Source organism: Variovorax paradoxus (genome assembly GCF_009498455.1).
Classification (GTDB): domain Bacteria; phylum Pseudomonadota; class Gammaproteobacteria; order Burkholderiales; family Burkholderiaceae_C; genus Variovorax; species Variovorax paradoxus_H.
The window spans coordinates 6,293,723-6,404,147 of record NZ_CP045644.1; the positions used below are offsets into that span (position 1 = coordinate 6,293,723).

A 110,425-nucleotide genomic window follows, 5' to 3' on the forward strand; every position below is an offset into this window, starting at 1 on the left:
GCGGGTGTGCCCGCGGGCGCGAACACACCGAACAGCGAATGGATGTTGGCCGCGCTGTAGCCCAGCTCGGCCAGCGTGGGCACCTGCGGCAGGCTCTCAAGCCGCGCAGGCGCACCCGCCGCCAGCGGGCGCAGCTTGCCCGACTGGATGTGCGCCGACAGCGTCGGGCTGGCGTTGGTCGACAGAATTTCGAACTGCCCGCTCAGCGCGTCGTTGAGCTGCTGACCACCGCCCTTGTACGGCACGTGCGTGATGTCCACGCCGGCCGTCGCACGCACCTGCTCGAGCACGATGTGGCCGAGCGAGGCCGGGCCCGACGTGGCCCAGCGCACTGCGCCGGGCTGCGCTTTGGCTTCGGCTATCAGCGCGCGGAAGTCCTTCGCCTTGCTGGCGGGCGTGGCGACCAGCAGCACGGGCGAATACATCACGCTGGCCACCGGCACGATGTCCTTCAGCGGATCGAACGGCAGCTTGCCCAGGTGCGGGCTCAGCACCAGCGGGCTGATGGCCGAGAAGCCCAGCGTCGCGCCGTCGGGCGCGGCCTTGGCCACGGCGTCCATGCCGATGGCGCCGCTCGCGCCCGCGCGGTTGTCGACGATCACCGTGGTGCCCAGTTGCGTGGCGAGCCGGTCGCCGAGCGCGCGGGCGACCACGTCGCTCACGCCGCCCGCCGGGTAGGCCACGATGAGCCGCACGGTGCGCGGCACAGTCTGCGCGTGCGCGCTGCTGGCCGCGCACAGCGCCGCGGCGGCGAGCAGCCGGGTCGTGGTGCGGCGCGAGTGCTTGGAGGCGGCGAGGAAGTTCATGGTGTCAGTGAGAAACATGCGTCGATGAGAAAGAAAGTCGGTCAGTCCAGCTGCAGCTTGCGCTCGCGGATCAGCTTGGACCACTTCTCATTGTCCGCCTTGACGAACGCCGCAAACGCCGCCGGGCCGAGCGGATGCACCTCGGCGCCGGCCGTCGCAAACTTGGCCTTGATCTCCGGTGTCGCCAGCGCTTTCGCGAGTTCAGCCGACAGGCGATCGACCACGTCCTTGGGCATGTTGGCCGGGCCGACCAGGCCCTGGAAACCGACCGACTCCATGCCCGCGAGGCCCAGCTCCTTCACCGTCGGAACGTCGGGCAGTTGCGGATCGCGCACCGGGCCGGTCACGGCCAGCGCCTTGAGCTTGCCGCCCTTCACCTGCGGCAGCAGCACGCTGCCCGCGTCGATGAGGATCTGCGTCTGCCCGCCGAGCAGGTCTTGCACCGCAGGCGCGCTGCCCTTGTACGGCACGTGCGTCATGTCCAGGCCCGTCACCTGGTTCATGAGCTCGCCGTTCAGGTGCGTCGAAGTGCCGTTGCCGCCCGAGGCGAAGTTGACCTTGCCGGGCTGGCCCTTGGCCCACGCCACGAACTCCTTGAGGTTCTTCGCCGGATGGTCGGGCCGCGTCACCGCGATGTAGCTGCCCTGGCTGATCTGGCCGATGTAGGTGAACTGCTTGATGGGGTCGTACGGCGGCTTGCTCTGCAGGTACGGCGCGATGGCGAAGGGGCCGGTGTTGGCCAGCAGCAGCGTGTAGCCGTCGGCCGGCTGGCGCGTGAGCTCGGTGGCGGCGATCATGCCGCTCGCGCCCGGCTTGTAGTCGACCACCAGCTGCTGCTTGAGCGCTTCCTGCAGCGGCACCTGCACCGTGCGCGCCGCGAAGTCGATGCCGCCGCCGGGCGGGTAGCCGACGATCAGGCGGATGGGCTTGGCGGTGGGATAGCCCTGGGCCATGGCCAGCGTGGCGGTCGTGGCCAGCGCGAGGCCGGTGCAGAGTCTGCGAAGGTTCATGGATGTCTCTCGATGTCTCTTGAATAGGAGCGTCCATTCTGAAACATCGCCGGACCTCCGGCGCGCGCGTTCTCAGGCTTCCTGCGCCTCCACATCGTTGCCGATGAAGTTGCGCCCGCGCGCCCCGCCCTGGGCATGGCGCAGCATCTCGCGCGCCTCGTCCTCGCCCACGCCGTAGTCGGCGAAGCGCGTCTTCACGCCCAGCGATTCGATGAAGGCTGCAAGCTGCGCCGGCGCCTCGGCCAGCGGCATGCGCAATGCCTGCGCCAGCACCGCGTCGCGGTCGGGCCGACGTCCGATGGCCCGCGCCAGCACCATCGGCAGCGGGAACGAGCAGGCGATGCCGTGCGGCAGGCCGTAGCGCAGCGTCATCTCGTACGAGATCGAATGCGCGAGCGCGGTCTTGGTGTTGGAAAACGCCATGCCCGCCTTCAGCGCCGCGAGCGCCATGCGCCCGCGCAGCTCGACGTCGTCGAGCCGGGCCATGAGCTGCGGCAGCACCTCCAGCGTGTCCTGCACGGCCGCCACGGCGAAGGTGTCGGACATCGGATTCGCGTTGACGTTCCAGATCGCTTCGAGCGCGTGCGACAGCGCATCGAGCCCACTCTGCAGCGTGACCGCCGCAGGCAGCGACAGCATCAGCTCGGGGTCGATGATGGCGTGGCTCGGCCAGGTCTGCGGCAGATGCAGCGAGTACTTCTTCTGCCGCTCGCGGTCCCAGATGGTGGCCCAGGGCGTGACCTCGCTGCCCGTGCCGGCCGTCGTGGGCACGGCGATGAGCGTCTTGTGGCGCGTGGCGACGAAGGGCCGCTCGCCCGCGAGGCCCGCCACCAGATCGGCAAAGCGCCCGTGCTCGTCGGCCACCATCAGCGCCTTCGCCGTGTCGATGGCGCTGCCGCCGCCGACCGCGACGATCACTTCCACGTCGGCATGCGTGCGCCAGAACCATTCATAGGTCTCGGCCAGTTCCGCCACGTCGGGGTTGGGCCGCGTCTGGTCGAGCGTGCAGGCCAGCGCATCGCCGAGCACCGCCTCCAGCCGGTCGAGCAGCCCGAGCGCGCGCGCCTCGGGAAAGGTCACCAGCGCGGCGCGCCGGCCTTCGAGCAGCTTCGGCAGGGACAGCAGGGCCCCTGCCCCGTACACGCTGTGCACGGGGTTGTGGTAGTTGGCGCTCATGGAGGGGTTTCTTCAGGAAGCGGCGAACGCCGCGGGCAGGGACGCGAAGCGCGAGCGGGTCATCGGTGCGCGCCCTGCTGGATCCAGCTGCGCAGCCGCGTCGAGAGGTAGTCGGCCGTCATCACCATCACGACGATCACCAGGATGCAGGTGGCCGTGTCCTGGTACTGGAACAGCTTCATGCTGCCCACGAGTTCGAAGCCGATGCCGCCCGCGCCCACCATGCCCAGCACGGTGGCCTGACGCAGGTTGGTCTCGAAGCGGTAGACGATCACGCCGATCCACGCGGTGACCACCTGCGGAATGACGCCGAAGATGATGGTCTGGATCGGCCCGGCGCCGGTCGCGCGCAGCGCCTCGATCGGGCCCTGGTCGATCTCCTCGATCGACTCGGCGAAGAACTTGCCGAGCATGCCCGCGCCATGCAGCGCCAGTGCCAGCACGCCGGGGAACGGACCCAGGCCGACGGCCGCCACGAAGATCAGCGCCAGGATGATCTCGTTGATGCCGCGCGTGATGTTGAGCACCTGCCGCATCGCATGGAACACGGCGATGTTCGGCGAGATGTTGCGCGCCGCGAAGAAGCACAGCGGCACCGCAAGAATCACCGCAAGCAGCGTGCCCCACAGCGCGATCTGCACGGTCTCGATGGCGGGGCCGACGAGCTTCTGCATGAACTCCCAGTTGGGCGGCAGCATGCGTCCGAGGAAGTCGGCGATCCAGGGCATGCCCTTGCCGAGTTCGCTGAAGCTCACCTGGCTGCCGATGGCGGCCCACCAGAGCACGCCGATGCCGGCGAACACGGCCACGGCGTACTTCCACCAGCCGGGGTTGCCGCCGCTCTTGGCGATCAGCACATTGAAGCGTCCGATGGCGATCATGATTGCTCCATGGCGAGTTGCGGGGCGGTGCGCGCCGGCACCGCATGCAGGGCCGCGGCGGGCACGGCCGGCGTTGCAGGCTCTGCGCCTGCAACAGCGGCTTCGGCGCCCTCTTCCACGCCACCCGGATAGATGAGGTGCAGCACCTCCTCGGTCAGCTCGTCGGGCCGGCCTTCGAACACGATGCGCCCGGCCGCCACGCCGATCACGCGCTGCGCGAACTCGCGCGCGTAGTCGACCTGGTGCAGGTTGCAGATCACCGTGATGCCGTCCTGCCGGCTGGCCTGCTTCAGGTAGTTGAGCACCTTGCGCGAGGTCTTCGGGTCGAGGCTGGCCACGGGCTCGTCGGCCAGGATCACCTTGGGTTTCTGCGCCAGCGCACGGGCAATGCCCACGCGCTGCTTCTGTCCGCCCGAGAGCGTGTCGGTGCGCAGGTCGGCCTTGTGGTCGAGCTCGACGCGGCGCAGGCATTCGCGGGCGATGGCGATGTCCTTCGCGGGGAACACCTGGAACCACGACAGCAGCGCAGGCATGGAACCCAGTCGCCCCGTCAGCACATTCTTGAGCACCGACAGGCGCGGCACCACGTTGTAGTGCTGGAAGATCATCGCGACGTCGCGACGCACCTTGCGCAGCCCGGCGCGGTCGCCGCGCGAGCGCTCGCCGTCGACGTGGATCTCGCCTTCGCTCGGCTCGGCCAGGTGGTTGATGCAACGCAGCAAGGTCGACTTGCCCGCACCCGACGCACCGAGGATGACGACGAACTCACCCTTGGCGACCGTGAGGTCGACACGGTGAAGCGCAGTGAAGTCGCCGTAGCGCTTGCACAGCCCGCGGATCTCGATCATTTCATCTTCCTCAGGTCGAGGTTCAGCACCTTGGCCGTGTCACGGATGATGTTGTAGGCCGCGTCGTTGGTCGGGTGGAAACCGTTGAGCAGACCCTGGTCGGACCAGGGGATGTCTTTGACCTGCAGGAAGGCGGCCTGCACGCGCGCCTTCAGGTCGGCCGGCAGGTCCTTGCGCCACACGGTGGGCGACTCGGGGATCGGCTCCGACTTCCAGACCTCGACCAGGTCTTCGCGCTTGACCAGGCCCTTGGACACGGCAGCGTCGAGGATGCGGTCGGCGATGGCCGCGGCGTCCACCTTCTTGTTCTGCACCGCGATCGCGCTCGAGTCGTGCGAGCCCGAGAAGATCACGCGGCCGAAATCCTTGTCGGGGTTGAAGCCCACCTTGATCAGGCCGGCCTTCGGGAACAGGTGGCCCGAGGTCGAGCTGGGGTCGACGAAGGCGAAGGTCTTGCCCTTGAGGTCGGCCACCGTCTTGATGCCGGTGTCCTTGTGGGTCACGATCTGGCTGTGATAGTAGGAGCGCCCGGCCTTCTTGGTCTCGGCCACTGCAAAGGCCTCGATGTCGGCCACCGTGGTGCCCAGCACATAAGAGAACGGTCCGAGGTAAGCCACGTCGAGCCGCTTGGAACGCAGCGCTTCGATCACCCCGTTGTAGTCGGCCGCCACGAAGGGCTTGACCGCGAAGCCGAGGGCCTTGGACAGCATGTCCATCATGGCCTGGCTGTTGGCAATCATGGCGCGCGAGTCCTCGGAAGGAATCAGCCCGACAGTGAGAACCTGCTGTGCCCGTGCCATCGGCACGAAGGCGGACGCTGTCACGGCGGCAGTGCCGAGCAGCAGCTTTCTACGCTTCATCATGGTTGTCTCCAGTGGTCTGCGTTGCATGGAATCCTCAGGTCGTTTCGAAGGGCAAAAGCACCCGTTTCGAGTCTTCCAGTCGTGCGTGTCATGGTGATGACAGCGTGAGGATTCGGGACGTCCGGCGCATTTCTGTCGGGGCCTGGTCCGTCTTGAGCGCGAGTACATCACTGGTACTCATATCGATCCAATTCAATTTTTTTCGATGATCTATATACTGAACCTATAGATCAGAAAGGCTCCCGCGATGCGCCTCACCCAGCTGCGTTCCTTCTATGCCGTGGCCCGCGAAGGCAGCTTCACGCGGGCCGCCGAGCACCTGCACGTGAGCCAGCCCACCATCACCACGCAAGTGCGTTTTCTCGAAGAGGCCTACCAGGTCGAGCTCTTTCACCGGCGCGGCCGGCGCGTGCAGCTCACCGAAATCGGCGAACAGCTCATGCAGCTCGCGCAGCAGATCTTCAGCCTCGAAGGCGATGCGGTGGCGCTGCTCGGCGACGCCGGCACGCTGCGCACCGGCCACCTGCGTGTGGCAGCCGTGGGGCCGTACCACGTGACCAAGATGCTCGTCGACTTCAGTCTGCGCTACCCCGACGTGAAGGTCACGGTGAGCACCGGCAATTCACAGGACGTGCTCGACCGCCTGCTCGACTACAGCGCCGACGTCGGCGTGCTTGCGCAGCTGGTGCGCGACGACCGCTTTCTGTCGGTGCCCTTCAGCCAGCACCCGGTCGTGATGTTCGTGCCCTCCACGCACCGCTTCGCGAAGCGGCGCAACATCCGGCTCGCGGAGCTGCAGGGCGAACGGCTCATCCTGCGCGAGCAAGGATCGACCACGCGCAAGGCGCTCGAACTGGCGCTTGCGAAAGCCAAGGTCGAGGTCGATGTGGTGATGGAGATCAGCAGCCGCGAAGTGATCCGCGAAGCCGTGGCGCAAGGCCTGGGCATTGCGGCCGTGTCGGGCGTGGAGTTTGTGCCGGGGCCCAACCTGCACATGGTCGGCTTCAGCGACACCGAGATCTTTACCTACGCCCACGTGCTGTGCCTGGCCGAGCGGCGCGAGATGCGCATGGTCAGCGCCTTCTACGACACGCTGGTGCCCGCCATCGAAGCGCGCAAGCGCAAGAGCTGATCGAACGACCGCTGCGTCAGCCGCGCGGATGATGCGCTGCGTGCAGCTGCTTCAGGCGCTCGCGCGCCACGTGCGTGTAGATGGTGGTGGTCGAGATGTCGGCATGCCCCAGCAGCAGCTGCACCGCGCGCAGATCGACGCCATGGTTCAGCAGGTGCGTGGCGAACGCATGGCGCAGCGTGTGCGGCGACAGCGGCACGTGGATGCCCGCTGCAGCCGCCTGCTTCTTCACGATGACCCAGAACATCACGCGCGTCATGCCAGCGCCGCGTGCGGTCACGAACAGGTCGGGCGTCTGCTGGCCGTCGAGGATCACGGGGCGCGATTCTTCGAGGTAGCGCTCGATCCAGCGCCGCGCCTCGCCGCCGAAGGGCACGAGGCGTTCCTTGTTGCCCTTGCCGAGCACGCGCAGCACGCCGTCGTTGAGGCTCATGTCGATCACCTTCAACGCGACCAGCTCGCTCACGCGCAGGCCGCTTGCGTACATCAGCTCCAGCATGGCGCGGTCGCGCAGGCCGAGCGGGCTCTCGACATCGGGTGCGGCCAGCAGGTCGTCGACCTGCTTCTCGGACAACGTCTTGATGGCACGCGGCATCTGGCGCGCGGGCATGAGGCGGATGCTCGGGTCGGCCGTGATGCGGCGTTCGCGCAGCGCCCAGCGGTAGTAGCGCTTGAACACTGTGAGCCGGCGGTTCGCCGACGTCGCCTTGCCCTTCGTGGACAGGCGCACGCCCATGTAGGCCTGCAGGTCGGTCTCGCGTGCGGCGTCGAGCCCCATGCCGCCCCGATGTTCGCGCAGCCACTGCGCGAACAGCGCGAGGTCGCGGCGGTAGGCGGCCAGCGTGTTCTTCGACAGCCCGTCCTCGAGCCAGAGGGCGTCGATGAAGGTGTCGATGTCGGCGGTGGGGGGAGCGGCGGCGGCCTCGGTCATGCAGTGCAAGATAACAAAAGAAAAAGCCGCCCGGAACGCGGGCGGCTTTTGTGGGGAAGCGAAGCCGATCAGTCGAGCTTGAGGTTCTGCTTCTTCACGACCTGCTTGTACACGTCGAACTCGGCCTTGATCTGCGCGGCGAACTGATCGGGCGTGTTCGCCACGATCAGCGAGCCGGTGTCTTCGATGCGCTTCTTCACGGCCGGATCTTCCACCGCCTTCTTCACGCCGGCGTTGATCTTGTCGACCACTTCCTTCGGCAGGCCCTTGGGACCGAGGATGCCGTAGTAGGCCATGCGGTTGACCGGCTCCAGGCCGACTTCCTTGAAGGTCGGCACGTTCGGCAGGCCGGCCACGCGCGACGGCGCCGACACCACGATCGGCACCAGGCGGCCGCTCTGGATGAAGGGCATCGCCGAGGGCAGGTTGTCGAAGATGATCGGCACCTGGCCGGCCACCACGTCGTTCAGCGCCGGGCCCGCGCCGCGGTACGGGATGTGCGTGACGAAGGTCGTGGTCAGGCTCTTGTACAGCTCCATCAGCAGGTGGCCGATGCCGCCCGTGCCCGACGAGGCGTACGAATACTTGCCCGGGTTCTTCTTCAGCTCGGCCACGAACTCGGCGTAGTTCTTGGCCGGGAAGCTCGGGTTCACGGCGATCACGTTCGGCGTGGCCGCGATGTTGACGATCGGCGTGAAGTCGGTGATCGGGTCGTACGGCGTCTTCGGGTTGATGGCCGGGTTGGCCGCCGTGCTCGACACCGTCGCCACGCCCAGCTTGTAGCCGTCGGCCGGCGCGCGCGCGGTTTCGGCCGCGCCCACGATGCCGCCGCCACCGGCGCGGTTGATCACCACCACGGGCTGGCCCAGCACCTTGCCCAGCGGATCGGCGATCACGCGCGCCACGATGTCCGTCGTGCCGCCGGGTGCGAACGGCACGCTCAGCTCGACCGGCTTGGTGGGATAGCCCTGCGCGAAACTCTGACCTGCCGCTGCGACCAGCACGGCGGCGCCCGCAAGCGCGCTCCATTGACGACGTTGCATCGATAACTCCTTGACTAGACGGGACCGGCCGGGGCCGGAAAAAAGCGAAGCCCGGATGCTAGCGGGTCGGGGCTTTCCTTCATGCTGTGGAATACCCACAGTTGTGGCGGTTTATGCTCGAAGCGGTGAACTACGCACAGCTGCTCTTCCCCGACTTCTCCCTCATCGCCATCGGCTGGCTCCTGTGCCGCTACACCGCGCTCGACCGCCGCGTGTGGGACCAGGTCGAGAGCCTGGTGTATTACTTTCTATTTCCTGTCCTGCTGTTCCATTCGATCGTGCGCAGCCCGCTCGACTTTGGTGCCACGTCGAGCCTGCTGACCGCGGGCGTCGGCGTCGGGCTGGCCGGCATCGCGATGGCGTACGCCCTGCCCTTCGTGCCGGGCCTGCGCACGCACATCGACCGGCACGACCACGCCGCCAGCGCGCAGATCGCGTTCCGCTTCAACTCCTTCATCTGCCTGGCGCTGGCCGAGCGGCTGGCCGGGCCCGAGGGCCTGCTGCTCATCGCCGTGCTGATCGGCGTGTGCGTGCCGATGTTCAACATCGCCGCCGTGTGGCCGATGACGCGCCATGCGCAGACCGGCTTCGTGCGACAGCTGGTGCGCAACCCGCTGATCGTGGCGACGCTGGCGGGCCTGATCGCCAACGTGCTGGGCCTCACCGTGCCGACCTGGCTCACGCCGACGCTCACGCGCATCGGTGCGGCTTCGCTGGCGTTGGGGCTGCTTGCGGCGGGCGCGGGCATGCAGTTCGCGACGCTGGGGCGCGGCAAGGCGCTGGCGGTGTCGGTGCTGGCGATCCGGCATTTCTTCTTGCCGCTGGTGGCCTGGGGGTTGTCGCTCGCCTTGAAGCTGGATGCGACGCAGGCTGCGGTGTTGATGGCCTTCTCAGCCGTGCCCACCGCGTCGAGTGCCTATGTGCTGGCGGCGCGCATGGGCTACAACGGGCCGTATGTGGCGGGGCTGGTCACGCTGTCGACCATCCTGGGCGTGGCAAGCCTGCCGTTCGCGCTGGCGCTGCCGCGCTGACCGAGCCCCTCGGCGGCTACGCGTTCGGCCGCCAGTTGCCGTGGAAGCCGAACGGCACGCGGTGCGGCAGCCGGGCTGTCGCCACGGGCGCGGCGCGCAGGTCTTGGGCGTCGAGCACGATCAGGTCGCTGCGCCGCGTCTGCTCGCGCCAGACCACGGCCAGGAGCCAGCCGTCGCCTTCGTCGGCGTGCGGTGCGCGCGGCACGAACACCGGCTCCGACACGACATCGCCCGGCGGCAACGTGTGCAGGTGGCGCTCGCCCGTCTCCAGGTCGAAGCGCGCAAGGCTGTCGAAAAGCACGCTCTCGGCATCGCCCCGCGCGCGTGCGGTGGCATGGCAGGCATAGAAGCCGTACCGGGTGCGGCTGCCGGCGAAACGCTCGTCGATGCGCGGGAACTCGCCCACCAGATCGTCGAGGTACTCGCGACGGAAACCGGTGCCGGTGCCGGCCAGGTCGAAGGTCCATCGGCACAGCCGCGCGGCCATCGCGTGCGGATCGCCGGGGCGGCCCTGCGCATCGGGCAGGCCGGGCGCGGTGTCCGACTGCATCACGAGCGCGACGACGGTGTCGCCCTCGTCCCACGCGTTCATGACGTGGAACATGTGGCAGGCCTCGGTCTCGAACCAGCGCATCGTGTCGACCGCGGCGCCGCGCCGCATCACGCCGACGTGGGTGCGCTTGTCGGCCTCCCAGGCCAGCAGCGGCAGGCCGCGCATCGCGCGCTCCACGCTGGTGGTCAGCGGCATCACCGGAAAGAGCACATGCCCGCGCGTCAGCATGAAGTCGTGCGCCATGCTGGCGTACGGTGCGTCGAAGGCCTGCAGCTCGGTCACTTCGCACTGGCTGTCCATCACGCCGTAGCGCATGCCGGGCGTGCCGGGGCCGTCGGGTGAGTAGGCGAAGAAATGCAGCTCGCCGCTGTGCGGGTCGTGTTTCGGGTGCGCGGTGCAGCGCGTGGTCAGGCGGTCGCCGAAGCTCTGGTGCCCTTTCGACGCCAGCGTGAACGCGTCGAGCTCGAAGGGCTGGTGCGATTCCTCGAGCGCGAACAGCCGGCCGCCGTGCCAGAGCATGCTGGTGTTGGCCGTGCCGCTGTTGTGGCCGATCACCGCCGGGTCGCTGGTCGCGGGATTGCCGAAGGAGCCGAACAACGCGCGTCCGGCCTCGTGCTCCAGCTGCCACTTGGGCGTGCGCGCCCAGCGGTTGCGGTAGGCCACCTTCCCGCCGTCGATGTGAAACGCATGCACCATGCCGTCGCCCGAAAACCAGTGGTAGTTGTCGTCGCGCGGTGCGTGCTGCGGGCTCGGCCCCACGCGGTAGAGCGTGCCCGAGAGTTCCAGCGGGATCGCACCGTCGATGGCGAGGGCCGCGATGTCGTGCTCCTCGGTGAGCGGGGCGTAGTTGCCGGTGAAGAAGTGGGCGTTGGCCCGGGGCATGGCGGTCACTGAGGTTCCTGGTCGGTCAAAGGGAATGGGGTTCGGCGAGCTGCGCGATGGCGCGCCCGATGTAGGCCGCCAGCGGCGCGTCGATGCCCGAGCCGGCGCGCAGCGCGGGGTCGTTGCGGAAGGCCTCCTGCAGCTTCGCGTTCAGTGCCGCATCGCCCCCGGCCTTGGCCAGGGACAGCGCCTGCCAGCGCGCGGCCATCACGCGCACCGGCGCGCTGTCGGGCGCCGCGCCCTGCCGCATCTGCTGGCGCACCTCGGCGATCAGCGGAGGCCAGGCATCGGTCTGCGCAACGTAGTGCTGCGCGAGCAAGGCCATCTCCGCGGCATCGCAATGCGCGGCGTAGCGCTGCAGCCGCGCGTACGCCATCGCATGCGAGATGAACTGCATGCCGGCGCGGTCGACACCGGTCAGCGAGTGCAGCGCGGGCTCGTTCCAGTGCATGGCGTAGAGCTGCATGAGCAAGGCTTCGTCGCCGCCGACCTCTTCGAGCAGCAGCGCGATCCAGCGCTGCGCGAGGGCCTGCGCCTGCGCGCTTTCCGGCGAGGCACCTGCAGCGACCAGGGCATGGAGCGTTGCGGTCAGCTCGGCGCGCTCGGGCGCCACCGCATCAGCGAAACCGTCGCGACCGGTCTGGAGCCGCCCGAGTTCGTCGTCGCTGAAATACTTCGCGCCCGCGACCGTGCACTCGAGCGCGACGAGCCAGTCGTCGATGGCGGGTTCGGTGCGGGCCTGCAACTGGGCCTGCAACGTCAGCAGGTGCGCGCGCAGCGCCGTGGCCTGCGCGATCTCGCGTTCGAGCTGCGACAGCTGCTGCGCAACGACCTCCGACAGCCCGTCGGCCGCGCGGTCGAGCAGGCCCTGGATCTCGGCCAGCGACAGGTCGAGCCGCCGCAGCGCCTGGATGCGGTACAGCCGCGCGACGTCGTTGCGGTCGTAGAGACGGTAGCCGCCGTCCGAGCGCTGCGACGGCACCAGCAGGCCGATGTCGTCGTAGTGCCGCAGCGCGCGCACGGTCAGCCCAGTGCGTCGGGCCAGTTCACCAATCCTCAGGTACATGCCTTCCCTCTCAAGTTGAAGGCATCGTAGAGCGTGCCGTTACGAGAGGGTCAAGCGAATTTCGTGGAAAAGATGTGCGCCGTTTTCCGCGGGCGCCGGGGTCAACTGCGTTGCAGCAACGCGGGTACCGCCGACGCCAGCATCGCGATACCCGACAAGGTCAGGAGGCTCAGCACGATCTTGCGAAACGCCACTTCGCTGATGCCGATATACAGCCGCGCGCCCAGCAACACCGGCACCGCAACAGCCGCTGCGACCAGCACCAGCAACGGCACCACCGAACGCCCAATGCTCCCGCTCGCCACATGCACAGCAAATGCCACAGCCAGCATCGAGAGGTTGAAGTTCTGGATCACGGCGCGCTGCGTGTCGCGCTGGAAACCGCGCAGCGTGCACCACAACGTAGGCACGACACCCGAGAAGCCGCCGATGCCCGCCATCACACCGCCGATGGCGCCTGCGACGCCATCTGCCGCGCGACCGCCAAAAGTGATCTTCGGCAGGTGCTGCGACATCAGCATGGCCGGGCACCACAGCACCAGCAGCGTGCCCAGGCACACCTTGAACAACACGATGTCCAGGTGCGGCAGCAGCCACACGCCAAACGGCACGCCGACGAGGCCACCGAGCACGAAGGGCCAGAGGATGCGCTTGTCGAAAGAGCGTCGCACCGTGAGCGCCGCGATCACCTGCCCCGTGAGCGCCCCGAACAGCGCGAGCACCGCCGCCAGTTGTGGCTCCAGCGTCCAGGCCCACACAGACATCGCGACCATGCCAAAGGCAAAGCCCGACAGGCCCTGCACGAACCCCGCCAGCACAGCGCCGACGATCACAGAGACATACAAGGCTTGCATGCGGCCGATGATAGGGGCCGCCGCCTCGCCCTCCGGGGGCTCAGGCCGACGCCGGCACCAACGCCGTGCGACGCACGCGCCGCACATTGAAGGCACTGGCGATCAGCACGCCCTGCACCAGCGCCAGACCGACGATCACGCTCGTGTACTGGCCGGCGTCCATCAGGCGGCCGAACACCAGCGGCGCCACGGCCTGGCCGATGTCCAGGCCCGCGTACACCACGCCGTAGACGCGCCCGGTCGCATTGGGCGGCGTCGACTTCTTCACCAGCAGGTCGCGCGACGGCCCGGCGATGCCCGAGACGAAACCCATCGCGCCGAACAGCACCGGCACCATCACGGGCGGAAACTGCGCGAAAGCCAGCACCAGCGCCAGCGCCGCCGCCACGCCGAAGCCCGCGCCCACGATGCGCTCGCAGCGCGAGGGGTCGGAGGCGAGGAAGCCGCCCACCACCATGCCGGCCGCGCTCGCGACCATGTAGACCGTGAGGCACACCGCCACCAGCGCCACGGGCACCGCATGCAGGTGGCCGGCCGCCACGGGCGCGAAGGTCTGCACCACGCTGATCACGGCGGCGTAGAAAAAGAAGAAGCCGAAGCACATCCACACGGCCGGGATGCGCAGGAAGTCGAACTCGCCGCCGACCGGCGTGGGCTCGCCGTGCCCCGTCGCCTTGTGCACGGCCGCCGCGTCGAGCGACAGCACGCTGCGGTAGATCCACAGGATCAGCAGCACGACGATCGCCACCACGCCGGCCGAGGCCAGCGCCACGCGCCACGAGAAGGCAATGGCGATCGGCACCACGAAAGCCGGTGCCAGCGCCCAGCCCAGGCTGCCGGTGATGCCGTGCACGCTGTAGGCATGGCCCAGCCGCGTCGGTGCGACCTTGCGGTTGAACAGCGTGTAGTCGACAGGGTGGAACACGCCGTTGCCGATGCCGCCGACCACGGCGCACGCCAGCAGCATCCAGTAGCTCTGCGCCATCGCGTAGCCGAAGGCCGCGAGCCCCAGCGCGCCCAGCCCGACGAACAGCACCGGGCGCGGACCGAGCTTGTCGACGATGAAGCCCGAGGCTGCCTGCACGATGCACGAGACCACGAAGAACACGGTGAGCACCGCGCCCAGTTCGGTGTAGCTCACGTTGAACGCATCCTTCAGCCACGGGAACAGCGGTGCCAGGATCAGCTGGCTGAAATGGCTCACCGCATGCGCCAAGCCGACCAGCCCGATCAGTTGGGCGTCGCTGCGCAAAGAGGGGCCTGAAGCCGCGGTGGGCGTGGAAGTGGATGACATGGATTGCTACAAAAAACCCGGGGGACCTGCGATGCTATGCGGCGCCGACGCGGCAGAATGGCGATACAGCGACAACATTTGTCGAAACCATGCCAAGCGCCGCTCCTCCGACCGCTCCACCCGCTCCCGAGCCCGCCACGCCCGCCAAGGCGCGCGGAACGCCCACCGCGCCGACCACCAGCGTGGGCCCGCTCACGCCGCACCTGTACGCCCCCGACGCCGTGCGCCCGCTGCGCGCCAAGGAACACTTTTTAAGCGCCGACACGCTGGTCGAACTGCACGAGCACCCGTGGCCGCAACTCACGTTCTCGACCCGCGGCGTGATCCGCCTGAGCACGCAGGACGGCAGCTACATCGTGCCGCCGTCGCGCGCGCTCTGGGTGCCGGCCAACATGCAGCACAGCATCACGCTGATCGAAGACGCCGAGTTGCGCACCGTCTACCTGCACGCCTGGATCGCGCCCACCTGGGAGAAGTGCGAGGTGCTCGAAATCAGCCCGCTGCTGCGCGCGCTGATGCTCGCGCTCGACACCACGCCCGACGGCCTGCCGCCGGCCGACCCGCATGCGCCGCAGCGCGAACGCATGATCGCGCCGCTGCTGGTCGACGAGGTCGAACGCGCCACGCAGATCCGCATCGACGTGCCGTTGCCTTCCGACAAGCGCCTGCGGCAACTGTGCGAGACGCTGCTGCGCAACCCGGCCGACCGCGCCACGCTGGCCGAGCGCGCGGCCGCCATCGGTGCCAGCGAGCGCACGGTGGCGCGCCTATTTCGCGACCAGCTCGGCATGAGCTGGCAGCAATGGCGCCAGCAGGCCGTGATGGCGCATGCGCTGCCGCTGCTGGCACGCGGCATGGCGGTGAGCCAGGTGGCGTCGGCCAGCGGCTACGCCACCGACAGCGCCTTCTGCGCCATGTTCAAGGCAGCCACCGGGCGCTCGCCCACCTCGTTCCAGCACAAGAAACGAACGGCCACCCTTTGATGCCGCAGGGCATGGACGGGGCACGTCATGGGGCTCTGGCAAGATCGGCGACCGACACCATGCACTCACCGATCCCCCTGCACATCGCGGCCGAGACCCGGCCTGCAACGTGGACCGCCGACATCTGGCTGCGCATTCGCCGCCATTTCCTGCTGAAGGCGGTCGGCACCACGGCCTTCACGTGGCTGTTCTTCATCGGCTACTTCCACCTGCTGCGCAACCCGGCCTTTCCGGTCACGGTGATGCCGCTGACGCCGCTGGACCACCTGATTCCGTTCCAGCCCTACACGCTCGGCGCCTACCTGTCGCTGTGGGTGTACGTGGGCTTTGCGCCGGGCCTGCAGCTCACCTTTCGCGAGCTGGTGGTGTACGGGCTGTGGATCGGCGCGCTGTGCCTGAGCGGCCTGGGCCTCTTCTATGTCTGGCCGACGCAGATTCCGCCGCTGAGCATCGACGTCTCGGGCTACCCCGGCTTCGCGATGCTGCAGGGCGTGGACGCGGCGGGCAACGCCTGCCCGTCGATGCACGTGGCGGTCGCCATCTTCACCGCGGTGCGGCTGGCCGACGTGCTGCGCGCGGCGCGCACGCCGTGGCTGTTGCAGGCGATCAACTGGGCCTGGTTTGCCGCCATTGCCTACTCCACGCTGGCGGTCAAGCAGCACGTGGTGCTCGACGCCGTGGCCGGCGCGCTGCTCGGGCTGGCCTTCGCGCTGCCCTCGCTGCGCTGGCGTCCCGGGAATCGCTGACCCGAGGATTTCCCTAGGATCGAAGCGGATATCATCAATCACCATTGATCACATTCACCACAGGCCGAGCGAGGAAGGGATCGACCCCGTGGCCCGCCACCCGCAAGGGACAGGCAGCCCATCGATCAACGGCGGCACAAGACGACAGGCATCGCAGATGAGTTCGCTGAAGGAATTGCAGGACCTGATCCACGAGAAGTACGGCATCGAACCGTCCAAGCTCGACCCCCACGCCTCGATGCGTGAAACCGGCGGACTCGATTCGCTGGCACTGGCCGAATTCCTGTTCGCCATCGAAGACCATTTCGGCATCACCATGCCCGACGAAGACGCGACCATCGACACCCTGGCCGAGCTCGCGCAGCTGGTCGACAAGGTCCGGGCCGCCAAGCCAGCGTGAGCACGCACGAAGTCGCCGTCACCGGACTGGGCGTCATGGCGCCCCACGGCGACGCGCCCGGCGCGCTGTTCGATGCGCTGTTGCAGGGCCGCTCGGCTCTTGCGCCGGTTTTTCCTGAACTCCCCAAACCCGCCGCCGCCGCCACGGTCGCTTTCGACGAAACGCGCTGGTTCACCAAGCTGCAGCTCGCGGGCGTCGACCGCGTGAGCCAGCTCGCCGTGGCCGCCGCCGACCTCGCACTTCGCGACGCCGGCCTGGCCCTGAACGATGCCGGCGTCGATGCCGAGCGTGTCGGCGTCTACGCCGGTTGCGGCATGGGCGGCGCCGCCGCGCTCGAAGCCGCCTACCGCGGCAACGGGCGCGTCTCGCCGCTCACCATTCCCGCCTTCATGCCCAACGCGCCCGCGGCCCACGTGGCGATGCGCAACGGCGTGCTGGGCCCGGTGCTCACGTATTCGGTCGCCTGCGCGTCGTCGTCGGTGGCCATCGCCGAGGCCGCCAAGGCGGTGCAGCGCGGCGAGGTCGACATCGCCATCGCAGGCGGCAGCGAAGCGCTGATCGTTCCGGGCGTGGTGCTGGCCTGGCAGGCCATGCAGACGCTGGCCGGCTTCCAGCCCGGCGAAGCGGCGGGCGCGGTACGGCCCTTTGCCACCGACCGCAGCGGCTTTGCGCTCGGCGAAGGTTCGGCCTTCCTCATTCTTGAATCGGCCGAGCGCGCCCGCGCACGCGGCGCCCGCCGCTACGCCACGCTGGCCGGCTGGGGCCTGAGCAGCGACGCCACCCACCTCACCAAGCCCGATGCGCCCGGCCAGGCCCGCGCACTGCGCGCGGCGCTGCGCCAGGCCGGCCTGCAGCCGCGCGACGTGGGCTACTGCAACGCGCACGGCACGGCCACGCGCATCGGCGACGTGGTCGAGCGCAACGCGCTGGCCGAGGTCTGGGGCAGCGACTTCGACGCCCTGCGCGTCAGCTCGACCAAGGCGCTGCACGGCCACATGCTGGGCGCGGCCGGCGCCATCGAGGCGCTCATCACCGTGCTGGCGCTGCACCGGCGCGAGCTGCCGCCCAACGCCAACTGCCGCGAGATCGACCCCGACTGCCAGATGAACCTCGTCGCCCTCGGCGACAGCGCCGCGCCCACGCTCGACGCCGCCATCAGCAACTCCTTCGCCTTCGGCGGCACGAACTCGGTGCTGCTGTTCCGCCGGGGCTGAGCCGCGTGCTCTTGCGGGCCGTGCGCACCCGTGCCGCTGTGCCCCGCGCGATAGAGACATTCCGGGCGCTCCGGTATGCTGGTGGGCGCTTCTCCCCCCATGTCCGTCCCAGGAGGCCACCATGCACGCTCGCTCCACCTTCGTCGCCCTCGCCCTGCTGGCCGCAGTCGCCTCGGCGCAGGCCAACAACCTGCTCGACCAGCTGAAAGAACAGGCCGGAGCGGCAGTCAACTCGCAAGGCAGCAGCACCGGCAACAGCAGCGCAGGCGGTTCGGCGCTCAGCGGCCTCAGCCTCGGCGGCTTCAAGATGCCTGCCGTCGGCTCCAGCACCATCGGCAGCGCCGCCGGCGTGCTCGAGTACTGCGTCAAGAACAACTACCTCGGCGGCGATGCAGCGTCCGTCAAGGACAAGCTGCTGGCCAAGATCACCGGCCAGAAGAAACAGGAAAACGACTTCGCGAGCGGCGCCAAGGGCCTGCTCAAGGGCGGCGACGGCAAGTCGCTCAACCTCAAGGGGCTGTCGTCGAAGGTCAAGGAAAAGGCCTGCGACTACGTCCTGAAAAACGCGACCTCCCTGATCTAGGCTCTTTCTCTCTCTCCCGCTCTCCGCGCGCGGCGTGCCCGCCGTGCGCGCGCCCCGCTTCATGAATCCGGCTTCCCCTTCCTCCTCCCCCGCACCCTCTGTTCGCCAGCGCCTTGCGCGCTGGGTTCCCTGCCTCGCCTGGCCCCAGCCGTCCGCCGCGCTGCTGCGCAACGAGGCCATGGCCGGCATCACCGTCGCGCTGATGGTGCTGCCGCAGGGCGTTGCGTATGCGGCGCTGGCGGGCATGCCGCTGGTCACGGGCGTGTATGCGGCGCTGTTCCCGGCGCTCATCGCCGTGATGTTCAGTTCGTCGCAGCGGCTGTCGGTCGGCCCGACCGCGCTCACCAGCCTGCTGGTCGGCGCGTCGCTCGCGCCGCTGGCGGTGGCGGGCAGCGACGAGTGGGTGGCGATGGCGGTGTGGCTCACGCTGATGTCGGGCGCGATCCAGATCGTGCTCGGCGCGGGGCGCTTCGGCTGGCTGCTGCGGCTGGTCAATTCGCCGGTGCTGATCGGGTTCACGCAGGGCGCGGCGGTGCTGATTGCGATCTCGCAGCTGCCCGCGCTCCTGGGCTTCACGGGCCGCACCATTCCGCAGGTGTTGCAAGGCGGGCCATTGCCCGACCTCACGGCCATCGCCTTCGGCCTGGGCAGCATCGCCGTGCTGTGGCTGGGCAAGCGCTGGGTGCCGCGCTTCCCGACCACGATGGCACTGGTGGCCGGTGCCGCCGCCATCAGCTGGACCATCAACTACGCGCTGCGCGGCGGCGCCGTGGTGGGCGCCTTGCCCTCGGGCCTGCCTTCGTTCTATTGGCCCGGCCTGCTGCCGGCGCACACCTTCAGCGCGCTGGTGCTGCCGGCGCTGATGATCACGCTGGTGAGTTTTCTCGAGACCGCATCGAGCGCCAAGGTCGACAACGGCCGCGCGGGCACGCTGTGGAACGAAAACCAGGACCTGATCGGCCAGGGCCTGGCCAAGCTGGCCTCGGGCTTCTCGGGCGCGTTCCCCACCAGCTCGTCGTTCTCGCGCTCGGCGATCACGCTCTATGCCGGCGCGCAGACCGGCTGGGCGACGCTGTTCAGCGTGGCCGTGGTGGCCGGTGCGCTGCTGTGGCTCATGCCGCTGCTGTACCACGTGCCGCAGGCGGTGCTGGCGGCGGTGGTGGTCACGGCCATCCTCGGGCTGGTGAAGCCGTCGAGCTTCACTGCGCTGTGGCGCATCTCGAAGCTGGAGGCCGGCATCGCCTTCGGCACCTTCGTGCTCACCATCGCCACCGCGCCGAGCATCTACTGGGGCGTGCTGGGCGGCCTGCTCGCCAGCCTGGCGCACTACATGTACCGCCACCTGCACCCGCGCATCATCGAAGTGGGCCTGCACCCCGACGGCAGCCTGCGCGACCGCCACCTGTGGAAGCTGCCGCCGCTCGCGCCGCAGCTCTATGCCGTGCGCATGGACGCCGAACTCGACTTTGCGTCGGCCTCCACGCTGGAGCGCGCGCTCACGGTCGCGCTGGCCGAGCGCCCCGACCTGACCGACGTGTGCCTGTTCGCACAGCCCATCAACCGCATCGACATCACCGGCGCCGAAGTGTTCGGTTCGATCCGCCGGATGATGGAGTCGAAGGGCGTGCGCCTGCACCTGAGCGGCATGAAGCTGCCGGCCATGCAGGTGCTCGAACGCGCCGGCCTGCTCACACCGGGGCCGATGCTCTTCAGCTACCGCACCGACGCCGAGGCGCTGGCCGCGCTGATGCCGCGCATCGACGTGCCCGAAGAGGCCGAAGCCGCGGCCTGACCGCGCGCCTCTCTTCGCAGACGCGGGCGCCATGAAAACCACCATCGAAGAACTGGTCGCCTTCCGCGCCGTGGTGGACACCGGCTCGATCACCGCCGCGGCCGACCAGCTCGGCCAGACCGTGTCGGGCATCAGCCGCGCGCTGAGCCGGCTGGAACAGAAGCTCGGCACCACGCTGATGCGCCGCACCACGCGGCGGCTCGAACTCACCGAGGAAGGCGCCGCCTTTTTGCAGCGCACGCGCGCCATCCTCGACGCGATCGACGACGCCGAGGAACACATGGCCGCGCGCCGCCAACAGCCGGCCGGCCGGCTGCGCGTGAACGCGGCCTCGCCCTTCATGCTGCACGCCATCGTGCCGCTGGTGCCGGAGTTCCGCCGGCTCTATCCGCAGATCAGCCTGGAACTCGACACCGACGACCTGCCCATCGACCTGCTGGAGCGGCGCACCGACGTGGCGATCCGCATCGGCCCGCTGCGCGATTCGACGCTGCATGCGCGCCCGCTCGGCACGCACCGGCTGCGCGTGCTCGCAAGCCCCGCGTACCTCGAGGCCCACGGCAAGCCGCGCAAGGTGGACGAACTGGCCGGCCACGCGTTGCTGGGCTTTACCCAACCCGAGTCGCTCAACCGCTGGCCCCTGCGCGGCGTGCAGGGTGACGAATGGACCATCGCGCCCACCGTCGTCGCGTCGAGCGGCGAGACGCTGCGCCAGCTCGCGCTGGCCGGCGTGGGCATCGTCTGCCTGTCGGACTTCATGACCGCCACCGATCGCGCCAGCGGCGCGCTGGTGCAGGTGCTGCCGAAGGACACGGTCGATGTGCGCCAGCCCGTCAACGCCGTGTACTACCGCAACACGCAGCTGTCGGCGCGGATCACGTCGTTCCTCGATTTCCTGTCGCAACGCATGGCCTGACCGGCTGGGTTCAGCCCGGCGGCATCCGCTCGAACTTCGGCAGCGCCGGGTCGAGAAAGTCCCAGGCGTGCCCGCGCACCGCGTACGTGACCGCCTGCGGCCGATAGCGCCCCGGGTCGTCCAGGCTTGCGGCGTGCACGGTGAAGACGCCGGGCATCGCGGCGAAGGTCATGTACACAGGCGAGCCGCAGGTCGGGCAGAAGGCGCGCGTCTTGACGTTGCCGCTGTCACCCTTGAGGCGCCACAGCGTGGCCGCGCCGGTCTGTTTCACCTCGGCGCCCGCGAAGCTGAGGTACGAGCCATGACCCGTGCCGCTCTTGCGCTGGCAGTCGAGGCACTGGCAGTCGTTCTGGAACACGGGTTCCCCTGAAATCTCGTAGCGAATGGCGCCGCACGCGCAACCGCCGGTGTAGGCCGGGTTCATGGTTCTTGCCCTTTCGAAGTGATGAAGGGCAATCTATTCGAGCAAGGACGTGAGGCGGGAGTAACAAGATCGTCGCGAAACCGATGCGCGTCGTGCCGACCGCCGACGGCACTTCGGCCTTCACGGCCCCTGCGTGACCACCAGCCGCTCCACCGCCGCCGACGCAATCTCGTAGCCGCTCACGCCCATGTCCGCCGACGCGTAGCGCGCCGCCTTCAGCGTGCCGCTGACGCGCACCGTGTCCATCGCATGCAAGCCCTTCACGGGCGCAGGCGCGATCACGTGAACGATCTGGTTGGCGGGCGGCGGTGGGGTGTGGATGCAGGCGCCGAAGTACGGCACCAGCAGGAAGTCGCGGATGCCGTCGGGCGTGGCGTCGAGCGGCACGACGAAGCCCGAGAGCCTGGCGGCGGTGCCGTCGAGCGCGACGTTGACCGGCGCGTTGTCCCAGACGGCACGCATCTCGTCGAGCATCTGGATCGCGCGCGGATCGTTGTCGCGCAGCGCCTCGAGGCTGATGTTGCGGTAGCGCTGGGTCGGGTCCCAGTCCTTGGGGATCAGCGTGTCCCACGCCAACTCCTGCGCGGCGGGCGCGCTGGCGGGGCCCTGCCCCTCTGCGGCGTCCGGGCTGCAGGCGGACAGCAGGGTGCCCGCGACCGCCATCAGCAGCACCATCATTCCCACGCGACGAACAAGAACACTCATGGCCCCGATTGTGCTTGCCGAAGGCGACCCGGCGCTCGGGGCGGGCCGGAAGACCCGCTTCGGAACGAATGGCACACCCATGGCACCCATGTGGCACAAAGGCGGGCACCGCGCCAGAATGCCGCACCACGACCACGAGGAGATCCGCATGGCACCCACAGGATGGCTTGGATTGACGTCACTCGGCACGGTTCACACCGCGATCAGCCTGATCGCCGTGTTCGCGGGCCTCTGGGCCCTGCTGCGCTACAAGGAAATCACCCTGCGCACCGGCCTGGGCCAGGTCTTCGTCTGGACCACGGTGCTGACCTGCCTCACGGGCTTCGGCATCTTCCAGCACGGCGGCTTCGGAAAGCCGCATGCGCTGGGCATCATCACGCTGGTGGCGTTGGCCGTCGGCGCGCTGGCGGGGTACGGGCGGCTCGGGGCGAAGTCGCGCTACATCGAGGCCGTCGCCTATTCGGCGAGCTTTCTCTTCCACTGGATTCCGGCCTTCACCGAAACGCTGACGCGCTTTCCGCTGGGCGCGCCGCTGCTGCCGAGCGCCGAGGCGCCCGAGTTGAAGGCGATCACCGCGGTGCTCGGCGCGCTGTACGTGGTCGGCGTGACGCTGCAGATCAAGCGGCTGCGCGGCGACAAGCCGGTCAGTCCTGCACCCGCCCGCGCAGGTTCTTGATCTGCGAACGCTGGCTCTTGCCTTCGAGCCGGCGCTGCTTCGAACCGTAGGTGGGCTTGGTGGCGCGCCGCACGCGCGGCGGCGTGGCCACGCTGTCGATCACCGCCTGCAGCCGCGCGAGCGCGTCGGCGCGGTTCATCTCCTGCGTGCGGTGCTGCTGAGCCTTGAGCACGAACACGCCTTCCTGCGTGATGCGGCTGTCGCGCAGGGCGAGCAACCGTTCCTTCACGTCGGCGGGCAGCGAGCTGGCGTGGATGTCGTAGCGCAGATGGATCGCGCTCGACACCTTGTTGACGTTCTGCCCGCCCGCACCCTGCGCGCGGATGGCGCTGATCTCGACTTCGTCGGGGTCGAGCAGGAGTGGGGGGCGGAGCATGCCCGCGAGTGTGCCTTCAAACGCGTTCAAACACGGCGGCAATGCCTTGCCCGCCGCCGATGCACATCGTCACGAGCGCATAGCGGCCGCCGGTGCGGTGCAGCTCGGCGATGGCCTTCGTCGTGATGATCGCGCCGGTCGCGCCCACCGGGTGACCCAGCGAAATGCCCGAGCCGTTCGGGTTCACCTTGGCGGGGTCGAAGCCCAGTTCCTTGATGACCGCGCAAGCCTGTGCGGCGAACGCTTCGTTCGACTCGATCACGTCGAAGTCGCTGACCTTCAGGCCCGTGCGTTCCAGCACCTTGCGCGTGGCCGGCACCGGGCCGATGCCCATGTACGCGGGTTCGACGCCAGCGTGCGCGTAGCCGACCAGACGTGCCAGCGGCTTCAGGCCCAGCGCCTTCACACGGCCACCTTCGGCGAGCACGACGGCGGCGGCGCCGTCATTGATGCCCGAGGCATTGCCGGCGGTGACGAGGCCGTCCTTCTTGAATGCGGGCTTCATCTTCGCGAGCGTGTCAACGGTGGTGTCGGCGCGCACGTGCTCGTCGGTGTCGAACAGCACGACGCCCTTGCGCGTCTTCACTTCGACCGGAACGATCTGTTCCTTGAAGCGGCCCGCGGCAATCGCGGCGGCGGCGCGCTGCTGGCTGGTCACGGCCAGTTCGTCCATCTGCTCGCGCGTGATGCCGTAGCGCGCGGCCACGTTCTCGGCCGTGATGCCCATGTGGATCTTCTCCCACGGGTCGTGCAGGATGCCCAGCATGTAGTCGACCAGCACCGCGTCGCCCATGCGTGCGCCGTAACGCGCCGAGGTGTCGAAATACGGGCCGCGGCTCATCGATTCCGAACCGCCGCCGATGGCGATGTCGCAATCGCCCAGCGCAATCGCCTGCGCTGCCGACACGATGGCCTGCAGGCCCGAGCCGCACAGGCGGTTCACGTTGAAGGCCGGTGTCTCGATGGGGCAGCCCGCGTCGATGGCGGCCACGCGGCTGAGGTACGCGTCCTTCACGTCGGTGGGAATCACGTTGCCCATCACCACATGGCCGATGGCGTCGGCGGCCAGGCCACTGCGTTCGATGGCGGCCTTGACGGCGGTGGTGGCCAGTTGCGTGTTGGGCACGTCTTTCAGTGCACCGCCGAAGGTGCCGATGGCGGTGCGGGCGGTGCCGACCACGAAGATGTCGCGTTGGGTCATGGTGTGTATCTCCTGGATTAAAAAAGGGTCATCGGCCGGTGAAGGCCGCGGGCTTCTTGCCGAAAAAGGCATCGAGGCCGATGCGGAAATCGTCGGTGGCCGCGCACGACTGGAACGCGGCCGACTCGGCGTCGAGTTGGCTCGCGAGGTCGCGGTCGAGCGAGCCGCGCATCAGCCGGCGCAGGTTACCCAGCGCCACGGTCGGGCCCTTGGCCAGCCGCTGCGCGAGGGCCATGGCTTCGGATTCGAGCTCGGCCGCAGGCACCACGCGGTTGATGAGGCCCATGCGCTCGGCGGCGGCGGTGTCGTAGGTGTCACCGAGCATCGCGATCTCCAGCGCGCGGCGCATGCCGACGAGCCGCGGCAGCGCCCACGACGCACCGACATCGCAGCTGGTGCCGATGTTCACGTAGGCCAGGTTGAAGCGCGTGCCTTCGGCCGCGAGCACGAAGTCGGCCTGCAGCATCAGGCTCAGGCCCGCGCCGGCCGCCACGCCGTGTACCTGTGCGACCAGCGGCGCGTCCATGGCGTCGAGCACGGTCAGCGCCTCGTGCAGCGGGCCGATGAGGTCGGCCGCGCCCTGCTTCGGGTCAGCGCTCAGCACGCCGAGGTCGCCGCCGGCCATGAAGCCTTTGCCCGCGCCGCTCAGCAGCACGGCGCGCACGCTCTTGTCAGCGGCCAATGTGCGCGCGGCCGCGAGGAAGGCGGTGGCCATCGGCACGTCGATGGCATTGAGCGCGGCCGGCCGGTTGAAGCGCAGCGTGGCCACCGCGCCTTCGCGGCCCACCAGCAGTGGCGAAGAAGAAGTCTGTGGGGTTGTCGTCATGTCTTTGCTTTCGTCGGGGCGCGCTGCAGCACGCCGTTGAGCAGCAGCTCGATGCCCTGGTCGGCGATCTGGTCGGGCGTGAGGTCGCCGTCGGGGCGGTACCAGCGGCCGATCCAGCTCAGCGCGCCGGCCAGCATGAAGGCCGCCATCTTGGCGTCGCAGGGCGCGAGTGCGCCTTCGGCCACGCCCTCTTCGATCAGGCGGCGGAAATGCCCGTCGATGCCGGCCTTGAGGCGGCGCAGTTCCTTCTTGAGCGGATCGGGCAGCGGGTCTTCGCCGATGCGGATCACGCACATGCCGAAGTCTTGCGTGACCACGCCCGAGTAGATGCGCATGCAGGCCTTGAGCTGGTCGATGGCGCTGCCGCCCGCGGCGCGCACCTCGCCGATGCCGGTCTGCATGAGGTCGAGCGCCATCTTCACGCACTCGAGCAGGATCTGGTCCTTGTTCTCGATGTAGTAGTACAGCGTGGGCTTGCTCACGTTGAGCCGCTCGGCAATGTCGTCGAGCGAGGTCGCGTGAAAGCCGCGCTCGTTGAAGAGCTGGGCGGCCGTGCGCAACACGGCCATGCGCTTCACCTCGCGCTGCTGCGCGCGACGGTCGGCGGGTTCCCACGGAGAGGGGGGCGCTGAGGCTGGAACGGCGGAAGAACGGGGCATGGGGTTTGTGCGGGCGGGGAAAGTCCCGATGCCGCGACCTGCGGCGAACACAGACATTACCGACCAGTAGGAATTTTACGGGCCAGTAGCATTTCGCTGCTGGACACAAACCCTGACCTTGCGGCGCGCCCCTTAGCCATGCCTGACGAGACCCGACGGGAACCCTCCATGTCCGCACCTTCCGCCACGGCCCCGGTGCTGCAGGCCGAGGCGTTGACGCTGGCATTCGGCGGCGTGAAGGCGCTCACCCATGTCGGCTTCAGCGTCGCGCCCGGCTCCATCACCGCGGTGATCGGGCCCAACGGCGCGGGCAAGACCTCGCTGTTCAACACCATCTCGGGCTTCTACAAGCCCTCGCAGGGCCGCGTGCTGTTCGAGGGCGCGGACATCACCCGCCTGCCCGCCCCCAGGCGCGCCGCGCTCGGCCTGGCGCGCAGCTTCCAGAACATCGCGCTGTTCCGCGGCATGACCGTGCTCGACAACATCAAGCTCGGCCGCCACACGCACCTGAAGACCAACGTGTTCGACGCCCTCTTCTACCTGGGCCGCGCACGCCGCGAAGAGGCCGAGCTGCGCCGCGACGTCGAAGAACGCATCATCGATTTCCTCGAGATCGACCACATCCGCCACGCCTCGGTGGCCGCCCTGCCCTACGGCCTGCAGAAGCGCGTCGAGATGGCGCGCGCGCTGGCCATGCAGCCCAAGGTGCTGATGCTCGACGAGCCCGTGGCCGGAATGAACCGCGAAGAGACCGAAGACATGGCGCGCTTCATCCTCGACGTGCGGCGCGAATGGGGCATCACGGTGCTGATGGTCGAGCACGACATGGGCATGGTGATGGACCTGTCGGACCACGTGGTGGTGCTCAACTTCGGCCAGGTCATTGCGCAAGGCACGCCGGCGCAGGTGCAGGCCGACCCCGAAGTGATCCGCGCCTACCTCGGCGCGGGCGACGTGGGCGAGCTGCGCCGACGGCTGCGCGGTGAAGCTGCCGTGGGAGCCGCGTGATGGATTGGGCCTACCTCTTCGAGATCGCGCTCACCGGCATTGCCGGCGGCGGCCTGTATGCGCTCGCGGCGCTGGCCTTCGTGCTGGTCTACAAGGCGACGCGCGTGGTCAACATCGCCATCGGCGAGATGCTGATGGTCGGCGCCTACCTGTTCTTCACCTTCGCCGCGAGCTTCTCGCTGCCGATCTGGATGGCGGTGCTGGGCTCGGTGATCGGTACCGGCCTGCTGGGCGCGGTGATCGAGCGCACCATGATCCGCCCGCTGCTGGGCGAGCCGCCGATCTCGGTGTTCATGGTGACGGTGGGGCTGGCGTCGATCCTCGTCGGGCTGGTCGAGATCATCTGGACCGCCGACCAGCGCCGCCTGCCCGAGTTTTTGCCGAACACGCCCGTGATGGTCGGCGAGGCCTTCCTGGCGCCGAAGATCGCTTATGGCGCGCTGATCGCCGTGGTGCTGATCGGGCTCGTGCTGCTGCTGTTCCGCTTCTGGCGCGGCGGCGTGGCGCTGAGGGCCACGGCCTCGGACCAGGCTGCCGCGTACTCGATGGGCATCCACGTGCCGCGCGTGTTCTCGCTCGCCTGGGTGGCCTCGTCGATGATCGCGGCGGTGGCCGGCATCATCGTCGGCGCCATCGGCGGCATCTCGTCGTCGATGGGCGTGTTCGGGCTGTCGGTGCTGGTGGTGGTGATCGTCGGCGGGCTCGACAGCGTGCTGGGCGCGCTCGTCGGCGGCGTGCTCATCGGACTGATCGAAGCGCTGGCCGGCTCCTACCTCGGCGGCGAGTACAAGCTGCTCGCCACCTTCATCGTGCTGGTGTTCGTGCTGATGGTGCGGCCGTACGGCCTCTTCGGCACGCACGAGATCGAGAGACTCTAGCCATGCGCATCGGCACCCTCAAGCAAAGCTACACCGCCGACGCGGCGCTGTTCGATTCGCGCACGCAGAAGGTGTGGCTCGCGGTCGGCGTCGCGCTGCTCGTGCTGTTCCCCTTCATGGCCAGCGACTACTGGCTGTACCTCGCGTGCCTGGTCGCCATCAACGTGGCGAGCGCCACGGGCCTGAACATCCTCACGGGCTACACGGGCCTCGTGAGCCTCGGGCAGGCCGCGTTCATGGGCCTGGGTGCGTACACCGTCGCGATCATGCAGACGCGGCTGGGCACGCCCTTCCTGCTGAACATCCTCGCGGGCGGCGTGGTCGCGATGCTCGGCGGATTGATCGTCGGCATTCCCTCGCTGCGCGTGAAGGGCCTGTACCTGGCGATCGCGACCATCGCCGCATCGTTCATCACGCACTTCCTGTTCGCCAACCTCAAGCTCACGGGCCGCACCACGGGCATTTCGCTGCCGCCCGCGCAGCTCTTCGGCCTGCCGCTGGACACCTCGTTCCGCCTGTACTGGGTGATCGTGCCGGTGATGGTGCTCATGGTGCTCGGCGCGGCCAACCTGTTTCGCACGCGCGTGGGGCGCGCCTTCATCGCCATCCGCGACCGCGACATCTCGGCCGAGGTGCTGGGCATTCCATTGCTGCGCTACAAGCTGCTGTCGTTCGGACTCTCGTCGTTCTACGCGGGCGTGGCGGGCGGGCTGTGGGCCTACTTCTTCCGCGTGGTCACGCCCGAGAGCTTTCCGCTCTTGATGTCGATCTTCTTCCTGGCCGCCATCATCGTCGGCGGCATGGGCACGATCCTGGGCGGCATCTTCGGCGCGGTGTTCATGACCATGGTGCCCGAGCTGCTCAAGCTGGTGGTCGACCTGCTGCCGGGCGGCGTCGAGATGACCGTGTTCCTCTCGCCGGTGCGCACCGTCGTCTTCGGCCTGCTCATCGTCGGATTTCTGGTGTTCGAGCCGCACGGGCTCGCAGAAGTGTGGCGGCGCATACGCCGCTTCTTTCACCTATGGCCGTTCCGTAACTAGAACCAGGAGACACACATGCCCAAGACAACGAAGAAGCCTTCTCACCAGCGCCGCGCCCTGCTGCTCGCAGCCGGCCTGGCCGCCACCGTGCCCTTCGCCGCGCACGCGCAAGCCAACGAGGACATCGTCATCGGCGGCTCGATCCCCATGACCGGCGTGTTCGCCTTCGCGGGCGTGGGCATCAACGCCGGCATTGCCGACTACGTGAAGATCGTCAACGACGCAGGCGGCATCAAGGGCCGCAAGCTGCGCTACGTGCCGGAAGACACGGGCTACAAGGTCGACGTATCGGTGGCGGCCTTCAAGAAGATCACGAGCCAGAACAAGGTCAACCTCTACTACGGCGACTCGACCGGCTTCTCCAAGACCATCAACCCCGAGCTCGACCGCAGCGGCCAGATCCTGATGGCGGGCGCGTCGTTCGCCACCGAGCTCAACGACCCGGCCAAGTACCCGAACCAGTTTCTCGTGGGCCCCGACTACACCGAGCAGATCGGCATTCTTCTGCGCCACATCGCCAAGGAAAAGCCGGGCGCGAAGGTGGCCTTCGTGTACTCCGACTCCGAGTTCGGCCGCGACCCGATCGAGGCCAGCGAAGCCGCCGCGAAGAAGCTGGGCCTCAGCGTGCCCGTGAAGCTCATGACGCCCGCGGGCAGCGTCGACGTGTCGACCGAGGTCATCAAGCTGCGCCGCGCCGCGCCCGACTACACGATCTTCCACGGCTACATCCTCGCGCCCATTCCCGAGTTCGTGCAGCAGGGCAAACAGATGGGCATGACCAGCAAGTGGATGGGCACCTTCTGGACCATGGACAGCTCCACCGTCATGAAGATGGGCGAAGGCGGCGACGGCTTCATGGGCGTCATGCCCTACCGCTACTACTACGACACCACAGCCAAGGCGCCGATGCTCGACAAGATCCGCGCGCTGCGCCCCGAGTACCAGAGCACGGCCTACACGCAGGGCTTTCTCACCGCCATGCTGTTCACCGAAGCAGCCAAGCGCACGCTCGATGCAGGCAAGCCGCTCGATGGCAAGAACCTGAAGGCGGCGCTCAACACCATCAAGGACTTCGACACCGGCGGGATCATCGGCACGCCGATCACCATCAAGGGCAACTCCATCCCCGTGGGCCGCGTCTACAAGGCCGACATGAAGGCGCAGAAGATGGTGCCGGCGTCGGACTGGATCGCACTGAACTGACCGGCACGATGGACGCGCGCGCGGCACCACCCGACCTCGTCTTGGAGGTCAACAACATCGAGGTGGTCTACAACAAGGTCGTGCAGGTCTTGCGCGGCCTGTCGCTGGCCGTGCCGCGCGGGAAGATCGTGGCGCTGCTGGGCAGCAACGGCGCGGGCAAGTCGACCACGCTGAAAGCGGTGTCGGGCCTGCTCGCGCTGGAAGACGGCGAGGTCGAGGCCGGGCGCATCGTGTTCGACGGTGCACCGACCGAACGGCTCGCACCGCAGCAGCTGGTGCGGCGCGGCCTGAGCCATGTGATGGAAGGCCGGCGCGTGTTCGAAGACCTCACGGTCGAAGAGAACCTGGTGGCCGCGACCTATGCGCTGACGGGGCGAGCGGGCGCTGCGCCTGCCTCGCGCAACTTCGACGACGTCTATGCCTACTTCCCTCGCCTGCATGAGCGCCGCAAGGGTCTTGCGGGCTACCTCTCGGGCGGCGAGCAGCAGATGCTCGCCATCGGCCGCGCGCTGGTCGCGCAGCCTCAATTGATCTTGCTCGACGAGCCCTCGCTGGGCCTGTCGCCCAAGCTGGTGGAAGACATCTTCACGATCATCGCGCGCATCAACGCCGAGCGCGGCACCTCGATGCTGCTGGTGGAACAGAACGCCAGCGTGGCACTGGCCATTGCGCACACGGGCTACATCATGGAAAGCGGCAAGGTCGTGATCGACGGCAGCGCCGAACGCCTCGCAGCCGACCCCGACGTGCGCGAGTTCTACCTGGGCGTGGGCGGCAGCGGCGAATCGCGCAGCTTCCGCGAGCTGAAGCACTACAAGCGCCGCAAGCGCTGGCTGTCATGACGATGAACCCGCTTCCTTCGCTCACGCTGCCGCAGATGCTGCGCGAGCAGGCGCGCCTGCAGCCGCAGCGCATCGCGATCCGGCAGAAGGACTTCGGCATCTGGCATCCGCTGGACTGGGCCGGCTACCTGCAGCGCGCCAGCCGCTTCGGCCTGGGCCTGCACGCGATGGGCCTCGCGCCCGGCGGGCACCTGGGCGTGATTTCCGAGAACCGCGTCGAATGGCTGCTCGCGCAGATGGGCGCGGGGCTCATCGGTGCCGTGACCGTGGGCGTGTATCCCACCAGCCCGAGCAACGAGGTCGCCTACGTGGTCGGCCATGCCGACATCGAAGTGATCGTCTGCGAAGACCAGGAGCAGACCGACAAGGTGCTCGACGCGCTCGACCAGCTGCCGCGCCTGCGCAAGATCATCGTGATCGAGACCAAGGGCCTCGCGAGCTACCCGCCCGAGGTGCGCGAGCGCATCGCGACCTTTGCCGAGGTCGAGCAGGCCGGTGCCGAGGTGCTGGCACGCGACGGCAGCGCGCTCATCGACGCCGCGCTGCAGCGCCAGACGCTCGCCGACATCGGCTTGATGATCTACACCTCGGGCTCCACCGGCAAGCCCAAGGGCGCGATGATTTCGTACCGCAACATCCGCGGCGTCGTGCCCGGCATCGTCGAGCGGCTCGGGCTCGACGGCAGCACCACGCACCTGTCGTACCTGCCGCTGTGCCACGTGGCCGAGCAGATGCTCACGGCCTTCGTGCCGCTGTACCTGGGTTCGCAGGTCAACTTCGGCGAATCGATCCGCACCGTGCAAGAAGACCTGCGCGAAGTGGCGCCCACCATGTTCCTTGGCGTGCCGCGCATCTGGGAAAAGCTGCACGCGGGCATCAGCATCAAGATGCAGGAAACCGGCAGATTGCAGCGCGCGTTGTTCCGCAAGGCCATCGAGGCCTGCGCGCCGCTGGCCGAGAAGCCGCGCAGCGCCTGGACCCTGGCCGAGCGCGGCCGTTTCGCCCTCGCCTACTGGACCGTGCTGCGCGCGCTGCAGAACTTCATCGGCCTGCGCCGCGCACGCATCGCGCTCACGGGAGCGGCGCCGATTCCTGCGGACGTGGTGCGCTTCTTTCGCACGCTGGGCGTGCCGCTGGTCGAGGTGTACGGGCTCACCGAATCGACCGGCATGGTCGCGGGCCATCGCGCCGACGCGGTGACCATCGGCACCGTCGGCCCGCCCACGCAGGGCACCGAGCACCGCGTGGGCGAAGCGGGCGAGCTGCTGGTGCGCGGCAACATGGTGTTCGAGGGCTACTACAAGAACCCCGAAGCCACGGCCTCATCGATCCGCGATGGATGGCTGCACACGGGCGACGTGGTGCGCGAGGAAGCCGGTGGCCAGCTGCGCATCGTCGATCGGCTGAAGGACATCATGATCACCGCCGGCGGCAAGAACCTCACGCCCTCGGAGATCGAGAACACCATGAAGGGCAGCCCCTTCATCAAGGAATGCATCGTGGTCGCGGACGGCCGCAAGTTCGTCGGCGCGCTGCTGCAGATCGACTACGAGACGGTCGGCAAATGGGCCGAAGCCCAGCGCCTGCCGTTCACGCACTTTCGCTCACTGGTGGAAGAACCCAAGGTGCGCGCGCTGATCGAGGCCGAAGTGGCGCACGGCAATGGGAAGCTGGCGCAGGTGTCGCAGATCAGACGTTTTCATCTGCTCACCAAAGAGTTGGACCATGACGACGGTGAAGTCACCGCCACCATGAAGGTGCGGCGCTCCAGCATCTACAAGTCTTACGCCAACGAGATCGAGGCGCTGTACAGCGCCTGATCGAGAAGAAAGAGGCTCAGTCGCCGCGCACGGGCCGCGCCCGCACGTCGGTCACATCGTCGGCCGGGCCCAGCACGACCGGGCTGCGCACCGATTCGCCGCGTGCACGGGCGCTGACCACATCCGCTGCCGTGGGCTCGGCCGGCTGCTGTGCCGCATGGCGAAATCGGTCGAAGCCCGAGCGGGGGTTGAAGCGCATGACCCAAGGCGTGACGGGCTTGCCCGTGACGCGCCCCCAGGCGTAGCGCACACCCCACACCGCCGCCAGCAGCAGGGCCGCCACGGCCAGGCTGGCCGCGAAGACCAGCCCCAGGAGCAGAAGAATGACGCGAAGAATGAAGTTCATCATCCGAGGTTAGGCTGATGCAGCCGCCGTTGGTTCCCCGCCCTTGCGGAACGAGAACTGGCCCGGCGACTGGATCGGGTCGGTTTCGACCTCGATCGTGTCCTTCGGCCCGAAGCTGCCGTCGAGCAGCAGCCGCGAGAGCGGGTTCTCGATGCGCTGCTGGATGGCGCGCTTGAGCGGACGCGCACCGAACACCGGGTCGAAGCCGACCTTGGCGATTTCGGCCAGCGCCGCGGGCGACACCTCCAGGCCCAGGTCCATCTTCGCCAGACGCGCCTTGAGAACCTTGAGCTGGATCGCGGCGATCGATTCGATGTTCTTCGCGTCGAGCGCGTGGAACACGACCGTCTCGTCGATGCGGTTCAGGAACTCGGGGCGGAAGTAGTTCTTCAGCTCGTCCCACACCGCTTCCTTGATGTCCTCGCTGGGCTGGCCCACCATCGCCTGGATGATCGGCGAGCCTATGTTGCTGGTCATCACGATGACGGTGTTTTTGAAGTCCACGGTGCGGCCCTGGCCGTCCGTGAGGCGGCCGTCGTCGAGCACCTGCAGCAGCACGTTGAACACGTCGGGGTGGGCCTTCTCGACCTCGTCGAGCAGCACCACGCTGTAGGGCTTGCGGCGCACGGCTTCCGTGAGGTAGCCACCCTCTTCATAGCCCACGTAGCCCGGCGGCGCGCCGATGAGGCGGGCGACCGAGTGCTTCTCCATGAACTCGCTCATGTCGATGCGGATCAGGTGGTCTTCGCTGTCGAACAGGAAGCCCGCGAGCGCCTTGCACAGCTCGGTCTTGCCCACGCCCGTGGGGCCGAGGAACAGGAACGAACCCGTGGGACGGTTCGGGTCAGACAGGCCCGAGCGCGAACGGCGGATCGCATTCGCGACCGCGCCGATGGCCTCGTCCTGGCCGACGACGCGCTCGTGCAGCTTGTCTTCCATGACGAGCAGCTTGTCGCGCTCGCCCTGCATCAGCTTGGCGACCGGGATGCCGGTGGCGCGCGCCACGACCTCGGCGATTTCTTCCGCGCCGACTTGCGTGCGCAGCAGCGTGGGCGCGCTCGACTTGCCCTTGTTCGCCTCGCTCTCTTCGGCTTCCTTCAGGCGCTTCTCGAGCGCAGGCAGCTGCCCGTATTGCAGCTCGGCGACCTTGTTGAAGTCGCCCTTGCGCTTCCACTCTTCGATCTGGAACTTGATCTTGTCGATGTCTTCGCGCACGTGCGCGCTGCCCTGGGCCTGGGCCTTCTCGGCCTGCCAGATCTCGTCGTAGTCGGCGATTTCCTTCTGCAGTTTGTTGATCTCGTCCTCGATGAGGCCGAAGCGCTTCTGCGAGGCTTCGTCCTTTTCGCGGCGCACGGCTTCGCGCTCGATCTGCAGCTGGATGAGGCGGCGGTCGAGGCGGTCCATGACCTCGGGCTTGGAGTCCATCTCGATCTTGATCTTGGCCGCGGCCTCGTCGATCAGGTCGATGGCCTTGTCGGGCAGGAAGCGGTCGGTGATGTAGCGGTCACTCAATTCGGCCGCGGCCACGATGGCCGGGTCGGTGATCTGCACGCCGTGGTGCACTTCGTATTTTTCCTGCAGGCCGCGCAGGATGGCGATGGTGGCCTCCACGGTGGGCTCGCCCACGATGATCTTCTGGAAGCGGCGCTCCAGCGCGGCATCTTTCTCGATGTACTTGCGGTACTCGTCGAGCGTGGTGGCGCCCACGCAGTGCAGCTCGCCACGCGCAAGCGCGGGCTTGAGCATGTTGCCCGCGTCCATCGCGCCTTCAGCCTTGCCGGCACCGACCATGGTGTGCAGCTCGTCGATGAAGACGATGGTCTGGCCTTCGTCCTTCGCGAGTTCGTTGAGCACGGTCTTCAGGCGCTCTTCGAACTCGCCGCGGAACTTGGCGCCCGCGAGCAGCGCGGCCATGTCGAGCGACAGCACGCGTTTGCCCTTGAGCGACTCGGGCACTTCGCCCGCGACGATGCGCTGCGCCAGGCCTTCGACGATGGCGGTCTTGCCCACGCCGGGTTCGCCGATGAGCACGGGGTTGTTCTTGGTGCGGCGTTGCAGCACCTGGATGGCGCGGCGGATTTCTTCGTCGCGACCGATGACCGGGTCGAGCTTGCCCAGGCGGGCGCGCTCGGTGAGGTCCATGCAGTATTTCTTGAGGGCTTCGCGCTGGCCTTCGGCATCGGCGCTGTTCACGCCCTGCCCGCCGCGCACGGCCTCGATGGCCGATTCGAGCGACTTGCGGCTCAGGCCGTTGTCCTTGGCGAGCTTGCCGATGTCGGCCTTGCTGTCGGCCACGGCGAGCAGGAAGAGTTCGCCCGCAATGAACTGGTCATTGCGCTTGATGGCCTCCTTCTCGGTCGCCTGCAGCAGCTTGCCCAGCTCGGGGCCGACCTGCACGATGTCGTGGCCCTGCACCTGGGGCAGTTTCTTGATGGCGCCTTCGGCGGCCTGCAGCAGCCCGGGCACGTTGACGCCAGCACGCTCCAGCAGGGCACGTGGGCCGTCGTCCTGGCGCAGCATCGCGACCAGCAGGTGGGCCGGTTCGATGTAGGCGTTGTCGTTACCGAGCGCCAGCGTCTGGGCGTCGCTCAGTGCTTCCTGAAATTTGGTGGTGAGTTTGTCTTGTCGCATGGTGGTATTCCTGCATCCAAAATAGGGCTGTTCGGGCACGATTCAAGGTTGTGAATCGGATTTGCACCCTGGGCACGGGTATTGCACCGGGCCCCGCACCTTCCTGCCACAGGCATTTCTCTCTTTATCTCGAATGGAGTCGATCATGGTTTTTTCAATGCAGCGCGTCCAGCCGATGCGCCGCGCGTTCAGCGTGGGTCTTTTGGCGGCTGCCCTGGGCATGGCCGGTCTGGCACAGGCCCAGAGCGGCACGCCGGTGCGCATCCTGGTGGGCTTTCCCGCCGGCGCGGGCACCGACGCCATTGCGCGCACCCTGGGCGAAAAGCTCAAGGACGTGCTGGGCGTGCCCGTGGTGGTCGAGAACCGCGCGGGCGCGGGTGGGCAGATTGCGGCGCAGGCGCTGAAGGCCGCGCCGGCCGACGGCCACACGCTGTTCCTGTCGCATGACCACTCCATCTCGATCCTGCCGCAGGTGGTGAAGAACCCGGGCTTCAACCCCGCGACCGACTTCGTGCCCGTGGCCGGCTTTGCCACCTTTGCCAACGTGCTGGCGGTGTCGGGCGGCACGCCGGCCAAGAGCATCGACGAGTACGTGAAATGGATCCGCACGCAAAAGGGCGGCAAGGAAACCATAGGCGTGCCAGCGCCCGCGTCGATCCCCGAGTTCCTCGTGAAGATGATCTCGGACAAGTACAAGATCGACGTGCAGCCCGCACCGTACCGCGGCAGCGCGCCCATGACGGCCGACATGCTGGGCAACCAGATCACGGCAGGCATCGCCTCGGTGCCGGACTTCATCGAGAACCACCGCGCGGGCAAGGTGCGCATCGTGGCGTCCATCGGCGCCAAGCGCCAGGCGCTGCTGCCGAACGTGCCGACCTTCACCGAGCTGGGCTTTGCGAACCTGGAAGACCTGCCCTACTACGGCATCTTCGCGCCGGTGGGCACGCCGCAAGCGGTCATCGACAAGTACGGCGATGCACTGCAGAAGGTGCTGGCCATGCCCGACGTGAAGCAAAAGCTCACCACGATGGGCCTCACGGTCGGCTACGAGCCCCAGGGCCAATTCGCGGGCCGTGTGCGCAGCTACACGCAGACCTGGGAAAAGATCATCCAGGCGAGCGGCTTCAAGCCCTGACCCGCACGGCCTGACACGGCCGTCACCTGGGTGATCTTCCGGCCTGCTGGGGTCCCACTACGATGGGACCTCAGCTTCCAAAAACAAAGCCGGAGACACATCCCTCATGCAATTCACGACCCTCGCCGCCTCGCTGGCGGCCGCGCTGCTGCTTGGCGCCTGCGGCAGCACCGCACCCGTTTCCCCCGCCGAAGTCGGCGAATTGCGCGCCGGCTCGGGCTATCTGAAGGGCTACCTGCCCACCGCCGAGCTGCCCGACAGCCTGGCCCTGCTGCCCCCGCCCCCGGCCGAAGGCTCGGCCGCACTGGCGGCCGACGGCGCCACCTTCCGCGCGCTCACGGCCCTGCAGGGCACGCCGCGCGGCGCACTGGCGGTGCAGGACGCCAACCTCAAGTTTCCGAAGGCCACCGAGGTGTTCTCGTGCGCCCTGGGCGTGCCCATTTCCGAGCAGGCCACGCCGCACCTGAACATGCTGCTGCGCCGCACGCTGGCCGATGCCGGCTCGGCCACCTACAAGGCCAAGAACACCTACAACCGCACGCGCCCCTTCGTCGCGTTCAAGACCGGCAGCTGCACGCCCGCCGAAGAAGCTTTTCTGGCCAAGGACGGCTCCTACCCCTCGGGCCACGCGGCCCTGGGCTGGGCCTGGGCGCTGGTGCTGACGGAACTCGCGCCCGAGCGCGCCGATGCGCTGCTGCAGCGCGGCCGCGCCTTCTCGCAGAGCCGCGCGATCTGTGGCGTGCACTGGCAGAGCGACATCGAGAACGGCCGGCTGGTCGGCGCGGCGACCGTGGCGAAGCTGCACACGAACCCGGTGTTCCAGGCGCAGATGGCGGGCGCCCGGTCGGAGATTGCGAAGGCGCGCGCGGCGGGCGCGGTGCCCGCTCAGGATTGCGGTGCGGAAGCCAAGGCACTGGCGACCTCGGCGCTGATCGCGCCGTAAGTCTCGAACGCGCCGAACGCTCCGCTCAGGTGGCGCTGTTCGAGGCCGCGATGCCCCAGCGTGCCAGCGCCTCGTCGTCGGTCACGCGGGCATCGACCCAGCGCGCGCCTTCGGGCGTCTGCTCCTTCTTCCAGAACGGCGCCTGGGTCTTCAGGTAATCCATCAGGAACTCGCAGGCCTGGAAGCTCTGGCCGCGGTGGGCCGACACCACCGCCACCATCATGATCTGATCGAGCGGCTGCAGCAGCCCCACGCGGTGGATCACGCGCGCGCCGAGGATGTCGAAGCGCTGGTGGGCCTCGTCGATCATGGCCTCGATGGCCTTCTCGGTCATGCCGGGGTAGTGCTCCAGCTCCATCGACGCGATGGTGCTGCCGTCGTTGCGGTCCCTGACCGTGCCTACAAAACTGCAGACGGCGCCGATGCGTTTGTCGCCGGCGCGCAACGTGGCGACCTCTGCAGAGAGATCGAAATCGGCCGTCTGGATCGAAACACGCGCAACGTTCATGTCCGAATTGTGGCATCGCGCTAGACTGCCGCAATGCCTTGTCTCGCCACGTTCTCCCCGCTGCTGTCGCAGCCCGAGAGCCGTTGCGCGCGCCAAGGCAGCAAAGCCAAAAAACCAAAGCTCGTCTGACCGGAGCCGAGGTTCCGTCGTCGGATGAGCGACGGAACCCTGCCAAGGCTTTGGCCCCTCTTGGGTTGCGCGCGCATCGGACGGTGGTTCTTTCCATCGGTCGATTCCTGAAAGGAAGCCTGCGTGCCACATCAACCCACCACCGCCGACACCGCCACCACCCCTGATTTCTCGGGCCTGTGGGTCGCCCTCGTCACCCCGTTCCGCGATGGCGCGGTCGATCACACCGCCCTGGCCGCGCTCGTCCGGCGCCTTGCCAACGACGGCGTGACCGGCTTCGTGCCCTGCGGCTCGACCGGCGAAGCCGCCGCGCTCGACGAGGCCGAACAGCTCGCCGTGCTCGACACCGTGCTGACGGCCGCGGGCGGACTGCCGGTCGTCATGGGCATGTCGGGCTACCACCTGGGCAAGGCCACGGCGTGGGCGCGCAAGCTCTCGGAACGTCCGCTGGCGGGCCTGCTGGTGTCCGCGCCGCATTACATCCGTCCGTCGCAGGCCGGTGTCGTCGAATGGTTCCACGCCATCGCCGATGCCAGCACGGTGCCGGTGCTGGTCTACGACATTCCCTACCGCACCGGCGTGACGATCGTGCGCGAGACGATGCTGGCGCTGGCCGGACACCCGCGCATCGGCGGCATCAAGGACTGCGGCGGCGACATGGCCAAGACGCGCGCGGTGATCGCCGACGGGCGGCTGCAGGTGCTCACCGGCGAAGACCACCAGATCTTCGCGACCATGGCCGAAGGCGGCGTAGGCGCCATCGCGGCCAGCGGCCATGTGCAGACGAAGCGCCTTGTGCGGCTGGTGCGCCTGCTGGCCGAGAACCGGCTGGCCGAAGCGCGCGCCGAATGGCAGCCCTTGCAGCCGCTGCTGGAGATGCTGTTCGCCGAACCGAACCCGGGCCCGCTGAAGGCGCTGCTGGCGCATGCGGGCGAATTGCGTGACGAGCTGCGCTCGCCGATGACGCGCGCGTCGGAGGGCCTGCGCGAGCGCCTCGTGGCGCTGGACGCGCGGCTCAGCCGCCCGTGACGGGCGGGAAGAACGCGACTTCGCAGTCGTCGCTCAGCGCGGCGGCTTCGTCGCTCATGGCCTGGTCGAGCGCCATGCGCACGGCCTTGCCGCGTGCGAGCGCGCTGGCGTAGGCGCCGCCGCGGGCGATGAGTTCGTCGCGCAGGGCCGCGAGCGTGCCGGCCTGCGTGTCGACGGTTTCGCCGCTGTTGGACAGGGCCTCGCGCACGGAGGCGAAATAACGGATGCGGACCTTCATGGGGAGATTCAGCCGAGCAGCGATGCGAGAGGAATGAAGTTCACGGTGTCGCCGGTTTTGATCGTCCGGCCCGCCGGGTTGTCGACCAGACCGTCGCCCCAGACCATCGACGTGAGCACGCCCGAACTCTGGTTGGCGAACAGGTCGAGCCCGCCCGCCGCGTTGCGCCGCACGCGCAGGAACTCGCGGCGCTTGTCGGCGCGCAGCCAGTCGAAATCGGCACGCAGCGGCACGGCCTCGGGCGTCACACGCGTGGCGCCCTGCAGCGTGAGCAGGAAGGGCCGCACCAGCATCAGGAAGGTCAGGAAGCTCGACACCGGGTTGCCGGGCAGCCCCGTGACATGGCACGCGCCCTGCCCGTTGCTGCACGCAATGGAACCGTAGGCGAAGGGCTTGCCGGGCTTCATCGACAGCGACCACAGCTGCAGCTCGCCGAGCGATTGCAGCGCGGCGCGGATGTGGTCTTCTTCGCCGACCGAGACACCGCCGGTCGTGATGATCAGGTCACTGCTTTCGGCCGCGTCACGCAATGCAGCGATGGTGGCTTCGCGGTTGTCGGGCACGATGCCCAGGTCGTTCACCTCGCAGCCCAGGCGGTGCAGCAGCGCCCGCATGAAGAAGCGGTTGGAGTTGTAGATCGCACCGGGCTTCATCGCGTTTGGCGCGACCTCGCCGGGCATCACCAGTTCGTCGCCGGTGGAGAGCATGGCCACGCGCGGCTTGCGCGCGACCTGCAGCGTGTCGAAGCCGACGCTGGCGGCCAGACCGAGCGCAGCGGGCGTGAGGCGTTCACCGCGCTTGAGCACCACATCGCCCGAGGCCACGTCTTCGCCCGCGCGACGCACCCACTGGCCGGCCACGGGCGCGATGGCGATGCGCACCGAACCCAGGCCGCCCTCTTGCGGCGTGGCCGTCGTGTCTTCCTGCATGACGACTGCGTCGGCACCCTCGGGAATCTGCGCGCCCGTGAAGATGCGCGCCGCCGTGCCGGCCGCGAGCGGCGTGCCGACGGTGCCGGCGGGGATGCGCTGCGTCACGGTCAGTTCGGTGCCGGGCGTGGCGCAATCGGCCGCGCGCACGGCATAACCGTCCATCGCGCTGTTGTCGCGCGGCGGCACGGTGAGGCCCGAGACGAGGTCTTGCGCCAGCACGCGCCCGTCGGCGTCGAAGGTGCCGACGCTTTCGGCCGGCAGCACCGGCTGCGCCTTGGCAAGCAGCACCGCGATCGCTTCATCGAGCGGCATCAGCGGCGGGCGCAAGGACGAAGCGGCGAAGGGAACGGGAGAAGAGTCAGCCATGGTGTTCGGGGTTGTAGTCGAAGCGCTCGCCGCTGTCGATCAACCACGTCGCAATGGCCTCGGCGTCGTTGAGGTCGAGCACCGGACGCACCGTGGGCTCGGGCAGTCCCGCCGGCGCATCGGTGGCGATGGCGGTGACGAAGGGGTCGTCGATGTACAGCGCGGCGCGCGGCGCCTCGCCGTCGCCGCTCGGGCGCCAGACCTCGATCTTGAGCACGTCGCTGTGCCGGAAGCCTTCGACCAGCACCCAGTCGACCGCCGGATGCAGCTCGGCGAGCAGCTGGTGCACCGTGAGATCGGCGGGCACCTCGAACTCGCGCATGAGCGCGAGCCGCTGGTCGGACGCGACGACCACCTCGAAGGCCCCGGCCTGCCGGTGGCGCCAGGTGTCCTTGCCGGCATGGTCGATGTCGAAGCGATGGTGCGCGTGCTTGACCACCGACACGCGCAGGCCGCGCTGCTTGAGCACGGGAATCAGGCGCTCCACCAGCGTGGTCTTGCCCGCGCCGGAGTAACCGGCGAAGCCGACGACCTTCATGCCGTGGCCGCCCCGGTCAGTCGCAGTGCTCGGCGATGTAGGCCTTGACGGCCTCGGCATCGGCCGGCAGTTGGACCACGCGCTTGGGCAAGGCTTCGATGCCTTCGAACTTCTTCGGGCGCGCGGGCTCTTCGCCCAGCGCCTCGACCACCGTGGCCGCGAACTTGATCGGCAGTGCGGTTTCGAGCACCACCATCGGCACGCCGGGCACCAGCTGCTCGCGCGCGGCCTTGAGGCCGTCGGCCGTGTGCGGGTCGATCAGCGTGGCGAAGCGCTTCTCGGTGTCGCGGATCATCGCGAGCCGGTCGGCATGCGTGCTGCGGCCGCTGCGGAAGCCGAAGCGCTCGGCCGCCTGCTGGAACGCCGGGTCGGCGCTCAGGTCGAAGCTGCCCTTCAGGCCCAGGTCGTCCACGAACAGCTGGCGCAGGCGGGCCGGATCGCGACCGACCAGGTCGAACACGAAGCGCTCGAAGTTGCTGGCCTTGCTGATGTCCATCGACGGGCTCGAGGTTTCGTGCGTGTCGACTGCGGCGCGCACGCGGTACACGCCGGTGCGGAAAAACTCGTCGAGCACATCGTTCTCGTTGGTGGCAACCACCAGCGTCTGGATTGGCAGGCCCATCATGCGTGCCACGTGGCCCGCGCAGACGTTGCCGAAGTTGCCCGAAGGCACGGTGAAGCTCACGGGCTTGTCGTTGCTTGCCGTGGCCTGGAAGTAGCCCGCAAAGTAATAGACGACCTGCGCCAGCAGGCGCGCCCAGTTGATCGAGTTGACGGTGCCGATGCGGTACTTGCGCTTGAAGCCCAGGTCGTTCGACACCGCCTTGACGATGTCCTGGCAGTCGTCGAACACGCCGGTGATGGCGATGTTGTGGATGTTCTCGTCCTGCAGGCTGAACATCTGCGCCTGCTGGAACGGGCTCATGCGGCCGTCGGGCGAGGTCATGAAGACGCGCACGCCCTTCTTGCCGCGCATGGCGTATTCGGCCGCACTGCCGGTGTCGCCGCTGGTGGCGCCCAGGATGTTGAGCTCGGCACCGCGGCGGGCCAGTTCGTACTCGAACAGGTTGCCCAGCAGCTGCATCGCCATGTCCTTGAAGGCCAGCGTGGGGCCGTTGGACAGGGCTTCGAGGTACACGCCGTCTTCGAGCTCGCGCAGCGGCACGATCTCGTCGGAACCGAACACCTCGGCGGTGTAGGTCTTCGCGCAGATCGCCTTCAGGTCGGCCGCGGGAATGTCGTCGATGTACAGCGAGAGGATCTCGAAGGCCAGCTCGTTGTACGGCAGCGTGCGCCATTTGGCGAGCGTGTCGGTGTCGACCTGCGGGTACGTTTGCGGCAGGTACAGGCCGCCATCGGGCGCGAGGCCTTCAAGGAGGATTTCGCAGAAGCGCTTGCGGTCGGGGTGGCCGCGGGTGCTCAGGTAGTTCACTTCAACTCTTCCTTGCGGATGCGCACGATGGGTTCGAGCACGGTCGGCAGCGCTTGCAGCTCGGCCATGACGTCGTCGACGGTGCCTTCGCGCGCGTCGTGCGTGAGGATGATGAGGTCGGTCTGCGTGGAGCCTTCGCCGCCCACTTCGTCGGCTTCGCGCTGCAGCACGGCGTCGATGCTGATGCCGGCGGTGGCCAGCAGGCCCGTCACCTTGGCGAGCACGCCGGCCTGGTCGGCCACGCGCAGGCGCAGGTAGTAGCTGGTGACGACTTCCGACATCGGCAGCACCTTCAGGTCGCTCATGGCGTCGGGGTGGAAGGCCAGGTGCGGCACGCGGTGCGCGGCGTCGGCGGTGTGCAGGCGGGTGATGTCGACGAGGTCGGCAATGACGGCGCTGGCGGTCGGCTCGCTGCCGGCGCCCTTGCCGTAGTACAGCGTGGTGCCGACGGCATCGCCGTGCACGACCACGGCGTTCATCGCGCCTTCGACGTTGGCCAGCAGGCGCTTGGACGGCACGAGTGACGGATGCACGCGCAGTTCGATGCCCTGGGAAGTGCGCTTGGTGATGCCCAGCAGCTTGATGCGGTAGCCGAGTTGTTCGGCGTACTTGATGTCTTGTGCGGCGAGCTTGGTGATGCCCTCGACGTGGGCCTTGTCGAACTGCACGGGGATGCCGAAGGCGATGGCGCTCATCAGCGTGACCTTGTGCGCGGCGTCGACGCCTTCGATGTCGAAGGTGGGGTCGGCTTCGGCGTAGCCCAGACGCTGGGCTTCCTTCAACACGGTGGCGAAGTCCAGGCCCTTGTCGCGCATCTCGGACAGGATGAAGTTGGTGGTGCCGTTGATGATGCCGGCCAGCCACTGGATGCTGTTGGCGGTGAGGCCTTCGCGCAGCGCCTTGATGATCGGAATGCCGCCGGCCACCGCGGCCTCGAAGGCCACCATCACGCCCTTGGCGTGCGCGGCCGCGAAGATCTCGGTGCCGTGCACGGCGAGCAGCGCCTTGTTGGCCGTGACCACGTGCTTGCCGGCCGCGATGGCTTCGAGCACGAGCTGCTTGGCGATGCCGTAGCCACCGATGAGTTCGATGACGATGTCGATGTCGGGGTTGGCGATGACTTCGCGCGCATCGGCGACCACCGTCACGCCCTCGCCGGCCACTTCACGGGCACGGGCGGTGTCGAGGTCGGCCACCATGGTGATCTCGATGCCGCGGCCGGCGCGGCGCTTGATTTCTTCCTGGTTGCGCTGGAGCACCTTGAAGGTGCCGCTGCCGACCGTGCCTGCGCCGAGCAGGCCTACTTGGATGGATTTCATGGGAGGGGTCGCGTTCATGGTTTGGAGGGGGTGAGGGGCGGTGCGGCGGCGTCCACGAGGCGGCTGACGTAGCGCGGCAGGCTCCAGGCGCCGCCCGCGAAGCCGCGGCACATGCCGTCGCCGGACGCGCCGGTGCGCACGAAGGTCGTGCCGTTGAAGTGCCAGGTTTCGCTCGACCAGCAGTCGCCGATGCCACGGCCTTTCATGGCCGAGGTGACGCTGGCGTCCTTGTCATCGAAGTCGCCGTTCGCCTCGAGGGACACCGGCGCATGGGGCGGCTTGTCGTTGGCGATCCAGAGCAGGCTCGAATAGTTGTACGCGCCCATGCCGCAGCCCATCGACAGCAGCACCTTGCTGCCGCTCAGGCGGACAACGTCCAGCGACTTGGCGCTGAGGTCCGTGCTGTTGTTGCACTGCTCCTTCACTGCGGCGATGTCGAGCGACGGAAAGATGCGCGCGGGCAGCGCGGCGTCGCCGGGCCGCGCCTTCGGCGGCTTGACGATGTTGACGACAGGGGCTGGCAACGCAGGCAGCACGGACGATTCAGGCTTGGTGCCGCGGCGCACCAAGGCGCCTGGCGTGCCGATGCGGCCTTGGGTGTCGTCCATCTTCAGCAGCACGGCGTTGAGGCCGGCGAGCGACAGCGTCCACTTCTTGCCGCCGTTGGCGGTGACGGTCGCCTCGTCGCTCTTGAGCAATTCAGGAAGGATGGCGCGGACCTGCTGGGCGTCGAGCGTGGCCGTGTCGGGCTTGAGCCCGGCAACCGAGGCCTTGCCGACCTTGAACCGCAACGGGCCTTTCACATCGCCTTCGCCACCGACCTGGAGCTGAACTTCGACGGCTTGATCGGGCCCGGCGGCGCGCGTGAGCAGCATCGACACGGGCTCCGAGACACCGCTCTCCGCCTGGTAGCCGGCGGCGCGGCAGGTGCGCGTGTTGTCGCAGACCAGCTCCCAGTCGTTGTGCGAGAACGAGACCGGATCTTTCTTCCCGGCCGCGCCGACAGACAGTGCGCCCAGCAACAGCGCGGCAGCGACGCAGGCGGATTTCATGGTCCCGTCTTGCGACGCAACCGGTACTGCTCCAGGAACTTGGCGATGCGATTGATGGCCTCGCGCAAGTCGTCTTCGTGGGGCAGGAACACGATGCGGAAGTGGTCCGGCGTGGCCCAGTTGAAGCCGGTGCCCTGCACCAGCATCACGCGGGTTTCTTTCAGCAGCTCGAGGAAGAACTGGCGGTCGTCCGCGATCGGATAGACCTCGGGGTCGAGCTTGGGAAACATGTAGAGCGCGGCGCTGGGCTTGACGCAGCTCACGCCCGGAATGGCGGTGATCAGTTCGTAGGCCAGGTCGCGCTGGCGGCGCAGGCGGCCGCCCTCGCACACGAGGTCGTTGATGCTCTGGTAGCCGCCGAGCGCCGTCTGGATCGCCCATTGGCCCGGCACGTTGGCGCACAGGCGCATGTTCGAGAGCATGTTCAGGCCCTCGATGTAGTCCTGTGCGCTGCGCTTGTCGCCCGACACCACGAGCCAGCCGGCGCGATAGCCGCACGAACGGTAGCTCTTGGACAGCGAATTGAAGGTCAGCGTGAGCACGTCGGTCGACAAGCTGGCAATGGCCGTGTGCTTGACACCGTCGTACAGGACCTTGTCGTAGACCTCGTCGGCGAAGATCACGAGGCCGTGCTCGCGTGCGATCTCGACGAGGCTCTTGAGCAGGTCGTCGGAATAGAGCGCGCCGGTCGGGTTGTTCGGGTTGATGACCACGATGCCCTTGGTGCGCGGCGTGATCTTGGCGCGGATGTCGGCCAGGTTCGGCATCCAGCCGTTGTCCTCGTCGCACAGGTAATGCACCGGCGTGCCGCCCGACAGGCTCGTGGAGGCGGTCCACAGCGGGTAGTCGGGGGCCGGCAGCAGCAACTCGTCGCCGTCGTTGAGCAGCGCGTTGGTGGACATGGCGATCAGCTCGCTGGCGCCGTTGCCCAGGTAGATGTCGTCGAGCGTGACGCCCGCGATGCCCTGCTTCTGGGTTTCGTGCATCACGGCCTTGCGCGCCGCGAAAACACCCTTGCTGTCGGAGTAACCCGCCGAGGTCGGCAGGTTGCGGATCATGTCCTGCTGGATCTCCTCAGGCGCATCGAACCCGAACACGGCCAGGTTGCCGATGTTGAGCTTGATGATCTTCTGGCCTTCTTCCTCCATCTGCTTGGCGGCGTCCATGATGGGACCGCGGATGTCATAGAGGACGTTGGCCAGCTTGGCCGATTTCTTGAGCTGCTTCAAAGGGGCCCTCCCGGGCGGGTTTACTCGAAGGTCAAAGGCCCTTGCGGGCCTCGTGTCACTAGGGAAAACCTATAATTTGACCACAGTTCCCAGTGCCCCGATGAAGCTCCAGCCCGACAAATCCGACGCCCAGACCCTCACCGCACACGGCCCCGGCTGGGTCGCGATCAACAACGAAAAGGTGGAGGGCAGCGTCGTCGTGGGTTCGCGTGGCGAACGCTTTGCCTGGGATTGCACGCGTTTCGACCAGTTGGGCCCCGAACATTTCGCGCAATTGGCCTCTTTGGGCGCCGAATTGGTCATTTTCGGCAGCGGAACCCGCATCCGTTTTCCCCAGCCCGCTTGGCTGCAGCCCCTGATGGCGCAACGCACCGGCGTGGAGACCATGGACACCCCGGCGGCCTGCCGAACCTACAACATCCTGGCCGGCGAAGGACGGCACGTAATCGCCGCCCTGCTCGTCGAGCGCCCGACCGGTGGCTGAGAGAGGGGTTTTCGAGGTAAAATACCGGGTTGCGAACCGGCCAGCTACCCAAAGTTAGCAACGACCAATCCTCCATTCTTCGAGCAAGCCTGTAAAGGGCTGAGAGGGCTCGGAGAACGGAATCTAACGGAGAAAACAAGTTTCATGGCGATCGTTGTCAACAAACCCATTCCTGAATTCGACGCCAACGCCACGGGCGGCATCAAGGTTTCGAATACCTCGCACCTCGGCCACGTCATGGTCATGTATTTTTACCCGAAAGATAACACTCCGGGTTGCACGACCGAAGCGATGCAGTTCCGCGACCACTACAAAGACTTCGAAAAAGCAGGTGCCACCGTCTTCGGCGTGTCGCGCGACAACATGAAGTCGCACGACGAATTCAAGGCCAAGCTCGAACTCCCGTTCGAACTGATTGCCGACACCGAAGAAAAAATGTGCCACATGTTCGGCGTGGTCAAGAACAAGATCATGTACGGCAAGAAGGTCAAGGGCATCGAGCGCAGCACGTTCCTGATCGGCGCCGACGGCATCCTGAAGGCCGAATGGCGCGGGCTCAAGGTTCCGGGCCATGTCGAAGACGTCCTCAAGGCCGTCAAGGCACTCAAGAAGGCGGCCTGATCGCGCCGCAAGGCACCGGGCGTGCGCTTTTGCATCAAGTCGTGGGAATTGCCCCACGCAGTGTGCAAAGAGCCTCCGGTGCGTCTTTTGCGGTGTGCATAATGGCCTCATGCCGTTGAGCTCCACGACCGCATCCTCCGAACGAAGCCGCCTGGGTCTACAGGCGGCTTTTTCGTTTTCCGGCCCTCCTCTTTCTTCCTTGCGAGCGACCTGACCCATGCCACTGCCTCCCGCCCCCACGAAACGCGCCGCATTGCTCTCGCCGGACGCAATCGACGCACCCGCCCGTCCCTCGCACAGAAACTCCCGCCGTTCCGGCGATTCGCGCGACGACGCCCCCGCCAAGAGCGGACCGCAGCCGCTGGAGCTGTTCGACAACCTCGGCACGGACGGCGGCGGCGATGCACCGGCCGCGCGCCCGGCACGCCGCTCGAAAACCAAGGCCGCGCCCACGTCGACGCCGACGAGCACACCGCAGCAGCAACCACCCGCGATGGTGCAGGTCGAGACGCGCGTGCCCACGCCCGCCCCCGCAGCCGCCACGCCCGCCGCTGCACCCCAGCCCCAGCACGCCCCAAGCGCAAGTCCACCGGTCCGGCCAAGCTGTTCGTGCTCGACACGAACGTGCTGCTGCACGACCCGATGTGCCTGTTCCGCTTCGAAGAGCACGACATCTTCCTGCCGATGATCGTGCTGGAAGAGCTCGACGGCCACAAGAAAGGCACGACCGAAGTCGCGCGCAACGGCCGCCAGACCAGCCGCACGCTCGATGCGCTGGCCGGTGCGCAGGACGCCGACATCGACAAGGGCCTGAAGCTCGACACCACCGGCCATCGCGAGGCCGGCGGGCGGCTGTTCTTCCAGACTGCGCCGCTCGACTACTCGCTGCCGGTCAGCCTGCCCCAGGGCAAGGCCGACAACCAGATCCTGGGCGTGGTCCAGGCCTTGCGCGACGAATACACGAAAGACCGCCCGGGCAAGGCGAAGCAGGAAGTGGTGCTGGTGTCGAAAGACATCAACATGCGCGTCAAGGCGCGCGCCCTCGGCCTGGCCACCGACGACTACCAGAACGACAAGACGCTGGAAGACGGCGACCTGCTCTACGCCGGTTCGCTCGCGCTCCCGCCCGACTTCTGGACCCGCCAGAGCAAGACGGTCGAAAGCTGGCAGAGCGGCAGCAACACGTTCTACCGGATCAGCGGTCCGATCGTGCCCAACCTGTACATCAACCAATTCGTCTTCTTCGAGGCGCCCGGCGAGCCGAGCATGTACGCGCGCGTCACCGAAATCCGCGACAAGACCGCGGTGCTCAAGACGCTCAAGGACTACAGCTCGGGCAAGAACGCCGTGTGGGGCGTGAACACGCGCAACCGCGAGCAGAACTTCGCGATGAACCTGCTGATGGACCCGGAGATCGACTTCGTCACGCTGACCGGCACGGCCGGCACCGGCAAGACCCTGATGGCGCTGGCTTCGGGCCTCACGCAGGTGCTCGACGATCGCCGCTACACCGAGATCATCATGACCCGCGCCACGGTGAGCGTGGGCGAGGACATCGGCTTCCTGCCCGGTACCGAGGAAGAAAAGATGGGCCCCTGGATGGGCGCGCTCGACGACAACCTCGAGTTCCTGGCCAAGGGCGACGGCGGCGGCGCCGGCGAGTGGGGCCGCGCGGCCACCAACGAGCTGATCCGCAGCCGCATCAAGGTCAAGAGCATGAACTTCATGCGCGGGCGCACCTTCCTGAACAAGTACGTGATCATCGACGAGGCGCAGAACCTCACGCCCAAGCAGATGAAGACGCTGATCACCCGCGCCGGCCCCGGCACGAAGATCATCTGCATGGGCAACCTCGCGCAGATCGACACGCCCTACCTCACCGAAGGCTCGTCGGGCCTGACCTTCGCGGTCGACAAGTTCAAGGGCTGGCCGCACGGCGGACACATCACGCTGGCGCGCGGCGAACGCTCACGGCTGGCTGATTTCGCAAGCGACGTGCTCTAAGCGCAACGGCCCCGGCCGACCGAAGCCCGCGCATGCTCCCAGAGCATCGCGGGCTTTTTTTCGCCCGCCATGACAGGCTACTGACAAGACGTTGTCAGGAGGCGGCTCGCACCATGCAGGTTCCTTCCAACGCAACAACGAACGAAAGCGAGCACCTCATGACAACCACCGCCATCACCTGGTTCGAGATTCCCGTCACCGATCTGGACCGCGCCCAAGCCTTCTACGAAACCGTGCTCGCGCGCAAGCTGCGCCGCGAGGACTTTGGCGGCAACCCCTTGGTCGTGTTCCCCTACGACGAACCCGCCACCGGCGGCGCGCTGAAGCCCGGCGCCAACACCAGCGCGCAGGCCGGCAGCGGCATCCGCGTCTACCTCGACTGCATCGGCATCGATGCCGTGCTCTCGCGCGTCGAGGCGGCCGGTGGACAGATCGTGGCGCCCAAGTCGGCATTGCCCCCCGGCATGGGCTTCATCGCCCACCTGCGCGACACCGAAGGCAACGAAGTCGGCCTGCACGCCCCAGCCTGAAGACCATGGCACAACGCAACTGGATTGCGGTCGCCAGCGCCGAGCATGCCCGGCGCGGGCGGGACCACCGGCCGCTCGGGTTCATGCAGCTGGGCCACGGCAAGCTCGCACCGCTCAAGCGCGTGGCGGCGGGCGACCGCGTGGCCTACTATTCGCCGGCCACGGTGTTCGGCGGCACGGACAAGCTGCAGAGCTTCGTGTCGCTTGGCATCGTCCAGCCTGGCGATCCGTACGAGTTCGACATGGGCAACGGCTTCGTCCCGTGGCGTCGCGACGTGGCCTACGTCGCCGCACACGAGGCGCCCATCGCCACGCTGATCGAGCGCCTCGCCTTCATCGAAACCCCGAAGCAGTGGGGCTACAAATTCCGCTTCGGCCTGTTCGACATCACCGACATCGACATGAAACTGATCGCGCAGACGATGAAGGCCGAACCGAAGGCGCTCCTGTTTTGAGCGCCTTCGCCCTCCTCCTCCGACACTTCAGAAACAGCAATCCATGGAACCCTTCCGCCAACACCACGACGCCTTCCGGGTCTCCGGCCTCACGGCGCGCACCACCAACCGCGAAGAGAACGACCCCGCGACCGCACGCATCGGCGCACTGTGGAACCGCTTCTTCGGCGAGCAGACCTACGACTCGACACCGCACCGCACCGGCGATACGCGCATCTTCAGCGTCTACTCCGCCTACGAATCGGATGCGCACGGCGCCTTCGACGTGACAGCCGGCGTCGCCGTCTCGGAGGGCGCGGACAGCATCGCTATCGAAGCAGGCGACTACCTCGTGTTTACCGGCCGCGGCGAGATGCCGCAGATGGTGATCGCCACGTGGCAACGCATCTGGCAGTATTTCGAGGCGCATCCGGAAATCGTTCGCCGCTACCGCAGCGATTTCGAAGCCTACGAGGGGCCGGACGCAGTGGCGATCCACATCGGAGTCTCATGAGCACACGCAAGGGCTGGCGCGACAGGCTGGCCGGCTACCCGAACCTGCCGAACGTGAAGGCCATTCTCCCGGCCATGCGCGCGCAGCACGGCAAGGGCACCATCGCCACGCCCTCGCCCGCCGAAGTCGAGGAGGCCATGCGCGACGTGCCCGAGGGCCGGCTCGCGACCGTGTTCGGCATTGGCGAAGAGATGGCAGAACGCCATCACGCGACCATCCGCTGCACGGCGACCACAGCGATCTTCGCCCGCATGGTCGTCCAGCGCGGCAAGCGCTACTTTGTCGAGGACTTCGCCAGGAAGCTCGTCGGAACGCGTTGATGCGCCGCGCCGACCGCCTCTTCCAGCTCGTGCAGCTCATCCGCGGCCGCCGGCTCACCACGGCCGCCTTTCTGGCGCAGCGCCTGGAGGTGTCGGAGCGCACGGTGTACCGCGACGTGGCCGACCTGCAGCACCAGGGCGTCCCCATCGAAGGCGAAGCCGGCGTCGGCTATCGGCTGGGCGCGGGCTTCGAGCTGCCGCCGCTGATGTTCACGCAGGACGAAGCATCCGCGCTCGTGGCCACCGCGCGCATGACCCAGAGCTGGGTCGATCCGGCGATGGCGCGCAACATCGAGACCGGCCTGGGAAAGATCCTGTCGGTGCTGCCGCCGGCCGCGCGCGTCTCGGCCGAGGCGCTGGCGCTGTATGCGCCCGCGCTCGGTCTCGACGACGCCCTGCGCGCCCGGCTGCAGACGCTGCGCGAGGCCGTGCAGGCGCACCAGAAGCTGCGGCTGCACTACCGCGATGTGTCGGGCGACGCCAGCGAGCGCACGGTGCGGCCGCTGGGCTGCTTCTACTGGGGCAAGGTCTGGACGCTCTCGACGTGGTGCGAGCTGCGCAACGATTTCCGCGGCTTCCGGGTCGATCGCATGGAGGGCGTGGAAGTGCTCGCAGCCCGCTTCCAGGACGAGCCGGGCAAGACGCTGGCCGACCTGCTGCGGCAGGTGAAGGCCGAGGCGGCGCAGCACAAGGTGTGGGAACAGAAGCCGCCCGCCTCGACGCCAGAGCCCGGCAGCAACGCCGGCTGACGGCCTGCCGCGCGACCGGTCAGTACTCGTCGTTGTTGCTGTAGCCGACGAGGTTTTCGAACTTGGTGATCGGCTTCAGGAAGGCCAGCTTCACGGTGCCGGTCGGGCCGTTCCGGTGCTTGCTGATGATCACCTCGGCCACGCCCGGCTCCTTCGACTCCTTGTTGTAGTAGTCGTCGCGGTAGATGAACATGATGATGTCCGCGTCCTGCTCGATGGCGCCGGATTCGCGCAAGTCGCTCATCATGGGGCGCTTGTCGGTACGGGCTTCCACGCCGCGGCTGAGCTGCGACAGCGCGATCACCGGACACTTCAGTTCCTTGGCCAGCATCTTCAGGCCGCGCGAGATTTCACCCACGGCCGTGGCGCGGTTCTCGTCGCCCGAGCTGCTGGTCGACATGAGCTGCAGGTAGTCGACCACGATCAGGCCCAGGCGCCCGTACTGCCGCGCCAGCCGGCGCGCATTGGCCCGCAGCTCGCTGGACGAGAGACCCGGCGTCTCGTCGATGTGCAGCGACACCGTGCGCAGCTTCTCGATGGCCTCGGTCAGGCGCGGCCACTCTTCGTCGCTGAGTTTGCCGGTGCGCAGATGGCCCTGGTCGATGCGGCCGATGGAGCCCACGATACGCACCGCCAGCTGGGCGGCGCCCATTTCCATCGAGAACACCGCCACCGGCAGCCCCTCTTCGAGCGCCACGTGCTCGGCGATGTTGATCGCCAGCGAGGTCTTGCCCATCGACGGACGTGCGGCCAGCACGATCATGTCGCCCGGCTGCAGGCCCGAGGTCATCTTGTCGAAATCGTTGAAGCCGGTGCGCACGCCCGTGATGTCGTTCGGGTTCTCGGCCATCTCGGTCACGCGGTCGAGCAGTTCGACCACCAGGGAATCCATGCTCTGGAAACCCTGCTTCATCCGCGTGCCTTCTTCGCCGATGTTGAAGATCTTCTGCTCGGCTTCGTCCAGGATCTTGTCGACCGGCTTGCCCTGCGGATTGAAGGCGTTGGTCGCGATCTCGTCCGCGGCCGACACCAGCTTGCGCAGGATGGAACGCTCGCGCACGATCTCGGCGTAGCGCCGGATGTTGCTCGCGCTCGGCACGTACTGCGCCAACGAATTCAGGTAGACCAGCCCGCCGATGTCGTCAGCTTTGCCGAGGTTCTGCAACTGCTCGAAGACCGTGATCACGTCGGCCGGCTTGCTGGCATTGATCAGCCCGCCGATGGCCGCATAGATCAGCTTGTGCTCATGGCGGTAGAAGTCGCCGTCGACCAGCAGGTCGCCCATGCGGTCCCAAGCGCCGTTGTCCAATAACAAGCCCCCCAGCACGCTGGATTCGGCCTCGATGGAGTGAGGCGGAATGCGCAATTGCGCGATCTGGCGGTCGGCCGACGAATCATTGTCGGCATAGGAGAAAACGGCGGACATGGACTTCCCTTGCAACCCTGCATGCTAAGCCGCGCGGGGCGCGACGTGTGTGGACAAGGTTGTTAATAAACAGTGAACTTCCGGTGCGCCGAGGTGGACAACTTGGACAACTCGCGCGCAGAAAAGAAAAAGCCGCCCGAAGGCGGCTTTCTTGCGTCAGCGCACAGGGCGCTGCAAACGATCAGGCGGTTTCGCCGTAGACCGTGACGGTGATCTCGACGACCACGTCGGTGTGCAGCGAGACGCTCACGGTGTTGTCGCCAACGACCTTGATCGGGCCGTTGGGCAGACGCACTTGCGACTTGGCAACCTTGTAGCCTTGCTTGTTCAGCTCTTCGGCGATGTCGCCGTTGGTGACCGAACCGAACAGACGGCCGTCCACGCCAGCCTTTTGGGTCAGCTTGACGGTCGAGCCGGCGAGCTTCTCGCCCTGGGCTTGCGACTCGGCCAGCTTGACGGCGGCAGCCTTTTCGAGTTCGACGCGCTTGGCTTCGAATTCGGCCTTGTTGGCAGCGGTGGCGCGACGGGCGCGGCCCGAGGGGATCAGGAAGTTGCGTGCGTAGCCGTCCTTGACCTTGACGATGTCGCCCAGGCCGCCGACGTTCAGAACCTTGTCCAGAAGAATGATTTGCATGGTATGTGCTCCTTCTTAGACTCGGTGCTGGTCGCTGTACGGCACCATGGCCAGGAAGCGCGCGCGCTTGATGGCGGTGTTCAGCTGACGTTGGTAGATCGCGCGCGTGCCGGTCAGGCGTGCGGGGATGATCTTGCCGTTTTCGCTGATGAAGTCACGCAGCGTGTCGATGTCCTTGTAGTCGATTTCTTCGACGCCAGCGACGGTGAAACGGCAGAAGCGCTTGCGCTTGAACAGCAGCGACTGGGTGTTGCGCTTCGGGCGCTTGTCTTTGTTGAATTTCTTGAACGTGGCCATTGGGGGACCTCTTGTCGAAAATTAATCTTGCTGAAAATCCTGGATGTGCAGGACCGGATGCTTGCCGTTGCCCGGTGTCGCGAGAAACCCCTGGAATCGCCAGAGACTTCCCATCGACTGCGCTGCGAGCCGCTCGGCGATGGCGCCGAACGCAACGGCCTTGAGGGCCGTCTTCACCTGCCGGGGCTTCCCCGCCTCCTGGAGCGTCGACTCATGGTCGAGCTTCAGATCGAGAGCGGGAAGGCCGGCTGGCGTATATCGCAGGGTTCCGAGTTCGGCGACAGAGGCGGTCAGCAGAAGCTGGTTGACCCCGGTCGCCGCAGCGGCAGCCGTCACGCCATCAGTTGTTGTTGGCGGCGTATTCGGCCTGCTGGGCCTTGCGGGCCTCTTCGCGCTCGACCGTCTTCATCATCGACGAAGGACCGGTGTCGGCCTTCTTCTTCTGAACGGTCAGGTGACGCAGCACGGCATCGTTGAACTTGAACGCGTGTTCCAGTTCAGCCATCACGGCTTGTTCAGCTTCGATGTTGACGCACAGGTAGTGGGCCTTGTTGAGCTTGTTGATCTGGTAAGCCAGCTGACGGCGGCCCCAGTCTTCAACGCGGTGGACCTTGCCGCCGCCGGCCGTGATCAGGCCCTTGTAACGCTCCAGCATGGCCGGAACTTGTTCGCTCTGATCCGGGTGGATGAGCAAGATGATTTCGTAGTGACGCATGGCACTCCTTGTGGATTCTTCCGTGGAAGAGGAAAAGCCACCCGCAGCGTCGGGCGCGGTATGGCAAGGCAAAGCCGGCGATTATAGCCCTGTCTTGCGCGATCCGGCAAGGCGCCTCAGTCGTTGAGGGCCTTGTCGAGAGCGGCAGCCTTCTCCGGGCCCACGGCGGCGCGGATCTTGGGCGCCAGCGCCAGGAGGTCTTCGTAGCTGGTCGTGCCTTCGACCTGGAGGTTGAGCCGGAAGCCCATCAAGCCCAGGCTGCCGGTCAATTGAGTGGCGATCGGGTACGCGTCCTTGTAACGCTGCTGACGGCTGCGGCCGGAAGATGCAGCCGGCGCCGGGGCCGCCACCACGGCAGCGGGCGCCGCAGCCGGCTGGCCGTCCAGGGGCGCCAGCAGGCCCAGCGCGATCATTTGATCGACCTCTTCATGCCCGATGCCCAGGCCCGAGCCCAGCACGTCGTCGATCGAGCGTTTACCGTCGAACTGGATGAACGCCGAGCGCTGGCGCGGCGTCAACGGCACCGAGCGGTCCTTGAGGACCTGCTGTCCGGCTTCCGTCTTGACAAGAATCATGGGGGGTCTCCGGCGAAGTGCTGACACGGGCCCGGGCGGGCCTGTGCCGCCTCAGGCGGGCAGCCGGGATACGGCGCCTGCGAATGTCACGAGTCTGACATCGGAAACGCACTTTGTTTCATTTGCACGGGACAAGCACGGGGGAATCCCCCATGGGGATTTCCGCCATTCGCCGCGTTGCATCACGCAGCGGGGCATGCTTTTCGCAGCATGCCCCGCCGCGCGCGGGCTCAGCCTCGCTGGGCCAGCTGCTGCCAGGTGTCGATCACGCTGTCCGGGTTCAGCGAGATCGATTCGATGCCCTGCTCCGCCAGCCACAGCGCGAAGTCGGGGTGGTCGCTGGGGCCCTGGCCGCAGATGCCGACGTACTTGCCTTCAGCCTTGCAGGCCTTGATGACGCGGCTCAGCAGCGCCTTGATGGCCGGATCGCGCTCGTCGAAGTCGGCCGCCAGCAGCTCGAGGCCGGAGTCGCGGTCCAGGCCCAGCGTGAGCTGGGTCAGGTCGTTCGAGCCGATCGAGAAGCCGTCGAAGAACTTCAGGAACTCTTCCGGCAGCACCGCATTGCTCGGCACCTCGCACATCATGATCAGCTTGAGCGAGTTTTCACCGCGCTTCAGGCCGTGCTCGCCCAGCAGCGTGGTCACGCGCTCGGCCTGGCCCAGGGTGCGCACGAAGGGCACCATGATCTGCACGTTGGTCAGGCCCATGTCGTTGCGCACGCGCTTGAGCGCCTCGCACTCCATGGCAAAGGCCTCGCCGAAGTCGGCGCTCAGGTAGCGCGCGGCACCGCGGAAGCCCAGCATCGGGTTTTCTTCCTCGGGCTCGTAGCGGCTGCCGCCGATCAGCTTGCGGTACTCGTTCGACTTGAAGTCCGACAGACGCACGATGACAGGCTTGGGCCAGAACGCGGCAGCGATGGTCGCGACGCCTTCGGTGACCTTGTCGACGTAGAACGCGCGCGGCGACGCATGGCCGCGGGCCACCGACTCGACGGCCTTCTTCAGGTCGTTGTCGACGTTCGGGTAGTCGAGGATCGCCTTCGGATGCACGCCGATGTTGTTGTTGATGATGAACTCGAGGCGCGCCAGGCCCACGCCGTGGTTCGGCAGCTGCGCGAAGTCGAAGGCGAGCTGCGGGTTGCCCACGTTCATCATGATCTTCAGGTCGATCTCGGGCATCACGCCGCGCTGCACTTCGGTCACTTCGGTCTCGAGCAGGCCGTCGTAGATGAAGCCGGTGTCGCCCTCTGCGCAGCTCACGGTGACGAGCGTGCCGTCCTTGAGCAGGTCGGTGGCGTCGCCGCAGCCGACCACGGCCGGAATGCCGAGTTCGCGCGCAATGATGGCCGCGTGGCAGGTGCGCCCGCCGCGGTTGGTGACGATGGCGGCTGCGCGCTTCATCACCGGTTCCCAGTTGGGGTCGGTCATGTCGGTGACGAGCACGTCGCCGGCCTGCACCTGGTCCATTTCGCTGATGTTGTGCACGATGCGCACGGCACCGGTGCCGATCTTCTGGCCGATGGCACGGCCTTCGGCCAGCACGGCACCCTTGCCCAGCAGCTTGTAGCGCTGCTCGGCCTTGCCCTGCTGCTGGCTCTTCACGGTTTCGGGACGCGCCTGCAGGATGTAGAGGTGGCCGTCGGTGCCGTCCTTGCCCCACTCGATGTCCATCGGGCGGCCGTAGTGTTCTTCGATCACCAGCGCGTAGCGGGCCAGCTGTTCGACGTCGGCGTCGCTCAGCGAATAGCGGTTGCGCTGCTCGGCCTTGACGTCGGTGGTCTTGACCAGCTTGCCGCTCGCCTTCTTTTCTTCGGGCGTGGCGAACTCCATCTGGATCAGCTTGGAGCCGAGGTTGCGGCGGATGACGGCCTTCTTGCCGGCCTTGAGGGTCGGCTTGTGCACGTAGAACTCGTCGGGGTTCACCGAGCCTTGCACCACCGTCTCGCCCAGGCCGTAGCTCGAGGTGATGAACACCACCTGGTCGAAGCCCGATTCGGTGTCGATGGTGAACATCACGCCGGCGGCGCCGAGGTCGGAGCGCACCATGCGCTGCACGCCGGCCGAGAGCGCGACCACGTCGTGCTCGAAGCCCTTGTGCACACGGTAGCTGATGGCGCGGTCGTTGTAGAGGGAGGCGAACACCTCCTTCATCTTGTGCAGTACGTCGTCGATGCCGACCACGTTCAGGAAGGTTTCCTGCTGGCCCGCGAACGAAGCGTCGGGCAGGTCTTCGGCGGTGGCCGACGAGCGCACGGCGAACGAAGCGGACGGGTTGCCGGCGCTCAGCGTGGCGAAGGCTTCGCCGATGGCTTTCTGCAGGTCGGCCGGGAACGGCTGGGCCTCGACCATGGCGCGGATTTCGGCACCGGCCGCGGCCAGGGCGCGCACGTCTTCGGTGTCCAGCGCGGCCAGGCGCTTGCTGATCTTGTCGGCCAGGCCGTCGTGCGCCAGGAACTGGCGGAACGCGTGGGCCGTGGTCGCAAAACCGGTCGGCACGCGCACGCCCTGTGGCAACTGCGAGATCATTTCGCCGAGGCTGGCGTTCTTGCCGCCAACCGACTCGACGTCGGTCATCCTCAGGTTTTCAAATGGCACGACCAGTGCGGTCGCCTCGAAAAGTGCAGACATGGGGAAGCTCCAGAAGTTGAAACCGGCGCTGCATGCAGACGGCGCAGCACGATCGTTGTCGTTGCTTTGGGTGCGGTCGCGGTGTGCATGGAAAGAATTCGAGGGGGTTGGGAAAGCGGATTCCCGATAATGGCCCGGATTGTAGGCGTGGCAGGTCGCGCGCGCCGCAGGACTCCGCCGCAAAAGCAACACCATGCATACACGCACTGTTTTCTTCGTCTCCGACGGCACCGGCATCACCGCCGAAACCTTCGGCAATGCCGTTCTGGCCCAGTTCGAGATGAAGCCGCGCCACGTGCGGCTGCCGTTCACCGACACCGTCGACAAGGCGCACCAGGCGGTGCGGCAGATCAACCACACGGCCGAAATCGAGGGCGTGCGGCCCATCGTGTTCACCACGCTGGCCAACATGGACGTGTTGGGCGTGATCGAAACCGGCTGCAAGGGCATGCTGCTCGACATGTTCGGCACCTTCGTGCGCCCGCTGGAGATCGAGCTGGCCATGAAGTCGAACCACCGCATCGGCCGCTTCAGCGACGTCAGCAAGAGCAAGGCCTACAACGACCGCATCGCGGCCATCGACTTCAGCCTGCAGCATGACGACGGCCAGAGCAACCGCGACCTGGAAGGCGCCGACCTGATCCTGGTCGGCGTAAGCCGCAGCGGCAAGACGCCGACCTCGCTCTACCTGGCGATGCAGCACGGCCTGAAAGCCGCCAACTACCCGCTGATTCCCGAAGACTTCGACCGCCGCCAGCTCCCGCCGGCGCTGAGCCCGCACCGCAAGAAGATCTTCGGCCTGACGATCCAGCCCGAGCGGCTGAGCGAGATCCGCAACGAGCGCCGGCCCAACTCGCGCTACGCCAGCCTCGAGAACTGCCGCCACGAAGTCAGCGAGGCCGAAGCCATGATGCGGCGCGCCGGCATCCGCTGGCTCTCGACGACGACCAAGTCGATCGAGGAAATCGCCACCACGATCCTGCAGGAGCTGCGGCCGGAGCGGCTGATCTACTGAGCCGGACGCCGCAGCTGTTCGCACGAGAAAAGGGGTGCCATCTGTCGATGGCACCCCTTTTTCCTTTGAGAGCCCCTGGACTCAGGCCGGGGCCGACGTGCGGATCAGGTGGTCGAACGCGCCGAGCGCCGCCTTCGCGCCGTCGCCGGCCGCAATGATGATCTGCTTGAACGGCACCGTGGTGACGTCACCCGCCGCGAACACGCCGGGTACCGAGGTCTGCCCGCGTGCATCGACCACGATCTCGCCGTGCTTCGTGAGCTCGACCGTGCCCTTGAGCCAGTCGGTGTTGGGCACGAGGCCGATCTGGATGAACACGCCTTCGAGTTCGACCGTCTTCAGTTCGCCCGTGGCGCGGTCCTTGTAGACCAGGCCGTTGACCTTCTGGTCGCCGGTGATCTCGGTGGTCTGCGCGTTGGTGAACACGTCGACGTTATTCAGGCTCTTGAGCTTGCGCTGCAGCACGGCGTCGGCGCGCAGTTGCGTGTCGAACTCGATCAGCGTGACGTGGCCGACGATGCCGGCGAGGTCGATGGCGGCCTCGACACCCGAGTTGCCGCCGCCGATGACGGCGACGCGCTTGCCCTTGAACAACGGACCGTCGCAGTGCGGGCAGTAAGCCACGCCCTTGTTCTTGAACTCGTGTTCGCCGGGCACGTTGATGTTGCGCCAGCGGGCACCGGTCGAGATGATGACGCTCTTGCTCTTGAGCGAGGCGCCGCTCTCGAGCTGCACCTCGATGAGGTCGTTGCCCGGCCCTGCATTGGGCACAAGGGCCTTGGCGCGCTGCAGATTCATGATGTCGACGTCGTAGTCGCGCACGTGCTCTTCGAGGGCGTGGGCGAACTTCGGTCCTTCGGTTTCCTTGATCGAGATGAAGTTCTCGATGCCCAGCGTGTCGAGCACCTGGCCGCCGAAGCGCTCCGAGGCGACACCCGTGCGGATGCCCTTGCGCGCGGCGTACACGGCGGCTGCGGCACCAGCCGGGCCACCGCCGACGATCAGCACGTCGAAGGCGTCCTTGGCGGCGATCTTGGCGGCTTCGCGCTCGACGCCGCTGGTGTCGATCTTGGCGAGGATTTCTTCCAGGCTCATGCGGCCCTGGCCGAACTCGGTGCCGTTCAGGAACACGGTCGGCACGGCCATGATCTGGCGTTCCTTCACTTCGTCCTGGAAGGTGCCGCCCTCGATCATCGTGGTGCGGATGCGCGGGTTCTGAATGGCCATCAGGTTCAGCGCCTGGACCACGTCGGGGCAGTTGTGGCAGGTGAGCGAGACGTAGATTTCGAACTCGAAATCGCCGTCGAGCGCCTTGATCTGGTCGAGCACGGCCTGCTCGACCTTGGGTGGGTAGCCGCCGATCTGCAGCAGCGCAAGGATCAGCGACGTGAATTCATGGCCCATCGGCAGGCCGGCAAAGCGGGGGCCGTGGTTTTCGCTCGGGCGGTTGACCGAGAACGAGGGCTTGCGGTGGTTGTCGTCGCGGCTTTCGGTCAGCGTGACCAGCGGCGACGATTCGGCCACGTCCTTCAGCAGCGACAGCATCTCGCCCGAGGCCTTGCTGTCGTCGAGCGAGGCGACGATCTCGATCGGCTGCGTGGCGCGTTCGAGGTAACTCTTCAATTGGGCTTTGGTGCTGGCGTCAAGCATGGCGGACTCTCTTTCGATAACTGAAAACTATCAACTCGGGACAAAAAAGCCCGGGGCCTCGTGAGCGCCCGGGCTTTCGCGCGGGGCGCTTAGATCTTGCCGACGAGGTCGAACGACGGAGCGATGGTCTTGTCGCCGTCATTCCACTTGGCCGGGCAGACTTCGTTCGGGTGCGCGGCGGTGTAGACCGCTGCCTTCAGCTTGCGCAGGGTTTCCTTGACGTCGCGGGCGATTTCGTTGGAGTGCACTTCGGCGGTCTTGATGATGCCGTCCGGGTTGATCACGAAGGTGCCGCGCAGTGCCAGGCCTTCTTCGGGGATGTGCACGCCGAATGCGTTGGTGAGTGTGTGGGTCGGGTCGCCCACCAGCGGGAACTTGGCCTTGCCGACGGCCGGCGAGGTGTCGTGCCAGACCTTGTGCGAGAAGTGCGTGTCGGTGGTCACGATGTAGACCTCGGCACCCAGCTTCTGGAATTCGGGGTAGTGGTCGGCCGCGTCTTCGACTTCGGTCGGGCAGTTGAAGGTGAAGGCTGCCGGCATGAAGATCAGGACAGACCACTTGCCCTTGAGCGTCTCGTCGGACACATCGATGAACTTGCCGTTGAGGTAGGCCTGGGTCTTGAAGGGTTGGACTGCGGTGTTGATCAGGGACATGTTGATTCCTTGGATGCTCGGGTGGACAAAAATAAGTGCGAGCCATGAGTATAACTACCAATATCTAGTTTTCAATAGATATCAACTATTGAAAGTATTGGAACCCCCTATGTTTGCCATCGCCTCGCGCGTCGGCTTGCGGCAGGTCAATACGAACGTGTATCACCATCACACGCATGCAGACCGGCGCAGCATGGGTTTGCTTGCAAGGGCATGTTCTCCCCTCGGACAATCACCGCTTTCAGAACAAGGAAAAGAACCATGAAGGGCGACCCCAAAGTCATCGAACACCTGCAGGCGCAGCTCAAGAACGAGCTGACTGCGATCAACCAGTACTTCCTCCACTACCGCATGCTCAAGCACTGGGGCCTGGACAAGCTGGCAAAGAAGGAATACGAAGAGTCCATCGGCGAGATGAAGCACGCCGACAAGCTCATGGACCGCATCTTCATGCTCGACGGCCTGCCCAACCTGCAGGATCTGGGCAAGCTGAACATCGGCGAAGACGTGCCCGAGCTGCTGCGCTGCGACCTCGGCGCCGAAACCGGCGCGCAAGCGACCATCAAGGACGGCATCGCACATTGCGAATCGGTGCGCGACTATGTCTCGCGCGACCTGCTGCAAGAGATCCTGGACGACACCGAGGAGCACATCGACTTCCTCGAGACGCAGATCGACCTGATCGACCGCGTCGGCCTGCAGAACTACCTGCAGTTGCAGGTGGGCGAGCTCGAGTAAGCACAACGCACCGCCGTCATGGCATTGCAAACAAACGGGGCTTCGGCCCCGTTTTTTATTGCTCTTTACTTAACTTTATCCCCACTGAATAGCAGTCATTCTCATTCGCGCGAATACAATTCGCGCTTTCGATGACTGCCCCCGCCCGTTCCGACAACCGCCGCCGCGCCTATTGGCTCAAGACCCTCCACGAGTGGCATTGGGTCAGTTCCGCCATCTGTCTCGTCGGGATGATCCTGTTCAGCGTCACGGGCTTCACGCTCAACCACGCGGGCCAGATCGAGGCCAAGCCGGTCGTCACCACGCACAACGGCATCGTCGACGACGCGCTGCGCGCCCGCCTCGAACAGCAACTGCCGGCCGCCAAGGCCCAGCAGGGCAAAGCCCCGCTCCCCGCCGAACTGCAAGCCTGGCTGCGCAAGCAGTGGGACATCGACACCGTCGGCCGCGAGGCCGAATGGTCCGACGACGAAATCTACCTCTCGCTCCCCCGCCCCGGCGGCGACGCCTGGCTGCGCCTGAGCCTGCCCGAGGGCGAGGTCGAATACGAGCGCACCGACCGCGGCTGGCTCTCCTACTTCAACGACCTGCACAAGGGCCGCAACACCGGCACCGCCTGGAGCTGGTTCATCGACATCTTCGCGGCCGCCACGCTGGTCTTCTCGGTCACCGGGTTGTTCATTCTCAAGATGCATGCGGGCAACCGCCCCTTCACCTGGCCCATGGTGGGCATGGGGTTGGTGGTGCCCGTGCTGCTCGCGCTGCTGTTCATTCACTGACCGATCCGATAGTTGGATCGGTCGGCACGTTGTTTTTGTTGATTCAGGAAAAGAGGTTTCCCGTGCACCTTCGCTACTCGCTCGCACCGATTGCCATGTCGGCGCTGTTCGCGGCCCCGGCCATTGCGGCCGGCCTGTCGGTCAACATCGAGATCCCCAGGCTCAATGTGTCGGAGTACCACCGCCCCTACGTGGCGACCTGGATTGAGCGCGCCGACAGCACGATGGCTGGCACGTTGGCCGTCTGGTACGACGTGCGCACCAAGACCAACAACCCCGAAGGCGAAGGCACCAAGTGGCTCAAGGACATGCGCCAGTGGTGGCGCCGCGGCGGCCGTGAACTGGCGGTGCCGGTGGACGGCGTGACCGGCGCCTCCAAGCCCGCGGGCAAGCACCAGCTGAGCTTCACCGAAGGCTCGGGCGCGATGCCCAAGCTCGCCCCCGGCGCCTACAAGCTGGTGGTGGAAGCCGCCCGTGAAGTCGGCGGCCGCGAGGTCGTGACCATCCCGTTCCAGTGGCCGCCCACCGCGGCCGCACAACCGGTCGCAGCCGGCAAGGAAGAGCTCGGCGAAATCAAGCTCGAACTCAAGCCCTGACTTCCGACCGACCCGCCCTCTTCGCCCGCCCTCTCATTCCAAGGACCTCCATGACCCGCTTCACCCTGCGCGCCGCCGGCCTCGCCCTCGCCCTTTCGGCCGTTGCTTCCGTCACCCAGGCGCACAACGCCTGGCTGCTGCCCTCGACCACCGTGCTGTCGAAGGCCGACACCGTGAGCGTCGACGCCGCCGTGTCGAACGACCTGTTCGTTGCCAACCACGCGCCGCTGCGCCTGGAGGGCCTGCAGATCACCGCCCCCGACGGCAGCGCGGTCAAGCCTGAATCCGAAGCCAAGCTCAAGCTGCGCAACGTGTTCGACGTGAACGTCGCACAGGCGGGCACCTACCGCATCGCGGTGGTCAACAACGGCGCCTTCGCCGCCTGGAAGGACAAGGCCACGGGCCAGAACAAGCGCGCCCGCGGCACAGCGGAAACCATCGGCAAGGAAATCCCGGCCGACGCACAGGACGTGACGATCACCCAATCGGCCGGCCGCATCGAGACCTTCGTGACCGTCGGCAAGCCCTCGGCGCTCAAGCCCATCGGCCAGGGCCTGGAACTGATCTCCACCGGCAGCCCGACCGACCTCGTCAAGGGCGAGAAGGCGACCTTCACGCTGCACCTGGACGGCAAGCCCGCCAAGGACCTCGAAGTGACCGTGACCGCCGGCAACACCCAGTACCGCGACAAGCTCGACGAGGTCAAGCTCAAGACCGACGACAAGGGCCAGTTCAGCGTGACTTGGCCGAGCGCCGGCATGTACTGGCTCGACGCCAGCACCAAGGACAGCAAGACCACCGTGCCGCAAGCCAAGGAACGCCGCCTGAGCTACGCGGCCACCCTGGAAGTGATGCCCTGATCCTGCTGCGCCCTTGAGTCTTTCGTTCAGCACCTGGCGCGCGGGCGGCTACGCCAACGCGGCCGCCCCCCGTCGTGCCGATCCCGCCAGCCTTCAACAGCTGGGCGGGCAGACGATGGGCACGACCTGGTCGCTGCGCTTCGACAACCCGCAGATGCTGCCGCTTGCGCAAGTGCGCGAAGCGGTCGAGGCGGCGCTCGCGCGCGTGATCGCGCAGATGAGCCATTGGGAGCCCGGCTCGCTCATCAGCCGCTTCAACACCGCGCCCGCCGGTTCGCGCCATGCGCTGCCGGCGGAGTTCGCGCAGGTGATGCAGTGCGCGCTCGCGTGGGCGCGGGCCAGCGGCGGCGCAATCGATCCGACGGTTGGCGCATTGGTGGCGCGCTGGGGCTTTGGCCCCGCAGCGTCGCAGGACAACGCCCTGCCCTCGCCCGACGCGGTGGCCGCGATCCATTCGCGCGTCGGCTGGCAACGGCTGACATTCGATGAATCCGATCACACGCTGCTGCAGCCCGGCGGCGTGCAGCTCGACCTCTCGGGCATCGCCAAAGGCTTCGCGGTGGACCACGGCGTCGACGCGCTGCGCGCGCTCGGCCTCACCGACCTGCTGTTCGAGATCGGCGGCGAGCTGCGCGGCATCGGCCGGCGGCCCGGCGGCGCCCCGTGGCAGGTGCAGGTCGACACCGAGATGCCGACCCCGCAACGCATCGCGCTGGCCGACATGGCCGTGGCCACCTCGGGCGACCGCTGGCACCGGCGCGTGATCGAAGGACGCAGCTGGTCGCACACCATCGATCCGCGCGACGGCGAACCGGTGGCGCATGCGCTGGCCAGCGTCACGGTGCTGCACCCGCAGTGCATGCAGGCGGATGCGCTCGCCACCGTGCTGACCGTGCTCGGCCCCGACGAGGGCCTGGCCTTTGCGCAGCAGCGCGACATCGCGGCCCTGTTCATCACTCGCGCCGACGACGGATCGCTCACCGAGCGCGCCACGCGCGCGTGGCAGGCGCAGGCTGGCGCATGACCGAGACCTTGTGGCGTGCGCTGGGCGCCAGCGCGACGGTCGCGGCCTATGCCGCGCTGTGCCTGGGCATCTACGCACGCCAGCGACGACTGCACGCCATGGCCGCCCGCGAAGCCGCGGCGCTGTCGGCCGGTGACGGCGCGCAAGCCTCGACCACCCTCGTGCTGTTCGCCAGCCAGACAGGCCAGGCGGAGACCATCGCTTGGCAAACCGCGCGTCGGCTGCGCGCGGCGGGCACCGCGGTGCGCGTGATGGCACTCAATGCACTCGACAGCGCCACGCTCGCCTCGGCCCAACGAGCCCTCTTCGTGGCCAGCACCTACGGCGAAGGCGATGCGCCCGACGGCGCCAGCGTGTTCGCCGAACGCGTGATGGGCGCGCCGCTGGCGCTGCCTTCGCTTCGCTACGCCGTGCTCGCGCTCGGCGACCGCCAGTACGCCCACTTCTGCGGCTTCGGCCGCGCGCTCGATGCGTGGCTTCACACGTCGGGCGCGATGCGCGACTTCGACCCCATCGAGGTCGACAACAGCGACCCCGCCGCGCTCGCCGACTGGCAGTCCCGCTGGGGCGACGCACCGGAGGACATCGACGACGCCACGGCGAACTTCGCGCCGTGGCGGCTCACGCGGCGCGAACTGCTCAACGCCGGCAGCACGGGCGGCCCGGTCTTTCACCTCGGCCTGACGCCGCAAGCCGGCGCCCTGCCGCATTGGGCCTCGGGCGATCTGGTGCAGGTCGCCGTCGCGAGCGATCCGGCACGGCCACGCGACTACTCGATCGCCTCCCTGCCCGCCGACGGCGAGCTGCAACTGCTCGTGCGCCAGGAACAGCACCCCGACGGCTCGATGGGCGCCGCGTCGGGCCTGCTCACCTCGACGCTCTCGCTCGGCGACACCGTCGCGCTGCGCCTGCGGCCGCACCGCGGCTTCCGGCTCGAAGGCAACGAGAACGGTCCGCTGATCCTGATCGGCAACGGCACCGGGCTGGCCGGCTTGCGCGCCCACCTGCGCGCGCGCGCCGCCGCCGGGCGAAAAGACAACTGGCTGGTGTTCGGCGAGCGCCAGTCCGCGCACGACTTCCTCTGCCGAGAAGAAATCGAAGCCTGGCAGGCCGACGGCACGCTCGCGCGGCTCGACATGGTCTTCTCGCGCGATCAGGCCGAGCGCTTCTACGTGCAGCATCGCCTGCTGCAGCTGGCCGACACGCTGCAGGCCTGGTTGCGCGACGGCGCGGCCGTCTATGTCTGCGGCAGCCTGCAGGGCATGGCGTCGGGCGTCGACGCAGCGCTGCGGCAGATCGCCGGCGACGACCTCTGGGCCGAGCTGTCGGCCAGCGGGCGCTACCGCCGCGACGTCTACTGAACGGCTCGCGCGGCGGGCTCAGTTGCGTCCCGGCAACGGGTGGCGAGAAACTTTTGGCTTAAGAGTTCACTTTTTAGCACCTTGGTATTGAGAAGCAATATCATTTGCATCGATTTGCAAAAACCCTCGCAAGTCAGCTCACCCAGCCAGTCTTGCCGCCCTTTTTCTCCCTGAGAGTGCGCCGCCCGGACCCAGCCAGTCGAGCCCTGCCCGCCCGCCCTTTCTGGAGAAAACAACATGGCCTATATCAAGAGCCGCAAACACGCCGTCGCCCGCGCCGTTCCTCACCTGTCGGGTGCTGCCGCAGCCACGCTGCTGGCCATCGCAGCCCCCGCCGCCTTTGCCCAGACCGGACGGGCACTGCCTGAAGTCCGCGTGCAGGATTCGACGGCCGCCGACTACAAGACCGACACCTCGGCCAACCCGAAGTTCACGGCCCCGCTGGTGAACACGCCGCAGACGATCCAGGTGATCAAGGAACAGATCATTCGCGAACAGGGTGCGACCACGCTCACCGAAGCGCTGCGCAACACCGCCGGCGTCGGCACCTTCTTCCTGGGCGAGAACGGCAACACGAACACCGGCGACGCCGTGTTCATGCGCGGCTTCGACAGCTCCAGCAGCATCTTCGTGGACGGCATCCGCGACCTGGGCTCGGTCTCGCGTGACATGTTCAACATCGAGCAAGTTGAAGTGGTGAAGGGCCCGTCGGGCACCGACGTGGGCCGCACCTCCCCCACCGGCTACATCAACCTCGTGACCAAGAAGCCGAAGCTCGAAGACAGCTTCCTGGGCTCGCTCGGTTTCGGCAGCGCCGACTACAAGCGCGGCAGCATCGACTGGAACAAGTCGCTCAGCGGCGCCAACGGCATCGGCGCCGCGTTCCGCCTGAATGCGGCGATGGAAGATGCCGGCGTGCCCGGCCGCGACTTCGTGAAGAACAAGCGCACCGCCATTGCACCGTCGCTCGCGCTCGGCCTGAACTCGCCCACGCGCTTCTACTTCGATTACCTGCACGTCGACCAGGACAACGTGCCCGACGGCGGCGTGCCGACCATCGGCCTGCCCAGCTATTCGAACCCCGATCCGGTCGCCCTGGGCGCACGTCGCCGCAGCTTCCTGAACTACGCGGCACCGGTCGATCCGAAGAACTTCTACGGCACCGCGTACGACTTCAACAAGGTGACGGCCGACATGTTCACCGCGCGCGTGGAGCACGACTTCACGCCCGACATCACGCTGCGCAACACGACCCGCTACGGCAAGACGAAGCAGGACTACATGCTGACGTCGTTCATGCTCGCGGGCCTCGCAGCAACCGGCCGGCCCCCGGCAGCCGGCGCCGCCTTCCTGGACACGCCGATTCCGGGCCTGCCCGCGTCGTGGACGGTCACGCGCAACTCGCCGACCAACAAGAACCAGGAAAACACGATCTTCGTCAACCAGACGAACGTGACCGCCAAGTTCAACACCGGCAGCCTGAGCCACTCGCTCAGCGCGGGCGTCGAGCTGATCCGTGAAGAGCAATCGAGCCTGGGCTACTTCAGCCCCGGTGCGACGTTCAACGGCAAGGTCGTGCAGAACGGCGCCTGGCCGGTGGCCAACCTGTACGCGCCGAACCCGTACGTGAACGGCTACAACCGCATGCTCAGCGGCGCCGACAGCAAGGGCGTGACCAACACGGTCGGCCTCTATGCCTTCGACACCGTCAAGCTCAACGAGCAATGGCAGATCACCGGCGGCCTGCGCTTCGACCACTACAACACCTCGTTCCAGAGCGCGGCGCTGTCGACGGCCGCGAACAACCCCGGACTGCCGGTCGGCACGCTGGTGCCCTCGTCGCTCAAGCTGTCGGACAACCTGTTCACCGGCAAGATCGGCGTGGTCTACAAGCCCGCGAAGAACGGCAGCATCTATGCGGCCTACGGCACCTCGGCCCAACCTCCGGGCGGCGCGAACTTCTCGCTGTCGGCTGCCGGCACGGGCAACAGCGCGGCGCGCACCGACTTCCTGCCGCAAAAGGCCAAGACCTTCGAGGTCGGCACCAAGTGGGACGTGCTGGACGACAAGCTGTCGCTGACCGGCGCGATCTACCGCACCGACGTGAGCAACGAAGTCGTGCAAGACCCGACCAACACCGCGCTGTACTACCAGAGCGGCAAGAAGCGCGTGCAGGGTATCGAGTTGGGCGTGGCGGGCACCATCACGGAACGCTGGGGCATGAGCGCCGGCTTCACGACGATGGACACCAAGGTGCAAAGCGGCCCCAACGTCACCGCCGACGGCACCAACGTGCTGACCTACACGCCGAAGAACTCGCTCACGGCCTGGACCACCTACCAGTTCCCGTTCGGCCTGACGGTCGGCGGCGGCGCGCGCTACAACGGCAAGCTGCACCGCGGCACCGACGGCGCGGTGGGCACGCCGGCGTACATCGATTCTTACTGGGTGTTCGATGCCATGGCGTCGTACCGCATCAACAAGAACATCGACATCCAGCTGAACATCGCCAACCTGTTCGACAAGCAGTACGCGGCTGCCATCAACAAGAGCGGCTACCGCTACACGCCGGGCACGCCTCGCTCGGCCAAGATCACCGCGAACTTCGCGTTCTGATCCCGACGACCACGTCGCTCCTGTGCCGGCCCTTGCGGCAGGCGCAGTGCGACACTCAAGCCCCGGCCCGCGCCGGGGCTTTTTTCTTGTGGAGTTCACCGAAATGATGCTGCATGTGCCCGACGTGCTGAGCCCAGACCAGGTGCGCGAGATGCGCGCCGCGCTCGATGCCACCCAATGGGTCGACGGCCGAGAAACCGTGGGCGACCAGGGCGCACAGGTGAAGCGCAACCGCCAGTTGCCGGAGTCGTCACCCGTCTCGCGCGAACTCGGCGCGACCATCCTGGCCGCGCTCTCGCGCCACGCGCTGTTCTTCTCGGCAGCACTGCCTGCGCGGTTTGTGCCGCCACTGTTCAACCGCTACGAAGGCGGCGAACACTACGGCGTGCATGTCGACGGCTCGGTTCGCGCGGTGCCGGGCAGCAGCCAGCAGCTGCGCACCGACCTGTCGTGCACCCTTTTCCTGAGCGACCCGGAAGACTACGAAGGCGGCGAGCTGGAGGTGATCGACACCTACGGCTCGCACGAGGTCAAGCTGCCGGCCGGCGACCTGATCCTCTATCCGGGGAGCAGTCTGCACCGCGTGCACCCGGTCACGCGCGGGGCGCGGGTGTGCTCGTTCTTCTGGCTGCAGAGCATGGTGCGCAGCGATGCGCAGCGCGCGATGCTGTTCGAACTCGACCAGACGATCCAGAAACTGCGCGCCCGCCTGGGCGAATGCGAGGAAACCGTGGCGCTCACCGGCCACTATCACAACCTCCTGCGGCTCTGGGCCGAGGTGTAACACCGGCTTGCAAACTCGGACTGCGTGTCAGTCATAGTTATTGCAAATGCGATGGATTCTTATTTATAATGAGTCACATCCAACAGCCAGCCAACTGCCGCTTTCACTGCCATGATCGTTTGCGTCTGCCGCCGAGTCTCTGACCGTGAAATCGCACGTCATGTGCGAGCCGGCATGACTTTCGACGAAGTCCAGTTCGAACTCGGCGTGGCCACCCAGTGTGGTCAGTGTGAAGGTTGTGCGCGCGACATCGTGGCGCAGTGCAGCGTCTCTCACCCGGTCGCCGCCTTGAATTGCGAATCGGCGCCGAGAGCGATCCAGCTTGCCAACTCCATCAAGGAAAGCAAAGCATGGAACTCGTCTCGGCTCTCGGCGGCAGCCTGATCCTCGTCGCCGGCTCTGTCTGGTGGATTTTTCGCAAGTAGCGTCTCTGTAGCGGTTTTGCTGCAATCGGGGCACGATTTGTAGTGCCCGCATTCGAATGGTTGATCGTGTCTGACCGCTTTGCCCCCCCTCCCTCTTTCCTTGGCCTGTCGCGCACTGTCGTCATTGCCGGCGGCGTGATCCTGTTTCACGGCGCCGCGCTGTGGGCGCTGCAAAGCGGCCTGCTGCGCCGGGCCGCCGAAGTGGTGATTCCCGTCGAGATCCTGAGCCAGTTCGTCGAGCCGCCGAAACCCAAGGCCGATCCGCCGCCCCCGCCGCCTCCGCCGCCGCAACCCAAGGTGAACAAGGCGCCGCCGCCGCCGCGCCCCAGGCCATCCGCGAGCCCAAGCCGACGCCTGCGCCGGCTGCGCCCGTCGGCACCACGGAGCCGCCACCCCGGCCACGCCGCCGGCGCCGCCCGCGCCCCAGCCCTCCCGCACCGCCGCCGGCACCTCCAGCGCCACCCGCCGTCCAGTTGCCGTCGAGCAATGCCGACTATTTGCAGAACCCAAAGGCGGTCTACCCCGCCATGAGCAAGCGGCTCGGCGAGCAGGGCAAGGTGATCGTTCGGGTGCTCGTGGGCGCCGACGGCCTGCCCAAGAGTGCCGAAGTCAAGAAATCCAGCGGTTTCGATCGCCTCGACGAGGCGGCCGTGGAATACATCATGAAATGCCGGTTCGTGCCCGGCAAGGTCAACGGCGTGGTGCAGGCCATGTCTTACGACGCCCCCGTCAACTACGTCCTGAACTAATTTTTCTCTGGAGCAACTTCGTATGGATTCCCAATTTGGCTTGATGAACGTCTGGAATCAGGGCGACTTCGTCACCAAGGCTGTCGCGGTTCTGTTGATCGGCATGTCCCTCGCCTCGTGGATCGTGATCATCGTGAAGGCGCTCGACGTCATCCGCTACAAGCGCTTCGCCAAGCATTCGCAAGACTTCTGGCACAGCGAAGACTTCGCCACCGCCCTGAACAAGCTGGGCACAGACGACGGCAACCCGTTCCGCGCCCTGGCGCTCGAGGGCCGCGAAGCCGCCGCCCACCACCGCAACACCAAGGCGCACCTGCATGACGCGCTCGACGTGAGCGACTGGATCACGCGTTCGCTGCGCAACGGCATCGACGCCTTCACGGCACGCCTGCAGACCGGCCTCGCCATCCTCGCTTCGGTGGGTTCGACGGCACCGTTCATCGGCCTGTTCGGCACAGTCTGGGGCATCTATCACGCGCTGATGAGCATCGGCTCGGCCGGCCAGGCGACCATCGACAAGGTGGCCGGCCCGATCGGCGAAGCACTGATCATGACGGCCCTGGGCCTGGCGGTCGCCATTCCCGCCGTGCTGGGCTACAACGCCCTGGTGCGCGGCAACAAGTTCGTGCTGACCAAGCTCAACAGCTTCGCCCACGACCTGCACGCCTACTTCGTGACCGGCGCCCGCGTGCAAAGCGGCAGCGGTGAAGCCGTCGTGGTTCCGCTCAAGAAGGGCTGAGCAGCATCATGGCTTTCGGAACCCAAGACGAGCCCGATGAGGTGATGAACGAGATCAACATGACGCCGCTGGTCGACGTCATGCTGGTGCTCCTGATCATCTTCATCATCACCGTGCCGGTCATGAAGCACGCGGTCAACATCGACCTGCCCCGCGCCAGCAGCGAACCCGAGCAGCCCAAGCCGCAGAACATCCTGTTCAGCGTCACGGCCGACGGCTCCTATTACTGGAACGAAGAGAAGATCGACGACAGCCAACTGCCGAACCGCCTGGCCGCCGAAGCCGCCAAGGAACCGCAGCCCGAACTCCATATCCGCGGCGACAAGGCCGTGCGCTACGAGCGCGTGGCCAAGGCCATGGCCGAGGCGCGTGAAGCCGGTGTGCGCAAGATCGGCTTCATCACCGAGCCCGAGACGAAGTGACCTGAACGAATGAGCAAATGATCGAAAAAAAGTTGATCGCGACGATTGACTTTATATTGAGAATCATTATCATTCACTCATCGCTTCCATGAAGGAACTCCAGATGCCAGCCACCCCGAATGCCTTTTCTGTTCTGAACCACCCTTCGCTCGACCAATCGGGTGGCGGTCATGCGTCGATCCAGGTGGCGCGTCCGGCGCCAATGGTCGAAAGCACGGAGCTTCTGAAAGGAAGCAAGACCGTGGGCATCATGCACAACGGCTCGCTCTACCGGCTTCAAGCCACCAAACTCGGCAAGCTGATCCTGACCAAGTAGGTCGTTCAGCCCGCCCCTTGCGCAAGTTTCATCGTGGGGCGACTCGAGGAGATTCATCTCCGAAGGGTCGTTTTTTGCTAGCCAACGGTTCGCCGACTAGCCAAGCTTTTTTTCACGCTGAAGCACCGAAAACGAAAACGCCGACCATCTGGTCGGCGTTTTGCTTTGGGCGAAGCGAAAAGGCTTACAGGCCGAGTGCGGCGATGCCAGCCTTGGCGACTTGCGCGTCTTCGTTCGACTTCACGCCGCTCACGCCCACGGCGCCGATGACGTGGCCGTCCTTGACGATCGGCACGCCGCCTTCGAGCAGGCCTTCCACCAGGGGCGCCGTCAGGAACGCGGTGCGGCCGCCGTTGATGATGTCTTCGTAGACCTTGCTGTCGCGACGGCCCATGGCGGCGGTGTGTGCCTTGGCGGGGGCGATGTGCGAGGACAGCGCGGCGGCACCGTCCAGGCGCTGCAGCCAGAGCAGGTTGCCGGCGTCGTCGGAGATGGCGATGGTCACGGCCCAGTTGTTCTTCAGGGCCTCGGCTTCCGCTGCAGCGGCGATGGCCTTGACGTCGGCGAGTTCGAGGAATGATTTGGTCTTCATGAATAAGCTCAGGTTGCGTCGAAACCCGACAGCATAACGGCGGGGCGCCGCAGCGTCCCGCCGAGGCTTAAGAACATCGGGCATACGGTCTTTGCAATACCCCCTCTTGCAGCCCCCTAGAATGCGCCCAACTGCGTGTCATTGCATGCAGCAACCTCAGGAGCTTCGGCCATGAACGACCGTGTGACCACCCTCGACACTTCCACCGGCTACGGCCAGACACTGCCGCAGGCCGAACGCCAGCGCGTGCTGCGCAACACCTACTGGCTGCTGGCGCTGAGCCTGCTGCCGACCGTGCTGGGCGCCTGGATCGGCGTGAGCACCGGCATCACCCGCTCGCTCACCGGCGGGCTCGGCCTGATCGTCTTCCTCGGCGGCGCGTTCGGCTTCATGTTCGCGATCGAAAAGACCAAGAACTCCGCCGCCGGCGTGCCGGTGCTGCTGGGCTTCACCTTCTTCATGGGCCTGATGCTGTCGCGCCTGCTTGCGATGGTGCTCGGCTTCAAGAATGGCCCCGAACTGATCATGACGGCCTTCGGCGGCACCGCCGGCGTGTTCTTCGTGATGGCCTCGCTGGCCACGGTCATCAAGCGCGACCTGTCGGGTATGGGCAAGTTCCTGTTCGTCGGCGCGCTGGTGCTGATGCTCGGCGCCGTCGTCAACGTCTTCGTGGGCTCGAGCACCGGCATGCTGGTGATCTCGGTGGCCGCCATCGGCATCTTCTCGGCCTACATGCTCTATGACCTCAAGCAGATCATGGACGGCGGCGAAACCAACTACATCAGCGCCACGCTGGCCCTGTACCTGGACATGTTCAACGTGTTCCAGAGCCTGCTGGCCCTGCTGGGCATCTTCGGCGGCGAGCGCGACTGAGCGGCTTCCCCGACCCCAAGGAAAAAGGCCCTTTCGGGCCTTTTTTCATTCCAGCTCGAAGACCGCGATCGACTCGACGTGCGCCGTGTGCGGGAACATGTTCACCACGCCCGCGAAGGTGCAGCGGTAGCCCGCCTGGTGGACCAGCAGACCGGCATCGCGCGCCAGTGTCGACGGGTTGCAGCTCACGTACACGATGCGCTTCGGCGGCGTCCAGCCATTGGCGCGAAGTTCGGGCTGCTGGTGCAGATCGGCCATCGCCTTGGCCAGCGCGAAGGCGCCTTCACGCGGCGGATCGACCAGCCACTTGTCGGCACTGCCGTCGGCCACCAGCATCTCGGGCGTCATGTCGAACAGGTTGCGCGTCACGAACTGGGTGGCTGACAGCGCGCGCCGCTCGGGCGTTGCAGGCTGATTTCTCTTGAAGTTCTCGGTCGCGCGCGCCACCAGCGTGTCGCTGCCCTCGATGCCCAGCACCTCGCGCGCCTGGCTGGCCAGCGGCAGCGTGAAGTTGCCCAGGCCGCAGAACCAATCAATCACGCGCTCTTCGGGCTTCACGTCGAGCAGGCGCAGCGCCTTGCCGACCAATGCGCGATTGATGTGCGGGTTGACCTGCGTAAAATCGGTCGGCTTGAACGGCATCGTCACGCCGAACGCGGGCAGGCGGTAGGCCAGTGGCGTGCCGCCCTCTTCCAGCAGCTTCACGGTGTCCGGGCCCTTGGCCTGCAGCCACCATTGGACGCCTTCGTTCTCGGCCGCAAAGGCCTTCAGCCGCCCGATGTCGGCGCCCGACAACGGCTCCAGGTGCCGCAGCACCAGGGCGATGGTGCCCAGCGCGGTCGAGCCCGGCGCGTCGCCGCAGGCCAGCTCGATCTGCGGGCAGGTTTCGCGCGCATCCATGGAACCGATCAGCGCACGCAGCGGCATCAGCATGGCGCTGACCTGCTTGGGCAGCACGGGGCAGACCTGCATGTCGGCGAGGTAGCGGCTCTTGCGCTCGTGGAAGCCGATCAGCACCGTGCCCTTCTTGACCACATGGCGCACCGACAGCCGAGCCCGGTAGCGGTAGTGCCAGGCCGGACCTTCCAACGGGCGCAGCAGGTTCTCGGGCTTGACCTTGCCGAGGTGCCAGAGGTTGTCTTCGAGCGCCCGCTGCTTCACCGCCACCTGGGCGGCGGCGTCGAGGTGCTGCATCTTGCAGCCGCCGCACGCGCCCGTGTGCAGGCCGAAGTGCGGGCAGCCGGGACGCACGCGCTGCGAGGATTCGCGGCGGATCTGCGTGACCGTGCCTTGTTCCCAGTTGTTCTTGCGGCGATGGACGTTGAACTGCACTTCCTCGAAAGGCAGTGCGCCCTCGATGAAGACGACCATGCCGTCGGACTTGTGTGACACGCCTTGCGCATCCAGGTCGAGCGACTCGACCTGGAGCCATTCATCGGCGGGGCTCGCGGGGACTTTCTTTTCTTCGATGGATTCCGTCATCCCCCGATTGTCTCAGCGTGGCCGGGGTGGTCTCGCGCGGCGGGTTACCTTCGTTCTTTGAGGCGACTAGAACAGCGCGTCGCGACCCACGCCGGAGCGCGCTAGCTGCTTGCGCATCTTGGCCAGCGCTTCGTTCTGGATCTGCCGCACGCGCTCGCGCGTCAGGCCCAGCCGCACGCTCAGCACCTCGAGCGTTTCGGGCTCCCGGTCGTGCAGGCCGTAGCGGCCTTCGAGCACCTCGCGCTCCCGCGCGTTGAGGGCCTGCACCCACTGGTCGAGCAAGCGCTCGACCTCGTGCGTGTGGGTCACGCCGGCCGGGTTGCCCTGCTCGTCGTCGGAGGCCACGGTGTCGGCCAGCGTGAAGCCTTCTTCGCCGTGCGCGTCGCCTGCATCGAGCGAACGCGGCGTCTCGGCCAGCGCCAGCAGGTCGGCCACCGCCTGCACCTCGCGACCGAGCAGCGCGGCCACGTCTTCGACACGCACGCCGTCTGGCCGGCTCGCCAGGAACTCCGCATCGCCCTCGAGCGTACGACGCGCCCGCAGGACCTGCTGCAGTTCGCGCACGACATGCACCGGCAGGCGGATCGCCCGCGACTGCGTGATGACGGCGCGCTCGACCGATTGGCGGATCCACCAGGTCGCGTAGGTGGAGAAGCGGAACCCACGCTCGGGCTCGAACTTGGTGATGGCGTGCATCAGCCCGAGGTTGCCTTCCTCGATGAGGTCGGACAGCGGCATGCCACGCCCCAGGTAGTTCTTGGCAATGTTGACCACGAGCCGCAGGTTGTGCTCGATCATCGATTGCCGCGCCGCGAAGTCGCCGGCGCGCGCGGCGCAGGCGGTGGCGTATTCCTCGGCAGGGGTGAAGAGCTCGGTGCGCCGGACCTGGCGCAGGTAGATGGTCAGGGCATCGGCGCCCTCGCCGCCCATGACCTCGGCCTTGGCGCCGTGAAGCGGGGCCGGTGCTGCGGAAGAGGTCGACGAATCTGCGGTGGAGTCTTCGGGAAGGGCGTCTGCGCTCAGCGGCTCGTCGCCGCTGTCCTGGTGACCATTGCGGCCACCGTTGCTTGACGGTGAAGGGCTGCCCTGCCCCGCCAGCCCGCGCACGGGCAGTGTGCGGCGAGGGCGGGAGGCAGCCATGGCATCACCGGTTGGGCAGGTAACGCGACGGGTCGACGGGCTTGCCCTGGCGGCGGATCTCGAAATGCAGCTTCACGCGATCGGCGTCGCTGTTGCCCATCTCGGCGATCTTCTGGCCCTTCTGAACCGACTGGTCTTCCTTCACGAGCAGCGTCTGGTTGTGCGCATACGCCGTGAGGTAGGTGTTGTTGTGCTTCAGGATGATCAGGTTGCCGTAACCGCGCAGGCCGGCGCCGGCGTAGACCACACGGCCGTCGGCCGCGGCCAGCACGGGATCGCCGGCCTTGCCGCTGATGTCGTAGCCCTTGTTCTTGGCTTCGTCGAAGCCGGCGATCAGCGAACCGCTGGCAGGCCAGATCCAGCCCAGATCATCGTCGCCCGAGCTGCTCGGGCCCGAAGGCGAGGCCGTGACGGGCGGCTTGGTCGTGCCGCTCGCGCCGCTGGCGGGCACGGTCGGCGTGACGCTGGCCTGCGGGGTCACCGGCTTGGTCGTCGCCTCAGTGGCCGACGGCGCCGTGGTGGACGGTGCCGCGGCAACCGCCGTGCTCGCGCCTGTCGGCGGAATCACGCGAAGCACCTGGCCGACTTCGATCAGGTCGGGGTTGTCGAGGTTGTTCCAGCGCACGATGTCCTGCCAGCGCTGGCCGGTTTCGCTGCCGATGCGACGGATGGAGTCGCCGGGGCGCACGGCGTAGTAGCCGGGCTTGCCGTAGTTCTCGATGCCGGGGAGCGGTTTGCCGGACGCGTCGGTCGTGATGGGGGGACCACCGGGCGTCGTCGCCCCGGGTGCGCGCGTCATCGTGCCCCGGTCTTCGACCGGTGCGGGACCACGCGGTGCGGAGCAGCCCGCGATCACGAGCACAACGGCCAGCGTGATCCCTGCGAACAAACTCCGATTGCCAAAACCCTGCATTTGTTATTCCTTCAAGCGATGCCCGATTTTAGGGGGACAAAGTGAACCGCCTCAAGAATGCGCCGCTCGAGTCCCCGGGGGGTCTTGTCGATCACGACGAGGGCTTGTCCACCGGTGGCGGAATGGGTCGGCGCGACGATGCGACCACCCACCGCAAGCTGCGTGATCCAGGCCTCAGGCACAGCCTCGCCGCCGGCCGCGGCGATGATGCCCGCGTAGGGCGCGCCCCTTGCGTAACCGATCATGCCGTCGCCCAGCATCAGATGCACGGTGGCCAACCGGAAGTGCCGCAGGTTGATGCGCGCGCGCTCGTGCAGCCCACGCAGGCGCTCGATGCTGTAGACCTCGGTGGCCACTTCGTTCAGCACCGCGGCCTGGTAGCCGCAGCCGGTGCCAATCTCGAGCACGCGCCCGAGCCGGTCTTGCGGCTTGCCGACCAACGCCGGTGCGCCGAGCAGCAGCTCGATCATGCGGGCCACCACATTGGGCTTGGAAATGGTCTGCCCCAACCCGATCGGCAGGCTGGTGTCTTCGTAGGCCTGGTTGACCAGCGCGCTATCGACGAAGCGATGCCGCTCGATCGCGCCCATGGCACGCAGCACGCGCGCATCGGTGATGCCTTGGGCCGCGAGCCTTTGCACCATGCGTGCCCGTATGGCGTCGGAGGCCATCGAGGGCGTGGACGGCACCATCGGCTTGACCGGCACGGCGGGCATGCGCCCGCGCGTGGCGGCCGAGGCAGTGGGGGTCAGTCGAACCGGGAAACTGGGCCGTGGAGGGGTCGCCATGTCGTCAATTGCCCAGACGTGCAACCGTCTCGCGCCATTGGCCCAGGTTGGCGTGGTCCGTCAGGTCGATCTGCAAGGGCGTCAGTGCAATGTGGCCGGCCGCGGTCGCGTGGAAGTCGGTGCCCTCCCCGCTGTCCTTGGCACTGCCGGCACCGGCGATCCAGTACATGATTTCTCCGCGCGGGCTGTCCTGCGTGATCACCTTTTCGGCGGCGTGGCGGCGACCGAGGCGGCAGACCTTGATCGGCTTCAGCTCGTCGAACGGTCGGTTCGGCACGTTCACGTTGAGCAGGAAGGCAGGACCGCCGAGCATCTTTTCGCGTTCGATCTGCTGCACCAGTCGGCGCGCCACCTGGGCCGCCGCATCGACATGCGCCCAGCCTTTTTCGATCTGCGAGAACGCGATGGCCGGGATGCCGAACAGGTAGGCCTCCATCGCCGCGCCCACAGTGCCTGAATAAATGGTGTCGTCGCCCATGTTGGCGCCGTTGTTGATGCCCGAGACCACGAGGTCGGGGCGGTAGTCGAGCAGGCCCTTGAGCGCGATGTGCACGCAATCGGCCGGCGTGCCCGTCACGTAGCGGAAACCGTTGTGTGCCTTGTGCACATACAGCGGCGCGGCCAGCGTCAGTGCATTCGACTTGGCGCTGTTGTTGTGCTCGGGTGCCACGACCTCGACGTCGGCGATGTCCTTGAGCGCGTCGTGCAGCGCGACGATGCCCGGCGCCTGAAAGCCATCGTCATTGGAAATAAGTATCTTCATGGTGCTTCTGGGTGCAGCGGATTGTAGGTGCGGGGTGCGTCGCAGCAGGGACAACGCCGCACCACAGCGCCGCCTATCATCGCCCCGAATTCATTGCCCACACGACTCATTCGAAGGAGACCCCGAGCATGCACGCATGGCTTTGCGAAAACCCCACCGGCGTCGACGCGCTGACCTGGAAAGAACTGCCCACCCCCGCGCCGGGCCCGGGCCAGGTGCTGATCGAAATCAAGGCGGCCAGCCTGAATTTCCCCGACCTGCTGATCGTGCAGAACAAGTACCAGATGAAGCCGCCGCTGCCCTTCGTTCCCGGATCGGAATATGCGGGCGTGATTCAGGCGGTGGGCGAAGGCGTGACGCACCTCAAGGTCGGCCAGAACGTGGCATGCCTCTCGGGCACCGGCGGCTTCGGCACCCACACGCTGGCACCCGCCGCGCTGTGCATGCCGCTGCCAGAAGGCTTCGGCCATGTGGATGCCGCCGCTTTCATCATGATTTACGCCACCTCGTGGCACGCGCTGATGGACCGCGCGCAGCTCAAGGCCGGCGAAACCGTGCTGGTGCTTGGCGCGGCCGGCGGCGTGGGCACCGCAGCCATCCAGATCGCCAAGGCGGCCGGCGCCAAGGTGATTGCCGCGGCATCGACCGACGAGAAGTGCGAACTCTGCCGCTCGATTGGCGCCGACGCGACGATCAATTACACGACGCACGCACTGCCCAATGGCTTCCGTGATGCCATCAAAGCCGCAACCGACGGCAAAGGCCCGGATGTGATTTACGACCCCGTGGGTGGCGATTTCGCAGAACCCGCATTCCGTTCGATTGGCTGGCGCGGTCGCTATTTGGTGGTCGGTTTTGCGTCGGGCCCGATCCCGTCCTTGCCATTGAATCTGACGCTGCTCAAAGGCGCATCGCTCGTGGGCGTGTTCTGGGGTGATTTCGCCAAGCGCGAACCCAAGGCCAATGCACAGATGATGGCCGAATTGGCCCAGTGGTATGGCCAAGGAAAAATCAAGCCAGTGATCGACAGCACGATGCCGATGGCCGAATTGAAGGCCGCCTATGCCCACATGGGATCGCGCGGCGTCAAGGGAAAACTGGTGATGGTGAACTGACCGGGCGAGCGCGCACCCGCATGCGCGTTTCCCAATAAAAAAGCCCGCCGAAGCGGGCTTTTTTATTGGGCGAATGTCCAACTGATTCTGCAGGCGATCACTTGATCTCGTAATCCGAGAGCGACTTGCCGGCTGCCAGGGCTTCCGTGACCCAGCGCGGCTTGCGGCCACGGCCACCGGACCAGGTTTCGCCCGTCGGGCCGCGGTATTTGGCGGCGGCCTTGGCGGCTGCAGGACCTGCGCTGCGCTTGGTTGCCGCCGCACGGCCGCCACCCAGCTTCAGATCGGAAGCGGTCAAACCGTATTCCGCAATCTTCCTGCGCACTTCTTCGATCACGCCGGCCCGTTCCTGGTTACGCAGGTCTTCGGCCTGCTTGCGCAATTGGGCAATCTGCTCGTCGTGCTTCTGGATCTGGGAATTGATATCGGCGAGTGACGAAGCCATTGTTGGACTCCTGTTGTGAATTGAAAACGGCTGAATTCTAATTCAAACCGCTTTTGCCACAAGCGCCTTTTCAGCAGAAAAATGCAGACGCATTGGTTGAATGCAACAAGGCGCAACACGCACGCACCGTTTTGGGCACTTTCAAAATCGGGGGAGCAGGGGAAAGAATGCGGCTTGCAACCCGGCGCTTGAAGCGATGGCGAAGCCAGAAATGACAACGCCGGGCAAGCCCGGCGTTGGAATCCCTTGGGTGCTATTGAGAAATAGCGCAGGGACGGAATTTTTTGGGGTGGCTGATGGGACTCGAACCCACGACGACCAGAATCACAATCTGGGACTCTACCAACTGAGCTACAGCCACCGTAGAGCCTCTGATTGTAGCGTTAAAAATCGCGGCTTTCACTCTTGCGATCACCAAAGACGCCGAAATGCCACATCGACGTACAACCCGACGCCTTCAGAGGCCGCCTGCGATGGCCTGCCGCCACACAGGCGCCCTGCCCCGTGGGCATAACTTCGCGGTCGCCCGTCCGATGTACTTGGCCGACGTTGACGCGCGAATGGCTCCGCTATCATGAATGCGAGCGGCCCGGCCGGGCCCGGCTCCCGCCACTTTCACTTCATCAAAGGAACTTCTTCATGAGCATCGTCTGGACTATCCTGATCGGGTTCGTCGTGGGTCTCGTGGCGCGGGCCGTCAAGCCGGGCAACGATTCCGCCGGCTTCATCGTGACCACGCTGATCGGCATTGCAGGTTCGCTGGGCGTGACCTACCTCGGCCAGGCGATGGGCTGGTACACCGCCGGCCAGGGCGCCGGCTTCATCGCCTCCGTACTGGGCGCGATCGTATTGCTGGTTCTCTACGGCCTCATCAAGCGCAAGAGCTGATGCCCCTGACGCCGTGCCGCGCCACGCGGCCGGCGGTTCCGGCTGACTGAACCCCCACACTTCTTCAGCCAGCCTCGCGAGGCTTCCCGCCGATGCCCCGCAAACCACGCGCCCGTCACCACGTCTATGTGGTCGAACTCGATGATCGCGTCTGGAACAACGGCCGCTTCCGGCGCGCCAACCCCGACTACCAACTCGGCAAGCCCTTCGTCTATGTCGGCATGACCGGCCTGGACCCCGACATCCGTTTCGACAAGCACAAGGCCGGCATCCAGGCCAACCGCTTTGTGCAGGAGTTCGGCCTGCGGCTGCTGCCCGCGCTCTACGAACACCACAACCCGATGCCGTATGACGATGCACGGCTGATGGAGGTCGACCTGGGCATCGCCCTGCGCCGCGCCGGCTATGGCGTCTGGCAAGCCTGACGCGGCTCAGGAATAAGTGACCCAGCCCTCGTACGCCGGGCCATCGAGGTGCGGCAAGGTGTTGTAGGTCACGAGCATGTGCCGCTTCGGCGTGAAGGCGAACTCGGTCACCGAGCTGTTGCGGATGCGCAGGTTGAGTTCGATGGTCGTCTCGGCGCTGGTGCCCAGCACGTGGCCAACCGCCGTGCTGATCGGTCCGCCGCTCGACACCACCAGCACCTTCGCGCCGTGGTGCCGCTCGCGCACGTGGTCGAGCGCGGTGGTCACGCCGGCCAGGAAGTCGATGTAGCTCGGCATGCCGACCGGCGCCGTGCGCCCCTGCATCCATGCGCCGAGTCCGTCGCGCAGCAGACGGAAGTGATGGCGGTACATCTCAGGCGAATCGGGCTTCTCGAGCTTGCCCTGGTGCACCGTCGCGATGACAGCCTCGCTGTCGTACTCGTTGAGTCCCGGCCACGGCAGCACATCGTCGCGTGACAGCCCGAGCCCCTGCGCGATGCCCTCCCAGGTCTGCTTGTGGCGCTTCAGCGTGCCGGTGATGACGGCATCGAAACGCATGCCGCGCTCGCGCCAGTATTCGCCCAGGCGCACGGCCTGCCGGTGTCCGAGTTCGCTCAGGTTGTCATAGTCGGCAGCACCGAAACTGGCCTGCCCGTGGCGCACGAGGTAAAGGGTTCCCATGCGCCGGATTCTGGCAAGAAGCGCGAACGGCGCTTGTCCCTCGTGCGACCAAAAAAAAGCCCGGGTCGTCGGACCCGGGCTTGTTGCGAGCAGCAGTTGCTCGTCTGTATCAGCGCGCTGCTGCAGCGGCCGGCAACGTGTCCGCCGGCTTCGGCACGAGGATCTCGACCTTGAAGCGTTGCTTCAGCAGCTCGTAGTACGCAGCGGCTTCGGCGGCGGTCACCGACTGGGCGATCTGCATGCTTTCCTGCTGCGCCTGTTCGGCGGTCGGCGGCGTGCGCGGCACGACCTTGGTCACACGGACCACCGCGTAGCCTTGTGCGCCCAGGTCCACGCCGAGCAGCGCGGGCAGCTTGGCGCCGTCGGCGCGCAACGCGGCGTCGATCACCGGCGTGGGCTGCGACTGTGCATCGATGCGCGACACCGTGACCGGCGCACCGAAGGTGGCGCCATCGGCCTTCACCTTCCAGGCAGCGAGCTTGGCTTCGCCCTCGGTCTTGGCCAGAGCAGCGGCGCGTTCGGTGATGAGCTGTGCGCGGATCTTGTCCTTCACCTCGGCCAGCGGAATCGGATGCGCGGCCGTGTACTGCGTCACGCGGCCCGACGCGAGCTGGTTCGGACCGACTTCGATCGCTTCGGTGTTCTGCTTGCGCTCGAGCGAGTCGGAGGCATACAGCGCTTGCAGGAAGTTGCGGCTGGCGAGCGGGCCGGTGGCGCCCGGTGCGGGCGTGCGCGGCACGTTGGTCGCGGTCTGGATCGTGAGCTTCAGCTTCTCGGCGGCCGGCTTGAGGCTCTCGGGTTGCTGGTAGACGGTGTCCGTGAAAATTTCCGCAGCCTTTGCGAATTCTTGCGTGGCCTGTTGGGCGCGCACGTCGTTCTCGATGGTCGCGCGCACCTTCTCGAAAGGCGGCACCACGGCCGGCTTGATGTCGGTCAGCTGGATGATGTGGTAGCCGAACTCGGTTTCGACGAGGTCGCTGATGTCGCCCTTCTTGAGCGCGAACATCGCGTCTTCGAAAGGCTTGACCATCGCGCCGCGCGTGACGAAGTCGAGGTCGCCGCCCTTCTCGGCCGAGCCGGGGTCTTGCGAATTCTTGCGCGCCACGTCGGCGAAGGTGGCGGGCGCCTTCTTCACATCGGCCAACAGCTGCTCGGCCTTGGCCTTCGCCTTGGCGCGGTCGCCACTGGACATGCTGGTCGGCGCGGTGATCAGGATGTGGCTCGCACGGCGTTCTTCCTTGGTGCCGAAGCGCGCGGTGTTCTGTTCGTAGTAGGTCTTGAGGTCGGCTTCGTTCGCGACGATGTTCTTCTTCGCGGCTTCGAGGTCGAGCACGAGGTACTCGATGCTGGCCTGCTCCGGCGCCTGGAACTGCGCCGTGTGGTCCTTGTAGTAGGTCTCGATGTCGGCATCGCTGACCGTGACCTTCGACGCGAAGCTCTCGGGTGCGAAGCGCGCCACCTGGATTTCACGACGGTCGTAGAAGGCATTCACCGTGGCCGCGGTCAGTGCCGGCGGCGCAAAGCTCGTGCCGGTCACGCCCAGCAGCACCTGCTGCGATGCGAGGTCGGCGCGCAACGAGGCTTCGTACTGCGCGGGTGTGCGGCCGGTGGCGCGAAGGAAAGCCTCGCTGTCGAAGTCACCCTTGGGCGTGCGGAAGGCGGCCAGGCCGGCATCCTGCGCGTACATGCGCGAGAGGCGGTCTTCGGACACCGACACGTTGGACTTGACCGCTGCAGCCGCTAGCACGCGATCGCGCACCATGCGTTCCAGCGTGGCGTAGCGCAGCGCGTCGGAGTCGAGCAGCGTCGGGTCGACGTTGGGCGACTGCTGGCGGATGCGGTCAGTCTCGACGCGGTGCTGCTGGTCCCACTCGGGCTTCGTGATGTCGTGGCCCTGGATACGGGCCACCTTCTCGTCGCCGCCGAGTCCCTGGTAACGCTCGACGCCGAAGAAGACGAACGAGGGAATGATCAGCAAGAACAAGAAAATCATCACGATCTTGTTGTACTTGCGGAAGGTATCAAACATGCTTGAACACTCTTTTTCGACGGGCGCCGGAAGGCAATAAAAAAGGCGAACCGGTGTTCGCCTTTGCATCGGGTGGTGGTGGGTGCTGAGGGGCTCGAACCCCCGACCTACGCCTTGTAAGGGCGCCGCTCTACCAACTGAGCTAAGCACCCCACCTGAAATACTCTCCGAGTCTACAGCCTCAGTTCAGCGCGTCTTTGAGCGCCTTGCCGGGACGGAACTTCGGGATCTTGGCTGCCTTGATTTTAATCGCGTCGCCGGTGCGGGGATTCCGGCCAGTGCGGGCTGCGCGTTTACCGACTGCGAAAGTGCCGAAACCGACGAGCGACACGGAGCCGCCCTTCTTGAGCGTGGTACGAATGGCGCCAATGGTGGATTCGAGCGCACGGGTCGCTGCGGCTTTGGAAATATCGGCGTTCTTTGCGATGTGCTCAATCAGTTCGGTCTTGTTCACAAGGGCCCCTTGTCGAAGAAATAAAGTTGGTCGGCTTTCGTCAGCTGCGACCTGGCCGCGACGGTTGCGACTCAAGAACATGGCAGGCCTGACGCCTCGGCAGCGCACTGCCAGCGAGGATTACAACCACTGGTCTGCAGGGTGTCAATAAGACACAAGGCTCTGCAGCCCAGCGGAGCGCGCGATTTTAGGGGCGTTTCGCGACGTACTTTTCAAAGGGCCTCGGCAATTGCCTTTCCGAGGTCGCTGGTGCTCGCCCGACCACCGATGTCGGGGGTGCGCGGTGCGCCGCTTTGGGGCGCGAGCACCTTCTCGATGGTCGCCAGGATCGCGTCGTGCGCGTCCTTGTGGCCGAGGAACTCCAGCATCATCGCGCCGCACCAGATCTGGCCGATCGGGTTGGCGATGCCCTGCCCGGCGATGTCGGGCGCCGAGCCGTGCACCGGCTCGAACAGCGAGGGCGTGGTGCGCTCGGGGTTGAGGTTGGCGCTGGGCGCAATGCCGATGGTGCCGGTGCAGGCCGGGCCCAGGTCGGACAGGATGTCGCCGAACAGGTTGCTCGCCACCACCACATCGAAGAAGTCGGGCCGCTGCACGAAGTGCGCCGTGAGGATGTCGATGTGGAACTTGTCGAGCGTGATGCCCGGGTAGCCCTTGGCCATTTCCACCACGCGCTCGTCCCAGTACGGCATGGTGATCGAGATGCCGTTCGACTTGGTGGCGCTGGTCAGGTGCTTCTTCGGCCGCGACTGTGCGAGCTCGAACGCGAACTTCAGCACGCGGTCGACGCCGATGCGCGACATCACGGTTTCCTGCACCACGATCTCGCGCGGCGTGCCCTGGTACATGCGCCCGCCGATGCTCGAGTATTCGCCCTCGGTGTTCTCGCGCACGATGTACATGTCGATCTCGCCGGGCGCGCGCGGCGTGCCGTCGCGGCGCACCACGGGCGCGACGATGCCGGGCATCAGGCGCGCGGGGCGCAGGTTGATGTACTGGTCGAACTCGCGCCGGAACATCAGCAGCGAGCCCCACAGCGACACGTGGTCGGGAATCTTCTCGGGCCAGCCGACCGCGCCGAAGAAGATGGCGTCGTGGCCGCCGATCTGGTCTTTCCAGTCGTCGGGCAGCATCTGGCCGTGCTTCTCGCAGTAGTCCCAGCTCGAGAAATCGAAATGGTCGAACTTCAGGTCGATCCCGAATTTGCGCGCTGCCGCATCGAGCACGCGCAGCCCCTCGGGCATGACTTCCTTGCCGATGCCGTCGCCGGCGATGACTGCGATTCTGTGAGTGCTCATGAAGTGGCTCCTGGGTGTTCAGGGGAAACGAAAAAATCAAGCGCCTCGGCCAGCAGGGCGTCGGGGGCTTCTTCGGGGATGTAGTGGCCGCAAGGCAATGCGCGGCCCGACACCTCGTCAGCGCGCTCGCGCCACAGAGAGAGCACATCGAACGCGCGCCCCACCGCTCCGTGTTCGCCCCACAGCACACGCAGCGGCTGCGCAAGGCGACGGCCGGCGGCGATGTCGGCGCGGTCGTGCACGAGGTCGATGGTGGCGGAGGCGCGGTAGTCCTCGCAGATGGCTTCGGCCGTGCCCGGGATGGCGATGCAGCGCTCGTACTCGGCCAGCACCTCGGGCGCGAACGGCGCGAGCCCCGCGTGCCGCCCGCCCATCACGCTGCGCACGTAGCGCACAGGGTCGGAGGCGATCAGCGCCTCGGGCAACGGCGGCGGCTGGATCAGGAAGAACCAGTGCCAGTAGGCCTTGGCAAACGCTTCGGAGGTGCCTTCGTACATCGCCAGCGTCGGTGCGATGTCGAGCAGCAGCATGCGCTCGACCGCACCCGGATGATCGGCCGCGAGCCGGTGCGCCACGCGCGCGCCGCGGTCGTGCGCAAGCACGGCGAAGCGTTCGAAGCCATGGTGATGCATGGCGGCCAGCGCGTCGCGCGCCATCTCCCGCTTGCTGTAGACCGCATGCGCGGCGTCGGCCGGCGGGCGGCCCGAGTCGCCGTAGCCGCGCAGGTCCACGGCGATCACCGTGAAGCGCTCGGCCAGCGCGGGTGCCACGCGATGCCAGATCGCATGCGTCTGCGGATGGCCGTGCAACAGCAGCAAGGGCGCGCCCTGCCCACCGATGCGACCGTGGATGCGCACGCCATCGCGGGCGATGTCGAAGCGGGGGAAGTCGAGGAAAGAGGCCGTCACGCCACGATTGTGCGTTGCACCCCAGCGGCCATCAAGCAACAATCAGCCAATTCATACTTTCCGATTTGGCATGAATCCCCACGCGATGGAACGCGGCGATCTCGAACTGGTGCTGGCCATCCGAGACCAGGGCAGCCTGGCCGGCGCGGCCGCCACGCTCGACGTGGTGCCTTCGGTCGTCACCAAGCGGCTCGGTGCGCTGGAGGCCCGGCTGGGGCAACGGCTGTTCGACCGCACGACGCGCCGGCTCAGCGTCACGGCCGAGGGCGAAGCCGTGTGCCTGCATGCGCGCACGCTGCTCGAAGGCTTCGCGGCGCTCGAAAGCGAACTCGGCGAGCGGCAGAACGCGCTCATCGGCACGGTCCGCCTTGCGGCCACCTTCGGCTTCGGCCGCCGCTGGCTCGGCCCGGCGCTCGCCGACTTCCAGGCGCAGCATCCTGGCCTGCAGGTCGAGCTGCTGCTCACCGAGCAACTGCCCGACCTCGGCGCCGAAGGCTACGACGGCGCGGTCTGGCTGTGGGCGGTGCAGCAGCATCGCGCCGCCGACTGGACCACGCGCCGCATCGCACGCAACCAGCGCGTGCTGGCCGCTTCGCCCGACTACCTTGCGCGCCGCGGCACACCCGCCACGGTGGAGGCGCTGGCCACACACGACTGCCTGATCGCGCGCGAGAACGGCGACGCCGCGCAGTCGCGCCAGTTCGCGCTCTGGACGCTGCGCCATGCGCGCGACGGCAGCACGGCGCGCGTGCGGGTGCAGGGCCCGCTCACGAGCAATTCAGGAGAGATGGTGCGCGACTGGTGCCTCGCGGGCCACGGCGTCATGCTGCGCAGCCTCTGGGACATCGCGCCGCAACTCGCAAGTGGCGAACTCGTGCGCGTGCTGCCGCAGCACGGCATGCCCGACGCCGACATCCACTGGGTCGCGCCCTGGCGACCGAAGACGCTGCGTCGCGTGCGCCTGCTGGTCGATCACCTCGTCGAGCAGTTCCGATCGGAGCCCTGGAAGCCGGCCAAGCCAGGCGGTCGCTGAAAGAAGAAAAGAGAGCGCGGTCAGCGCTCTGCGCGCACCACGAGGCTCACACCGACCGCCGTCAGGCCGATGCCCAGTACCGTCGTCCCGGTGATCGGTTCGGCGAACAGCAGCCAGGCCATCAGCGCCGTGCACGGCGGCACGAGGTACAGCAGGCTGGTGACCGCCGTGGCCGTGCCGCGCTGGATCAACATATAGAGCAGCGAACTGCCGCCCAGCGACAGCGCCAGCACCGACCACGCCATCGCGCCGATCGAATGGGTGTTCCATTCGATGGCCTGCGCCTCGAGCGCGGCAAAAGGCAGCGTCACGAGCAGCGCGGCCGCCATCTGCACCGCGCTGGCGCTGCGCACGTCGCAGGGCGCGACAAAACGCTTCTGGTACAGCGTGCCCGCCGTGATCGACAGCAGCGCCATCACGGCCAGCCCCATCGTCAGCGCGTTGACCTCTGTGCCCTGCCCCAGCTTGCGAGATACCACGAGCACCAGCCCCGCGAAGCCCAGCGCAAGCCCAGCCCATTGCCGGCCCGAAATGCGCCCGCCGTTGAACGACAGCCAGACCGCCGTGAGCACCGGCTGGATGCCGACCAGCAGCGCGACGAGCCCCGCGCCCATGCCGGCATGCACCGCAGCCCAGACACCACCGAGATACCCGGCCTGCATCAACACGCCCGTGACCGCCAGATGCCCCCATTGCGCGCGCCTGGTCGGCCACGCCACCCGCGCGAGCATGACCCAGAGGCCGAAGCAGGCGAGCGACAGCGCATAGCGCACGGCGAGGAACTTGAGGGGCGGCGCATAGGGCATGCCATAGCGCGCCACGATGAAACCCGTGCTCCAGATCAGCACGAAGACCGCCGGCATCGCCCGCAGCCAGCCTGCGTTGCGGGCCGAGACGGCCGCCGTCATTTGGAGTGGGCCCGGATCTCGGGAATGGCCTTTTGCAGGTAATAGACCATCGACCAGACGGTGAGCACCGCCGAAATCCAGATCAGCCACTGGCCCCAGAGGCCCGTGTCGATCACCTTGAAGAGATGCCCGTCATAGAGCAGGAAGGGAATCGCGACCATCTGCACGGTCGTCTTGACCTTGCCGATCATGTGGACCGCCACGCTCTTGCCGGCGCCGATGCGCGCCATCCATTCGCGCAACGCCGAGATGGCGATCTCGCGGCCGATGATGATGAGCGCCACGAACACGTCGGCGCGCTGCAGATGCACCAGCACCAGCAGCGCGGCGCACACCAGAAACTTGTCGGCCACCGGATCGAGAAAGGCGCCGAAGGACGAGGTCTGGTTGAGCTTGCGCGCCAGATAGCCGTCGAGCCAGTCGGTGGCGGCGAACACGATGAACATCACCGTGGCGATCAGGTTGCGCATCGGCTCGCTGATCGGCAGGTAGAAAACGCCGACGATCAACGGTATCGCGACGATGCGCGTCCAGGTCATGATGGTCGGTAGGGTCCAGAACATGCGGGCGATTGTGTCATGCACACGTGAAGCGCCGGAAGGCCAGGGGCAATCCCGTCTTCAATGCAATGCGCGATAGATTTCCTCGGCCAGGTCGGTGGCAATGCCTTCGACCGACGCAATGTCTTCCACGCTCGCCGCCGCCACGCCGCGGATGCCGCCGAAACGCTGCAGCAGGCGGGCCCGGCGCTTCGGACCGATGCCCGGAATGTCTTCGAGCTGGCTGCCGCCCACGCGCACCTTGGCGCGCTTGGCGCGCATGCCGGTGATGGCGAAACGGTGCGCCTCGTCGCGAATCTGTGCCACCAGCATCAGGGCCGCCGAATCCTTGCCGAGGTAGACCTTCTCGCGGCCGTCGGCGAACACCAGTTCTTCGAGCCCGACCTTGCGGCCCTCGCCCTTCTCGACGCCGACGATCAACGACAGCGGCAAGCCCAACTCGCTGAAGACCTCGCGCGCCATCGACACCTGGCCCTTGCCGCCGTCGACCAGCACCAGGTCGGGCATGCGCGCGGCCGGCGTCCTGGGCGGCGGCGCCTCGACGCCCTCGGCCCCTTCGCTTTCCGCGTCGCCCGGGGCGAGCGCCTCGGTCTCGGCGGCCATCGCCTCGGCCAGCTTGCCGTAACGGCGGTGCAGCACCTGGCGCATGGCCGCGTAGTCGTCGCCGGGCGTGATGCCCTCGATGTTGTAGCGGCGGTACTCGCGGTTCTGCATCGTGTGCTGCGCGAACACCACGCACGACGCCTGCGTGGCCTCGCCCGCCGTGTGCGAGATGTCGAAGCATTCGACGCGGAAGTTGTCCAGGTCGTCCGACGCCAGCTCGAGCGCATCGGCCAGCGCGCGGGTGCGCGCCTGCTGCGAGCCTTCTTCGGCCAGCAGCCGCGCGAGTTGCAGGCCGGCATTCGTTTCGGCCATCTCGAGCCAGTGACGGCGTTGTTCGTGCGGCTGGAACACCGCCGTCACGCGTGCGCCGGCCTGCTGCGAAATGGCCTCGATAAGCGCGCGACTCACCTGCCGGCCCAGCACCAGCGTGGCGGGCACCGGCACGTCGATGTAGTGCTGGGCGATGAAGGCCTCGAGCACCTGCACCTCGATCGGGTCGGCGGCCACCGGAGCGACGCCCTCTTCGGCATCGAGCTCGCCGTGGTGGATCTGCGCCGCGTCGTCCACGTGCACCGGAAAGTAGGCGCGGTCGCCCAGGTGGCGACCGCCGCGCACCATGGCGAGGTTGACGCAGGCCTTGCCGCCCTGCACCTTGACCGCGAGGATGTCCACGTCCTTGTCGGACGCTACCTCGATCGACTGTTGATGCAGCACGCGCGAGATGGCCGACATCTGGTTGCGCAGTTCGGCCGCCTGCTCGAACTCGAGCTTCTCGGCATGCGCCGTCATGCGCTGCTCGAGCTTGGAGAGCACAAGTTGCGTGTCGCCCATGAGGAAGGCCTCGGCGCTGGCCACGTCCTGCGCGTAGGCCTCGGGCGAAATCAGCGCCACGCAGGGGCCGCTGCAGCGCTTGATCTGGTACAGCAGGCAGGGCCGCGTGCGGTTGGCGTACACCGTGTCCTCGCAGGTGCGCAGGCGAAACACCTTCTGCAGCAGCTGGATCGATTCCTTCACCGCCCATGCGCTCGGGTACGGCCCGAAGTAGCGGTGCTTCTTGTCGATCGCACCGCGGTAGTAGGCGAGGCGCGGAAACGCGTGCGAGGCGATCTTCAGGTAGGGGTAGCTCTTGTCGTCGCGAAAAAGGATGTTGTAGCGCGGCTTGAGCGTCTTGATCAGGTTGTTCTCGAGCAGCAGCGCCTCGGCTTCGGAGCGCACCACGGTGGTCTCCATGCGCACGATCTTCGAGATCATGTGGCCGATGCGGGTGCCCCCGTGGCTCTTCTGGAAGTAGTTGGCGACCCGCTTCTTCAGGTTGCGCGCCTTGCCCACATACAGCACGGCGCCGGCCGCGTCGAAATAGCGGTAGACGCCCGGCAACTGCGGCAGGGCCGCGACTTCACTGAGCAATTGATCGGAATGCACGTCGGACATGGCGGCTATTGTGGCGTGCGGCGCGAGGCCCCGCAGCCAACCCGGCCACACCCGCACGCACGCGACACGGGCGGGAACGAAATGTGCTCATGATGGGCGCGGGCGCGAGGAGCGCCCGTTGTCATTCCTGTCTTTCAACAACAGCAAAGGGAAACTCTGATGAAGAAGAACTCCATGCGCGCGTGGTGGGCCCTGACGCCCCTCGCGCTCTCCCTGGCCGTGGCCGGTTGCGGCGGCAACAGCAACAACAACGCGCAGAACAACGCCGCACTGGTCGCGGCCATCGCCGCGATCAACGCGGCCAACCAGCCCGGCCCCACGGCCCCGCCGGCCGCCGACAACGGCTGCCAGATTCCGAACAGCGGCAGTTCCGTGGTCGTCGGCTCGGGCGACCCGGGCGATCCGGCCGCGCCGGAACCGGCGTCGGGCTATGTGCCCGGCCACAAGCTGGTCCACGCCAAGAACTACATGGTGGTCGCGAACCACCCGCTGGCCACACGCGCCGGCTGCGACGTGCTGAAAGCCGGCGGCAGCGCGGTCGATGCGGCGGTGGCGGTGCAGGCCGTGCTCGGGCTGGTCGAGCCGCAGTCGAGCGGGTTGGGTGGTGGTGCTTTCATGCTCCATTACGACGCGGCGACGAAGAAAGTGCAGGCGTACGACGGGCGTGAGACGGCGCCTGCGGCTGCCACCGAGAACTACCTGCGCTATGTGGACGATGCCACCGACACCAGCGCGCCCGTGCCCAGCGCGCGCTGGAGCGGCCGTTCCATCGGTACGCCCGGTGCCGTACGCATGCTCGACATCGCTTATCAAGACCACGGCAAGCTGCCCTGGAAAGACCTGTTCGGCTACGGGATCACGCTCGCGTCCGACGGCTTCCTGATCGGCGGACGCATGGCGACCGCCATTGCGGGCTCCGCGACACACCTGAAGCGCGACGCCGACGCCACTTCCTACTTCTTCAACGCCGACGGCACGCCGAAGGCGCTGGGCACCAAGCTCACGAACCCGGCCTATGCCCGGACGCTGAACGCCATCGCCACACAGGGCGCCAACGCCTTCTACACGGGCGACATCGCCAAGAGCATCGTCGACAAGATCGGTGTCACCACAGCGGCCAGCGACGGCTCGGCCATCACGCCCGGCAAGACCACGCTGGCCGACCTGGCCAACTACAAGGCCAAGCGCCGCGATCCGGTATGCGGCACCTATCGCGACTACTACGTGTGCGGCATGTCGCCGCCTTCCTCGGGCGGCATCGCGGTGATGCAGACGCTCGGCATCCTCGAGACCTTCAATCTCGGCCTGCACAAGCCGACCGCCATCGACCTCGAAGGCGGCAAGCCGAGCGTGATGGGCGTGCACCTGGTGAGTGAGGCCGAGCGCCTGGCGTACGCCGACCGCGAAAAGTACGTGGCCGACACCGACTTCGTCCCGCTGCCGTACGGCTCGATCGACTCCCTGATTAACAAGCCCTACCTGCAGGGCCGTGCCAGCCTCATCAGTCTGGCGAAGAGCATGGGCACCGCCCAGCCCGGCGATCTTGGCGACGTTCCGCTCGGCATCGACAAGACCGAAGAGTACGGCACCACGCACTTCACCATCGTCGACAAGCAGGGCAATGTGGTCGTGATGACCACCACGGTGGAAGGCGGCATGGGGTCGGCCCACATGACGCAGGGCTTCCTGCTGAACAACCAGCTGACCGATTTCTCGGACGAACCGTACGGCAAGCCCCCGCAGACCTACAAGGTTGCCAACCGCGTCGCGCCGGGCAAGCGTCCGCGCAGCTCGATGGCGCCGACGCTGGTGTTCAGGAAGAACGCCGACGGCAGCATGGGCGAGTTTGTGATGGGCACCGGCTCGCCCGGCGGCAGCAACATCATCCAGTACGTGGTGAAGACGCTGGTCGGCGCGCTGGACTGGGGGCTGGATGCGCAACAGGCCACGTCGCTGGTCGACTTCGGGGCTCCCAACTCCGTGACCACCAACGTCGGCGGCGAGCACCCGAATGTCGACGAGACCAACTCGGGCCTCAACGACCCGCTGGTCGCCGGGCTGATCGGGCTGGGTCACAAGGTGTCTGTGACCCCGCAGTCCAGCGGCGTGAGCACAATCATTCGCACGAACGTCGGCGGCCAGCCCGTGCTGACCGGCGGCGCAGACCCGCGCCGCGAAGGCATCGTGCTGGGCGACAGCTTCACGCCCTGAACGACCAAGGGCCGGCGCAGCCTTCGCTGCGCCGGCCCTTCGGCCTGATCACTTCGCTCTATCTACTTCGCGACTTCCGACACCAGCCGGTACAGGAACTCGCGCCCGTCGTACAGCCGCTGGATCTCGATGCGTTCATCGAGCCCGTGCGCGCGTGCATCGGATGGCTCCAGGAACATGCCGGTCACGCCGTACATCGGGATGCCGGCGTTGCGCAGGAAGCGGCTGTCGGTGGCGCCGGTGCTCATCGCGGGCACCACGGGCACGCCGGGCCACATCTGCTGCGTGAGCGTCTCGACCGTCTTCACGAGGTCGCCGTTCAGCGGCGAGGCCGGGCTGCGCAGCGGCTTGCCCATGTTGCGCACCACGATCTTGTCGTTGCCCACGGCCTGGGTCAGCAGGCGCTCGACTTCTTCCGGATCGTCGTGCGGCAGGATGCGGCAATTGACCGTGGCCTTGGCCGATTGCGGCAGCGCGTTCTCGGCATGGCCGGCCTGCACCATCGTCGCCACGCAGGTGGTGCGCAGCTGCGCGTTGTAGGCCGGGTTGGCCGTCATGCGCTCGAGCACGCCGGCGTCGGGGTTGCCGCTGCCGATGGCGCGCATGTCGTCGGCCAGCTGGCCGGTGGCAAAGGGCGCGCTGCGTGCGAAGTACGTTTTGGTGACGTCCGCGAGCTTGATCGGGAAGGCGTAGTTGCCCAGGCGCTCCAGGCCGGCCGAGAGCGCGTAGATCGGGTTGGTCTTGGTCGGCACCGAGCTGTGGCCGCCCACGTCGCGCATCTCGAGCATGTAGGTGGTGTACATCTTCTCGGCCACCTGCATGCGGTGCAGGTTCGGCTTGCCGCCGCGCAGCTCGCCGCCGCCGCCTTCGTTGATGCCGAACTCGGCCTGCAGCAGCTCGGGCTTGTTGCTGATGAGCCAGAAGGCGCCGTTGCTCAGCGCGTCGCCGCGCTCCTCGTCGGCCGTGAGCGCCAGGATGATGTCGCGCTTGGGCTTGAAGCCCTCCTGCTTGAGCTGCCCCAGCACGGAGACCAGAGCCGCGGCCATGGCCTTGTCGTCGATGGCGCCGCGCGCCGTGAAGTAGCCGCCGGTTTCCTGCAGCTTGAAGGGGTCGGTCTTCCAGTCTTCGCGGCGGGCCTCGACCACGTCGATGTGGGCCAGCAGCAGCAGCGGCTTCTTGCTGCCGTCACCCTTGAAGCGCAGCACCAGGTTCCCCTTCTTCGGGAAGGGCTCGAAGATCTGGATGTCGCCCGCGGCGAAGCCGGCATCGACCAGCCGCTTTTCCATGGCCCGCGCCGCGGCGGTGTTGTCACCCACCGAGTGCGTGGTGTTGATCTCGATCAGCTCCTTGTAGATCTCGCGGAAGCGCTGCTGCTGCGCGGTGAGCGGCGCGGTCTGCGCCTGGGCGCCGGCGATGCCGGCCAGGGCCAGCGAGAGCGCCAGCACGCCGCGTTTGGCGACGGTCAAGGGCGAAGAAGAAAACGACGAACGGCGACGGGTCTGCATCCTCATGGTCTGGCTCTCTCCGGTGGTTGTTGTGGCGAGGGCCAGCATAGCAATCACACGGCGTTTTCGCCTGCACCTGAGCGACCGCGAAGACGGGCACACTCGCGGCCATGGGCACGCGCATGCAATGGGACATCTTCTGCAAAGTCATCGACAACCACGGCGACCTGGGCGTCTGCTGGCGCCTGGCCTGCCAGCTTGCGGCGGCGGGCGAACGCGCGCGGCTGTGGGTCGACGACCCGACGGCGCTGCACTGGATGGCGCCGGCCGGCTGCGACGGCGTGCAGGTGATCGACTGGTCCGATGCCGAAGCCGTGCGCCGCGCCGTTGCCGATTCGGTGCCTGAAGTGCTGGTCGAGGCCTTCGGGTGCGACCCGGAACCCGAGCTCGTCGCGCGATTCGCGCAGACCCCGAGCCATGCGCAGGCCTGGATCAACCTCGAGTACCTGTCGGCCGAGCCCTATGTCGAGAAGCTGCACCGACTGCCGTCGCCGGTGTTCAAGGGCCCAGGCGCCGGGCTGACGAAACGTTTCTTCTACCCGGGCTTCACGCCCGCGACCGGCGGCCTGCTGCGCGAGCCCGACCTGATGGCGCGCCAGGCGCGCTTCGACCGGGCGCGCTGGCTGGAGGCGCAGCAGATTCCCTGGCGCGAAGGTGAGCGCCTGGTCTCGCTCTTTTGTTATGAGCCGCCGGCGCTGGCCGCCCTGCTCGCCCAGCTGGCTGCCGACCCGGCGCCCACGCGCTTGCTGGTCACCGCGGGCCGGGCCGCGCACGCCGTGCAGGCGTGTGTGTCAGATCGCCCGCTCGACGGTCAAAGCTCGCTATCAATTTCATACCTCCCCTACCTCAGCCAGGCGGATTTCGATCACCTGCTGTGGGCCTGCGACCTCAACTTCGTGCGCGGCGAAGACTCGCTGGTGCGCGCGCTCTGGGCCTGCGCGCCGCTGGTCTGGCAGATCTACCCGCAGGACGACGACGCGCACCACGTCAAGCTCAATGCCTGGCTCGACTGGTTGGGCGCCCCGCCCGCGCTGCGGCTTTTTCACCACGCCTGGAACGGCTTCGGCGACCGTGCCCTGCCCCCACCCGGCCCGCTGGCGGCATGGCGCGAAACCGCCCGTGCGGCACGCGACAGGCTGCTCGCGCAGGACGATCTGCTGGCCCAACTGCGGCAGCTGGTCGCCGGAAAAAGCTAAAATAGCGGGCTTTGCGGAATTCAGCCCTGACCGCCGTGGTCCGGGACGCCTTTCGCCAAACCTGCCGCGGGACATGTACGGCGGGGCCAGATACGACGGCACACAGCGCCGAGGGCCCCGCGCACCGAGCGGCCAACATCCAGAGAACCTGATATGAAAATCGCTCAAGAAATCCGCGCCGGCAACGTCATCATGCACGGCAAGGACCCGATGGTCGTCCTGAAGACCGAATACAGCCGCGGCGGCCGCAACAGCGCCACCGTGCGCATGAAGCTCAAGAGCCTGATCGCCAACTTCAACACCGAAGTGGTCTTCAAGGCCGACGACAAGATCGACCAGATCGTGCTCGACAAGAAGGAGTGCACCTACTCCTACTTCGCCGACCCGATGTACGTCTGCATGGACACCGAGTACAACCAGTACGAAGTCGAAGCCGAGAACATGGGCGACGCCCTGAACTACCTCGAAGACGGCATGGCCGTCGAAGTGGTGTTCTATGACGGCAAGGCCATCTCGGTCGAACTGCCGACCAGCGTCGAGCGCGAAATCACCTGGACCGAGCCGGCCGTCAAGGGCGACACTTCGGGCAAGGTCATGAAGCCCGCCAAGATCGCCACCGGCTTCGAAATCGGCGTGCCGCTCTTCGTTGCACAAGGCGACAAGATCGAAATCGACACGCGCACCGGCGAATACCGCAAGCGCGTCTGATCGCGCTCGCACCCGGCTGACCACCACCCCGAAAGGCTCCGCAAGGAGCCTTTTTCGTTGGCGGGCACACCGCTTGCGTCGGCGCACAATGCCAAGTCAATTCAGCTCGACAGTTCCATGAACAACACGCACAACATTCACGACAAGCGCCTGGCCGATGCCTGGGCCACGCTGCAGTCCCATGCCGACCGGGGCCTCCCCCTGGACCCCGATCCCTCGCGCCTGGCCTTCGCCGATCCCGAGTTCTTGCTGCGCCGCGAAACGCGCGGCATCCGCATGCAGCTGGAGCTGATGAAGCCCGACCTCGAGCAGCGCGCGCACGGCATCGAGAACACGGTGGTGGTCTTCGGCAGCGCGCGCTTCCGCAGCGAAGACGAAGCCGCCGCGCTGGTCACGCAGGCCGAAGCGGCCGGCGACACGGCCGTGGCCGACCGCTGGCGCCGGCTCGCGCGCAACTCGCATTACTACGAGAAGGCGCGCACCTTCGGCAAGCTGGTCGCGCAGTACAGCGAGAAGAAGGAACCGCAGGACAAGCTCTTCGTGTGCACCGGCGGCGGCCCCGGCATCATGCAGGCGGCCAACCGCGGCGCGCACGAAGCCGGCGGCCTCTCGGTCGGCCTGGCCATCGCGCTGCCGATGGAAGAAGAAGCCAACCCCTACGTCACGCCCGCGCTGAGCTTCAAGTTCCACTACTTCGCGATCCGCAAGATGCATTTCATGATGCGTGCGAAGGCGCTGGTGGCGTTCCCCGGCGGCTTCGGCACGCTCGACGAGTTGTTCGAAGTCATCACGCTGGTGCAGACCAAGAAGTCGAAGCCGGTGCCGATCGTGCTGTTCGGTTCGGCCTACTGGAAGAAGCTGATCGACTTCGATTTCCTGGTCGACGAAGGCGTGATCTCGCCGGGCGACGTGAAGCTCTTCGAGTACGTCGACGCGCCGGAAGACGCCTGGGACGCGATCAAACGCTTCTACAAACTCTGACCGACGCGATCAGGCGTCGTCGCTGTCGTCGGGCCGCAGGGCCTGCTCGAAGAAGCGCGTGAGCGCGCGGGCGCGGCGGCGGCGGTCGGCCATGGAGTTCGCATGCGACCCCATGGCCACGGCATCGTCGGCCACGCCGTGCAATGCATTGAAGAGGATCACCGCCGTCAGCGTTGGGTCCTCGACCTCCCACACGCCCGCGGCGTCGCCCTGCGTCAGCAGGGTCACGAGCTGCGTGATGACGACGTTGTCGTTGCGCATGCGCCGGTCCTCGGGCCGGTACTCGTGGAACACGACGTCGTGCAGCGCGACGTTGTCGAGGTAGGTCTCCAGCCCCGTCTCCACCCAGGCCTTGAGCCGCGCACGGTACTTGCCCGGCGCATGGCGGTCCATCGCCTCCTGCAGGCGCCCGCAGAAGGTGTCGACGAAACGCTGCTGCAGCGCGCCGAGCATCGCCTCCTTCGACGGGAAGTACAGATAGAAGGTGCCCTTGGCCACCTGCGCACCGGCCGCAATGTCGTCGATGCTGGTGGCGGCAATGCCCTTGGTGATGAACAGCTGCTCGGCGGCGTCCATCAGCGCAACGGCGCGGGTCTGCGGCGCCTTGGTTCGGCGGCGGGCGGTGGCGGGGGTGTCGTCGGGGTTGCTGTTTGTCATGCGCGGGAACCGGCCATGGCACCGGCGCGTGCCGTGTCGATGGCGGCGCGCACCGCCGCAGCATCGAGGACCAATCCGCGCGGCGCCATCACGCGCTCGCGCAGCCAGGTCAACGCTTCGTCGGTGCGGGCGAAGGTGCTGGCAGGAATGCCGAAGAGCTTCTCGACGTTCATCTTGCTGATCTTCTCGAACTGGTCGGCGGGCACCACGCTCGCCATGCCCATCATGTGGCGACGGATGTCGGCGCCGCGCGCCTGCAACCACTGCTTGGCGCGCTGCGCACTGCCCTCGGGATGCACCAGCGCGTCGGCGTCCGCGAACACGCGCAGCGAGATGAAAGGTTCGCCGCGGTCGAGCCAGCGGTTCCAGTCTTCGGTGAAGACCTGCATGCTTTCGAGCGTCTGCAAGCCTGCGGACACGCTGATGACCAGCGGCCATTGGCTGAGTTCATGACGGACCATGAAAGTCTCCTTCGGAATCACAAGAAGGCGCCGGGCACTCCGGCGCAGGAAAGGAACGCGTACGGCGGGCATGGCGAACGGCTCCCGATTCAGGCGCGCGTGGCAGCGGCCAGCACGGTGGCACGCGGCCTGACGCGCAGCAGCAGCCCCGCCGCCACCAAACCGGCCACGCCGGCGCACGCCATCGCGGCATGGAAGCCACCCGCGAGCGCATCGCTCAAGAGCCGCTGCGCGGTGCCGGCGTCGAGCGCCGCAAGCGCGCCGAGGTCATGCCGCGAGACCGCAGCCACAGCCGCCTGCGATGCATCGGGCACACCGGCACGCGCGAGCGACTCGGTCATCAATGCGGTGGCACGCGTGCGCATCAGCGTGCCGAGCAGCGCGATGCCGATCAGCATGCCGCCCTGGCGCAGCGCGTTCATGGTCGCCGAGGCCATGCCCGAGCGCTGTGCGGGCACCGAGGCCATCACCGCCGTGCTCGTGGCCGGTACGGCCAGGCCCGCGCCCGCCCCCAGCGCCACGAAGAGCAGCGCCAGCGGCAGGTACGGCGTGTCGGCCGAGAACAGCGTCAGCAGCAGCATCGCCGCGCCGATGAGCCCGTAGCCCGCAACCATCAGCGTGTGCACATCGAAGCGGCGCGCCAGCCGGCCGAACTGCGAGGCCACGAGGCCCGTCGCCACGAACTGCGGCACCAGCCGCCAGCCGGTCTCGCTGGCCGACCAGCCCTGCACCTGCTGCAGGAACAAAGAAAAGAAGAACAGGCTCGCGTAGGTGGAAAAGCCGAGTACGAAAGAGGCAAAGTTGGTGACCGAAAAGCGCGCGTCACGGAACAGCGCCAGCGGCAGCAGCGGCCGCTCCACGCGCGCCTCCACGGCCAGGAACAGCGCCAGCCCGACACCCGCTGCCACGAGCGCGATCACCGCGTGGCGCGAGCCCCAGCCGTGTTCGCCCGCCGCGATCAGCCCGTAGGTCAGCGCGCCCAGCCAGAGCACGCTGAGCACCTGCCCCGCCGGGTCGAGCGCCGCATGCTCAGGGTGCGACGACTCGCGCAGGACCCACACGCCCAGCGCCACGGTCAGCACGCCGATCGGCAGGTTGATGAGAAAAATACTCTGCCAGCCCGCGTGGTCCACCAGCAGGCCGCCGAGCATCGGCCCGAGGATCAGTGACAGCGCAGTGAACGACGACCAGCCGCCGATCACCCGCGCGCGGCTCGCCGGCTCGGGGAAAGCGTGCGCCAGCAGCGACAGCGCGCCCGGGATCATCAGCGCGCCCGCCACGCCCTGCACCGCGCGGCCCGCGAGCAGCATGGGCAGGCCCGACGCCATCGCACACATCGCCGAGCCCACGGTGAAGACCACCACGCCGGCCAGCCAGGCGCGCTTGCGGCCGTAGCGGTCGCCGAGGGGCCCGGCCGACAGCATGAAGGCCGACAGGCACAGCGCATAAATGTCGATCACCCACTGCAGCCCGGCCAGGTCGGTCGCGAGCGCGCGCTGCAGCGTGGGCAGCGCGACGTTGACGATGCTCACGTCGAGCGTGGCAATGAAGCTGCCGAGGTAGACCGCCGCCACCAGGGCCAGGCGGCGGCGCGGGTCGGCAGCCGCCGACGGGGAATGGGAGTCCATGGACGCCTTCGGGTCAGAAACGAAGAAGGCGCCGATACTGACTTTGGGTCAGTATTTTGTCAATCAAATGAGAATTGCTGTCATTTGCAACATGGGATTCAGGCCGCCGTCAGGCGCCCTCCCGTGCACGTCAGAGCTTCAATCCCCAGGTCGCTTTCGCGCCCAGCGCCAGCACGCCGCCCACCACCCAGAACACGCCGGTGATGCCGATCAGCGCACCGAGCGAGCCGAACAGCATCGGCATCGCGACGCTCGATGCGTTGATCGTCATGAGCCGCAGCCCCAGCGCCTCGCCATGCCGCGCATGCGGCGTGATCTGGTGCAGCATGCTCATCACCATCGGTTGCACGGCGCCGAGCGCGAAGCCCAGGATCACGGAGCAGATGCCCATGGTCCATGGCGAATCCAGCAACGGGTAGACGGCGAACACGGCGGCCGTGACGACGGTCGAGCTCAGGATCACGCTGCGTTCCGACGCGCGCGATGCGATCAGCGGCAGCACCACGCGGATGACCGCCGCCGCGATCGCGAAGGCGCCGAGGATGGAACCGATCACCGAAGCGCTGATGCCGCGGTCGTGGCCCAGCACCGGCAGCACGAAGGCATGCACATCCCAGCTCGACGACTGCAGCCAGTTCACGAACAGCAGGCGGCGGAACATCGGCTCGCGCAGCAGGTCCCAAGCCCGCGTGGGCGCGGCGCCCGGTACCGGCGGCACCCGTGGCGGCTCGTGCGCGCCGCGCGCCAGCAGCCAGCACAACAGCGGCAGGAAAGCCATCACGGCGAAGCAGATGCGAAACGCCAGCAGGTCGGCCGGCGCGCGGCCGGCGTGGTCGATCAGCATGCCGGCGAGGAAGGGCCCGACGAAGTTCGCCGCGGCCGGTGCGATGGCCAGCCAACTGAACACGCGCTTGAGTTGCGTCGGATCGGTGGCCGAGCGGCCCACGTGCCGCTGCAGCGCGATGACGGTCGCGCCGGTGGCGCCGCCGGTCAGCAATGCGGCGATGCACACGACCGGAAACACCGGAAAGACCAGCGCCAGCCCTGCCCCGCCCGAGGCCGCGATCACCGACAGCCACAGCGGGCGCTTGAGCCCATGCCGGTCGGCAAAGCGCCCGGCCGGGAGCGCGAGAAACACCTGGGTCAGCGCGAACAGCGCGATCAGCAGGCCGACGGCCGCTGCGCTGTAGCCTTGCTGCAGCGCGAGCAGCGGAGTAGCGAGCCGCATGCCCGCCATCGTGGCGTGCAAACAGACCTGCGCCACGATGACGCGCAGCAGTTCAGAACCTTTCACGGGGTGTCGTCGCCCTCGCTGTCAGCGTCGGCAACGGGCGGCAGCAACGCCTCGGACTGCGCCTCGGGCAAGGCCTCGACCTTGCGCAGCGCCAGCCGCATCTGCTTGGCGCGCGTGTCGGCCTTGTCGATGGTGTCGGAGGCCTTGGCCACCTGTTCCTTGATGCGCGCCACCCATTCGCCATAGCGCTCGAATTCGGTCTTGACCGCGCCGAGCACCTTCCAGACTTCAGAGGCCTGACGCTCCAGTGCCAGTGTGCGAAAGCCCATGTGCAGGCTGTTGAGCATGGCGAGCAAGGTGGTCGGGCCGGCCAGCGTCACGCGGTGCTGACGTTGAATGGCGTCCATCAGGCCGGGGCGGCGCAGCACCTCGGCGTAAAGGCTTTCGACCGGCAGGAAGAGGATGGCGAAGTCGGTGGTGTGCGGCGCCGCGAGGTAGTTCTCGGCGATCGATTTGGCCTCGGTGCGAATGCGCGCTTCGAGCGCCTTGGCCGCGGCCTCGGCGCCGGCGGCATCGGCGCGCTCGTGGGCGTCGATGAGGCGTTCGTAGTCGTCGCGCGGAAACTTGGCATCGATCGGCAGCCACACCGGCGCGCCGTCGTCGCCGCGCCCCGGAAAGCGGATCGCGAAGTCGACACGCTGGCCGCTGCGCGGCTTGGTCTCGATCTGGCGCGCGTACTGCTCGGGCGTGAGCACCTGCTCGAGCAGCGCCTCGAGCTGCACCTCGCCGAATACGCCGCGCGTCTTCACGTTGGTCAGCACGCGCTGCAGGCTGCCGACGCCGACGGCCAGCGTCTGCATCTCGCCCAGGCCCTTGTGCACCTGCTCGAGCCGGTCGGCCACCTGCTTGAAGCTCTCGCCCAGTCGCGCTTCGAGCGTGCTCTGCAGCTTCTCGTCGACGGTCTTGCGCATCTCGTCGAGCTTGGCGGCATTGCTCTGCTGCAGCTGCGCGAGCTGGGTTTCCATGGTCGTACGCACTTCGGCGAGGCGGCGTGCGTTCGATTCGCTCAGGCCCTGCAGTTGGGTGTTCAGCGTGTCGGCCAGGGTTTTCTGCAGCGAGGCGAGCTGCAGCGAAAAGGCGTCGAGCTGCGCGTTCTGCGTGCGCGTGGCCTCGGCGCCCTGTTGCGTCAATGACTGCTGGAAGGTGGCGAACGCCTGCGCGGTTTCCTGGCGTGCACCGCGCGAGTTCTCTCCGATCTCGCGGCGCAGTTCGCGTTCGGTGCGCTCGTTGGCGTTGCCCATCGCGGCAAGCACGCCCAGCATCTCGCTGTGATCAGGTGCGGGTTGCCGGCGGGCCAGCAGCCAGATGACCAGCACCAGCTGCACCACGGCGAGTGCGGCCAGTACAAGAAGAATCAATTCCGTCAGTTCCAAGGTGGGGGCGTGTCGCTCTCGCGGTCAGATGTCAGGTTACTTCGCGGCCGATGGCACCGGCGTGACCGGCGTCAGCGCGCCCTTGCCGCTGCCCCAGGCGATGAGGTTGTCGGCCGCCAGGTCGGCCATCGCACGGCGCGTGGGCACGGTGGCGCTGGCGATGTGCGGCGTGAGCACCACGTTGGGCACGGTCAGCAGGTCGGGGTGGACCTTGGGCTCGCCCTCGAACACGTCGAGGCCGGCGGCGGCGATGCGCTTTTCGCGCAGCGCCACGGCCAGCGCGGCGTCGTCGACGATGCCGCCGCGCGCGATGTTGATCAGCGTGGCGGTCGGCTTCATGAGCGCGATCTCGGCCGCGCCGATGGTGTGGTGCGACGCCGGCGAGTACGGCACGACCAGCACGACGTGGTCGGCGGTCTTGAGCAGCTCTTCCTTGCCGACGTAGCGGGCCTTGCATTCGGCTTCGAGCGCGGCGTCGAGGCGCGAACGGTTGTGATAGATCACGTTCATGCCGAAGCCGTGTGCGCCACGCTTGGCAATGCCCTGCCCGATGCGGCCCATGCCGATGATGCCGAGCGTGGACCCGTGGATGTCGGAGCCGGCGAACATGTCGTAGCTCCACTTTTCCCACTTGCCGGCGCGCAGGAAGTGTTCGCTCTCGGTGATGCGGCGCGCGGTGGCCATGAGCAGCGCAAAGCCGAAGTCGGCCGTGGTCTCGGTCAGCACGTCGGGCGCGTTGGTGCCCAGCACGCCGCGCGCGGCCATGGCATCGACGTCGAAGTTGTTGTAGCCCACGGCCATGTTGGCGCAGATCTTCAGCTCGGGGCAGGCGTCGAGCACGGCGGCATCGATGCGCTCGCTGCCGGTAGTGAAGGCGCCCTGCTTGCCTTGCAGCTTCGCGATCAGTTGGTCCTTGCTCCAAGTTTCATCGGCCTGGTTCGACTCGACCTCGAAATGCTGCGCGAGGCGCGCGAGGGTCTCGGGGAACACCGCGCGCGCGACCAGGATCTTGGGCTTGCTGCTGCTCATGGAACGTGTCTCTTTCTTGAACGTGTGGGAAGGATCAGACGAAGAAGATGAAGGTGGTCAGCACGAACAGCGGAATCAGGATCGCGCCCGACCACAGCATGTAGCCGAAGAAGCTGGGCATGCGCACGCCGCGGCTTTCGGCGATGGCCTTGACCATCAGGTTCGGCGCGTTGCCGATGTAGGTGTTCGCGCCCATGAACACGGCGCCGGCCGAGATGGCGGCCAGCGTGGTCGCATAGGTGGTCATGAGCGCCACCGGGTCGCCGCCCGCCGTGTTGAAGAACACGAGGTAGGTGGGCGCGTTGTCCAGGAACGAGCTCAGGATGCCGGTGGCCCAGAAGTACATGGCCGGGTCGGGCTGGCCGTCGGCGCGCGTCACGGCAGCGACGATGGCGCCGAACGGGCCCTGCGTGCCGGCCTTGAGCATGGCGATCACCGGGATGATGGTCAGGAAAATGCCGGCGAAGAGCTTGGCCACCTCGGCCATCGGGCCCCACTCGAACTGGTTGTCGGCGTGCACCTTGGGCGCGGTGATCTTCAGCGACAGCAGCGTGAGGGCAATGAGGCCCACGTCGCGCACCAGCCCCGGCAGGCCCATCTTGGAGCCGTAGATGTCGAAGGTGACCGGCGACTTCCAGAAGCCGCTGATCAGCACCAGGGCGACCACGCCGCCCAGCAGCACGAAGTTGATGGCGCCGTCGAAGCCGATGCGCTTGGTGTCGGGCGTCGGGTCGACCGGCAGCACGCCTTCCTTGCGGTAGTAATAGCGGTCGATCAGGTAGAACAGCACGAGCAGCACGGCCAGAATGAACAGCGTGTCGGGCAGGATGTGCTTGGCGGTCCAGAAGAAGTCGACGCCCTTCAGGAAGCCCAGGAACAGCGGCGGATCGCCCAGCGGCGTGAGCGAACCGCCCGCGTTCGAGACGATGAAGATGAAAAACACGACCACGTGCGCGCGGTTCGCCCGGTTGTCGTTGGCGCGGATCAGCGGGCGAATCAGCAGCATCGAGGCGCCCGTGGTGCCCATGAAGCTCGCGAGCACCGCGCCGATGGCCAGGATCGCCGTGTTGAGCCCCGGCGCCCCATGCAGGTTGCCCCGGATGTGGATGCCACCGGCCACCGTGAACAGCGCGGTGAGCAGGATGATGAAGGGGATGTATTCCTCGACCAGCGCATGCACCGTCTGCGCCCCGGCCAGCGGCGCGCCGTAGATCGCCGCGAACGGCAGCAGGAAAGCCAGCGACCAGGCCGCCGACACCTTGCCGTAGTGGTGATGCCAGAACGACGGCACCAGCAACGGCATGAGCGCGATCGACAGCAGGATGCCCGCGAAGGGCACGCCCCACAGCGGCGACAGAGTGGCGCCGTTGAATTCGGCGGCCGACGCGAGGGCAGGAAACATCAGCGGCAACAGTGCGGCCGCGGCCAGTCGGAGGGGGTTTTTCATGGGGCTGTACCGTACCAGACGAAGTGCCGTACGGGGGTCGGTACAGGGTTCACGCGGGGGGTTGTTCGATCTCGAACACCTGGCGCAGGTAGGCCAGGTATTTCTCGTCCTCGCACATGTTCTTGGACGGCGTATCCGACAGCTTGGCCACCGGCTGGTCATTGCACTGGATCATCTTGATGACGATCTGCAGCGGCTCGTAGCCGAGGTCGTTCGTGAGGTTGGTGCCGATGCCGAAGGCCAGCAGGCAGCGGCCGCGGAACTGCTGGTACAGCTCGATGGTTCGCGGCACCGTGAGGCCGTCGCTGAAGATCAGCGTCTTGGTGAGCGGATCGACCCGGTTCGCGTGGTAGTGCGCCAGCATGCGCTCGCCCCACTGGAACGGGTCGCCGCTGTCGTGGCGCGCGCCGTCGAAGAGCTTGCAGAAGTACAGGTCGAAGTCGCGCAGGAAGGCGCTCATGCCGTACACGTCGGACAGCGCAATGCCCAGGTCGCCGCGGTATTCACGCGCCCAGCTCTCGAAGCCGAAGATCTGGCTGTCACGCAGCCGCGGGCCCAGGGCCTGGCAGGCCTGCAGGTACTCGTGCGCCATGGTGCCCAGCGGAATGAGGCCGAGCTTCATGGCGTACAGCACGTTGCTGGTGCCCGCCAGCTGCGGCAGGTGTTCGCCGGCGGGCGACTTGGCCGGCGGCGAGACCACGGCGCCGAGCCGTTGCGTCAGCGTGCGCAACACTTCTTCGTGCCAGTCTTTGGAGAAGCGGCGGCGCGTGCCGTAGTCGGCAATCTTGAGGTCGCCCAGGCCGGCCTCTTGCAGCTGGCTGATCTTGAGATCGAGGCGGCGGCGGCCTTCTTCGAAGTCGGGGTTCTTCTGCGTGTTGCGAAAGTAGACCTCGTTCACGATGGCCAGCACCGGGATCTCGAACAGGATGGTGTGCAGCCACGGCCCCTTGATGCGGATCTCGAGCTCGCCCGAGGGCTGGGGGATGACGTTGATGTACTTCTCGTTGAGCCTGAACAGGCCCAGGAAGTCGACGAAGTCGCTCTTGATGAAGCGCATCGAGCGCAGGTAGGCCAGTTCGGCGTCGCGGAACTGCAGCGAGCACAGGCTGCGGATCTCGTCGCGGATCTGGCCCGCGAACTGCGCGAGGTTGACGCCGGGGTTGCGGCACTTGAAGCGGTACTCGACCCGCGCCCCCGGAAAGTGGTGCAGGACCACCTGCATCATCGTGAACTTGTAGAGGTCGGTGTCGAGCAGGCTGTGAATGATCATGGTGCGCGGTGTCTCGGGTCTCTGGCTGCGGGGTCCGTTCCATTATCACGGCCCGAGTCGGCCTCTGCCTACGATGGCCGCTCTGCACGTCCTACCGGCAGGGGGAATCACTCACGCGACATTGATTTCACGGCGGCGGCAAGTTCCGCCGGGTCATCACTCTTACGCAAGGAGATTCGCATGAACAAGGACACCATCGAAGGCAACTGGAAGCAGCTCAAGGGCAAGGTCAAGGAGCAGTGGGGCAAGCTGACCGACGACGACTTCGACGTCATCGCAGGCAAGCGCGACCAGCTGCTGGGCCGCATCCAGGAACGCCACGGCATCAGCCGCGACGAGGCCGAGAAGCAGGTGAAGGATTGGGAATCTCGCGACGGCCGCTCGCCCGACGCGCTCTGGTACGAGAAGTACTGAGAACCCACGAACGCGCCCTGCGCTCTTGCCTCATTCACCGCAAAGGACACACACCATGAAAAAACAGCACCTCGCCATCCTCGCCCTTGCTTCCACCTGCTTCGTCGCCGGCCAGGCCGGCGCGATGACCAAGGACGAGTACAAGGTCGCCAAGGAAAAGGTCGAAGCCGACTACAAGCTCGCCAAGACCCAGTGCGACACGATGAAGGACAACGCCAAGGACGTCTGCCAGAAGGAAGCCAAGGGCAAGGAAGAAGTGGCCAAGGCCGAACTGGAGCAGCAGTACCAGCCGAGCGACAGCCATGCCCGCAAGGTGGCCGAAGAGAAAGTGAAGGCCGCCTATGAAGTCGCGAAGGAAAAGTGCGACGACCAGCAGGGCGAAGCCAAGGCTGCGTGCGTGAAGCAGGCCAAGGCCGACGAGGCCCAGGGCAAGGCCGATATCAAGGCCATGAAGAAGACGATGTAAGCGGGGCCTGCCCCACCCACGACGGCGCCCGCGGGCGCCGTTTTTCTTGGGCGCTCAGGCGCGCAGCGAATCGACCACCTGCTGCAGCGCCTCGGGCAACGGCACCGGCCGCTGCGTCGCGCGGTCGACGTACACGTGCACGAAGTGCCCCTGCGCGGCGGCGGTGTCGGCGCCCTCGGCGAACAGCGCGATCTCGTAGCGCACACTCGAACGGCCCGCCTGCGCGACGCGGATGCCGGCCTCCACCGTCTGAGGGAACGCCACCGGCGCGAAGTAGTTGCACTGCGTCTCGACCACGAAGCCGATGGTCTGGCCGCCGTGGATGTCGAGCGCGCCGCGCTCGATGAGCAGCGCGTTCACCGCGGTGTCGAACCAGCTGTAGTAGACGACGTTGTTGACGTGGCCGTACATGTCGTTGTCGGCCCAGCGCGTCGGGATGCTGCGAAACGCCCGGTAGGCGCTGCGGGTGTGGGGCGTGGGCTTGGGCTTGGGGTGGGTGTCGGATTCGGGGCGCTCATCGCGCGGCATTTTGCCAGCGGCGCCAGTAGTCCAGCGCCACACGGAAGGTGCCCAACTGCACCTGCACGGTCTCGGCGATGTCGCTGGCGTAGCCGCCGGCCATCGCGAAGGCGGTCGGGATGCGGCGCTGCCAGGTCCAGTCGAACACGCGGCGATCGCGCGCCTCCAGGCCGTCGAAGCTCAACTTAAGCCGGCCGAGCCGATCGCGCTCGAAGGGGTCGGCGCCAGCCAGGTAGATCACGAGGCCGGGCGAAAAACGGCGGTCGAGTTCGTCGAGCGCGTTCTCCAGCGCCGCGAGGTAGTCGGTGTCGCCGCAGCCGTCGGGCAGTTCCACGTCGAGGTCGCTCGCCTCCTTGCGGAACGGGAAATTCTTCTGGCCGTGCACCGACAGCGTGAACACGCTCGGGTCGCCCTGGAAGATGCAGGCCGTGCCGTTGCCCTGGTGCACGTCGAGATCGATCATCGCCACCCTGAGCAGCCGGCCGGTGCGGGCCTGCTCGGCCTGCATGAGCCGCGCCGCCACCGCCGCGTCGTTGAAGACGCAGAAGCCGCTGCCCTTGTCGGCGTAGGCGTGGTGCGTGCCGCCCGCCATGTTGGCCGACACGCCGCCCGCGAAGGCCGCGCGGCAGGCGGCGATGGTGGCGCCGGTGGAACGGCGCGAGCGCTCGACCATCGCCTCGCTCCAGGGAAAGCCGATCTCGCGCATGGCCTGCGGGCTCACGCGGCCTTCGCTGACGGCGGCGATCCATTCGGGCGTGTGGGCCAGCGCCAGCTCGTCGTCGGTGGCG

Annotated in this window: 113 protein-coding genes, 2 tRNA genes and 2 pseudogenes (2 of these 117 cut by a window edge); 52 read left to right on the top strand and 65 right to left on the bottom strand. The window is 67.0% G+C overall.

Annotation, left to right across the window (positions count from 1 at the left end; genetic code table 11):
• The 6 genes from GFK26_RS29085 to phnD form a co-directional block, all read right to left on the bottom strand.
• Positions 1-806: the 5' portion of a Bug family tripartite tricarboxylate transporter substrate binding protein gene (locus tag GFK26_RS29085; protein WP_153285021.1), read on the bottom strand. Its footprint begins 187 nt before the window's first position; 806 of the gene's 993 nt are visible here — the first part of the coding sequence; its start codon is at positions 804-806; the stop codon falls past the left edge of the window.
• Positions 807-847: 41 nt separating this feature from the next.
• Positions 848-1,816, bottom strand: a complete 969-nt coding sequence (locus tag GFK26_RS29090) for a Bug family tripartite tricarboxylate transporter substrate binding protein (protein WP_153285022.1) — start codon at positions 1,814-1,816, stop codon at positions 848-850.
• Positions 1,817-1,888: 72 nt separating this feature from the next.
• On the bottom strand, positions 1,889-2,992 hold the full coding sequence (gene psrA, locus GFK26_RS29095; RefSeq protein WP_153285023.1) for an iron-containing alcohol dehydrogenase PsrA: 1,104 nt from the start codon (positions 2,990-2,992) through the stop codon (positions 1,889-1,891).
• 59 nt (positions 2,993-3,051) lie between these two features.
• Positions 3,052-3,873 carry a phosphonate ABC transporter, permease protein PhnE gene (phnE, locus tag GFK26_RS29100; RefSeq protein ID WP_153285024.1) on the bottom strand — a complete coding sequence of 274 codons (822 nt, stop codon included), beginning with the start codon at positions 3,871-3,873 and terminating at the stop codon, positions 3,052-3,054.
• Positions 3,870-4,721 (bottom strand): phosphonate ABC transporter ATP-binding protein, encoded by an 852-nt coding sequence (phnC, locus tag GFK26_RS29105; RefSeq protein ID WP_153285025.1) that lies wholly within the window; start codon positions 4,719-4,721, stop codon positions 3,870-3,872. The genes phnE and phnC overlap by 4 nt, the downstream gene beginning before the upstream one ends.
• On the bottom strand, positions 4,718-5,581 hold the full coding sequence (phnD, locus tag GFK26_RS29110) for a phosphonate ABC transporter substrate-binding protein (RefSeq protein WP_153286144.1): 864 nt from the start codon (positions 5,579-5,581) through the stop codon (positions 4,718-4,720). Before phnD ends, phnC begins: the two co-directional genes overlap by 4 nt.
• A gap of 250 nt (positions 5,582-5,831) precedes the next feature.
• Between phnD and GFK26_RS29115 the strand changes: the two genes are divergently transcribed.
• Entirely contained in the window at positions 5,832-6,716 is an 885-nt protein-coding gene (locus GFK26_RS29115) for a LysR substrate-binding domain-containing protein (RefSeq protein ID WP_153285026.1), read from the top strand.
• 16 nt (positions 6,717-6,732) lie between these two features.
• On the opposite strand, the gene xerD is transcribed toward GFK26_RS29115, so the two are convergent.
• Positions 6,733-7,647 carry a site-specific tyrosine recombinase XerD gene (gene xerD / locus GFK26_RS29120; protein WP_153285027.1) on the bottom strand — a complete coding sequence of 305 codons (915 nt, stop codon included), beginning with the start codon at positions 7,645-7,647 and terminating at the stop codon, positions 6,733-6,735.
• A gap of 68 nt (positions 7,648-7,715) precedes the next feature.
• Positions 7,716-8,690 (bottom strand): tripartite tricarboxylate transporter substrate binding protein BugE, encoded by a 975-nt coding sequence (locus GFK26_RS29125; RefSeq protein ID WP_153285028.1) that lies wholly within the window; start codon positions 8,688-8,690, stop codon positions 7,716-7,718.
• Between the two features lie 113 nt (positions 8,691-8,803).
• Between GFK26_RS29125 and GFK26_RS29130 the strand changes: the two genes are divergently transcribed.
• Positions 8,804-9,721: an AEC family transporter gene (locus GFK26_RS29130; protein WP_153285029.1), complete on the top strand. Its 918-nt coding sequence runs from the start codon at positions 8,804-8,806 to the stop codon at positions 9,719-9,721.
• Between the two features lie 16 nt (positions 9,722-9,737).
• Here GFK26_RS29130 and GFK26_RS29135 read toward each other — a convergent pair whose 3' ends face one another.
• The 4 genes from GFK26_RS29135 to GFK26_RS29150 form a co-directional block, all read right to left on the bottom strand.
• On the bottom strand, positions 9,738-11,156 hold the full coding sequence (locus GFK26_RS29135; protein ID WP_228122092.1) for a carotenoid oxygenase family protein: 1,419 nt from the start codon (positions 11,154-11,156) through the stop codon (positions 9,738-9,740).
• A gap of 25 nt (positions 11,157-11,181) precedes the next feature.
• Positions 11,182-12,222 carry a MerR family transcriptional regulator gene (locus tag GFK26_RS29140; RefSeq protein ID WP_153285031.1) on the bottom strand — a complete coding sequence of 347 codons (1,041 nt, stop codon included), beginning with the start codon at positions 12,220-12,222 and terminating at the stop codon, positions 11,182-11,184.
• A gap of 101 nt (positions 12,223-12,323) precedes the next feature.
• Complete coding sequence (locus GFK26_RS29145; RefSeq protein WP_153285032.1) at positions 12,324-13,076, bottom strand: sulfite exporter TauE/SafE family protein; 753 nt, start codon at positions 13,074-13,076, stop codon at positions 12,324-12,326.
• A 40-nt stretch (positions 13,077-13,116) separates the two neighbouring features.
• The gene (locus GFK26_RS29150) at positions 13,117-14,370 is read right to left on the bottom strand and encodes an MFS transporter (RefSeq protein ID WP_153285033.1); all 1,254 of its coding nucleotides are present in this window, start codon (positions 14,368-14,370) and stop codon (positions 13,117-13,119) included.
• Positions 14,371-14,459: 89 nt separating this feature from the next.
• On the opposite strand from GFK26_RS29150, the gene GFK26_RS29155 reads away from it, so the two are divergent.
• The 7 genes from GFK26_RS29155 to GFK26_RS29185 all read left to right on the top strand — a co-directional run bounded on the left by GFK26_RS29155 (position 14,460) and on the right by GFK26_RS29185 (position 21,004).
• The gene (locus GFK26_RS29155; protein WP_194273976.1) at positions 14,460-15,353 is read left to right on the top strand and encodes an AraC family transcriptional regulator; all 894 of its coding nucleotides are present in this window, start codon (positions 14,460-14,462) and stop codon (positions 15,351-15,353) included.
• A gap of 59 nt (positions 15,354-15,412) precedes the next feature.
• A complete protein-coding gene (locus GFK26_RS29160) occupies positions 15,413-16,099 on the top strand; it encodes a phosphatase PAP2 family protein (protein ID WP_153285034.1) in 687 nt (228 codons plus the stop codon).
• Positions 16,100-16,256: 157 nt separating this feature from the next.
• Positions 16,257-16,499, top strand: a complete 243-nt coding sequence (locus GFK26_RS29165) for an acyl carrier protein (protein WP_099796257.1) — start codon at positions 16,257-16,259, stop codon at positions 16,497-16,499.
• Positions 16,496-17,713 (top strand): beta-ketoacyl-[acyl-carrier-protein] synthase family protein, encoded by a 1,218-nt coding sequence (locus GFK26_RS29170; protein WP_153285035.1) that lies wholly within the window; start codon positions 16,496-16,498, stop codon positions 17,711-17,713. Before GFK26_RS29165 ends, GFK26_RS29170 begins: the two co-directional genes overlap by 4 nt.
• Before the next feature lie 121 nt (positions 17,714-17,834).
• Complete coding sequence (locus GFK26_RS29175) at positions 17,835-18,296, top strand: DUF2501 domain-containing protein (protein ID WP_153285036.1); 462 nt, start codon at positions 17,835-17,837, stop codon at positions 18,294-18,296.
• Between the two features lie 61 nt (positions 18,297-18,357).
• Complete coding sequence (locus GFK26_RS29180; protein WP_153285037.1) at positions 18,358-20,088, top strand: SulP family inorganic anion transporter; 1,731 nt, start codon at positions 18,358-18,360, stop codon at positions 20,086-20,088.
• 31 nt (positions 20,089-20,119) lie between these two features.
• Positions 20,120-21,004, top strand: coding sequence for a LysR family transcriptional regulator (locus GFK26_RS29185; RefSeq protein ID WP_153285038.1), 885 nt, complete (start codon positions 20,120-20,122; stop codon positions 21,002-21,004).
• A 10-nt stretch (positions 21,005-21,014) separates the two neighbouring features.
• On the opposite strand, the gene GFK26_RS29190 is transcribed toward GFK26_RS29185, so the two are convergent.
• The gene (locus GFK26_RS29190; protein WP_153285039.1) at positions 21,015-21,428 is read right to left on the bottom strand and encodes a GFA family protein; all 414 of its coding nucleotides are present in this window, start codon (positions 21,426-21,428) and stop codon (positions 21,015-21,017) included.
• A 120-nt stretch (positions 21,429-21,548) separates the two neighbouring features.
• Positions 21,549-22,133 carry a DUF3299 domain-containing protein gene (locus GFK26_RS29195; protein ID WP_153285040.1) on the bottom strand — a complete coding sequence of 195 codons (585 nt, stop codon included), beginning with the start codon at positions 22,131-22,133 and terminating at the stop codon, positions 21,549-21,551.
• A 148-nt stretch (positions 22,134-22,281) separates the two neighbouring features.
• Here GFK26_RS29195 and GFK26_RS29200 point away from each other — a divergent pair, with 148 nt between their 5' ends.
• Positions 22,282-22,809 carry a hypothetical protein gene (locus GFK26_RS29200; protein ID WP_095950800.1) on the top strand — a complete coding sequence of 176 codons (528 nt, stop codon included), beginning with the start codon at positions 22,282-22,284 and terminating at the stop codon, positions 22,807-22,809.
• Here the strand turns inward: GFK26_RS29200 and arfB are convergent.
• The 4 genes from arfB to GFK26_RS29220 are packed head-to-tail and all read right to left on the bottom strand — an operon-like array spanning position 22,778 to position 25,871.
• Complete coding sequence (arfB, locus tag GFK26_RS29205; protein WP_153285041.1) at positions 22,778-23,185, bottom strand: alternative ribosome rescue aminoacyl-tRNA hydrolase ArfB; 408 nt, start codon at positions 23,183-23,185, stop codon at positions 22,778-22,780. The two genes, GFK26_RS29200 and arfB, sit on opposite strands and share 32 nt — an antisense overlap.
• Before the next feature lie 16 nt (positions 23,186-23,201).
• Positions 23,202-24,386, bottom strand: coding sequence for an acetyl-CoA C-acyltransferase family protein (locus GFK26_RS29210; protein WP_153285042.1), 1,185 nt, complete (start codon positions 24,384-24,386; stop codon positions 23,202-23,204).
• A gap of 28 nt (positions 24,387-24,414) precedes the next feature.
• Complete coding sequence (locus tag GFK26_RS29215; protein ID WP_153285043.1) at positions 24,415-25,212, bottom strand: enoyl-CoA hydratase/isomerase family protein; 798 nt, start codon at positions 25,210-25,212, stop codon at positions 24,415-24,417.
• On the bottom strand, positions 25,209-25,871 hold the full coding sequence (locus GFK26_RS29220) for a TetR/AcrR family transcriptional regulator (protein ID WP_319360428.1): 663 nt from the start codon (positions 25,869-25,871) through the stop codon (positions 25,209-25,211). The genes GFK26_RS29215 and GFK26_RS29220 overlap by 4 nt, the downstream gene beginning before the upstream one ends.
• A 168-nt stretch (positions 25,872-26,039) precedes the next feature.
• Here GFK26_RS29220 and GFK26_RS29225 point away from each other — a divergent pair, with 168 nt between their 5' ends.
• The 6 genes from GFK26_RS29225 to GFK26_RS29250 are packed head-to-tail and all read left to right on the top strand — an operon-like array spanning position 26,040 to position 32,662.
• Positions 26,040-26,879: an ABC transporter ATP-binding protein gene (locus GFK26_RS29225; RefSeq protein WP_153285045.1), complete on the top strand. Its 840-nt coding sequence runs from the start codon at positions 26,040-26,042 to the stop codon at positions 26,877-26,879.
• Complete coding sequence (locus GFK26_RS29230) at positions 26,879-27,757, top strand: branched-chain amino acid ABC transporter permease (RefSeq protein ID WP_056583166.1); 879 nt, start codon at positions 26,879-26,881, stop codon at positions 27,755-27,757. The genes GFK26_RS29225 and GFK26_RS29230 overlap by 1 nt, the downstream gene beginning before the upstream one ends.
• Before the next feature lie 2 nt (positions 27,758-27,759).
• Complete coding sequence (locus tag GFK26_RS29235; protein WP_153285046.1) at positions 27,760-28,797, top strand: branched-chain amino acid ABC transporter permease; 1,038 nt, start codon at positions 27,760-27,762, stop codon at positions 28,795-28,797.
• A gap of 15 nt (positions 28,798-28,812) precedes the next feature.
• Positions 28,813-30,000, top strand: a complete 1,188-nt coding sequence (locus GFK26_RS29240; protein ID WP_153285047.1) for an ABC transporter substrate-binding protein — start codon at positions 28,813-28,815, stop codon at positions 29,998-30,000.
• Positions 30,001-30,008: 8 nt separating this feature from the next.
• Complete coding sequence (locus GFK26_RS29245) at positions 30,009-30,842, top strand: ABC transporter ATP-binding protein (RefSeq protein ID WP_153285048.1); 834 nt, start codon at positions 30,009-30,011, stop codon at positions 30,840-30,842.
• 2 nt (positions 30,843-30,844) lie between these two features.
• Positions 30,845-32,662 (top strand): AMP-dependent synthetase/ligase, encoded by a 1,818-nt coding sequence (locus GFK26_RS29250; protein WP_153286146.1) that lies wholly within the window; start codon positions 30,845-30,847, stop codon positions 32,660-32,662.
• Between the two features lie 16 nt (positions 32,663-32,678).
• Here the strand turns inward: GFK26_RS29250 and GFK26_RS29255 are convergent, their stop codons facing one another.
• On the bottom strand, positions 32,679-33,008 hold the full coding sequence (locus GFK26_RS29255; protein WP_228121805.1) for a hypothetical protein: 330 nt from the start codon (positions 33,006-33,008) through the stop codon (positions 32,679-32,681).
• A 9-nt stretch (positions 33,009-33,017) separates the two neighbouring features.
• Positions 33,018-35,639 (bottom strand): ATP-dependent chaperone ClpB, encoded by a 2,622-nt coding sequence (clpB, locus tag GFK26_RS29260; RefSeq protein ID WP_153285050.1) that lies wholly within the window; start codon positions 35,637-35,639, stop codon positions 33,018-33,020.
• A gap of 145 nt (positions 35,640-35,784) precedes the next feature.
• On the opposite strand from clpB, the gene GFK26_RS29265 reads away from it, so the two are divergent.
• Positions 35,785-36,777 carry a Bug family tripartite tricarboxylate transporter substrate binding protein gene (locus GFK26_RS29265; protein ID WP_153285051.1) on the top strand — a complete coding sequence of 331 codons (993 nt, stop codon included), beginning with the start codon at positions 35,785-35,787 and terminating at the stop codon, positions 36,775-36,777.
• A gap of 106 nt (positions 36,778-36,883) precedes the next feature.
• Entirely contained in the window at positions 36,884-37,720 is an 837-nt protein-coding gene (locus GFK26_RS29270; protein WP_153285052.1) for an acid phosphatase, read from the top strand.
• A 25-nt stretch (positions 37,721-37,745) separates the two neighbouring features.
• Here the strand turns inward: GFK26_RS29270 and GFK26_RS29275 are convergent, their stop codons facing one another.
• Positions 37,746-38,228, bottom strand: coding sequence for a molybdenum cofactor biosynthesis protein MoaE (locus GFK26_RS29275; protein WP_153285053.1), 483 nt, complete (start codon positions 38,226-38,228; stop codon positions 37,746-37,748).
• A gap of 252 nt (positions 38,229-38,480) precedes the next feature.
• On the opposite strand from GFK26_RS29275, the gene dapA reads away from it, so the two are divergent.
• Positions 38,481-39,386, top strand: coding sequence for a 4-hydroxy-tetrahydrodipicolinate synthase (dapA, locus tag GFK26_RS29280; RefSeq protein WP_153285054.1), 906 nt, complete (start codon positions 38,481-38,483; stop codon positions 39,384-39,386).
• Here dapA and GFK26_RS29285 read toward each other — a convergent pair.
• Genes GFK26_RS29285 through GFK26_RS29315 form a run of 7 tightly spaced genes read right to left on the bottom strand, consistent with a single transcriptional unit; the run spans position 39,373 to position 46,492 of the window.
• Positions 39,373-39,624 carry a MoaD/ThiS family protein gene (locus GFK26_RS29285; RefSeq protein ID WP_153285055.1) on the bottom strand — a complete coding sequence of 84 codons (252 nt, stop codon included), beginning with the start codon at positions 39,622-39,624 and terminating at the stop codon, positions 39,373-39,375. The genes dapA and GFK26_RS29285 overlap by 14 nt on opposite strands.
• An 8-nt stretch (positions 39,625-39,632) precedes the next feature.
• Positions 39,633-40,922, bottom strand: coding sequence for a gephyrin-like molybdotransferase Glp (gene glp, locus GFK26_RS29290; protein ID WP_153285056.1), 1,290 nt, complete (start codon positions 40,920-40,922; stop codon positions 39,633-39,635).
• Positions 40,915-41,460: a molybdopterin-guanine dinucleotide biosynthesis protein B gene (gene mobB, locus GFK26_RS29295; RefSeq protein ID WP_153285057.1), complete on the bottom strand. Its 546-nt coding sequence runs from the start codon at positions 41,458-41,460 to the stop codon at positions 40,915-40,917. Before mobB ends, glp begins: the two co-directional genes overlap by 8 nt.
• 16 nt (positions 41,461-41,476) lie before the next feature.
• Positions 41,477-42,892 carry a threonine synthase gene (gene thrC / locus GFK26_RS29300; protein WP_153285058.1) on the bottom strand — a complete coding sequence of 472 codons (1,416 nt, stop codon included), beginning with the start codon at positions 42,890-42,892 and terminating at the stop codon, positions 41,477-41,479.
• Positions 42,889-44,211 carry a homoserine dehydrogenase gene (locus GFK26_RS29305; protein ID WP_153285059.1) on the bottom strand — a complete coding sequence of 441 codons (1,323 nt, stop codon included), beginning with the start codon at positions 44,209-44,211 and terminating at the stop codon, positions 42,889-42,891. The genes thrC and GFK26_RS29305 overlap by 4 nt, the downstream gene beginning before the upstream one ends.
• A 14-nt stretch (positions 44,212-44,225) precedes the next feature.
• Positions 44,226-45,263, bottom strand: a complete 1,038-nt coding sequence (locus GFK26_RS29310) for a DUF1176 domain-containing protein (protein ID WP_153285060.1) — start codon at positions 45,261-45,263, stop codon at positions 44,226-44,228.
• Positions 45,260-46,492 (bottom strand): pyridoxal phosphate-dependent aminotransferase, encoded by a 1,233-nt coding sequence (locus GFK26_RS29315; protein WP_101492242.1) that lies wholly within the window; start codon positions 46,490-46,492, stop codon positions 45,260-45,262. The genes GFK26_RS29310 and GFK26_RS29315 overlap by 4 nt, the downstream gene beginning before the upstream one ends.
• A gap of 100 nt (positions 46,493-46,592) precedes the next feature.
• Between GFK26_RS29315 and GFK26_RS29320 the strand changes: the two genes are divergently transcribed.
• The 8 genes and pseudogenes from GFK26_RS29320 to GFK26_RS29355 all read left to right on the top strand — a co-directional run bounded on the left by GFK26_RS29320 (position 46,593) and on the right by GFK26_RS29355 (position 52,148).
• Positions 46,593-46,976 carry an Mth938-like domain-containing protein gene (locus GFK26_RS29320; RefSeq protein WP_153285061.1) on the top strand — a complete coding sequence of 128 codons (384 nt, stop codon included), beginning with the start codon at positions 46,593-46,595 and terminating at the stop codon, positions 46,974-46,976.
• 144 nt (positions 46,977-47,120) lie between these two features.
• On the top strand, positions 47,121-47,597 hold the full coding sequence (locus GFK26_RS29325; protein ID WP_062472998.1) for a peroxiredoxin: 477 nt from the start codon (positions 47,121-47,123) through the stop codon (positions 47,595-47,597).
• 217 nt (positions 47,598-47,814) lie between these two features.
• Positions 47,815-49,601 (top strand): annotated as a pseudogene (locus GFK26_RS29330) (PhoH family protein).
• Positions 49,602-49,759: 158 nt separating this feature from the next.
• Entirely contained in the window at positions 49,760-50,131 is a 372-nt protein-coding gene (locus GFK26_RS29335) for a VOC family protein (RefSeq protein WP_153285062.1), read from the top strand.
• A gap of 5 nt (positions 50,132-50,136) precedes the next feature.
• The gene (locus tag GFK26_RS29340; RefSeq protein ID WP_153285063.1) at positions 50,137-50,586 is read left to right on the top strand and encodes an EVE domain-containing protein; all 450 of its coding nucleotides are present in this window, start codon (positions 50,137-50,139) and stop codon (positions 50,584-50,586) included.
• A gap of 43 nt (positions 50,587-50,629) precedes the next feature.
• Complete coding sequence (locus GFK26_RS29345) at positions 50,630-51,079, top strand: GyrI-like domain-containing protein (RefSeq protein ID WP_153285064.1); 450 nt, start codon at positions 50,630-50,632, stop codon at positions 51,077-51,079.
• Positions 51,076-51,399, top strand: coding sequence for a hypothetical protein (locus GFK26_RS29350; protein ID WP_153285065.1), 324 nt, complete (start codon positions 51,076-51,078; stop codon positions 51,397-51,399). Before GFK26_RS29345 ends, GFK26_RS29350 begins: the two co-directional genes overlap by 4 nt.
• On the top strand, positions 51,399-52,148 hold the full coding sequence (locus tag GFK26_RS29355; RefSeq protein WP_153285066.1) for a helix-turn-helix transcriptional regulator: 750 nt from the start codon (positions 51,399-51,401) through the stop codon (positions 52,146-52,148). The genes GFK26_RS29350 and GFK26_RS29355 overlap by 1 nt, the downstream gene beginning before the upstream one ends.
• A 19-nt stretch (positions 52,149-52,167) precedes the next feature.
• On the opposite strand, the gene dnaB is transcribed toward GFK26_RS29355, so the two are convergent.
• The 7 genes from dnaB to ppsA all read right to left on the bottom strand — a co-directional run bounded on the left by dnaB (position 52,168) and on the right by ppsA (position 58,422).
• Positions 52,168-53,574 carry a replicative DNA helicase gene (gene dnaB, locus GFK26_RS29360; protein WP_056583115.1) on the bottom strand — a complete coding sequence of 469 codons (1,407 nt, stop codon included), beginning with the start codon at positions 53,572-53,574 and terminating at the stop codon, positions 52,168-52,170.
• A gap of 181 nt (positions 53,575-53,755) precedes the next feature.
• The gene (gene rplI / locus GFK26_RS29365) at positions 53,756-54,208 is read right to left on the bottom strand and encodes a 50S ribosomal protein L9 (protein ID WP_099796221.1); all 453 of its coding nucleotides are present in this window, start codon (positions 54,206-54,208) and stop codon (positions 53,756-53,758) included.
• A 15-nt stretch (positions 54,209-54,223) separates the two neighbouring features.
• Entirely contained in the window at positions 54,224-54,505 is a 282-nt protein-coding gene (gene rpsR, locus GFK26_RS29370; protein ID WP_007830781.1) for a 30S ribosomal protein S18, read from the bottom strand.
• Positions 54,506-54,526: 21 nt separating this feature from the next.
• Positions 54,527-54,841, bottom strand: coding sequence for a primosomal replication protein N (gene priB, locus GFK26_RS29375; RefSeq protein WP_062473014.1), 315 nt, complete (start codon positions 54,839-54,841; stop codon positions 54,527-54,529).
• Between the two features lie 4 nt (positions 54,842-54,845).
• Positions 54,846-55,220 (bottom strand): 30S ribosomal protein S6, encoded by a 375-nt coding sequence (rpsF, locus tag GFK26_RS29380; RefSeq protein ID WP_153285067.1) that lies wholly within the window; start codon positions 55,218-55,220, stop codon positions 54,846-54,848.
• 116 nt (positions 55,221-55,336) lie between these two features.
• Positions 55,337-55,795: a hypothetical protein gene (locus GFK26_RS29385; RefSeq protein WP_153285068.1), complete on the bottom strand. Its 459-nt coding sequence runs from the start codon at positions 55,793-55,795 to the stop codon at positions 55,337-55,339.
• A 230-nt stretch (positions 55,796-56,025) separates the two neighbouring features.
• Positions 56,026-58,422, bottom strand: a complete 2,397-nt coding sequence (gene ppsA / locus GFK26_RS29390; protein WP_153285069.1) for a phosphoenolpyruvate synthase — start codon at positions 58,420-58,422, stop codon at positions 56,026-56,028.
• Positions 58,423-58,615: 193 nt separating this feature from the next.
• Between ppsA and GFK26_RS29395 the strand changes: the two genes are divergently transcribed.
• Complete coding sequence (locus GFK26_RS29395; RefSeq protein WP_056583104.1) at positions 58,616-59,437, top strand: pyruvate, water dikinase regulatory protein; 822 nt, start codon at positions 58,616-58,618, stop codon at positions 59,435-59,437.
• A gap of 81 nt (positions 59,438-59,518) precedes the next feature.
• Here GFK26_RS29395 and ahpF read toward each other — a convergent pair whose 3' ends face one another.
• Positions 59,519-61,087, bottom strand: coding sequence for an alkyl hydroperoxide reductase subunit F (ahpF, locus tag GFK26_RS29400; RefSeq protein WP_153285070.1), 1,569 nt, complete (start codon positions 61,085-61,087; stop codon positions 59,519-59,521).
• Between the two features lie 89 nt (positions 61,088-61,176).
• Entirely contained in the window at positions 61,177-61,740 is a 564-nt protein-coding gene (gene ahpC, locus GFK26_RS29405) for an alkyl hydroperoxide reductase subunit C (RefSeq protein ID WP_153285071.1), read from the bottom strand.
• A gap of 261 nt (positions 61,741-62,001) precedes the next feature.
• On the opposite strand from ahpC, the gene bfr reads away from it, so the two are divergent.
• The 13 genes and pseudogenes from bfr (at position 62,002) to hemP (ending at position 73,149) form a co-directional block, all read left to right on the top strand.
• The gene (gene bfr, locus GFK26_RS29415) at positions 62,002-62,478 is read left to right on the top strand and encodes a bacterioferritin (protein WP_062473038.1); all 477 of its coding nucleotides are present in this window, start codon (positions 62,002-62,004) and stop codon (positions 62,476-62,478) included.
• A gap of 131 nt (positions 62,479-62,609) precedes the next feature.
• On the top strand, positions 62,610-63,257 hold the full coding sequence (locus GFK26_RS29420; RefSeq protein ID WP_153285073.1) for a PepSY-associated TM helix domain-containing protein: 648 nt from the start codon (positions 62,610-62,612) through the stop codon (positions 63,255-63,257).
• Between the two features lie 95 nt (positions 63,258-63,352).
• Positions 63,353-63,853, top strand: coding sequence for a DUF2271 domain-containing protein (locus GFK26_RS29425; RefSeq protein WP_174543631.1), 501 nt, complete (start codon positions 63,353-63,355; stop codon positions 63,851-63,853).
• 50 nt (positions 63,854-63,903) lie between these two features.
• Positions 63,904-64,713 carry a DUF4198 domain-containing protein gene (locus GFK26_RS29430; RefSeq protein ID WP_153285074.1) on the top strand — a complete coding sequence of 270 codons (810 nt, stop codon included), beginning with the start codon at positions 63,904-63,906 and terminating at the stop codon, positions 64,711-64,713.
• 13 nt (positions 64,714-64,726) lie between these two features.
• Positions 64,727-65,737 (top strand): FAD:protein FMN transferase, encoded by a 1,011-nt coding sequence (locus GFK26_RS29435; RefSeq protein ID WP_153285075.1) that lies wholly within the window; start codon positions 64,727-64,729, stop codon positions 65,735-65,737.
• Positions 65,734-67,098 (top strand): sulfite reductase subunit alpha, encoded by a 1,365-nt coding sequence (locus GFK26_RS29440; protein ID WP_153285076.1) that lies wholly within the window; start codon positions 65,734-65,736, stop codon positions 67,096-67,098. The genes GFK26_RS29435 and GFK26_RS29440 overlap by 4 nt, the downstream gene beginning before the upstream one ends.
• A gap of 237 nt (positions 67,099-67,335) precedes the next feature.
• Entirely contained in the window at positions 67,336-69,714 is a 2,379-nt protein-coding gene (locus GFK26_RS29445) for a catecholate siderophore receptor Fiu (protein WP_153285077.1), read from the top strand.
• Positions 69,715-69,817: 103 nt separating this feature from the next.
• A complete protein-coding gene (locus tag GFK26_RS29450; RefSeq protein WP_153285078.1) occupies positions 69,818-70,498 on the top strand; it encodes a Fe2+-dependent dioxygenase in 681 nt (226 codons plus the stop codon).
• 111 nt (positions 70,499-70,609) lie between these two features.
• Complete coding sequence (locus tag GFK26_RS29455) at positions 70,610-70,882, top strand: (2Fe-2S)-binding protein (protein WP_062473051.1); 273 nt, start codon at positions 70,610-70,612, stop codon at positions 70,880-70,882.
• A gap of 101 nt (positions 70,883-70,983) precedes the next feature.
• Positions 70,984-71,672 (top strand): annotated as a pseudogene (locus GFK26_RS29460) (energy transducer TonB).
• A 22-nt stretch (positions 71,673-71,694) separates the two neighbouring features.
• Positions 71,695-72,411, top strand: coding sequence for a MotA/TolQ/ExbB proton channel family protein (locus GFK26_RS29465; RefSeq protein ID WP_153285079.1), 717 nt, complete (start codon positions 71,695-71,697; stop codon positions 72,409-72,411).
• Positions 72,412-72,419: 8 nt separating this feature from the next.
• Complete coding sequence (locus GFK26_RS29470; RefSeq protein WP_153285080.1) at positions 72,420-72,833, top strand: ExbD/TolR family protein; 414 nt, start codon at positions 72,420-72,422, stop codon at positions 72,831-72,833.
• 103 nt (positions 72,834-72,936) lie between these two features.
• Positions 72,937-73,149: a hemin uptake protein HemP gene (gene hemP, locus GFK26_RS29475; protein WP_099796208.1), complete on the top strand. Its 213-nt coding sequence runs from the start codon at positions 72,937-72,939 to the stop codon at positions 73,147-73,149.
• Between the two features lie 184 nt (positions 73,150-73,333).
• Here the strand turns inward: hemP and GFK26_RS29480 are convergent, their stop codons facing one another.
• Positions 73,334-73,741, bottom strand: a complete 408-nt coding sequence (locus GFK26_RS29480) for a GlcG/HbpS family heme-binding protein (protein WP_153285081.1) — start codon at positions 73,739-73,741, stop codon at positions 73,334-73,336.
• Between the two features lie 171 nt (positions 73,742-73,912).
• Between GFK26_RS29480 and GFK26_RS29485 the strand changes: the two genes are divergently transcribed.
• The gene (locus tag GFK26_RS29485) at positions 73,913-74,614 is read left to right on the top strand and encodes a Bax inhibitor-1/YccA family protein (RefSeq protein ID WP_153285082.1); all 702 of its coding nucleotides are present in this window, start codon (positions 73,913-73,915) and stop codon (positions 74,612-74,614) included.
• A 45-nt stretch (positions 74,615-74,659) separates the two neighbouring features.
• Here the strand turns inward: GFK26_RS29485 and rlmD are convergent, their stop codons facing one another.
• The 5 genes from rlmD to surE all read right to left on the bottom strand — a co-directional run bounded on the left by rlmD (position 74,660) and on the right by surE (position 79,700).
• A complete protein-coding gene (gene rlmD / locus GFK26_RS29490; RefSeq protein WP_153285083.1) occupies positions 74,660-76,096 on the bottom strand; it encodes a 23S rRNA (uracil(1939)-C(5))-methyltransferase RlmD in 1,437 nt (478 codons plus the stop codon).
• Positions 76,097-76,162: 66 nt separating this feature from the next.
• Complete coding sequence (locus GFK26_RS29495) at positions 76,163-77,236, bottom strand: sigma-70 family RNA polymerase sigma factor (RefSeq protein ID WP_153285084.1); 1,074 nt, start codon at positions 77,234-77,236, stop codon at positions 76,163-76,165.
• A 4-nt stretch (positions 77,237-77,240) separates the two neighbouring features.
• Positions 77,241-78,149, bottom strand: coding sequence for a peptidoglycan DD-metalloendopeptidase family protein (locus GFK26_RS29500; protein ID WP_153285085.1), 909 nt, complete (start codon positions 78,147-78,149; stop codon positions 77,241-77,243).
• 11 nt (positions 78,150-78,160) lie between these two features.
• On the bottom strand, positions 78,161-78,937 hold the full coding sequence (locus GFK26_RS29505) for a protein-L-isoaspartate(D-aspartate) O-methyltransferase (protein WP_153285086.1): 777 nt from the start codon (positions 78,935-78,937) through the stop codon (positions 78,161-78,163).
• Positions 78,938-78,941: 4 nt separating this feature from the next.
• The gene (surE, locus tag GFK26_RS29510; protein WP_153285087.1) at positions 78,942-79,700 is read right to left on the bottom strand and encodes a 5'/3'-nucleotidase SurE; all 759 of its coding nucleotides are present in this window, start codon (positions 79,698-79,700) and stop codon (positions 78,942-78,944) included.
• 128 nt (positions 79,701-79,828) lie between these two features.
• Between surE and GFK26_RS29515 the strand changes: the two genes are divergently transcribed.
• Positions 79,829-80,815: an NADPH:quinone oxidoreductase family protein gene (locus GFK26_RS29515; protein WP_153285088.1), complete on the top strand. Its 987-nt coding sequence runs from the start codon at positions 79,829-79,831 to the stop codon at positions 80,813-80,815.
• Between the two features lie 97 nt (positions 80,816-80,912).
• On the opposite strand, the gene GFK26_RS29520 is transcribed toward GFK26_RS29515, so the two are convergent.
• Both GFK26_RS29520 and GFK26_RS29525 read right to left on the bottom strand, forming a co-directional pair.
• Positions 80,913-81,260 carry an H-NS family nucleoid-associated regulatory protein gene (locus tag GFK26_RS29520; RefSeq protein WP_056583066.1) on the bottom strand — a complete coding sequence of 116 codons (348 nt, stop codon included), beginning with the start codon at positions 81,258-81,260 and terminating at the stop codon, positions 80,913-80,915.
• Positions 81,261-81,545: 285 nt separating this feature from the next.
• Positions 81,546-81,621, bottom strand: a tRNA-His gene (locus tag GFK26_RS29525).
• 278 nt (positions 81,622-81,899) lie between these two features.
• Here GFK26_RS29525 and GFK26_RS29530 point away from each other — a divergent pair.
• Both GFK26_RS29530 and GFK26_RS29535 read left to right on the top strand, forming a co-directional pair.
• Positions 81,900-82,148 carry a GlsB/YeaQ/YmgE family stress response membrane protein gene (locus GFK26_RS29530; protein WP_153285089.1) on the top strand — a complete coding sequence of 83 codons (249 nt, stop codon included), beginning with the start codon at positions 81,900-81,902 and terminating at the stop codon, positions 82,146-82,148.
• 92 nt (positions 82,149-82,240) lie between these two features.
• Positions 82,241-82,573, top strand: coding sequence for a hypothetical protein (locus GFK26_RS29535; protein WP_056583458.1), 333 nt, complete (start codon positions 82,241-82,243; stop codon positions 82,571-82,573).
• 6 nt (positions 82,574-82,579) lie between these two features.
• On the opposite strand, the gene GFK26_RS29540 is transcribed toward GFK26_RS29535, so the two are convergent.
• The 6 genes from GFK26_RS29540 to GFK26_RS29565 form a co-directional block, all read right to left on the bottom strand.
• Positions 82,580-83,254 carry a histidine phosphatase family protein gene (locus tag GFK26_RS29540; RefSeq protein WP_153285090.1) on the bottom strand — a complete coding sequence of 225 codons (675 nt, stop codon included), beginning with the start codon at positions 83,252-83,254 and terminating at the stop codon, positions 82,580-82,582.
• Between the two features lie 109 nt (positions 83,255-83,363).
• Positions 83,364-85,283 (bottom strand): peptidylprolyl isomerase, encoded by a 1,920-nt coding sequence (locus GFK26_RS29545; RefSeq protein ID WP_153285091.1) that lies wholly within the window; start codon positions 85,281-85,283, stop codon positions 83,364-83,366.
• A gap of 76 nt (positions 85,284-85,359) precedes the next feature.
• A tRNA-Val gene (locus GFK26_RS29550) sits at positions 85,360-85,435 on the bottom strand.
• A 29-nt stretch (positions 85,436-85,464) separates the two neighbouring features.
• On the bottom strand, positions 85,465-85,737 hold the full coding sequence (locus GFK26_RS29555) for an HU family DNA-binding protein (protein ID WP_007830705.1): 273 nt from the start codon (positions 85,735-85,737) through the stop codon (positions 85,465-85,467).
• A 212-nt stretch (positions 85,738-85,949) separates the two neighbouring features.
• Entirely contained in the window at positions 85,950-87,035 is a 1,086-nt protein-coding gene (locus GFK26_RS29560; RefSeq protein ID WP_153285092.1) for a tartrate dehydrogenase, read from the bottom strand.
• Complete coding sequence (locus GFK26_RS29565) at positions 87,032-87,943, bottom strand: alpha/beta fold hydrolase (protein ID WP_153285093.1); 912 nt, start codon at positions 87,941-87,943, stop codon at positions 87,032-87,034. Before GFK26_RS29565 ends, GFK26_RS29560 begins: the two co-directional genes overlap by 4 nt.
• A gap of 70 nt (positions 87,944-88,013) precedes the next feature.
• Between GFK26_RS29565 and GFK26_RS29570 the strand changes: the two genes are divergently transcribed.
• Positions 88,014-88,976, top strand: a complete 963-nt coding sequence (locus GFK26_RS29570; RefSeq protein WP_153285094.1) for a LysR substrate-binding domain-containing protein — start codon at positions 88,014-88,016, stop codon at positions 88,974-88,976.
• Positions 88,977-88,996: 20 nt separating this feature from the next.
• Here GFK26_RS29570 and GFK26_RS29575 read toward each other — a convergent pair whose 3' ends face one another.
• Genes GFK26_RS29575 through uvrC form a run of 3 tightly spaced genes read right to left on the bottom strand, consistent with a single transcriptional unit; the run spans position 88,997 to position 92,478 of the window.
• Entirely contained in the window at positions 88,997-89,884 is an 888-nt protein-coding gene (locus GFK26_RS29575) for a DMT family transporter (RefSeq protein ID WP_153285095.1), read from the bottom strand.
• A complete protein-coding gene (pgsA, locus tag GFK26_RS29580) occupies positions 89,881-90,447 on the bottom strand; it encodes a CDP-diacylglycerol--glycerol-3-phosphate 3-phosphatidyltransferase (RefSeq protein WP_056583051.1) in 567 nt (188 codons plus the stop codon). The genes GFK26_RS29575 and pgsA overlap by 4 nt, the downstream gene beginning before the upstream one ends.
• Positions 90,448-90,504: 57 nt before the next feature.
• Positions 90,505-92,478: an excinuclease ABC subunit UvrC gene (gene uvrC, locus GFK26_RS29585; protein ID WP_153285096.1), complete on the bottom strand. Its 1,974-nt coding sequence runs from the start codon at positions 92,476-92,478 to the stop codon at positions 90,505-90,507.
• Positions 92,479-92,637: 159 nt separating this feature from the next.
• Here uvrC and ggt point away from each other — a divergent pair, with 159 nt between their 5' ends.
• Positions 92,638-94,689 (top strand): gamma-glutamyltransferase, encoded by a 2,052-nt coding sequence (gene ggt, locus GFK26_RS29590; protein WP_228121806.1) that lies wholly within the window; start codon positions 92,638-92,640, stop codon positions 94,687-94,689.
• A gap of 62 nt (positions 94,690-94,751) precedes the next feature.
• On the opposite strand, the gene GFK26_RS29595 is transcribed toward ggt, so the two are convergent.
• Positions 94,752-96,200, bottom strand: a complete 1,449-nt coding sequence (locus GFK26_RS29595; protein WP_153285097.1) for a M20/M25/M40 family metallo-hydrolase — start codon at positions 96,198-96,200, stop codon at positions 94,752-94,754.
• Between the two features lie 104 nt (positions 96,201-96,304).
• On the opposite strand from GFK26_RS29595, the gene earP reads away from it, so the two are divergent.
• The 3 genes from earP (at position 96,305) to GFK26_RS29610 (ending at position 99,079) form a co-directional block, all read left to right on the top strand.
• A complete protein-coding gene (gene earP, locus GFK26_RS29600; RefSeq protein ID WP_153285098.1) occupies positions 96,305-97,390 on the top strand; it encodes an elongation factor P maturation arginine rhamnosyltransferase EarP in 1,086 nt (361 codons plus the stop codon).
• A gap of 153 nt (positions 97,391-97,543) precedes the next feature.
• Positions 97,544-98,098, top strand: coding sequence for an elongation factor P (efp, locus tag GFK26_RS29605; RefSeq protein WP_093011949.1), 555 nt, complete (start codon positions 97,544-97,546; stop codon positions 98,096-98,098).
• Between the two features lie 117 nt (positions 98,099-98,215).
• On the top strand, positions 98,216-99,079 hold the full coding sequence (locus GFK26_RS29610; protein WP_153285099.1) for a TIGR00730 family Rossman fold protein: 864 nt from the start codon (positions 98,216-98,218) through the stop codon (positions 99,077-99,079).
• A gap of 9 nt (positions 99,080-99,088) precedes the next feature.
• Here GFK26_RS29610 and GFK26_RS29615 read toward each other — a convergent pair whose 3' ends face one another.
• The 8 genes from GFK26_RS29615 to pncB all read right to left on the bottom strand — a co-directional run bounded on the left by GFK26_RS29615 (position 99,089) and on the right by pncB (position 108,238).
• Entirely contained in the window at positions 99,089-99,736 is a 648-nt protein-coding gene (locus GFK26_RS29615; protein ID WP_153285100.1) for a TetR/AcrR family transcriptional regulator, read from the bottom strand.
• The gene (locus GFK26_RS29620; protein WP_153285101.1) at positions 99,733-100,197 is read right to left on the bottom strand and encodes a hypothetical protein; all 465 of its coding nucleotides are present in this window, start codon (positions 100,195-100,197) and stop codon (positions 99,733-99,735) included. Before GFK26_RS29620 ends, GFK26_RS29615 begins: the two co-directional genes overlap by 4 nt.
• Positions 100,198-100,286: 89 nt before the next feature.
• Positions 100,287-101,825 carry a DHA2 family efflux MFS transporter permease subunit gene (locus GFK26_RS29625; protein WP_153285102.1) on the bottom strand — a complete coding sequence of 513 codons (1,539 nt, stop codon included), beginning with the start codon at positions 101,823-101,825 and terminating at the stop codon, positions 100,287-100,289.
• Between the two features lie 130 nt (positions 101,826-101,955).
• Positions 101,956-103,119, bottom strand: coding sequence for an MFS transporter (locus tag GFK26_RS29630; protein ID WP_153285103.1), 1,164 nt, complete (start codon positions 103,117-103,119; stop codon positions 101,956-101,958).
• Complete coding sequence (locus tag GFK26_RS29635) at positions 103,116-104,486, bottom strand: DNA recombination protein RmuC (protein WP_153286148.1); 1,371 nt, start codon at positions 104,484-104,486, stop codon at positions 103,116-103,118. The genes GFK26_RS29630 and GFK26_RS29635 overlap by 4 nt, the downstream gene beginning before the upstream one ends.
• Before the next feature lie 42 nt (positions 104,487-104,528).
• The gene (locus GFK26_RS29640) at positions 104,529-105,521 is read right to left on the bottom strand and encodes a 2-hydroxyacid dehydrogenase (RefSeq protein ID WP_153285104.1); all 993 of its coding nucleotides are present in this window, start codon (positions 105,519-105,521) and stop codon (positions 104,529-104,531) included.
• 34 nt (positions 105,522-105,555) lie between these two features.
• The gene (locus tag GFK26_RS29645) at positions 105,556-106,968 is read right to left on the bottom strand and encodes a sodium:proton antiporter (RefSeq protein ID WP_153285105.1); all 1,413 of its coding nucleotides are present in this window, start codon (positions 106,966-106,968) and stop codon (positions 105,556-105,558) included.
• Between the two features lie 49 nt (positions 106,969-107,017).
• Positions 107,018-108,238, bottom strand: coding sequence for a nicotinate phosphoribosyltransferase (pncB, locus tag GFK26_RS29650; RefSeq protein WP_153285106.1), 1,221 nt, complete (start codon positions 108,236-108,238; stop codon positions 107,018-107,020).
• 180 nt (positions 108,239-108,418) lie between these two features.
• Here pncB and GFK26_RS29655 point away from each other — a divergent pair, with 180 nt between their 5' ends.
• Both GFK26_RS29655 and GFK26_RS29660 read left to right on the top strand, forming a co-directional pair.
• Positions 108,419-108,652, top strand: coding sequence for a CsbD family protein (locus tag GFK26_RS29655; RefSeq protein WP_153285107.1), 234 nt, complete (start codon positions 108,419-108,421; stop codon positions 108,650-108,652).
• Positions 108,653-108,707: 55 nt separating this feature from the next.
• Positions 108,708-109,118 carry a hypothetical protein gene (locus GFK26_RS29660; protein WP_153285108.1) on the top strand — a complete coding sequence of 137 codons (411 nt, stop codon included), beginning with the start codon at positions 108,708-108,710 and terminating at the stop codon, positions 109,116-109,118.
• 54 nt (positions 109,119-109,172) lie between these two features.
• Here the strand turns inward: GFK26_RS29660 and GFK26_RS29665 are convergent, their stop codons facing one another.
• Together GFK26_RS29665 and GFK26_RS29670 are read right to left on the bottom strand one after the other, a co-directional pair.
• A complete protein-coding gene (locus GFK26_RS29665; protein WP_153285109.1) occupies positions 109,173-109,646 on the bottom strand; it encodes an acyl-CoA thioesterase in 474 nt (157 codons plus the stop codon).
• Positions 109,633-110,425 carry the 3' portion of a histone deacetylase gene (locus GFK26_RS29670; protein WP_153285110.1) on the bottom strand. The gene runs 134 nt beyond the window's last position, so only the last 793 of its 927 coding nucleotides appear in the window; the start codon falls outside the window, past its right edge — the gene reads right to left on this strand; it ends in the stop codon at positions 109,633-109,635. Before GFK26_RS29670 ends, GFK26_RS29665 begins: the two co-directional genes overlap by 14 nt.

Bases quoted from the DNA above. Each gene is read 5' to 3' on its own strand.
- uvrC (WP_153285096.1), bottom strand. From the start codon at position 92,478: ATGTCCGACGTGCATTCCGATCAATTGCTCAGTGAAGTCGCGGCCCTG.
- glp (WP_153285056.1), bottom strand. From the start codon at position 40,922: ATGGCTGACTCTTCTCCCGTTCCCTTCGCCGCTTCGTCCTTGCGCCCG.
- GFK26_RS29395 (WP_056583104.1), top strand. From the start codon at position 58,616: ATGCATACACGCACTGTTTTCTTCGTCTCCGACGGCACCGGCATCACC.
- GFK26_RS29485 (WP_153285082.1), top strand. From the start codon at position 73,913: ATGAACGACCGTGTGACCACCCTCGACACTTCCACCGGCTACGGCCAG.
- GFK26_RS29500 (WP_153285085.1), bottom strand. From the start codon at position 78,149: ATGCAGGGTTTTGGCAATCGGAGTTTGTTCGCAGGGATCACGCTGGCC.
- rlmD (WP_153285083.1), bottom strand. From the start codon at position 76,096: ATGACGGAATCCATCGAAGAAAAGAAAGTCCCCGCGAGCCCCGCCGAT.
- mobB (WP_153285057.1), bottom strand. From the start codon at position 41,460: ATGAAGGTCGTCGGCTTCGCCGGTTACTCCGGCGCGGGCAAGACCACG.
- GFK26_RS29130 (WP_153285029.1), top strand. From the start codon at position 8,804: ATGCTCGAAGCGGTGAACTACGCACAGCTGCTCTTCCCCGACTTCTCC.
- GFK26_RS29665 (WP_153285109.1), bottom strand. From the start codon at position 109,646: ATGCCGCGCGATGAGCGCCCCGAATCCGACACCCACCCCAAGCCCAAG.
- GFK26_RS29150 (WP_153285033.1), bottom strand. From the start codon at position 14,370: ATGTCATCCACTTCCACGCCCACCGCGGCTTCAGGCCCCTCTTTGCGC.
- GFK26_RS29455 (WP_062473051.1), top strand. From the start codon at position 70,610: ATGATCGTTTGCGTCTGCCGCCGAGTCTCTGACCGTGAAATCGCACGT.
- GFK26_RS29220 (WP_319360428.1), bottom strand. From the start codon at position 25,871: ATGCCCCGTTCTTCCGCCGTTCCAGCCTCAGCGCCCCCCTCTCCGTGG.
- GFK26_RS29345 (WP_153285064.1), top strand. From the start codon at position 50,630: ATGGAACCCTTCCGCCAACACCACGACGCCTTCCGGGTCTCCGGCCTC.
- GFK26_RS29310 (WP_153285060.1), bottom strand. From the start codon at position 45,263: ATGAAATCCGCCTGCGTCGCTGCCGCGCTGTTGCTGGGCGCACTGTCT.
- rplI (WP_099796221.1), bottom strand. From the start codon at position 54,208: ATGCAAATCATTCTTCTGGACAAGGTTCTGAACGTCGGCGGCCTGGGC.
- ahpC (WP_153285071.1), bottom strand. From the start codon at position 61,740: ATGTCCCTGATCAACACCGCAGTCCAACCCTTCAAGACCCAGGCCTAC.
- GFK26_RS29540 (WP_153285090.1), bottom strand. From the start codon at position 83,254: ATGGGAACCCTTTACCTCGTGCGCCACGGGCAGGCCAGTTTCGGTGCT.
- dnaB (WP_056583115.1), bottom strand. From the start codon at position 53,574: ATGTCCGCCGTTTTCTCCTATGCCGACAATGATTCGTCGGCCGACCGC.
- GFK26_RS29515 (WP_153285088.1), top strand. From the start codon at position 79,829: ATGCACGCATGGCTTTGCGAAAACCCCACCGGCGTCGACGCGCTGACC.
- GFK26_RS29230 (WP_056583166.1), top strand. From the start codon at position 26,879: ATGGATTGGGCCTACCTCTTCGAGATCGCGCTCACCGGCATTGCCGGC.
- GFK26_RS29180 (WP_153285037.1), top strand. From the start codon at position 18,358: ATGAATCCGGCTTCCCCTTCCTCCTCCCCCGCACCCTCTGTTCGCCAG.
- GFK26_RS29535 (WP_056583458.1), top strand. From the start codon at position 82,241: ATGCCCCGCAAACCACGCGCCCGTCACCACGTCTATGTGGTCGAACTC.
- phnE (WP_153285024.1), bottom strand. From the start codon at position 3,873: ATGATCGCCATCGGACGCTTCAATGTGCTGATCGCCAAGAGCGGCGGC.
- GFK26_RS29215 (WP_153285043.1), bottom strand. From the start codon at position 25,212: ATGACGACAACCCCACAGACTTCTTCTTCGCCACTGCTGGTGGGCCGC.
- arfB (WP_153285041.1), bottom strand. From the start codon at position 23,185: ATGCTCCGCCCCCCACTCCTGCTCGACCCCGACGAAGTCGAGATCAGC.
- GFK26_RS29235 (WP_153285046.1), top strand. From the start codon at position 27,760: ATGCGCATCGGCACCCTCAAGCAAAGCTACACCGCCGACGCGGCGCTG.
- GFK26_RS29165 (WP_099796257.1), top strand. From the start codon at position 16,257: ATGAGTTCGCTGAAGGAATTGCAGGACCTGATCCACGAGAAGTACGGC.
- GFK26_RS29505 (WP_153285086.1), bottom strand. From the start codon at position 78,937: ATGGCGACCCCTCCACGGCCCAGTTTCCCGGTTCGACTGACCCCCACT.
- GFK26_RS29325 (WP_062472998.1), top strand. From the start codon at position 47,121: ATGGCGATCGTTGTCAACAAACCCATTCCTGAATTCGACGCCAACGCC.
- GFK26_RS29190 (WP_153285039.1), bottom strand. From the start codon at position 21,428: ATGAACCCGGCCTACACCGGCGGTTGCGCGTGCGGCGCCATTCGCTAC.
- GFK26_RS29335 (WP_153285062.1), top strand. From the start codon at position 49,760: ATGACAACCACCGCCATCACCTGGTTCGAGATTCCCGTCACCGATCTG.
- GFK26_RS29305 (WP_153285059.1), bottom strand. From the start codon at position 44,211: ATGAAATCCATCCAAGTAGGCCTGCTCGGCGCAGGCACGGTCGGCAGC.
- GFK26_RS29115 (WP_153285026.1), top strand. From the start codon at position 5,832: ATGCGCCTCACCCAGCTGCGTTCCTTCTATGCCGTGGCCCGCGAAGGC.
- GFK26_RS29175 (WP_153285036.1), top strand. From the start codon at position 17,835: ATGCACGCTCGCTCCACCTTCGTCGCCCTCGCCCTGCTGGCCGCAGTC.
- GFK26_RS29245 (WP_153285048.1), top strand. From the start codon at position 30,009: ATGGACGCGCGCGCGGCACCACCCGACCTCGTCTTGGAGGTCAACAAC.
- xerD (WP_153285027.1), bottom strand. From the start codon at position 7,647: ATGACCGAGGCCGCCGCCGCTCCCCCCACCGCCGACATCGACACCTTC.
- ahpF (WP_153285070.1), bottom strand. From the start codon at position 61,087: ATGCTTGACGCCAGCACCAAAGCCCAATTGAAGAGTTACCTCGAACGC.
- earP (WP_153285098.1), top strand. From the start codon at position 96,305: ATGGGCACGCGCATGCAATGGGACATCTTCTGCAAAGTCATCGACAAC.
- GFK26_RS29185 (WP_153285038.1), top strand. From the start codon at position 20,120: ATGAAAACCACCATCGAAGAACTGGTCGCCTTCCGCGCCGTGGTGGAC.
- GFK26_RS29210 (WP_153285042.1), bottom strand. From the start codon at position 24,386: ATGACCCAACGCGACATCTTCGTGGTCGGCACCGCCCGCACCGCCATC.
- GFK26_RS29275 (WP_153285053.1), bottom strand. From the start codon at position 38,228: ATGAACGTTGCGCGTGTTTCGATCCAGACGGCCGATTTCGATCTCTCT.
- pncB (WP_153285106.1), bottom strand. From the start codon at position 108,238: ATGATCATTCACAGCCTGCTCGACACCGACCTCTACAAGTTCACGATG.
- GFK26_RS29575 (WP_153285095.1), bottom strand. From the start codon at position 89,884: ATGACGGCGGCCGTCTCGGCCCGCAACGCAGGCTGGCTGCGGGCGATG.
- GFK26_RS29350 (WP_153285065.1), top strand. From the start codon at position 51,076: ATGAGCACACGCAAGGGCTGGCGCGACAGGCTGGCCGGCTACCCGAAC.
- pgsA (WP_056583051.1), bottom strand. From the start codon at position 90,447: ATGTTCTGGACCCTACCGACCATCATGACCTGGACGCGCATCGTCGCG.
- phnD (WP_153286144.1), bottom strand. From the start codon at position 5,581: ATGAAGCGTAGAAAGCTGCTGCTCGGCACTGCCGCCGTGACAGCGTCC.
- surE (WP_153285087.1), bottom strand. From the start codon at position 79,700: ATGAAGATACTTATTTCCAATGACGATGGCTTTCAGGCGCCGGGCATC.
- GFK26_RS29440 (WP_153285076.1), top strand. From the start codon at position 65,734: ATGACCGAGACCTTGTGGCGTGCGCTGGGCGCCAGCGCGACGGTCGCG.
- GFK26_RS29560 (WP_153285092.1), bottom strand. From the start codon at position 87,035: ATGAGCACTCACAGAATCGCAGTCATCGCCGGCGACGGCATCGGCAAG.
- GFK26_RS29160 (WP_153285034.1), top strand. From the start codon at position 15,413: ATGCACTCACCGATCCCCCTGCACATCGCGGCCGAGACCCGGCCTGCA.
- GFK26_RS29570 (WP_153285094.1), top strand. From the start codon at position 88,014: ATGAATCCCCACGCGATGGAACGCGGCGATCTCGAACTGGTGCTGGCC.
- GFK26_RS29195 (WP_153285040.1), bottom strand. From the start codon at position 22,133: ATGAGTGTTCTTGTTCGTCGCGTGGGAATGATGGTGCTGCTGATGGCG.
- GFK26_RS29355 (WP_153285066.1), top strand. From the start codon at position 51,399: ATGCGCCGCGCCGACCGCCTCTTCCAGCTCGTGCAGCTCATCCGCGGC.
- GFK26_RS29090 (WP_153285022.1), bottom strand. From the start codon at position 1,816: ATGAACCTTCGCAGACTCTGCACCGGCCTCGCGCTGGCCACGACCGCC.
- GFK26_RS29320 (WP_153285061.1), top strand. From the start codon at position 46,593: ATGAAGCTCCAGCCCGACAAATCCGACGCCCAGACCCTCACCGCACAC.
- psrA (WP_153285023.1), bottom strand. From the start codon at position 2,992: ATGAGCGCCAACTACCACAACCCCGTGCACAGCGTGTACGGGGCAGGG.
- GFK26_RS29125 (WP_153285028.1), bottom strand. From the start codon at position 8,690: ATGCAACGTCGTCAATGGAGCGCGCTTGCGGGCGCCGCCGTGCTGGTC.
- GFK26_RS29135 (WP_228122092.1), bottom strand. From the start codon at position 11,156: ATGCCCCGGGCCAACGCCCACTTCTTCACCGGCAACTACGCCCCGCTC.
- GFK26_RS29480 (WP_153285081.1), bottom strand. From the start codon at position 73,741: ATGAAGACCAAATCATTCCTCGAACTCGCCGACGTCAAGGCCATCGCC.
- GFK26_RS29495 (WP_153285084.1), bottom strand. From the start codon at position 77,236: ATGGCTGCCTCCCGCCCTCGCCGCACACTGCCCGTGCGCGGGCTGGCG.
- ppsA (WP_153285069.1), bottom strand. From the start codon at position 58,422: ATGTCTGCACTTTTCGAGGCGACCGCACTGGTCGTGCCATTTGAAAAC.
- hemP (WP_099796208.1), top strand. From the start codon at position 72,937: ATGCCAGCCACCCCGAATGCCTTTTCTGTTCTGAACCACCCTTCGCTC.
- GFK26_RS29420 (WP_153285073.1), top strand. From the start codon at position 62,610: ATGACTGCCCCCGCCCGTTCCGACAACCGCCGCCGCGCCTATTGGCTC.
- GFK26_RS29545 (WP_153285091.1), bottom strand. From the start codon at position 85,283: ATGTTTGATACCTTCCGCAAGTACAACAAGATCGTGATGATTTTCTTG.
- GFK26_RS29465 (WP_153285079.1), top strand. From the start codon at position 71,695: ATGGATTCCCAATTTGGCTTGATGAACGTCTGGAATCAGGGCGACTTC.
- clpB (WP_153285050.1), bottom strand. From the start codon at position 35,639: ATGCGACAAGACAAACTCACCACCAAATTTCAGGAAGCACTGAGCGAC.
- GFK26_RS29625 (WP_153285102.1), bottom strand. From the start codon at position 101,825: ATGGACTCCCATTCCCCGTCGGCGGCTGCCGACCCGCGCCGCCGCCTG.
- GFK26_RS29225 (WP_153285045.1), top strand. From the start codon at position 26,040: ATGTCCGCACCTTCCGCCACGGCCCCGGTGCTGCAGGCCGAGGCGTTG.
- GFK26_RS29640 (WP_153285104.1), bottom strand. From the start codon at position 105,521: ATGAGCAGCAGCAAGCCCAAGATCCTGGTCGCGCGCGCGGTGTTCCCC.
- GFK26_RS29270 (WP_153285052.1), top strand. From the start codon at position 36,884: ATGCAATTCACGACCCTCGCCGCCTCGCTGGCGGCCGCGCTGCTGCTT.
- GFK26_RS29285 (WP_153285055.1), bottom strand. From the start codon at position 39,624: ATGAAGGTCCGCATCCGTTATTTCGCCTCCGTGCGCGAGGCCCTGTCC.
- GFK26_RS29620 (WP_153285101.1), bottom strand. From the start codon at position 100,197: ATGGTCCGTCATGAACTCAGCCAATGGCCGCTGGTCATCAGCGTGTCC.
- rpsF (WP_153285067.1), bottom strand. From the start codon at position 55,220: ATGCGTCACTACGAAATCATCTTGCTCATCCACCCGGATCAGAGCGAA.
- GFK26_RS29200 (WP_095950800.1), top strand. From the start codon at position 22,282: ATGGCACCCACAGGATGGCTTGGATTGACGTCACTCGGCACGGTTCAC.
- GFK26_RS29660 (WP_153285108.1), top strand. From the start codon at position 108,708: ATGAAAAAACAGCACCTCGCCATCCTCGCCCTTGCTTCCACCTGCTTC.
- rpsR (WP_007830781.1), bottom strand. From the start codon at position 54,505: ATGGCCACGTTCAAGAAATTCAACAAAGACAAGCGCCCGAAGCGCAAC.
- efp (WP_093011949.1), top strand. From the start codon at position 97,544: ATGAAAATCGCTCAAGAAATCCGCGCCGGCAACGTCATCATGCACGGC.
- GFK26_RS29655 (WP_153285107.1), top strand. From the start codon at position 108,419: ATGAACAAGGACACCATCGAAGGCAACTGGAAGCAGCTCAAGGGCAAG.
- GFK26_RS29445 (WP_153285077.1), top strand. From the start codon at position 67,336: ATGGCCTATATCAAGAGCCGCAAACACGCCGTCGCCCGCGCCGTTCCT.
- GFK26_RS29520 (WP_056583066.1), bottom strand. From the start codon at position 81,260: ATGGCTTCGTCACTCGCCGATATCAATTCCCAGATCCAGAAGCACGAC.
- GFK26_RS29595 (WP_153285097.1), bottom strand. From the start codon at position 96,200: ATGAGGATGCAGACCCGTCGCCGTTCGTCGTTTTCTTCTTCGCCCTTG.
- GFK26_RS29255 (WP_228121805.1), bottom strand. From the start codon at position 33,008: ATGAACTTCATTCTTCGCGTCATTCTTCTGCTCCTGGGGCTGGTCTTC.
- GFK26_RS29610 (WP_153285099.1), top strand. From the start codon at position 98,216: ATGAACAACACGCACAACATTCACGACAAGCGCCTGGCCGATGCCTGG.
- GFK26_RS29530 (WP_153285089.1), top strand. From the start codon at position 81,900: ATGAGCATCGTCTGGACTATCCTGATCGGGTTCGTCGTGGGTCTCGTG.
- GFK26_RS29425 (WP_174543631.1), top strand. From the start codon at position 63,353: ATGTCGGCGCTGTTCGCGGCCCCGGCCATTGCGGCCGGCCTGTCGGTC.
- GFK26_RS29615 (WP_153285100.1), bottom strand. From the start codon at position 99,736: ATGACAAACAGCAACCCCGACGACACCCCCGCCACCGCCCGCCGCCGA.
- ggt (WP_228121806.1), top strand. From the start codon at position 92,638: ATGAAGAAGAACTCCATGCGCGCGTGGTGGGCCCTGACGCCCCTCGCG.
- GFK26_RS29265 (WP_153285051.1), top strand. From the start codon at position 35,785: ATGGTTTTTTCAATGCAGCGCGTCCAGCCGATGCGCCGCGCGTTCAGC.
- GFK26_RS29155 (WP_194273976.1), top strand. From the start codon at position 14,460: ATGCCAAGCGCCGCTCCTCCGACCGCTCCACCCGCTCCCGAGCCCGCC.
- GFK26_RS29450 (WP_153285078.1), top strand. From the start codon at position 69,818: ATGATGCTGCATGTGCCCGACGTGCTGAGCCCAGACCAGGTGCGCGAG.
- GFK26_RS29645 (WP_153285105.1), bottom strand. From the start codon at position 106,968: ATGAAAAACCCCCTCCGACTGGCCGCGGCCGCACTGTTGCCGCTGATG.
- GFK26_RS29240 (WP_153285047.1), top strand. From the start codon at position 28,813: ATGCCCAAGACAACGAAGAAGCCTTCTCACCAGCGCCGCGCCCTGCTG.
- GFK26_RS29430 (WP_153285074.1), top strand. From the start codon at position 63,904: ATGACCCGCTTCACCCTGCGCGCCGCCGGCCTCGCCCTCGCCCTTTCG.
- GFK26_RS29470 (WP_153285080.1), top strand. From the start codon at position 72,420: ATGGCTTTCGGAACCCAAGACGAGCCCGATGAGGTGATGAACGAGATC.
- phnC (WP_153285025.1), bottom strand. From the start codon at position 4,721: ATGATCGAGATCCGCGGGCTGTGCAAGCGCTACGGCGACTTCACTGCG.
- bfr (WP_062473038.1), top strand. From the start codon at position 62,002: ATGAAGGGCGACCCCAAAGTCATCGAACACCTGCAGGCGCAGCTCAAG.
- GFK26_RS29385 (WP_153285068.1), bottom strand. From the start codon at position 55,795: ATGATTCTTGTCAAGACGGAAGCCGGACAGCAGGTCCTCAAGGACCGC.
- GFK26_RS29140 (WP_153285031.1), bottom strand. From the start codon at position 12,222: ATGTACCTGAGGATTGGTGAACTGGCCCGACGCACTGGGCTGACCGTG.
- GFK26_RS29145 (WP_153285032.1), bottom strand. From the start codon at position 13,076: ATGCAAGCCTTGTATGTCTCTGTGATCGTCGGCGCTGTGCTGGCGGGG.
- GFK26_RS29250 (WP_153286146.1), top strand. From the start codon at position 30,845: ATGAACCCGCTTCCTTCGCTCACGCTGCCGCAGATGCTGCGCGAGCAG.
- GFK26_RS29340 (WP_153285063.1), top strand. From the start codon at position 50,137: ATGGCACAACGCAACTGGATTGCGGTCGCCAGCGCCGAGCATGCCCGG.